Origin of the sequence: Micromonospora sp. BRA006-A, from assembly GCF_033433935.1 — a bacterium.
GTDB lineage: Bacteria > Actinomycetota > Actinomycetes > Mycobacteriales > Micromonosporaceae > Micromonospora > Micromonospora aurantiaca.
On the sequence record NZ_JANCLW010000001.1, the window covers coordinates 56662 to 139978 of the forward strand.

At 72.0% G+C, this 83317-nt stretch carries 84 protein-coding genes, 2 tRNA genes, 1 pseudogene and 1 riboswitch (1 of these 88 cut by a window edge); of the genes and pseudogenes, 46 read left to right on the forward strand and 41 right to left on the reverse strand.

The annotated features are described in order from the left end of the window. Positions 1-171, forward strand: partial view of a PASTA domain-containing protein gene (locus NMK34_RS00270; protein WP_318331745.1) — the final stretch only. It extends 648 nt beyond the left edge of the window; 171 of the gene's 819 nt are visible here — the last part of the coding sequence; its start codon lies off the left edge, out of view; the stop codon is at positions 169-171. 36 nt (positions 172-207) lie between these two features. Here the strand turns inward: NMK34_RS00270 and NMK34_RS00275 are convergent, their stop codons facing one another. Together NMK34_RS00275 and NMK34_RS00280 are read right to left on the reverse strand one after the other, a co-directional pair. Further along, positions 208-687, reverse strand: coding sequence for a hypothetical protein (locus tag NMK34_RS00275; protein ID WP_318336235.1), 480 nt, complete (start codon positions 685-687; stop codon positions 208-210). 98 nt (positions 688-785) lie between these two features. Beyond that, positions 786-1073 carry a hypothetical protein gene (locus tag NMK34_RS00280; RefSeq protein WP_018785581.1) on the reverse strand — a complete coding sequence of 96 codons (288 nt, stop codon included), beginning with the start codon at positions 1071-1073 and terminating at the stop codon, positions 786-788. A 615-nt stretch (positions 1074-1688) separates the two neighbouring features. Here NMK34_RS00280 and NMK34_RS00285 point away from each other — a divergent pair. The 3 genes from NMK34_RS00285 to NMK34_RS00295 all read left to right on the forward strand — a co-directional run bounded on the left by NMK34_RS00285 (position 1689) and on the right by NMK34_RS00295 (position 3309). Next, positions 1689-2570 (forward strand): helix-turn-helix transcriptional regulator, encoded by an 882-nt coding sequence (locus tag NMK34_RS00285; protein WP_318331746.1) that lies wholly within the window; start codon positions 1689-1691, stop codon positions 2568-2570. Beyond that, positions 2540-2761 carry a DUF397 domain-containing protein gene (locus tag NMK34_RS00290; RefSeq protein ID WP_013283299.1) on the forward strand — a complete coding sequence of 74 codons (222 nt, stop codon included), beginning with the start codon at positions 2540-2542 and terminating at the stop codon, positions 2759-2761. The genes NMK34_RS00285 and NMK34_RS00290 overlap by 31 nt, the downstream gene beginning before the upstream one ends. Before the next feature lie 149 nt (positions 2762-2910). Then, positions 2911-3309 (forward strand): hypothetical protein, encoded by a 399-nt coding sequence (locus NMK34_RS00295; protein WP_135242651.1) that lies wholly within the window; start codon positions 2911-2913, stop codon positions 3307-3309. Here the strand turns inward: NMK34_RS00295 and NMK34_RS00300 are convergent. The 4 genes from NMK34_RS00300 to NMK34_RS00315 all read right to left on the reverse strand — a co-directional run bounded on the left by NMK34_RS00300 (position 3277) and on the right by NMK34_RS00315 (position 6041). Further along, the gene (locus tag NMK34_RS00300; protein ID WP_318331747.1) at positions 3277-3879 is read right to left on the reverse strand and encodes a hypothetical protein; all 603 of its coding nucleotides are present in this window, start codon (positions 3877-3879) and stop codon (positions 3277-3279) included. The genes NMK34_RS00295 and NMK34_RS00300 overlap by 33 nt on opposite strands. A 92-nt stretch (positions 3880-3971) precedes the next feature. Continuing rightward, the gene (locus tag NMK34_RS00305; protein ID WP_318331748.1) at positions 3972-4778 is read right to left on the reverse strand and encodes a WecB/TagA/CpsF family glycosyltransferase; all 807 of its coding nucleotides are present in this window, start codon (positions 4776-4778) and stop codon (positions 3972-3974) included. After that, entirely contained in the window at positions 4775-5884 is a 1110-nt protein-coding gene (locus NMK34_RS00310) for an NAD-dependent epimerase/dehydratase family protein (RefSeq protein ID WP_262012854.1), read from the reverse strand. Before NMK34_RS00310 ends, NMK34_RS00305 begins: the two co-directional genes overlap by 4 nt. Before the next feature lie 71 nt (positions 5885-5955). After that, a tRNA-Leu gene (locus NMK34_RS00315) sits at positions 5956-6041 on the reverse strand. A 209-nt stretch (positions 6042-6250) separates the two neighbouring features. Here NMK34_RS00315 and NMK34_RS00320 point away from each other — a divergent pair. Genes NMK34_RS00320 through pknB form a run of 7 tightly spaced genes read left to right on the forward strand, consistent with a single transcriptional unit; the run spans position 6251 to position 15207 of the window. Next, complete coding sequence (locus NMK34_RS00320) at positions 6251-7039, forward strand: FhaA domain-containing protein (RefSeq protein WP_026267912.1); 789 nt, start codon at positions 6251-6253, stop codon at positions 7037-7039. A gap of 6 nt (positions 7040-7045) precedes the next feature. Then, complete coding sequence (locus tag NMK34_RS00325; RefSeq protein WP_128138039.1) at positions 7046-7531, forward strand: FHA domain-containing protein; 486 nt, start codon at positions 7046-7048, stop codon at positions 7529-7531. Next, positions 7528-8964: a protein phosphatase 2C domain-containing protein gene (locus tag NMK34_RS00330; protein WP_318331749.1), complete on the forward strand. Its 1437-nt coding sequence runs from the start codon at positions 7528-7530 to the stop codon at positions 8962-8964. Before NMK34_RS00325 ends, NMK34_RS00330 begins: the two co-directional genes overlap by 4 nt. A gap of 28 nt (positions 8965-8992) precedes the next feature. Beyond that, complete coding sequence (locus NMK34_RS00335) at positions 8993-10486, forward strand: FtsW/RodA/SpoVE family cell cycle protein (protein WP_412098838.1); 1494 nt, start codon at positions 8993-8995, stop codon at positions 10484-10486. Next, the gene (locus tag NMK34_RS00340; RefSeq protein ID WP_318331750.1) at positions 10483-11991 is read left to right on the forward strand and encodes a peptidoglycan D,D-transpeptidase FtsI family protein; all 1509 of its coding nucleotides are present in this window, start codon (positions 10483-10485) and stop codon (positions 11989-11991) included. Before NMK34_RS00335 ends, NMK34_RS00340 begins: the two co-directional genes overlap by 4 nt. 1 nt (position 11992) lies before the next feature. Next, positions 11993-13375, forward strand: coding sequence for a serine/threonine-protein kinase (locus NMK34_RS00345; RefSeq protein WP_318331751.1), 1383 nt, complete (start codon positions 11993-11995; stop codon positions 13373-13375). Then, positions 13372-15207, forward strand: a complete 1836-nt coding sequence (gene pknB / locus NMK34_RS00350) for a Stk1 family PASTA domain-containing Ser/Thr kinase (protein WP_318331752.1) — start codon at positions 13372-13374, stop codon at positions 15205-15207. The genes NMK34_RS00345 and pknB overlap by 4 nt, the downstream gene beginning before the upstream one ends. 202 nt (positions 15208-15409) lie before the next feature. Here pknB and NMK34_RS00355 read toward each other — a convergent pair whose 3' ends face one another. The 4 genes from NMK34_RS00355 to NMK34_RS00370 all read right to left on the reverse strand — a co-directional run bounded on the left by NMK34_RS00355 (position 15410) and on the right by NMK34_RS00370 (position 18812). Next, on the reverse strand, positions 15410-16060 hold the full coding sequence (locus tag NMK34_RS00355; protein WP_114919202.1) for an aminodeoxychorismate/anthranilate synthase component II: 651 nt from the start codon (positions 16058-16060) through the stop codon (positions 15410-15412). A 5-nt stretch (positions 16061-16065) separates the two neighbouring features. Further along, entirely contained in the window at positions 16066-16338 is a 273-nt protein-coding gene (locus NMK34_RS00360; RefSeq protein WP_318331753.1) for a hypothetical protein, read from the reverse strand. A gap of 3 nt (positions 16339-16341) precedes the next feature. Beyond that, entirely contained in the window at positions 16342-17244 is a 903-nt protein-coding gene (locus NMK34_RS00365) for a class E sortase (RefSeq protein WP_318331754.1), read from the reverse strand. A gap of 761 nt (positions 17245-18005) precedes the next feature. Beyond that, on the reverse strand, positions 18006-18812 hold the full coding sequence (locus tag NMK34_RS00370; RefSeq protein WP_318331755.1) for a DUF881 domain-containing protein: 807 nt from the start codon (positions 18810-18812) through the stop codon (positions 18006-18008). Positions 18813-19042: 230 nt separating this feature from the next. On the opposite strand from NMK34_RS00370, the gene NMK34_RS00375 reads away from it, so the two are divergent. Then, the gene (locus NMK34_RS00375; protein ID WP_135242661.1) at positions 19043-19306 is read left to right on the forward strand and encodes a cell division protein CrgA; all 264 of its coding nucleotides are present in this window, start codon (positions 19043-19045) and stop codon (positions 19304-19306) included. Between the two features lie 179 nt (positions 19307-19485). Continuing rightward, positions 19486-21684, forward strand: coding sequence for a (Fe-S)-binding protein (locus tag NMK34_RS00380; protein ID WP_318331756.1), 2199 nt, complete (start codon positions 19486-19488; stop codon positions 21682-21684). Between the two features lie 66 nt (positions 21685-21750). Here NMK34_RS00380 and NMK34_RS00385 read toward each other — a convergent pair whose 3' ends face one another. Then, positions 21751-22428 carry a GOLPH3/VPS74 family protein gene (locus NMK34_RS00385; protein WP_318331757.1) on the reverse strand — a complete coding sequence of 226 codons (678 nt, stop codon included), beginning with the start codon at positions 22426-22428 and terminating at the stop codon, positions 21751-21753. 82 nt (positions 22429-22510) lie between these two features. On the opposite strand from NMK34_RS00385, the gene NMK34_RS00390 reads away from it, so the two are divergent. From NMK34_RS00390 to NMK34_RS00400, 3 genes are all read left to right on the forward strand, one after another. Beyond that, positions 22511-23818, forward strand: coding sequence for a hemolysin family protein (locus NMK34_RS00390; protein ID WP_318331758.1), 1308 nt, complete (start codon positions 22511-22513; stop codon positions 23816-23818). Continuing rightward, positions 23811-24815, forward strand: a complete 1005-nt coding sequence (locus NMK34_RS00395; RefSeq protein ID WP_013283320.1) for a hemolysin family protein — start codon at positions 23811-23813, stop codon at positions 24813-24815. Before NMK34_RS00390 ends, NMK34_RS00395 begins: the two co-directional genes overlap by 8 nt. A gap of 170 nt (positions 24816-24985) precedes the next feature. Then, positions 24986-25996, forward strand: a complete 1011-nt coding sequence (locus NMK34_RS00400; protein WP_318331759.1) for a C40 family peptidase — start codon at positions 24986-24988, stop codon at positions 25994-25996. A 65-nt stretch (positions 25997-26061) separates the two neighbouring features. On the opposite strand, the gene NMK34_RS00405 is transcribed toward NMK34_RS00400, so the two are convergent. Further along, the gene (locus NMK34_RS00405) at positions 26062-28095 is read right to left on the reverse strand and encodes a peptidoglycan recognition family protein (RefSeq protein WP_318331760.1); all 2034 of its coding nucleotides are present in this window, start codon (positions 28093-28095) and stop codon (positions 26062-26064) included. Between the two features lie 238 nt (positions 28096-28333). Further along, positions 28334-28468: riboswitch (cyclic di-AMP (ydaO/yuaA leader) on the forward strand. Positions 28469-28481: 13 nt separating this feature from the next. Between NMK34_RS00405 and NMK34_RS00410 the strand changes: the two genes are divergently transcribed. Then, positions 28482-29513 (forward strand): NlpC/P60 family protein, encoded by a 1032-nt coding sequence (locus NMK34_RS00410; protein WP_318331761.1) that lies wholly within the window; start codon positions 28482-28484, stop codon positions 29511-29513. Between the two features lie 64 nt (positions 29514-29577). Here NMK34_RS00410 and dcd read toward each other — a convergent pair whose 3' ends face one another. Further along, on the reverse strand, positions 29578-30156 hold the full coding sequence (gene dcd / locus NMK34_RS00415; RefSeq protein ID WP_043327610.1) for a dCTP deaminase: 579 nt from the start codon (positions 30154-30156) through the stop codon (positions 29578-29580). A gap of 78 nt (positions 30157-30234) precedes the next feature. Here dcd and NMK34_RS00420 point away from each other — a divergent pair, with 78 nt between their 5' ends. Next, positions 30235-30780 carry a pyridoxamine 5'-phosphate oxidase family protein gene (locus NMK34_RS00420; protein WP_318331762.1) on the forward strand — a complete coding sequence of 182 codons (546 nt, stop codon included), beginning with the start codon at positions 30235-30237 and terminating at the stop codon, positions 30778-30780. Between the two features lie 68 nt (positions 30781-30848). On the opposite strand, the gene NMK34_RS00425 is transcribed toward NMK34_RS00420, so the two are convergent. Then, positions 30849-31841 carry a zinc metalloprotease gene (locus tag NMK34_RS00425; protein ID WP_318331763.1) on the reverse strand — a complete coding sequence of 331 codons (993 nt, stop codon included), beginning with the start codon at positions 31839-31841 and terminating at the stop codon, positions 30849-30851. A gap of 268 nt (positions 31842-32109) precedes the next feature. On the opposite strand from NMK34_RS00425, the gene NMK34_RS00430 reads away from it, so the two are divergent. Next, positions 32110-32183, forward strand: a tRNA-Gly gene (locus tag NMK34_RS00430). A gap of 51 nt (positions 32184-32234) precedes the next feature. Here NMK34_RS00430 and NMK34_RS00435 read toward each other — a convergent pair. The 6 genes and pseudogenes from NMK34_RS00435 to NMK34_RS00460 form a co-directional block, all read right to left on the reverse strand. Further along, entirely contained in the window at positions 32235-33383 is a 1149-nt protein-coding gene (locus NMK34_RS00435) for a tyrosine-type recombinase/integrase (RefSeq protein WP_318331764.1), read from the reverse strand. Beyond that, positions 33373-33585, reverse strand: coding sequence for an excisionase family DNA-binding protein (locus NMK34_RS00440; RefSeq protein WP_120574191.1), 213 nt, complete (start codon positions 33583-33585; stop codon positions 33373-33375). The genes NMK34_RS00435 and NMK34_RS00440 overlap by 11 nt, the downstream gene beginning before the upstream one ends. 102 nt (positions 33586-33687) lie before the next feature. Next, positions 33688-35181 (reverse strand): replication initiator, encoded by a 1494-nt coding sequence (locus NMK34_RS00445; RefSeq protein WP_318331765.1) that lies wholly within the window; start codon positions 35179-35181, stop codon positions 33688-33690. Continuing rightward, positions 35178-35414, reverse strand: coding sequence for a hypothetical protein (locus tag NMK34_RS00450; protein ID WP_318331766.1), 237 nt, complete (start codon positions 35412-35414; stop codon positions 35178-35180). The genes NMK34_RS00445 and NMK34_RS00450 overlap by 4 nt, the downstream gene beginning before the upstream one ends. After that, complete coding sequence (locus tag NMK34_RS00455) at positions 35411-35755, reverse strand: hypothetical protein (protein ID WP_318331767.1); 345 nt, start codon at positions 35753-35755, stop codon at positions 35411-35413. The genes NMK34_RS00450 and NMK34_RS00455 overlap by 4 nt, the downstream gene beginning before the upstream one ends. Before the next feature lie 988 nt (positions 35756-36743). After that, a pseudogene (locus NMK34_RS00460) lies at positions 36744-36827 on the reverse strand (IS5/IS1182 family transposase); the annotation flags it as partial. A 26-nt stretch (positions 36828-36853) separates the two neighbouring features. Here NMK34_RS00460 and NMK34_RS00465 point away from each other — a divergent pair. Further along, entirely contained in the window at positions 36854-37198 is a 345-nt protein-coding gene (locus tag NMK34_RS00465) for a hypothetical protein (protein ID WP_412098839.1), read from the forward strand. Positions 37199-38307: 1109 nt separating this feature from the next. Further along, positions 38308-38559, forward strand: coding sequence for an e9imm peptide (locus NMK34_RS00470; RefSeq protein ID WP_318331768.1), 252 nt, complete (start codon positions 38308-38310; stop codon positions 38557-38559). Positions 38560-38617: 58 nt separating this feature from the next. On the opposite strand, the gene NMK34_RS00475 is transcribed toward NMK34_RS00470, so the two are convergent. Beyond that, positions 38618-39355, reverse strand: a complete 738-nt coding sequence (locus NMK34_RS00475; protein ID WP_318331769.1) for a hypothetical protein — start codon at positions 39353-39355, stop codon at positions 38618-38620. A 114-nt stretch (positions 39356-39469) separates the two neighbouring features. On the opposite strand from NMK34_RS00475, the gene NMK34_RS00480 reads away from it, so the two are divergent. The 3 genes from NMK34_RS00480 to NMK34_RS00490 all read left to right on the forward strand — a co-directional run bounded on the left by NMK34_RS00480 (position 39470) and on the right by NMK34_RS00490 (position 40703). After that, positions 39470-40012: a hypothetical protein gene (locus NMK34_RS00480; protein ID WP_318331770.1), complete on the forward strand. Its 543-nt coding sequence runs from the start codon at positions 39470-39472 to the stop codon at positions 40010-40012. Between the two features lie 79 nt (positions 40013-40091). Continuing rightward, positions 40092-40454 carry a dihydrofolate reductase family protein gene (locus NMK34_RS00485; RefSeq protein WP_318331771.1) on the forward strand — a complete coding sequence of 121 codons (363 nt, stop codon included), beginning with the start codon at positions 40092-40094 and terminating at the stop codon, positions 40452-40454. Positions 40455-40475: 21 nt separating this feature from the next. Beyond that, on the forward strand, positions 40476-40703 hold the full coding sequence (locus NMK34_RS00490) for a dihydrofolate reductase family protein (protein ID WP_318331772.1): 228 nt from the start codon (positions 40476-40478) through the stop codon (positions 40701-40703). Here the strand turns inward: NMK34_RS00490 and NMK34_RS00495 are convergent. Together NMK34_RS00495 and NMK34_RS00500 are read right to left on the reverse strand one after the other, a co-directional pair. Further along, positions 40682-41188, reverse strand: coding sequence for a GNAT family N-acetyltransferase (locus tag NMK34_RS00495; RefSeq protein WP_318331773.1), 507 nt, complete (start codon positions 41186-41188; stop codon positions 40682-40684). The two genes, NMK34_RS00490 and NMK34_RS00495, sit on opposite strands and share 22 nt — an antisense overlap. 9 nt (positions 41189-41197) lie before the next feature. Continuing rightward, positions 41198-41593, reverse strand: a complete 396-nt coding sequence (locus tag NMK34_RS00500) for a VOC family protein (protein WP_318331774.1) — start codon at positions 41591-41593, stop codon at positions 41198-41200. Positions 41594-41681: 88 nt separating this feature from the next. Here NMK34_RS00500 and NMK34_RS00505 point away from each other — a divergent pair, with 88 nt between their 5' ends. The 4 genes from NMK34_RS00505 to NMK34_RS00520 all read left to right on the forward strand — a co-directional run bounded on the left by NMK34_RS00505 (position 41682) and on the right by NMK34_RS00520 (position 45236). Continuing rightward, positions 41682-42575 (forward strand): LysR family transcriptional regulator, encoded by an 894-nt coding sequence (locus NMK34_RS00505; RefSeq protein WP_318331775.1) that lies wholly within the window; start codon positions 41682-41684, stop codon positions 42573-42575. A gap of 32 nt (positions 42576-42607) precedes the next feature. After that, positions 42608-43174, forward strand: coding sequence for an NUDIX hydrolase (locus tag NMK34_RS00510; RefSeq protein WP_318331776.1), 567 nt, complete (start codon positions 42608-42610; stop codon positions 43172-43174). A gap of 76 nt (positions 43175-43250) precedes the next feature. Beyond that, entirely contained in the window at positions 43251-44303 is a 1053-nt protein-coding gene (locus tag NMK34_RS00515; protein ID WP_114921168.1) for a MerR family transcriptional regulator, read from the forward strand. A 21-nt stretch (positions 44304-44324) separates the two neighbouring features. After that, the gene (locus NMK34_RS00520) at positions 44325-45236 is read left to right on the forward strand and encodes an LLM class flavin-dependent oxidoreductase (protein ID WP_013473385.1); all 912 of its coding nucleotides are present in this window, start codon (positions 44325-44327) and stop codon (positions 45234-45236) included. On the opposite strand, the gene NMK34_RS00525 is transcribed toward NMK34_RS00520, so the two are convergent. Both NMK34_RS00525 and NMK34_RS00530 read right to left on the reverse strand, forming a co-directional pair. Continuing rightward, on the reverse strand, positions 45233-45646 hold the full coding sequence (locus NMK34_RS00525) for an ASCH domain-containing protein (protein ID WP_318331777.1): 414 nt from the start codon (positions 45644-45646) through the stop codon (positions 45233-45235). The genes NMK34_RS00520 and NMK34_RS00525 overlap by 4 nt on opposite strands. A gap of 53 nt (positions 45647-45699) precedes the next feature. Next, positions 45700-46248 (reverse strand): phosphoribosyltransferase, encoded by a 549-nt coding sequence (locus tag NMK34_RS00530; protein WP_318331778.1) that lies wholly within the window; start codon positions 46246-46248, stop codon positions 45700-45702. A 160-nt stretch (positions 46249-46408) separates the two neighbouring features. Here NMK34_RS00530 and NMK34_RS00535 point away from each other — a divergent pair, with 160 nt between their 5' ends. The 4 genes from NMK34_RS00535 (at position 46409) to NMK34_RS00550 (ending at position 50664) form a co-directional block, all read left to right on the forward strand. Beyond that, complete coding sequence (locus NMK34_RS00535; RefSeq protein WP_318331779.1) at positions 46409-47041, forward strand: septal ring lytic transglycosylase RlpA family protein; 633 nt, start codon at positions 46409-46411, stop codon at positions 47039-47041. A 68-nt stretch (positions 47042-47109) separates the two neighbouring features. Beyond that, a complete protein-coding gene (locus tag NMK34_RS00540; RefSeq protein ID WP_318331780.1) occupies positions 47110-48237 on the forward strand; it encodes a PP2C family protein-serine/threonine phosphatase in 1128 nt (375 codons plus the stop codon). A gap of 116 nt (positions 48238-48353) precedes the next feature. Next, positions 48354-50210, forward strand: a complete 1857-nt coding sequence (locus NMK34_RS00545) for an acyl-CoA dehydrogenase (protein WP_194800201.1) — start codon at positions 48354-48356, stop codon at positions 50208-50210. 184 nt (positions 50211-50394) lie between these two features. Then, on the forward strand, positions 50395-50664 hold the full coding sequence (locus NMK34_RS00550; RefSeq protein ID WP_013283345.1) for a DUF6458 family protein: 270 nt from the start codon (positions 50395-50397) through the stop codon (positions 50662-50664). 9 nt (positions 50665-50673) lie between these two features. Here NMK34_RS00550 and NMK34_RS00555 read toward each other — a convergent pair whose 3' ends face one another. Beyond that, positions 50674-51540, reverse strand: a complete 867-nt coding sequence (locus NMK34_RS00555; protein ID WP_318331781.1) for an aldo/keto reductase family oxidoreductase — start codon at positions 51538-51540, stop codon at positions 50674-50676. Between the two features lie 142 nt (positions 51541-51682). Between NMK34_RS00555 and NMK34_RS00560 the strand changes: the two genes are divergently transcribed. Continuing rightward, positions 51683-52090, forward strand: a complete 408-nt coding sequence (locus NMK34_RS00560) for a helix-turn-helix domain-containing protein (protein WP_318331782.1) — start codon at positions 51683-51685, stop codon at positions 52088-52090. A gap of 10 nt (positions 52091-52100) precedes the next feature. Here the strand turns inward: NMK34_RS00560 and NMK34_RS00565 are convergent, their stop codons facing one another. Then, complete coding sequence (locus NMK34_RS00565; RefSeq protein ID WP_318331783.1) at positions 52101-52637, reverse strand: SixA phosphatase family protein; 537 nt, start codon at positions 52635-52637, stop codon at positions 52101-52103. Positions 52638-52754: 117 nt separating this feature from the next. Here NMK34_RS00565 and NMK34_RS00570 point away from each other — a divergent pair, with 117 nt between their 5' ends. Then, entirely contained in the window at positions 52755-53045 is a 291-nt protein-coding gene (locus NMK34_RS00570) for a DUF6458 family protein (RefSeq protein WP_318331784.1), read from the forward strand. Between the two features lie 86 nt (positions 53046-53131). Here NMK34_RS00570 and trhA read toward each other — a convergent pair whose 3' ends face one another. Further along, positions 53132-53809: a PAQR family membrane homeostasis protein TrhA gene (trhA, locus tag NMK34_RS00575; RefSeq protein WP_091413751.1), complete on the reverse strand. Its 678-nt coding sequence runs from the start codon at positions 53807-53809 to the stop codon at positions 53132-53134. 75 nt (positions 53810-53884) lie between these two features. Between trhA and NMK34_RS00580 the strand changes: the two genes are divergently transcribed. The 3 genes from NMK34_RS00580 to NMK34_RS00590 are packed head-to-tail and all read left to right on the forward strand — an operon-like array spanning position 53885 to position 56098. Further along, complete coding sequence (locus NMK34_RS00580) at positions 53885-54499, forward strand: allophanate hydrolase subunit 1 (RefSeq protein WP_318331785.1); 615 nt, start codon at positions 53885-53887, stop codon at positions 54497-54499. Next, positions 54496-55365, forward strand: coding sequence for a biotin-dependent carboxyltransferase family protein (locus NMK34_RS00585; protein WP_318331786.1), 870 nt, complete (start codon positions 54496-54498; stop codon positions 55363-55365). Before NMK34_RS00580 ends, NMK34_RS00585 begins: the two co-directional genes overlap by 4 nt. Then, positions 55349-56098: a 5-oxoprolinase subunit PxpA gene (locus tag NMK34_RS00590; RefSeq protein WP_318331787.1), complete on the forward strand. Its 750-nt coding sequence runs from the start codon at positions 55349-55351 to the stop codon at positions 56096-56098. Before NMK34_RS00585 ends, NMK34_RS00590 begins: the two co-directional genes overlap by 17 nt. 60 nt (positions 56099-56158) lie before the next feature. On the opposite strand, the gene NMK34_RS00595 is transcribed toward NMK34_RS00590, so the two are convergent. The 6 genes from NMK34_RS00595 to pdhA all read right to left on the reverse strand — a co-directional run bounded on the left by NMK34_RS00595 (position 56159) and on the right by pdhA (position 65274). Next, on the reverse strand, positions 56159-57991 hold the full coding sequence (locus NMK34_RS00595) for an NHL domain-containing thioredoxin family protein (protein WP_318331788.1): 1833 nt from the start codon (positions 57989-57991) through the stop codon (positions 56159-56161). 119 nt (positions 57992-58110) lie between these two features. Next, positions 58111-60921 (reverse strand): hypothetical protein, encoded by a 2811-nt coding sequence (locus NMK34_RS00600; protein ID WP_318331789.1) that lies wholly within the window; start codon positions 60919-60921, stop codon positions 58111-58113. A gap of 348 nt (positions 60922-61269) precedes the next feature. Then, positions 61270-61407: a hypothetical protein gene (locus tag NMK34_RS00605; protein ID WP_013283356.1), complete on the reverse strand. Its 138-nt coding sequence runs from the start codon at positions 61405-61407 to the stop codon at positions 61270-61272. Positions 61408-61631: 224 nt separating this feature from the next. Then, on the reverse strand, positions 61632-63101 hold the full coding sequence (locus tag NMK34_RS00610) for a dihydrolipoamide acetyltransferase family protein (protein ID WP_318336237.1): 1470 nt from the start codon (positions 63099-63101) through the stop codon (positions 61632-61634). A gap of 5 nt (positions 63102-63106) precedes the next feature. Beyond that, complete coding sequence (locus tag NMK34_RS00615; protein WP_030269708.1) at positions 63107-64096, reverse strand: alpha-ketoacid dehydrogenase subunit beta; 990 nt, start codon at positions 64094-64096, stop codon at positions 63107-63109. Then, complete coding sequence (gene pdhA, locus NMK34_RS00620) at positions 64096-65274, reverse strand: pyruvate dehydrogenase (acetyl-transferring) E1 component subunit alpha (protein ID WP_013473399.1); 1179 nt, start codon at positions 65272-65274, stop codon at positions 64096-64098. The genes NMK34_RS00615 and pdhA overlap by 1 nt, the downstream gene beginning before the upstream one ends. Before the next feature lie 484 nt (positions 65275-65758). On the opposite strand from pdhA, the gene NMK34_RS00625 reads away from it, so the two are divergent. Continuing rightward, positions 65759-66481: a hypothetical protein gene (locus NMK34_RS00625; protein ID WP_318331790.1), complete on the forward strand. Its 723-nt coding sequence runs from the start codon at positions 65759-65761 to the stop codon at positions 66479-66481. 331 nt (positions 66482-66812) lie between these two features. Here the strand turns inward: NMK34_RS00625 and NMK34_RS00630 are convergent, their stop codons facing one another. The 3 genes from NMK34_RS00630 to NMK34_RS00640 all read right to left on the reverse strand — a co-directional run bounded on the left by NMK34_RS00630 (position 66813) and on the right by NMK34_RS00640 (position 71647). After that, a complete protein-coding gene (locus NMK34_RS00630) occupies positions 66813-68039 on the reverse strand; it encodes a hypothetical protein (protein WP_318331791.1) in 1227 nt (408 codons plus the stop codon). A gap of 52 nt (positions 68040-68091) precedes the next feature. Further along, positions 68092-69750, reverse strand: a complete 1659-nt coding sequence (locus NMK34_RS00635; protein ID WP_318336238.1) for a GTPase — start codon at positions 69748-69750, stop codon at positions 68092-68094. Between the two features lie 76 nt (positions 69751-69826). Next, positions 69827-71647, reverse strand: a complete 1821-nt coding sequence (locus tag NMK34_RS00640; RefSeq protein WP_318331792.1) for an ABC transporter — start codon at positions 71645-71647, stop codon at positions 69827-69829. 210 nt (positions 71648-71857) lie between these two features. On the opposite strand from NMK34_RS00640, the gene dnaK reads away from it, so the two are divergent. The 5 genes from dnaK to NMK34_RS00665 all read left to right on the forward strand — a co-directional run bounded on the left by dnaK (position 71858) and on the right by NMK34_RS00665 (position 76630). Then, complete coding sequence (dnaK, locus tag NMK34_RS00645) at positions 71858-73726, forward strand: molecular chaperone DnaK (RefSeq protein ID WP_216931468.1); 1869 nt, start codon at positions 71858-71860, stop codon at positions 73724-73726. A 48-nt stretch (positions 73727-73774) separates the two neighbouring features. After that, positions 73775-74512: a nucleotide exchange factor GrpE gene (gene grpE, locus NMK34_RS00650; protein ID WP_318331793.1), complete on the forward strand. Its 738-nt coding sequence runs from the start codon at positions 73775-73777 to the stop codon at positions 74510-74512. Between the two features lie 79 nt (positions 74513-74591). After that, positions 74592-75779: a molecular chaperone DnaJ gene (gene dnaJ / locus NMK34_RS00655; RefSeq protein WP_318331794.1), complete on the forward strand. Its 1188-nt coding sequence runs from the start codon at positions 74592-74594 to the stop codon at positions 75777-75779. Positions 75780-75803: 24 nt separating this feature from the next. Next, positions 75804-76244 carry a heat shock protein transcriptional repressor HspR gene (locus NMK34_RS00660; RefSeq protein WP_120572381.1) on the forward strand — a complete coding sequence of 147 codons (441 nt, stop codon included), beginning with the start codon at positions 75804-75806 and terminating at the stop codon, positions 76242-76244. 179 nt (positions 76245-76423) lie between these two features. Next, entirely contained in the window at positions 76424-76630 is a 207-nt protein-coding gene (locus tag NMK34_RS00665; RefSeq protein ID WP_013283368.1) for a hypothetical protein, read from the forward strand. Between the two features lie 212 nt (positions 76631-76842). Here NMK34_RS00665 and NMK34_RS00670 read toward each other — a convergent pair whose 3' ends face one another. The 4 genes from NMK34_RS00670 to NMK34_RS00685 form a co-directional block, all read right to left on the reverse strand. Further along, positions 76843-77271, reverse strand: a complete 429-nt coding sequence (locus NMK34_RS00670) for a hypothetical protein (RefSeq protein WP_013473407.1) — start codon at positions 77269-77271, stop codon at positions 76843-76845. Between the two features lie 166 nt (positions 77272-77437). Then, a complete protein-coding gene (locus NMK34_RS00675; RefSeq protein WP_128137996.1) occupies positions 77438-78655 on the reverse strand; it encodes a cation:proton antiporter in 1218 nt (405 codons plus the stop codon). Between the two features lie 5 nt (positions 78656-78660). Then, entirely contained in the window at positions 78661-79161 is a 501-nt protein-coding gene (locus NMK34_RS00680) for a cation:proton antiporter regulatory subunit (protein WP_091416018.1), read from the reverse strand. Between the two features lie 68 nt (positions 79162-79229). Beyond that, positions 79230-79460, reverse strand: a complete 231-nt coding sequence (locus NMK34_RS00685; protein WP_281579381.1) for a winged helix-turn-helix domain-containing protein — start codon at positions 79458-79460, stop codon at positions 79230-79232. Between the two features lie 252 nt (positions 79461-79712). On the opposite strand from NMK34_RS00685, the gene NMK34_RS00690 reads away from it, so the two are divergent. From NMK34_RS00690 to clpB, 3 genes are all read left to right on the forward strand, one after another. Further along, entirely contained in the window at positions 79713-80030 is a 318-nt protein-coding gene (locus NMK34_RS00690; RefSeq protein ID WP_412098840.1) for a DivIVA domain-containing protein, read from the forward strand. After that, the gene (locus NMK34_RS00695; protein ID WP_120572377.1) at positions 80027-80281 is read left to right on the forward strand and encodes a hypothetical protein; all 255 of its coding nucleotides are present in this window, start codon (positions 80027-80029) and stop codon (positions 80279-80281) included. Before NMK34_RS00690 ends, NMK34_RS00695 begins: the two co-directional genes overlap by 4 nt. A 159-nt stretch (positions 80282-80440) precedes the next feature. Beyond that, positions 80441-83032, forward strand: a complete 2592-nt coding sequence (gene clpB / locus NMK34_RS00700; protein ID WP_318331795.1) for an ATP-dependent chaperone ClpB — start codon at positions 80441-80443, stop codon at positions 83030-83032. The last annotated feature ends 285 nt before the right edge of the window (positions 83033-83317 follow it).

Genomic DNA, 83317 nt, shown 5'->3' on the forward strand with positions numbered 1-83317 from the left:
CAGCGGCGGGCGTCGGATCGCCCGGCCGGCACGGTGATCTCCACCGATCCCGAGGCCGGTTACCCGGTGGGCGAGGACGACCGGGTCACGATCGTGGTGGCCGTACCCGCGCCACCGACGAGCGGTCCGAGCACCCCGGGCTCCGCCCCGGCGACGACCACGACGCCCTGACGATCACCACGACGCCCTGGCCGGGCACCGCCACGATCACCACTGGCGTCTGCGGGTGCCGACCAGGCCCAGTCCGGCCAGTGAGATGGCGAGCCCGAGCAGCCCGGAGTAGAACAGTGACCGGCTGAGGTCGTTCGTGGTGCCGGTGGGCCGCTCGGCGAGCGTGCCCTCCCCGCCCCCGGCACCCGGGGCCCGGTCGTCGTCGTCCTCCGGCGCGTCGGCGGCCTCGCCGTCCTCGTCGTCGATCGCATCGGAGTCGGCGGCATCCGAGTGGGCCGTATCGGAATCGGCCGTATCGGATTCGGCCGCGTCGGAGTCCGTCCGGCCGTCCTCGCCGGCCACGGTGATCTCCGGAGCCGGTACGGGCTCGGCGAGCTGCTGGGTGGCGGAGAAGGCGGGATGACGGACCGCGAGCGCGAGGGCGGTCGCGGTGACGAGGAAGAGGAAGAGCCCGAGGGCATAGCCGATACGGGACCGGTGGTGCCGCCGCGCGGCGGGCAAGTTGACCATGACCATCCCAGGTTCAGGGTCCATGGCGCGCGGGGTGGAACGTGCCGGGGTGGGCGTACCGATTCTATGGCGACGGCACGCCCTCCCGACCGGGAATCGTCAGGTCAGCCGACCCGGACCGGGGTCCGGACCACCGGGCGGCGGGCCGTCCGTACGGTGTGCTGACGCGGAGCCGGCGCGGCTTGGAGCTGCCGCAACCCCTCCTGGAGTACGAAGATCGACCTCCGGTTGACCGCGTCCCCCGCCGCGTTCAACTCGTAGCCGTCGAGCCAGAGCCAACCGTCGTAGGTCGGCCAGTCGAGCACCCGGATCACCCGGAACATGATCGGTCGGAGGAACTGGACACTCGCCGCGCGCGTCACGTGCAGTACGTCACCGGAGCGGGGAAGCACATGGGCTCCTGGGAAGGTCGGCCGGCGGGACCGGCGAGGCTGAACGGGGGTCTGGTGCGGTCCGGTGACGGGGGGTCTGCCTCGTGGACCGGCGGTCGGTGGGTCGGTGCTGGTCGGGCCGTACCCGCGGTGGCGGACCGCCACCCGACCATCACCCGGCTGCTCCCGGTTACCGCTCCCGCCGCCGCAGCCAAGCTGGCGTGCAGCGACGGGGTCTTCATTCCGGGGCAGGTCGCACGGCGCGGGACGGCTCCCCTCCGGCCGTCCCACGGACCGTGGTGTCACCACGCCCGGAGATCAAGCGAAGACGGTGAGTAACCCGTGCCATACGGACAGACTGCATCAGGGACGTGCGACATGCAAGTTGCACGTCGAGTTTTGCTGATAGGTGAGTCGGACACGCAAACGGCGAAACTTGAAGCGTCAGGTATCGGAGCGGCACACTGGACGCCGGTTTCGCCCGTCGCGGCCGGTCGACGACCGGCACCACCCCTGCCGCGAACGACACCCGCCGCTCGCCGGTCGCGCCCGCGGTGGGAGCCGCACCGGGGCGCGACCGACCGGAGGTAGCCGGGTGACTGTGAAGCGTGGTCCCGCAATCCGATGGACGGCACCGTGAGTGAACGGCGCAGCCCCACCATCCGGCGGCGCCGGCTGGGTGCGGAACTCCGCCGGCAGCGGGAGGCGGCGGGCATCACCATCGAAGTCGTCGCCGAGCAGCTGGAGTGCTCGGCGTCGAAGATCTCCCGGATCGAGACCGGCCACACCACGGCGACGCCGCGCGACGTACGCGACATGCTCCGCATCTACGGCGTCGTCGGCGCGGAGAGCGACGAGCTGGTGCAGATCGCCCGGGAGGCCCGGCAGAAGGGCTGGTGGCATCCGTACAGCACGGTGCTCGTCGGCGCGTACGTCGGCCTGGAGGCGGCGGCCAGCTCCATCCGCGCGTACGAGCAGCAGGTGGTGCCGGGCCTGCTGGAGACCGAGGAGTACGCGAGCGCGATGATCCGGGCGGCCCGGCCGGACTTCACCGACGAACAGGTCGACCAACGGGTGCGTGTCCGTCTGGGCCGTCAGTCGTTGTTGACGCAGGACGATCCGGTCGATCTGTGGGTGGTGCTCGATGAGGCGGTGCTGAGCCGGCCGGTTGGCGGCGACGCGGTGATGCGTGGTCAGCTCAAACGGTTGGTGGAGGTGGCCGAACTGCCGAACGTGACAGTGCAGATCCTGCCCTTCGAGGTGGGAGCGCACGCCGGCATGGACGGGACCTTCACGATCCTCAGCTTCCCCGAGCCGAGTGATCCCGATGTCGTGTACGCGGAGAACGCCACGGGTGGACTCTTCCTGGAGAAGAGTGACGAACTGCAGAAGTACAGCTTCATCTTCGATCACATTCGAGCAGCGGCCATGCGCCCGGAGGAGTCCGTCGCACACATCGCGAAACTGGCAGAGGAGCCACTGTGGAAATGGCGACCAAGGAGTTCCCCGTGGACCTGACGCAGGCGACGTGGTTCAAGAGCTCGAAGAGCGGGCCGAACTGCGACAACTGCGTCGAGGTCGCGTACGTGACCGGGGCGGTCGGAGTGCGGGACTCGAAGGACAAGACCGGCCCGGCCCTGGTCTTCGCTCCGGGTGACTGGCACGCCTTCGTCGCCCGCGCCCGGAACGGCGTGTTCGGCCGGAGCTGACCGGCACCGAGATGTGGTCCCGCCCGGCAGCGCCGCCGGGCGGGACCATTCGCGTCCGGGTGCCCGCGCGGCGGCGGCCACCCGTCGCCAGTTCGGATCCGCCTCGTTGAACCGCACAGATCGGCAACCGAACAAGGCAGGCGAGACGGATGACGACGATCGGTTCAGAGAACCTCACCAGCGGCCCGGGCAAGCCCGAGCGGTTCGGTGGCAAGTACCGGGGTGCCCGCCGGGACACCGTCCTCACCGAGGTGGTCTCCGGTGACGGCGACGACACCCGCGAGGGCGGCGTCCCCGAGCAGGCCGCGGCGCCGCTGTCCCTGCCGTCGCTGGACCCCAACCCGCTGACCGAGCCGTCCTTCCCGCCGAGCGGCTGGCCGGTCGAGCAGCAGGAGTCCCTGGTGGACCACCCGCTGCTGCGCGGTCTGCTGATGGAGCTGCCCCCGAAGGGCAGCGTGCCTCCGCCCGGCTGGCTGGACCGCTGGTTCGAGGCGACCCGCGCGATCCTGGAACTGCTATACGTGCAGGGCGCGAGCCGGTCGCGCTGACACCGCCTCGGCGGCCGGCATCGCCCGCTCGGCGAGCCGGTTGTGCCGCAGCGCGTGGCGTACTCCGATCGCGCACACACCGAGCACCCCGACGGTGATCGCCGGGCCGGCGACGCCCGGCACGGCGAACAGGTCGACTCCGGCCGCCGGCAGCACCGCCACCAGCACCGCGATCGCCGTCGCCTGGAGCGGCAGCGCGATCAGCGGGTGCGCCGCCGCCGCGCGCAGACCGTGCGGGGCGGGGGTGCCCGGTGCCGCCGCGAACGCGCCCGCGCCGGACCGCAGCCGCCGGACCCGCCGTACCGTGCAGACCGCCACCACTGCCGCCGGCACGGCCGCGAGGCCGAGTGCGGCGGCGGCCCGGTCCACAGTGGTGTCGCCGGCGCTCTGCAGGCCCGCGGCGAGGACCGCCGCGGTGAGCGCGAGGCCGGTCAGCACCAGGGCGGACAACCATCCGGTACGCCGGCGCAGCGCGCGGGCGCGGTCGAGCCCGGGCAGGCCCTCCGCGACCAGTCCGGCGGCGAGCCAGACGGCGGCGACGGGAAGCAGTACGGCGAGACGGTCATCCATGCCCCCTAGCCTTGCCCGTTTCGACGTTCGGCGAATCCGGGACGGCACCCCGGTTCGCCCCGTACCCGGGCCCGTAGGGGTAGGGGTGCGGCTCAGACGTCGAACGTGGCGGGACGCCCGGTGGCCGGCGCCGGCGGGGTGGCCTTCCACAGGCCGGTCTTCTGGGCGGCGAGCCGGGCCAGGTAGGCCGGGTTGAGGATGACGTACCGGCGCCACAGGCGCTTGGGTTCCAGGCCGAGCCGCCAGAACCACTCCAGCCCGGCGCGCTGCATCCACGGTGGCGGGTTGCGCAGCAGGCCGGCGTGGTAGTCGAAGGCCGCGCCGACGGCCATCAGCGGCATGTCCAGCAGCGGGCGCATGGCGTACGCGAAGACCTCCTGGCGCGGGCAGCCGAGCCCGACCAGGACGAGGCGGGCGCCGCTGGCCCGGATCCGGTCGGCGATCTCGGCGTCCTCGCCCGGGGTGGCGGCACGGAACTTGGACGGCTCGACCCCGGCGATCTTCAGCGCGGGGAACTTGTGCTCCAGCGCCGGGACGAGCCGGGACAGGGTCTCCTCGGTGGAGCCGTAGAGGTAGACCGGCAGCCCTTCCTCGGCGAACCGGGCGAGCACCCGCAGGGTCAGCTCCGGCCCGTAGACGCGGTCGGTGAGCCCGGCGCCGTGCAGCAGGTTGAGCGCCCAGCGCACCGGCTGCCCGTCCGGGGTGACCACGTCGAACGAGTTGAGCCGGGCGTTGTGCGCCGGGTCGAGCACGCCGGTCATCACGCCGTGCACGGCGAGCGCGGTCAGCGCCAGCGGGCGGCGTTCGTGCGCGGCCGCCACGACGGCCTCGGTGGCCCGGGCGTAGTCGGTGGCGTCGACCCCGACGCCGAGCACGTTGCGCTTGGTCCCGGCGCTCATGCCTTCGGCACCCACTTGTCGACGTTGGCCTCGTAGATCTCGCGCAGGATCATCGGCACGTCGTACGTGATCTTCCAGGAGGGGTAGTGCTCCTCGAAGCGGGCCATGCTGCTGACGTACCACTGGTGGTCGCCCGTGCGGGCCTGCTCGACGTAGTTGATCCGGGCCTCACGGCCGGTGATCTCCTGGGCGACCCGGAACGCCTCGATGTGCGAGGTGTTGGAGTGCCGGCCGCCGCCGAGGTTGTAGACCTGGGCCGAGCGCGGCTCGCGGAAGAACGCCTCGAACGCGGTCAGCACGTCGTGCGAGTGGATCGCGTCCCGGACCATCTTCCCCTTGTAGCCGAAGAGGTTGTACGTCCGGCCCTCCATCACGCAGCGCATCAGGTACGCCAGGAAGCCGTGCAGTTCGGCGGCGGAGTGCGCCGGGCCGGTCAGCGTGCCGCCCCGGAAGCAGGCGGTCTTCATGTCGAAGTAGCGGCCGTACTCCTGGACCATCACGTCGGAGGCGACCTTCGAGGCGCCGAAGATCGAGTGCAGCGACTCGTCGATCGACATGTCCTCGGTGATGCCGTCGTACCAGCGGTGGTCCTCGGGCAGCTCGTAGCGGGTCTCCAGCTCGATCAGCGGGAGCGAGTTGGGCCGGTCGCCGTACACCTTGTTGGTGGAGCAGTGGATGAACGGCGCGTCGATCGCGTGCCGCCGGGTGTTCTCCAGCACGTTGAGCGTGCCGCCGGCGTTCACGTCGAAGTCGGTGAACGGCTCCTTGGCGGCCCAGTCGTGGCTCGGCTGGGCGGCGCTGTGGATCACCACGGCGATGTCCCTGCCGTACCGCTTGAAGACCTGCTCCAGCCCGTCCCGGTCGCGGATGTCGACGGCGTGGTGGGTGTACGCGGAGCCGAGGTCGGCGGCGAGCCGGTCGAGGCTCCAGGCGGTCGAGCCGTCCTCGCCGAAGAAGTACCGCCGCATGTCGTTGTCGATGCCGACCACGTCGAGACCGAGTCCGGCGAAGTGCCGGGCCGCCTCGGAGCCGATCAGACCGCCGGAACCGGTCACCAACGCGACAGTCACACGCCACTCCTGGTCCGTGGGAGGCAGGGAAACCATCGGAGCATAGCGTGACGTCCGGAACGCCCCGATACGAAGCAAGGGCCCCGCTGTGTGCGGAGCCCTTGTTCTGGTGGGGATGGGGGGAGTTGAACCCCCACGTCCTTTCGGACACACGGACCTGAACCGTGCGCGTCTGCCATTCCGCCACATCCCCGTGGCACGACCCGGAACACCATATCGCATCCCGCGCCCGCCATCTGCGGCGGGTGCCGGGACATACTACGCTGTCCACTGGTCACGCCACGAACGATCACCGCTCGTGGCGGGCGAAACTTTAGCACGCTCGCGGGCCTGGTCACGAACGGGCCGACGGCAGCCGGCCGAGCGGCGTGTGAGCTGCGGAGGCGGTGTCCGGATACCATCATTGCCTCGGGACCCGAGGAGGAGCCGGTGAGCGTGCTGCAACGCTTCGAGAAGCGTCTGGAAGGCCTGGTCGAGGGGGCCTTCGCCAAGGTCTTCAAAGGGGTGGTCCACCCCGTGGAGATCCTCAACGCCATGCAGCGGGAGGCCGAGGCGCACAAGGCGATCCTGGCCGGTGGGCGCACCCTTGTGCCCAACCGCTACGTGATCGATCTCTCGCCCTACGACCACAGTCGGCTGGCGCCGTACGCTGCCGCGCTGGCCCAGGAGCTGGCGCAGTCGCAGGCCGAGTTCATCGGCGAGCAGGCGTGGACGGTCTACGGCGACGTGATCGTCGAGGTCGAACGCGGTGAGGGCCTGGACACCGGCATGTTCCGGGTCACCGCCGAGGTGTACACCGGCGGGGACGTCGCCCCGGTCTCCGCGCCCGGCGGCTACGACGCCGGCCCGGCGTACCCGGCGTACGACCAGGGTGGCGGCTACGGCCCGCCGCCCGGTCACGGTGGTGGCCGCAACGTCCGCCTGGTCTCGGGCGACGGCCGCACCTACCCGCTCCAGATGGGCTCGACCGTGATCGGCCGCGGCGACCAGGCCAACCTGCGCCTGCCCGACGTCGGCATCTCCCGGCGCCACGCCCGGCTGGACTTCGACGGCGGCCAGGTGGTGCTGACCGACCTGGGCTCCACGAACGGCACGATGGTCAACGGCCAGCGGGTGTCGGCGGTCGCCCTCAACCCCGGCGACATGATCCAGCTCGGCACCACGACGCTGACCTTCCGCGTGGACGGCTGACCCGCGTTGCCGGAACTGGTCATCACCGTCGCCCGGTTCGGGTTCCTCATCCTGCTGTGGATCTTCGTGTTCACGGTGGTCGGCGTGATCCGCCGGGATCTCTTCGCCGGTGCCCGGTCGGGCAAGCTGGTGGCCGCGCCGCGGGGGATCGGCGCGTCGACCGGGCAGCCGGGGAAGCCGGCGAAGGCCAAGCGCGGTCGGGCCGCCCACCAGTTGGTGGTCACCGCCGGTCAACTCGCCGGCACCCGGATCACGCTCGGAGAGGCCCAGATCACCATCGGCCGGGCGGAGGACTCGACCCTGGTGATCACCGACGACTACGCCTCGGCGCGACACGCCCGGCTGGTGCCCCGCGACGGGCAGTGGTACGTCGAGGACCTCGGATCGACTAACGGCACGTATCTCGATCGCGCTAAGGTCACCGGACCAACCCCCGTCCCCCTCGGCGTGCCGATCCGGATCGGCCGCACTTCCCTCGAATTACGGCCATGACTCTGACCCTGCGCTACGCGGCCCACAGCGACCGCGGTCTGATCCGAGACGGCAACCAGGATTCCGTCTACGCCGGACCGCGGCTGCTCGCCGTGGCCGACGGCATGGGCGGCATGGCCGCCGGTGACGTCGCCAGCAACATCGTCATCGGTGCCATGGCGCCGCTCGACGAGGACGTCCCCGGTGACGCCCTGGTCGACGCGCTCCGCTCCGCCGTGGGCACCGCCAACCAGCAGCTCCGCGACACCGTGGACGCCAACCCGCAGCTGGAGGGGATGGGCACGACGCTCACCGCGACCCTCTTCTCCGGCAGCAAGCTCGGCATGGTCCACATCGGTGACTCCCGGGCCTATCTCCTGCGCAACGGCGAGTTCGCGCAGATCACCAAGGACGACACGTACGTCCAGATGCTCGTCGACGAGGGCCGGATCAGCGCGGAGGAGGCGAGCAGCCACCCCCAGCGCTCGCTGCTCACCCGCGCGCTCGACGGCCGCGACATCGACCCGGAGTACAGCGTCCGCCAGGTGCTTCCCGGCGACCGCTACCTGATCTGCTCCGACGGGCTCTCCGGCGTGGTGAGCGCGGAGACCATCGCGGACACCATGCGGGAGTACCCCGACCCGCAGCGGTGCGTGGAACGCCTGGTGCAGCTCGCGCTGCGCGGCGGCGGCCCGGACAACATCACGGTGATCATCGCCGACGCCACCGACCAGGACATCGTCGAGGCGTCCCCGATCGTCGGCGGCGCCGCCGCCCGCGACCGGGGCATGGCGACCTCGGCCGACGACTCCACCCCGGCGGCCCGCGCCTCGGCGCTGTCCGCCCCCCGGCCGCCCGCGCCGGAGGAGCCGGCGGACAACCGCGACGACGAGCCGGAGCGGCGCCGTCGCCGGCCGCTGCGTACCGTCGCCATGGTGCTGGCGCTCGCGGTGATCGTCGGCGGTGGCGGGTTCGGCGGGTGGACGTACACCCAGCGGCAGTTCTACGTCGGCGCCACCGACGACGGGCAGCTGGCCGTCTTCCGTGGGGTTCCCGGCCAGGTCGCCGGACTGGACCTGTCGAACGTGCACGAGCGCAGCGAGTCCCGGCTCGACGACCTCACCCTCGCCGCCCAGGAGCGGGTGAAGCAGGGCATCCAGGCTCGCAACGAGCCGGACGCGGAGCGCCGGCTGGCGGAGCTGACCAGCGACGACCCGGCGAACCCGAACCTCAAGCCGCTCTGCCCGCCCGACCCGTCGCCCGGTGCGACCAGCCCGAGCCCGGCAGCGGGCGGGCTGAACCCGCAGGTCAGCGGCAGTCCCGCACCGTCCGTTCCGCCGGTCGGCTCACCGAGCCCCGGCGCGTCGACGCCGCTGACGACCATCACGCCCGACGCCGTACCCTCCGACACCGTTCCGCCGGCCGACCCGGCGGGTTGCCGGTCGCCGGAGTGAGTGCCGGCTCGATCCCGAGGACGTATCCGTGACCGCAGCCGCCGTACCGGCCGCCTCGCCCGCTTCGACGGGCGAGCAGTCCGGCGTACGCCTGGCCCGGTCCCGGCGCAACGCCGAGCTGTCCCTGCTCCTGCTCGCCATGGTGCTCGTGGCGGCGTACGCGGCGATGGTCGAGGCGAAGGCGCTGGACACGATCACGCCCGACTTCTGGATCCCGGCCGCCGCGCTGGGGCTGGTCTTCCTCGGCCTGCACCTGGTGATCCGCTGGCTGGCGCCGTTCGCCGATCCGGCGCTGTTGCCCGCGGTGGCGCTGCTCAACGGGATCGGGGTCGGCTTCCTGCGGCGATACGACCTGGCCAAGGCCACGCCCGCCGAGCGGGAGGACCTGGCCGTCTTCGCCGGCACCGGCGGCCGGCAGCTCGCCTGGACGCTGGCCGCCGTGGTGCTGGCGGCCGGGCTGCTGGCGATCCTGCGGGACCACCGGTCGTTGTCCCGGTACGCGTACACACTGGGCCTGGCCGGCATCGTGCTGGTGATGATCCCGGCGTTGCTGCCGTCGCGGTTCTCCGAGATCAACGGCGCCAAGCTCTGGATCATCGTGCCCGGCCTGGGGCAGATCCAGCCGGGCGAGTTCGCCAAGCTGACCCTGCTGACGTTCTTCGCCTACTACCTGGTGCGCAAGCGCGAGGTGCTCTCGCTCGCGAGCCGGCGGGTGCTGGGCATCGACTTCCCGCGCGGGCGTGACCTCGGCCCGGTGCTCGTGGTGTGGCTGGTCAGCCTCCTGGTCCTGATCTTCGAGAAGGACCTGGGCACCTCGCTGCTCTACTTCGGCATGTTCGTGGTGACGCTCTACATCGCCACCGAGCGGGTGAGCTGGCTGCTCATCGGTCTGATCCTGTTCTTCGGCGGCGCTTACCTGGCATACGTGCTGGGCAGCACCGTGGGCGGCCCGTTCGCGAACTTCTACGACCGGGCGCAGATCTGGCTGGACCCGTTCGCCGAGCCGTACGACAGGGGTTACCAGCTAGTGCAGGGCCTGCTGACGCTCGGCACCGGCGGCCTGTTCGGGGCCGGGCCGGGCGGCGGCCAGCCGGCGCTGCTGCCCGAGGTGCAGACCGACTTCATCTTCGCCGGCATCGGTGAGGAGATCGGCCTGTTCGGTCTCTCCGCGCTGCTGGTGATCTACCTGCTGATCGTGGAGCGGGGCCTGCGGGCCGCGCTGGCGGTGCGGGACTCGTTCGGCAAGCTGCTCGCCGGTGGTCTGGCGTTCACGCTGGGCCTGCAGGTCTTCGTGATCGTCGGCGGCATCAGCAAGCTCATCCCGCTGACCGGTCAGACCACCCCGTTCCTGTCCGCCGGTGGCTCCTCGCTGATGGCGAACTGGCTGCTGATCGCGCTGCTGCTGCGCGTCTCCGACGGCGCCCGCCGCCCGGTGACCGGCGGCGGGGGCCCGGCCGCCCGGCCCGCCGGTGGTCCGCCCGAGCAGTTGCACGGCGCCCAGACGGAGGTGATCCGGCCGTGAACGCCCCCCTGCGCCGCGTCGGCGTGGTCGTGATGGTCCTGTTCGGGCTCCTGTTCGCGAACCTGAACTGGATCCAGGCCTACAAGGCCGACGAGTACCGCAACAGCGACTACAACGGCCGGGTCCAGGTCGCCGAGTACGACCGCAAGCGCGGCAACATCGAGGTCGGCGGCACCGCGTACGCGGTCAGCAAGGAGACCGGCGGTGAGCTGAAGTACCAGCGCACCTACCCGGGCGGGGCGATGTACGCGCACGTGCTCGGCTGGAAGCCGGTCAACGGCAGCGCGAGCGGCATCGAGCGGGTGGAGAACGACTTCCTGGCCGGCACCAGCGACGCGCTCATCGCCAGCCGGATCAAGGACATGTTCACCGGTGACGAGACCGGCGGCGGCAACGTGCTGCTGACGCTCTCCAAGGGTGCTCAGCAGACGGCGTTCAAGCAGCTCAACGACAACCAGGTCGGCGCGACGAAGGGCGCGGCCATCGCGATCGACCCACGTACCGGCGCGGTGCAGGCGCTGGTGTCCATGCCGAGCTTCGACCCGAACCCGCTGGCGAGCCACGACAGCACCGAGGCGGACCGGGCGTACAACGCGCTGGAGAAGGACAAGGACCGGCCGCTGGCGAACCGGGCGCTGTCCGAGACGCTGCCGCCGGGCTCCACCTTCAAGATCATCATGGCGGCGGCAGCACTGGAGAACGGCGTCGGGCAGCAGACCCGCATCCCGGCCGGCTCCAGCTACACCGCGCCCGGCGCGGGCCAGCCGATCCGCAACGCGGCGCCGTCGATCTGCCCCGAGTCGCAGGTCACGCTGCGGGAGGCGGTGACCGAGTCCTGCAACACCGGCTTCGCCCAGCTCGGCGTACGCCTCGGCGCGGACAAGGTCAAGGAGAAGGCCAAGCAGTTCGGCTTCGAGCAGGAGGACCTCACCGTCGGCCAGCTCGGTGAGGGCGGCCTGCCGGTGGCGGCCAGCCGCACCGGCGACATGCAGAACCCGGACGGCAGTACCGACCAGGCCGCGCTGGCGCAGTCGTCGATCGGCCAGAACAACGTCCGGATGACCCCGTTGCAGGGCGCGATGATCGCCGCCGCGGTGGCCAACAAGGACGGCAAGCAGATGCGTCCCTACCTGGTCAAGCAGCTGCTCGGGCCGGACCGCACCACCGTCTACGACGCCGCCCAGCCGCGCGAGCTGCGCCGCCCGGTCAGCGGCCAGGTCGCCGCCGACCTGCGCGACATGATGCAGAACGTGGTGAAGGAGGGCACCGGCCGCCGGGCCGCCATCGACGGCTACGTCGTGGGCGGCAAGACCGGTACCGCCCAGTCCGGCCCGAACACCCCGGACCACGGCTGGTTCATCGGCTTCGCGCTGGACAAGGACGGTACGCCGCTCTCCGCGGTCTGCGTCGAGCTGGAGCAGGCGGGCAGCGGCGGCAGCGCCGAGGCGGCCCGTATCGCCGGCCGGATCATGGCGGCGGCGATCGCCGACTCCGGGAGGCGCTGACGTGCTCGGTCCGGGAGTGAAGCTCGGCAACCGCTACCGCCTCGACGAGCGGATCGCCAGCGGTGGCATGGGCGACGTGTGGCGCGGCACCGACCAGGTGCTGGGCCGTACCGTCGCGGTCAAGAGCCTGCTCCCGGCGCTGCTGGACGAACCCGGCTTCGCCGAGCGGTTCCGCGGCGAGGCCCGGACGATGGCCACCATCAACCACCCCGGCGTGGTCGACGTCTACGACTTCGGCAGCGACCAGCACATCGCGTTCCTGGTGATGGAGTACGTCGAGGGCGACGCGCTCTCCGCCACGCTCAGCCGCGTCGGCCGGCTGACCCCGGCGCGCACGATGGCGCTGCTGGCGCAGGCCGCCGACGCGTTGCACGCGGCGCACGAGAAGGGCATCGTGCACCGCGACGTGAAGCCCGGCAACCTGCTGGTCCGGCCGAACGGCACGCTCGTGCTCACCGACTTCGGCATCGCCCGCTCGGACCTGGTCGGCCAGCTCACCGCCGCCGGTTCGGTGCTCGGCACCGCCTCGTACATCTCGCCGGAGCAGGCCACCGGCGCTGTCGCCACACCCGCCTCGGACGTCTACGCGCTGGGCGTGGTCGCGTACCAGTGCCTGGCCGGCCGCCGCCCGTTCGAGGGGGACAACCCCCTCGAGATCGCCATGAAGCACGTGCGGGACACCCCCCGGGCGCTTCCGCCGGACATCCCGCCGCAGGTCCGGGCGATCGTGGAGCGGGCCATGGCGAAGGATCCGGCCGCCCGCTGGCCGAGCGCCGCCGCGCTGGCGAGCATCGCCCGGCAGGCCAAGCTCGCGCTCTCCCAGGCGGCCCGCGTCGGGCACCCGATCTCCGGCGTACCCGCCTCGCCGGCCGCGCCGGTCGCGCGGGCGCAGGTGCCGACCGCCGCGCCGCGTCCGCAGCCGCCGGCCGCCGTCCCGCACCCGCAGCCCCGGCCGCCCGTGTCCCCGGCGCGCCCGCCGGTCATGCCGCGCCCGGCAGTGGTCGCCCACCCCGCTCCGCAGCCCCGTCCGCCGGTGGCGCCGCGCGGCGCGGCCCCCGTCCCGCAGCCGCGCCCCATGCCTCAGCACAACCCCCTGGGGTACGCGCGACCGCCCGCCGCCGCCCCGCCCCGGCGCTCCCGGTCCGGGCTGTGGACGACGGCGATCGTGGTGGCCGTACTGGTCATCCTCTGCTCGGGCGTGATTTCGTTCCTGTACCGGAAATACGGTGATACCGCAGCCGCTCCGGCGAGTGTGAGCGTGACTTCCGGCGCGGTGCGGGCGTACGGAGGCGACTATCCGGTCCGCACGTCGTACCGTCGTGAGGTACGCCTCCTGCCGGCCGGCGGCGGTACGACGACGAGCGAAGGACGAGAGACGCGATGACAGCGCAGGCCCGCCTGCTCGGTGGCAGGTATCAGGTCGGCGAGCTGCTGGGCTACGGCGGCATGGCCGAGGTGCACCGCGGCCGTGACCTCCGGCTCGGGCGGGATGTCGCGATCAAGATGCTCCGTGCCGATCTGGCCCGGGATGCCACCTTCCAGATGCGGTTCCGCCGTGAGGCGCAGAACGCCGCCTCCCTCAACCACCCGGCCATCGTCGCCGTCTACGACACCGGTGAGGAGACCGGCCCCACGGGTGAGACCCTGCCGTTCATCGTGATGGAGTTCGTGAACGGCCGGACCCTCAAGGAGGTCCTCGGCGTCGAGGGGCGGCTCCAGCCGCGCCGGGCGCTGGAGATCTGCGCCGACATGTGCGCGGCGCTGGAGTTCAGCCACCGGCACGGGATCATCCACCGCGACATCAAGCCCGGAAACGTGATGCTCACCCAGACCGGCCAGGTCAAGGTGATGGACTTCGGCATCGCCCGGGCGCTCGCCAGCGGTGCCACCACGATGACGCAGACCAGCGCGGTCATCGGCACCGCGCAATACCTCTCCCCGGAGCAGGCGCGCGGCGAGGCGGTCGACGCCCGCTCCGACGTCTACGCGGCCGGCTGCGTGCTGTTCGAGCTGCTCTGCGGCCACCCGCCGTTCGTCGGGGACAGCCCGGTCAGCGTCGCGTACCAGCACGTACGGGAGCAGCCGCCGACGCCGAGCACGATCAACCCGGACGTCAACCCCGCCGTCGACGCCATCGTGCTCAAGGCGCTGTCGAAGAACCCGCTCAACCGCTACCAGAGCGCCGGCGAGATGCGGGCGGACCTGCTCCGCGCCGCCGCCGGCCGGCCGGTGCTCGCCACGCCGGTGATGCCGGCCGAGGAGACCATGCCGATGGGCGCCGCCGCGGGCGGCGGGTACCACCAGGCGCAGCAGACCCAGATGATGGGCCCGCAGACCCGCCAGCAGCCGGTGGCGCGGGTGGGTGACCCGGGCAAGCGCAAGAGCTCGTCCTGGGTCATCGCCGCGTTCGCCGCGCTCGGTGTGCTCGCGGTGATCGCGCTCGGTACGGCGCTCTGGCTCAACCAGGCCGGCAACGAGAAGGTGTCGGTGCCGCAGGTGGTGGGCCGTACGCAGGCCGAGGCGCAGGCGGCGCTCACCCAGGCCGGGCTGCGGTTCACCACTGGCGACCCGGTGCAGAACACCACCTGCCAGAAGGGCTCGGTGGTCGACCAGAGCCCGTCGTTCGGCCAGCGGGTGGAGAAGGACACCGAGGTCACCGTCAACGTCTGCACCGGCCCCGGCCAGGTCAACGTCCCCACCAACCTGACGGGCGGCACGTACGACGCCGCGAGCGACCGCCTGACCGAACTCAAGCTGATCCCGGTGCGCGAGAACGTCAACGGCAGCGCGCCGGAGGGTCAGGTCGTCGACGTCTCGCCGAAGGAAGGCAGTGCGGTCGCCGAGGGCAGCAAGGTGACGCTCAAGGTCTCCCGGGGCAACGTCAGCGAGGTGCCGAACGTCCGCGGCTACACCGAGGACCAGGCGAAGCAGCGGCTCAAGGAGGCCGGCTACGAGGTCCGGGTCGAGGACGGCGACGAGGTCGACCCGGCCGAGGCGGGCAAGGTCAGCAGCCAGTCGCCGCGCGCCGGGACCAGCCTGGCCAAGGGCGAGCGGGTGACGATCAAGGTCGACGTGCCGCGTGAGGAGGAGCCGACCAGCCCGACGCCGAGCGGCTCGCCCAGCACGTCCCCGAGCACGCCGGGCAACGGCGGCGGCAACGGCGGCGGCAGCGGCTTCCCGTTCCCGCCGGTGACCCCGACCCGCACCGACCGCTGAGCACCACCTGACCGACCGACGCGGCGGCGTCCCCGACCCCGGGGCCGCCGCCGCGCTCACATCTCCGCCCACCACCCCTCTCGTTGATCATGAAGTTGGCGGTACCGGGCGTCCGATTTGTCCCCGCCAACTTCATGATCGACCGAGAGGGGGCGGGCGGGACCGGGCGGGACCGCGCGGGGTGGGGCGGGAAGCGCGGGGGTCAGGCCGGGGAGAAGGCGGCTCGGCGGCGGGCGTCGACCTCGGCGGCCAGCTCCGGGGCGCGCTCCAGCGCCGCCGGGAAGCCGCAGGCGGCCAGCCAGTTCGCCAGCATCAGGTGACCGCCCTCGGTCAGCACCGACTCCGGGTGGAACTGCACGCCCTCGATCGGCAGCGTGCGGTGCCGCATCGCCATCACCACGCCGGAAGCCGTCCGGCCGGTGACCTCCAGCTCGTCGGGGAGCGTCTCGGGCAGGACGGCCAGCGAGTGGTAGCGGGTGGCGGTGAACGGGTCGGGCAGGCCGGCGAGCACGCCCACGCCGTCGTGGCGTACCTCCGAGGTCTTGCCGTGCAGCAGCTCCGGCGCGCGGGCGACTGTCGCGCCGAACGCCTCACCGATCGCCTGGTGACCGAGGCAGACACCGAAGATCGGGAGCTTGCCGGCGTACTCGCGGATCACGTCCAGGCAGATGCCGGCCCGGTCCGGGCTGCCCGGACCGGGCGACAGCAGGACGCCGGCGGCGCCGGCGCGGCCCACCTCGGCGACGTCGATCTCGTCGTTGCGCCGCACCTCGCAGTCGGCCCCGAGCTGGCCGAGATACTGCACGAGGTTGAAGACGAACGAGTCATAGTTGTCGATCACCAGTACGCGCATCGCTGTCACCTGTTCGGGGTGGAGGGTGGGGCGTTGTTCGTCTCGGTGCTGTACGGCAGCTCCTCCTCGCCGGGCAGCCCGGTCGGTTCGGTGATCCCACCGTCACCCGGTACGCCGGATTCCTGCGTGACCTGCACGTCGTCGAAGGGCAGCAGCGGTTCGGCCCACGGGAAGACCACGAACCAGAGCAGCGCGACAGTGGCGGTGGCCAGCACCAGCGAGCCGAACAGCTTGCCGGGCAGCCCGAACGGCAGTTTGCGCCAGATCCACGAGTACACGGCTCACGCCTCCAACTCGGCCGGGCGGCCCGCCGACTTGGCCTGCGTGTGGTCCAGCCGGGCGTGGATGATCAACCGCTGGTAGTTGTCGAACTTCGGGTTGCAGGTGGTGAGCGTGAGCAGCTTCTCGGTGGGCTTCTGACCCGGCTTGCCGGGCACCGGCGCGACCACCTCGACCTGGGACGGCTTGACGATCCGCTGCTGGTAGACCCGGTAGATGAGCCACTCCGTCTTGGTCTCGACCACTATCGCGTCGCCGGTCTTCATCTCGTCCAGCCGCCAGAACGTGGAGCGGATCCGGTGGCCGGCGACGGAGAAGTTGCCCACCTCGCCGGGCATGGCACTGTCCGGGTAGCGGCCCGGCGCGTACCGGATGTCGTTCGGGCTGACCCCCTCGACCACCACCCAGTGCTTGTCGAACTTGGGGATGTAGAGGCCGGCGACCGGCCTGCCCTCCGCCGGTGGCTTCGGCTTCACCGTCGGCCCGGTGGTCGGGCCGACGGTCGGGTCCGCCGCCGCGTCCCACTCCTGGGCGAGCTGGCTGTTCAGGTCGTTCTGGTGGGCCTCGACGATGACCGCCTTGCCCCAGATCTCGTACCCGGCGAACAGGAGCACCACCAGCCCGAAGGTGATCAGCAGTTCGCCGGTGCCCCGCACGACGCTGCGCAGCCGGGAGCCGACGGTGGGGCGGGTCAGCTCGGAGTAGACGCTGCGGTATCCGTCGCCGGTCTGCTCGGGCCGCAGTTGCACCACCCGCTCGCCGCGCCGGGGGCGGGGCGGCTCGGCGGGCGGTTCGGCGCCACCGCCGCCGCCGTCACCGTTGTCGGGGGGCGGGGGCACCGCGCCCATCAGCCCGGTGGCGTCCAGGTGGGGGTCCGCGGGCGGGCGGGTGACTGCGGGCAGCACCGCCGTGGCTCCGCTGTCGGCCGGAGGGTTCCGGTCCGCGCCGGTCGGCCCACCGAGAGGGGGTACGCCGGGCGGCCGTCCCTCACCCCCCGCCGGTCGGCGACCGTCCTGCGGCGGGCGTCCGCCGGCCTCCCACGGGCGGGTGCTGTTCTGCGGTGGCTGTCCACCGCGGCCACCACGCTCGGGCGGGATCGCCCCACCTGTGGAATGGCTGACGGCGTACTGCTGCCCCGCCGGTCCGTACCCCTCCGGTCGCGACTGGCGCTCGCCCGGCCGGTGTGCGACGTCGCCGGGCGCGGCCGGGCGCATCCCGGGGGCGGGACCACCCCGGGGCGCCGCTCCGTGGGGCGCAGGGTTGTTCTGCGTCGGGGCGTGGTGTCCGGGGCCGTGGTGCGCCGGGCCGGCCGGGTGGGGCTTACCCCTGGGGGGAAGCTCGCTCGCCGGCGGGCGGAACCGGGGGCCGGCCTCGGGGCGGGGGGCGCTCGCCGGTTGATGCGCCTGCCCGCCCGGCCACGGCGGCGGCGGAGCGACCGGCGGGGCGGTCCGTGGCGGGGCGGAAGGCGGTTGACCGGTCCGTGGTGGGACGGGCGGCCGGGTGTCCCGGCCGTGTCGGGCCGGGGCGGTGTGGGCCGGGCCGGCGTCGGGCCAGGGCAGGTCGAGCGGCGGTGGCGACGCCGGGGCCGGACGCTCGACCCGGGGAAGGAACGCGGTGGGCTCCTCCCGGCGGTCGTGGCCGGCGCGTTCCCGGGGGTCGCCGCCGGTCACCGGGGCACCGTCGCCGACTGCAACGCGGTGGAGTCCTCGAACGCCGGCACGGTGACGGTGGAGACGCGCTCGGCGTACCCGAGTTGGTAGTGGTCGGCCACTTCCTTGAACACCCGCACTCCCTCAGAGGCGGCGAGCGCCCGCTGGAGTTCCGCGGGATCGCCGATTGCCACGATCTTGAAAGGAGGGGAGTACACCCGGCCGTGCAGCAGCAGGGTGTTACCGACGCAGCGTACCGCGCTGGTGCTCAGCACGCGGACGTTCATGATTGACATGGCCTCCGCGCCGCCGGCCCAGAGCGCGTTGACGACCGCCTGGACGTCGCCCTGGTGCACCACCAGGTCGTCGTTGCTGGCGCCCTTCGGCAGCGGCTGGTCGGGCCGGCGGTCGGCGTCGTTCAGCTCGACAGTCACGCCGCTGCCGGTGAGCGCGGTGAATCCGGCGCCCTGCCGGCTGGCGGCGGCCCGGTCCCGCTCGGTCTTGATCGGCCCGTCGGCGCCGGCGAGCGCCTCGGTCTGCTCCTCCACCTCGGCGCGGAGCCGGGCGGCCTTCGCCTCGCTGGCGGCGACCTCCTCGCGGCGGTCCTCGATCAGCTGGGCGAGCTGGGGCCGGCGGTCCTCACGCAGGGAGGTGCCGCCCGCGGTGGTGGCGGTGGTGGTGAACAGCAGGCCGGCCGCGGCGGCGATCAGGGGCACGCCGACGGACCAGCCGGGGCGGCGCTGGCGTGCGCGCCGGGGCAGCAGGGCGGCTGCCGCGCGGCGGAGGACCTTCTGCCAGGAGGCGGCGCCGGACGTGTACTCCACCGGGCGTTCCCTTTCCCGTCGTCTCGTTCCGGCTCGCGCCGGTGCGAGACGACCTGCTCGACCCGGAAAGTCCGCTCTTTCCGGTTACTGAGTGCACCGGCCTGGCCCCATTCGTGGCCTGGACGGTCCGTCGGGACTACGCTAGCTGTCGAACATTATTGGCCATGGACCGTCGCCCTCGCGCCCGGTTGTCAGGCCGGACGAGGTCGTACCCCCCTCTGGAGAGCGTCGTGCCCAAGTCTCAGGTCCGCAAGAAGAAGGTGTACACCCCGCCGACGGACGTCCGTCCGACGGCGACGGCGTCGACGCGCAAGCCTAGCCCCATCTGGCTGCCCGCTACCGCGGTCGCGCTGATCGTGGTGGGCATCGGCTGGCTGGTGCTCTACTACCTCTCCGAGCAGGCGTACCCGGTCGCCAGCTGGGGTTACTGGAACCTCGCCGTGGGCTTCGGCGCGATGGTCTCGTCGCTGATCCTGCTCTCCCGCTGGCGCTGATCCGGCGCTGCCCCACCCCGGCGTAGGTCACGCCACGCCGCCCCTGCACGGCGCTTCGACGCCGCTCCACCTATGGTGTGCGCAGGGCGGCGTGGCCTGGTGCGAGAAGACTCACGTTACTGCTGGGTAACCTTGCGCGTAGGCTGCACGGACAAGCAGCAGACCGGGAGGCCAACTCGATGGGCAGCGTCCAGATCGTCACCACGATCCTCGCGGCCGCCATCACCGCTGTTGCGGTGTGGCTTGCGGTGCGCGCGGTCATGAAGATGACCGCGGTCATCCGGCTCGGCCAGCCCGCGCCGGAGCGGTTCGGCGACAAGGGCGCGCGTACGAAGAAGATGCTGGTGGAGACCGTCGGTCACACCCGCATGCTCAAGTGGAGCGTGGTCGGCGCCGCCCACTGGTTCGTGATGGTCGGCTTCATCGTGCTGTCGCTGCTGGTGCTGGAGGCCTACTTCGAGGTGGTCTCCACCGGCGGCGGGCTGCCGATCATCGGGCACTGGACGATCTTCGGCCTGGTCACCGAGTGGATCGGCATCCTCGGCCTGGTCGGCATCGGAGTGCTGATGGCGATCCGGCTGCGCAACCGGCCGGGCCGCGCGGAGAACCGCTCCCGGTTCACCGGCTCGACCATGTGGCAGGGCTACTTCGTCGAGTGGGTCGTCCTGCTGGTCCTGATCTTCGGGTTCGTGATCCGCGGCTTCAAGGTCGCCACCGACCACTTCGAGTACCCGGTCTGGGCCGCCCCGCTCAGCCACGCGGTCGGCTCGGTCCTCCCGAACTGGGAGGCGGGCGTCAGCGTCGCCGCGCTCATCAAGATCGCCATCTCGATGACCTGGCTCATCGTGATCTCGCTGAACGTCACCATGGGCGTGGCCTGGCACCGCTTCCTGGCCTTCCCGAACATCTTCTTCAAGCGCGACCCGGAGAAGCCGGCCGGTTCCGGCCTGGGCCCGCTGCGCCCGATGACCAGCGAGGGCAAGCCGCTGGACTTCGAGGAGGCCGACCCGGAGAAGGACCAGTTCGGTGTCGCCCAGGTCGAGCAGTTCAGCTGGAAGGGCCTGCTCGACTTCAGCACCTGCACCGAGTGCGGTCGCTGCCAGTCGCAGTGCCCCGCCTGGAACACCGGCAAGCCGCTGTCGCCGAAGCTGCTGGTGCTCAGCCTGCGTGACCACGCGTACGCCAAGGCGCCGTACCTGCTGGCCGGTGGCGGCAAGGACCTGACCGGCGAGGAGAAGGCCACGCAGGAGCAGCTGGCCGGCGTGGACGTGCTCGCCATGGCCGAGGCGGACCGGCCGCTGATCGGCACCGCCGAGGAGGGCGGCGTCATCGACCCGGACGTGCTCTGGTCCTGCACCACCTGCGGCGCCTGCGTCGAGCAGTGCCCGGTCGACATCGAGCACGTGGACCACATCGTCGACATGCGCCGCTACCAGGTGCTGATCGAGTCGAGCTTCCCGTCCGAGGCCGGCGTCATGCTGCGCAACCTGGAGAACAAGGGCAACCCGTGGGGCGCCCCGCAGAACACCCGCGAGGACTGGACCAAGGGCCTCGGCTTCGAGGTGCCGCGCGTCGGCGAGGTCGACGACTTCGAGTACCTGTTCTGGGTCGGCTGCGCCGGCGCGTTCGAGGACCGGGCCAAGAAGACCACCCGCGCGGTCGCGACGCTGCTCAACGAGGCGGGCGTCAAGTTCGCCATCCTGGGCGAGGGCGAGACCTGCTCCGGCGACCCGGCGCGGCGGATCGGCAACGAGTTCGTCTTCCAGATGCTCGCCCAGCAGAACGTCGAGACGCTGAACGAGGCGTTCGAGGGCCGCGAGAAGAGCAAGCGGAAGATCGTCGCCACCTGCCCGCACTGCTTCAACACCCTGGGCAACGAGTACGGCCAGCTCGGCGGCGAGTTCGAGGTCGTGCACCACACCCAGTTGCTGGCCCACCTGGTCAGCGCCGGCAAGCTCACCCCGGTGCAGCCGGTCGACGGCGGCGTGACCTACCACGACCCGTGCTACCTGGGCCGCCACAACCGGATCTTCGCTGCCCCGCGCGAGGTGCTCGGCGACTCGATCCAGGGCGAGCTGACCGAGATGCCGCGTAACAGCGAGCGCTCCTTCTGCTGCGGTGCCGGCGGTGCCCGGATGTGGATGGAGGAGAAGATCGGCAAGCGGATCAACGTGGACCGGGTCGAGGAGGCCATGTCCACCGGGGCGAAGACCATCGCGGTCGGCTGCCCGTTCTGCTCGACGATGCTGAACGACGGCGTGAACGGCAAGGGCGCGGGCGAGCAGGTCGAGGTCGTCGACGTGGCGAGCGTGCTGCTGCGCTCGGTCAAGCCGGAGGCCCCGGCCGGTGAGCCGGAGGTCGCGCCGGCCGCGAGCTGAGGCGTACCCCGGCAGGAGCCGGACCACGACGGCGGCGGCACCCGAGCGGTGCCGCCGCCGTCGCGTTCAGCTGGTCGTGGTGGTCATGATGGCGGCGCTCGTCCCGGCCGTCATCGCGACCATCAGCGCGGCCTGCATCTCCTCGATCGCCTTCTTGGTGGCGGCCGACGCCCAGTCGCCCGCCGCGATCTCCTCGATCCGCGCCTTGACCCGCTGCTTGGGCAGCTCGCGGAAGATCCTGCGGTCCAGGCCGACCGCGCGGGTCAGCGTGAGCAGCGCGGCGGTCCGGGCGTCTACCGGGCCGTCGGTGGTGAGCGCGGTCGTCATCCGTTGCCGGGCCGCGGTCTCCACCGCCGGCTCCGCGCCGGTCGGCGAGGGATAGCGGGTACGCGGGAAGACCAGCAGCACCCGATCGGACTCCCGGCGCAGCACCCCGGCGTCGACGAGGCCGCCGAGCACCCGCTCCGGCAGGCCCTTGGCGAGCTTGCCGATCCAGTCCTTCGGCTTGCGGGGGCGGCCGGATCCCACAGTCGCCAGCGCCTCGTCCAGCAGGGGCACACCGGTCGGGGCGGGATCGGTCACCACGAGCCGCTCGTCCGCCACCTCCACCCGGCCGGCCAGGGCCAGTTCCAGCAGGACCGCCCCGGCGAGGCCGTAGCCGAGGTGCGGACTGCCGAGGCGGTTGACGCCGTCGTCGTCGTACGCGAGCAGGACCAGTTCGTCGGTGAGCAGCAGACCGTCCATGCACACCACGCTACGGGGGGTCCACCATCGGCGTCCGCGTGCCACAATCACGCGCATCGACGGCCTTCTGCTTCTGACGCTGTTGCCACTGGTCGGTTTCGTGCTGCTGACCGCCGGCAACGCCTTCTTCGTCGCGGCCGAGTTCGCCCTGGTCACCGTCGACCGGGCAGAGATCGACAGGCGGGCCGACGAGGGCGACGGCCGGGCCGCCACGGTACGCCGCGCGCTGCGCGAACTGTCCTTCCAGCTCTCCGGCGCGCAGCTCGGCATCACGCTCACCGCGTTGCTCACCGGCTACCTGGCCGAGCCCGCCCTGGCCCGGATCTTCGCGCCGCTGCTGAGCCCGCTCGGCGGCGCGGAACGCTTCTCCGGCCTGCTCGCGCTGGCGCTGGCCACGCTCATCTCGATGCTGTTCGGCGAGCTGGTGCCGAAGAACCTCGCGCTGGCCCGCCCGATGCCGGCGGCGCTCGCCACGGCAGCGCCGATGCGGGCCTTCTCCCGCACGTTCGGCTGGCTGATCCGGCTGCTGAACGAGTCAGCGAACCGGCTCGTGCGCCGCCTCGGCGTGGAGCCGCAGGAGGAACTGGCGAGCGCCCGCTCCCCGGAGGAACTGGGCCTGCTCGCCGCCATCTCGGCCCGGGCCGGCGCACTGCCGCCGGACACCGCGATGCTGCTGCGCCGCACCATCCGTTTCGGCGACAAGCGGGCCGCCGAGGCGATGACGCCCCGGGTCGACGTCACCGCGTTGCGGGCCAGCACGACCGTCGCCGAGCTGCTGGAGGCGTCCCGGCGGACCGGCCGCACCCGGTTCCCGGTCTACGAGGAGACGCTCGACCTGGTCACCGGCGTCGCCGGGGTGCCAGACGCGCTTGGCGTGCCGCTGGCCCGCCGCGCGGCCACCACTGTCGCCGCCGTGGCCCGGGAACCGGTGTACGTCCCGGAGAGCCTGAACCTGAACGGGGTGCTCGCCGCGCTCAAGGCCGCCGGGGCGGACCTGGCGATCGTGGTGGACGAGTACGGCGGCACCGACGGCGTGGTGACGGTGGAGGATCTGGTCGAGGAACTGGTGGGCGAGATCGCCGACGAGTTCGACCCGGACGCGGTGGACGGCTTCGGGCCGGTGGAGCTGACAGTGCCCGGCGGCGAGCGGACCGTCCTGGCCGACGGTGTGCTGCGCGCCGACGAACTGGTGGAGCAGACCGGGTTCCGGCTGCCCGACGGGCCGTACGAGACGCTCGGCGGGTTCCTCATGGCACGGCTCGGCCACATCCCGGTGCCGGGCGAGACCCTCGACGAGGCGGGGTACGAGTTCACAGTGGTGGAGGTCGACCGGCACCGCATCGAGCAGGTGCGGGTGGTACGCCCCGAGGAGCCCGACGACGGTGCCTGAACTACTCGTCGCGGTCGGGTTGCTGCTCGGTAACGCGTTCTTCGTGGGCAGCGAGTTCGCGCTGATCGCCTCCCGCCGTACGGTCATCGAACCGCTGGCGGCGACGTCGAAGCGGGCCCGGCTGGCGCTGGCGGCGATGAACCAGATCCCGCTGATGATCGCCGGTGCGCAGCTCGGCATCACCGTCTGCTCGCTGGGCCTCGGCGCGATCGCCGAGCCGGCGCTGGCGCACCTGCTGGAACCGGCGTTCGCCGCGCTGGGGCTGCCCGCCTCGGCCGTACATCCGGTGTCGTTCGTCATCGCGCTCGCGGTGGTGGTGTTCCTGCACACCGTGGTCGGCGAGATGGTGCCGAAGAACATCACGCTCGCCGGGCCGGAACCGTCGGCGCTCTGGCTCGGCCCGGCCATGCTGGCGTTCTGCCTGGCCACCAAGCCGCTGCTGCTGGCCATGAAGTGGGCGTCCCGGCAGGTGCTGCGGTGGTGGCGGGTGGAGGCGACAGACGCGGTGAAGACCGTGTTCACCGCCGAGGAACTGGCCGGGCTGGTCTCCCAGGCGCGTACCGAGGGGTTGCTGGACGCCGAGGAGCACGCCCGGATCACCGGCGCGCTGGCCCTGCACAGCCGTACCGCGGCGGACGCGCTGCAACCCTGGTCCACTGTCACCACTGTGGCCGAGGACGTCTCACCGGCGTCGCTGGAGGTGCTGGCGACCCGTACCGGCCGGTCCCGCTTCCCGGTGGTGCAGCGGGCCACCCGCCGGGTGCTCGGTTTCGTGCACGTCAAGGACGTGCTCGGGTACGCCGGCGCGAGCCGCCGGGCACCGGTGCCGGCCGAGATCTACCGGCCGCTGGCCGTGGTGCCGCCGGACCGTACGCTCGCCGATCTGCTGCTCGCGATGCGCCGCGAACGCCGCCACATGGTGCTGGTCAGCGACGGACGCCGGCCGATGGGTGTGGTGACACTCGACGACGTATTGACAGCCATCGTCGGGAGATGAATTGAATACCCTTGGTGTGCAACCGATTGCGGATACGTGATTGAACAAACGGTCGCCTTGATTCCATCGGACGCCTTCCCTAATGTGAGGCACCGACCGCTGTGGGTCGTCTGCCTCGACCTTCCCTCTCGCGAGGCGCCCGGCGGTCGGTTGCAAAGGAGTCCGTGCCGGTGGCAACCACGCCCCCTCAACGTCACGCCCCGAGCGCTCCACCCGGCCGGCGGGCCGGGTTCCGACGGGTGGTACGCGGTCTGGTCACCCTGGTCGCGGCCGCCGCGGTCGGCGCCGGAATGCTGACCGCCCCGGCGCACGCGGCGCCGTCGGTGGACGAGATCGACGCGCAGATCGACAAGCAGTGGCAGCAGCTCGAACCCACCATCGAGCAGTTCAACAAGGTCCGCTCGCAGCTTCGCGCCAACCAGAAGAAGTCCAAGGCGCTGAAGGACAAGATGGTGCCGCTGGAGCTGGCCTCCACGCTCGCCATGAACAAGGTCGGCGACATCGCGGCCCGGTACTACATCCAGGGCCCGTCGCAGGAGCTGGGCGCGCTGCTGGTGAACTCCAAGCCGGGCGCGCTGGCCGAGCAGCTGGTCATGCTGGACCGGATCGCCGAGGACCAGCGCCGCCAGATCGCCGGTGTGCTCAAGGTGCGCGACGAGTACAACAAGCAGAAGGAGAAGCTCGACGCGCTGATCGCGCTGGAGACCAAGCAGCAGAACGACCTCGCGGCGAAGAAGAAGCAGATCGACTCGGAGATCAAGCGGCTGACCGCCATGCTGCCGGTGACCTCGATCCGCCCGGCCGGCTGCCCCGCCGTCGACGGCGTGGTGAGCAGTGCCGCGCGGACCGCCATCAAGACGGCGTGCGCCCAGGTCGGCGACCCGTACGTGTGGGGCGCCACCGGCCCGAACTCGTTCGACTGCTCCGGCCTCACCCAGTACGCGTACAAGGCGGCGGGCATCTCGCTGACCCACTTCACCGGCGCGCAGTGGAACGAGGGCCGCAAGGTGTCCCGCTCCGAGGCGAGACCGGGTGACCTGGTGTTCTTCGGTTCCGACCTGCACCACGTCGGGCTCTATCTCGGCAACGGGGTGATGGTGCACGCGCCACGGACCGGCAAACCGGTCCAGGTGTCGAGCATCAGCACCCAGCCGCTCGCCGGCTTCGTCCGGGTCGCCTGACCCCGGTCACACGGAGAGGCCCCCGGTCCGCAGGGACCGGGGGCCTTCGCGTTCTCGCGGGAAGGTCAGCGTGGCGTGCCGACCGGGGACGGCATGACCAGCACGTCGTCCAGGTTCACGAACATGATCCGGTGACCGAACTGGACCTGCACGTAGCGGTTCTTGCCGCGGACCACGGTCCGGTCACCCGGGGCCGAACCGTCGAACGAGACCGCCCGGTAGTACTCGCCGGGCAGCACCCCGCCGACCGCGTACCGCTGGCCGGCGGCGAACGTGTACTGCAGCGGCGAGATGGTCTGGTACGGGATGGTGTCCGGGTAGGCGGCCTGCTCCGGGTAGGCCCGCCCGTACACCGGGATGGTGGCCTTGCCGGGCCGCGGGGTCACCACGAAGCCGGTGGCCCACTTGGCGGTCGGCGCGGACGCCGGGTTGAGGAACCACGCCTTCTGGCCGAGGTACCAGATCGCCGTCCAGTCACCCTGCCGGCCGGCGAGCGCGTACGTCTGACCGGCGGAGGCGCGGGCGCCGTGGTCGGAGATGTACATGGTGTCCGGCGTACCGTCCGGGCGCAGCCCGAGGTCGTTGACGAGCGGGGCGTCCGGGCTCGGCGCGGTCCGCAGGACCACCGCGGAGGAACCGCGCGACGGGCACGGCTCGGCCGGCGGCCGGGGCGTCGGGACGCCGGGCGGCTGCTGGTTGCAGCCGGTGAACGCCGGCCGGTTGGTGGCGAAGTCCGGGTCGATGGTGACCAGGCCGGTACGGGGCGTGCCGGTGCTGCGGAACGGCGCCTTCATCAGGTCGAAGTAGTGCGACCAGTCCCAGTACGGTCCCGGATCCCAGTGCATGCCGCCCACGTTGGCGGCGGTGATGCCGGGCACGTTGTCGTGGCCGATGATGTGCTGCCGGTCCATCGGGATGCCGAGCTTCAGCGCCAGGTGCCGCACCAGCTTGGCGGAGGTGCGGTACATCGCCTCGGTGTACCAGGTGCCCTGACCGGCGAAGCCCTCGTGCTCCAGGCCGATGGACTTGGCGTTGACGTACCAGTTGCCGGCGTGCCAGCCGACGTCCTTGGTCTTGATGTGCTGGGCGATGTAGCCGTCCACCGAGCGCAGCGTGTAGTGCCAGCCCAGGTAGTCGGCCCGCTTCACCAGGTCGACGCTTGGGCCGAAGTAGCCCTCGGTGTCGTGGATGACGATGTACTCGATCTTCTGCTGCTTCGGCCGGTCGGCCAGGTCGTGGTTGCCGTAGTCGCCCGGGTCGTCGCTGAGCTGCTCGTACGGCGCCGGAATCCACTCGCAGGCCAGCCGTACCGGACACTCCAGCCCGTCCGGCCGCTCGGCGTTGCGCAGGCCGAGGCGGGCCAGCCGGGAACGGTCCGGCGTCGCGGCGGTGGCGGCGAGCGTGACCCGCTGGCCGTCGTCGGTGGTGCGGCTGGCGCCCTGGCCGAGCTGGTCGTAGACCTCGTCGGCGAAGGCCGCCGCGGCGTCGGAGGTGTCCGCGCCGGAGTACCGGGCCACCGCGCCGTACCAGGCCGCCGGGTCGGTGCCGGCACCGACCGGCCCACCCAGAGCCTTCTGGTACGACGCCAGCAGCGCCGCGCCACCGCGGATGTTCGCGGCCGGGTCGGTGCGCAGCGTGCCCGCGTCGAGCCCGGTGAGCGCGGCGGCGGCGGCGAGCGTCTGGAGCGAGGCGGGCGGCAGCGGGGTCTCCCGCTCCGGTGCGGCGGCGGTGGCCGGGTCGAGCTTCAGCGGGCGGGAGTCGTCGCCGCGCGGGTCCTCGTCCTCGTCGACGTGGGCGCTGCCCGGCATGGCGAGGATGTGCGCGGCGTCGGTCAGGTGCATCGGGCCGTAGCCGCCGCTGGTGCTCGGCTGTCCGGTGTGGGTGTCCCAGCGGGACTCCAGATAGGAGACACCGAGCAGTACGTTCTGCGGCACGCCGTACTCGGCCGCGGCGGCGGCGTACTGTTGTTGCCTGTCGCTCGCGGGCGCGGACGTGTCCGGCGCGGCGGTCACCGGGCCGGTCGTCGCCAGCGCGGTGGCTGTCGCCACTGCGGCGGCGAGCAGTATCCGTCTGCCCGACGGCGGGGCGGAGAGGTGCATCGAACCTCCTGGACAGGGATGGGGGTCACTGCGTCTCCACCCTCACTCCGCACACCCGGGAGGGTCAATACCTTTCCAGCGAGTAATCAGTCTTGAAAGAAAACTTCACCTCCGCCCTGGGTGCGGCCCCGCATCGCGTACGGAGTGTCACGGCGCTGGAAGTTGCGGATCGATAACGGTGGTCCCTACTCTGGTGAATCGTCGGCCGCACGTCTCACCGTCCAACCCGGTCGGTGACGGTCCGACACCGCCGAGTCGCCTCCGGGCGAGCCGGGGAACCAGGTACCTGGGGTGAATCCGCAGCGATGCGGTAGGGCGGCTCCCTTCCCGCCCGAATCCGTCAGCTAACCCGGTAGGCGGTACGGAAGAAGGAGTACGGACGCCCGGTGGCACTCCATGCCCCGCGGCCGTCGTCGAACCGGTCGGTCGACCGGTCCACGGCTGTGCCGCGTACCCGCTGGTCCCGCTTCACCACAGCCCTCGCCGCCCTCGTCGGCACCGCAGTCGTCCTGACCGGCGGCGCCACGGCGGCACACGCCGAACCCTCGGTCGCCGAGATCGAGGCCCAGATCGACCGCGACTGGAACGAACTCGAACCGGTCATCGAACAGGTGAACGCCGTACGCGAGCAGCTCGCCGCGCGGCGCAAGCAGGCCGACGCGCTCGGCCGGCAGATCGCACCCCTCCAGGCCCGGGTGGACGCCGCGCTCGGCCAGGTCGGCGGGCTCGCCGCCGACGCCTACAAGGGCGACAACCTCTCCACAGTGAACGCGCTGCTGGGCAGCCGCTCGCCCGGCGACCTGGTCAACGGCCTGGAACTGCTCGACCGCTTCGCGCACCGCCAGCACGAGCAGGTGCGCTCCGTCGCCGCGCTGCGCGATGAACTGGCGGCGAAGAAGAAGCCGCTGGACGAGATGATCGCCGGGCTGGCGCGTACCGAGGCCCAGCTCGCGGCGAAGAAGAAGCAGATCGACGCCGAGATCGCCAAGCTGGAGAAGCTGCGGCTGAAGGTGTACGGCAAGGGCGGTGGCGGCCCGCTGCGCCCGGCGCCGTGCCCGGCCGGCTACCCCGGCGGCCCGGCCGGAGCGGCGGTCAAGTTCGCCTGCGCCCAGATCGGCAAGATCTACGTCTGGGGCGCGGCCGGACCGGACCACTTCGACTGCTCGGGCCTCACCATGGCGGCGTGGGCGAAGGGCGGCGTCTCGCTGCCGCACAGCGCACGCCAGCAGCACGGCGTGACGAAGCGGATCAGCCGGGCCGAGTTGCGCGCCGGTGACCTCGTCTTCTACTACGGCGACCTGCACCACGTGGCGATGTACGTGGGCGACGGCTGGGTGGTGCACGCCTCCCAGTCCGGCAAGCCCATCACCATGAAGCGGGTCGACGACGGCGACATCAACAGCTACGGCCGGGTGTAAGGAAGGGCCCCCTCTTAACGCCTCCGGTAGAGGAGGGGGCCCCTATTAACAGCCGCGGGCGCCGTCAGCGCGTCGGCCAGGTGCGCCAGCTCTGCCAGGACCGGCTCGGCGTCGGACCGCGCTGCCCCTGGTAACGCGAGCCGTAGACGGCCGAGCCGTACGGGTGCTCGGCCGGCGAGGAGAGCCGGAAGATGCAGAGCTGCCCGATCTTCATGCCCGGCCAGAGCGTGATCGGCAGGTTCGCCACGTTCGAGAGCTCCAGCGTGACGTGACCGGAGAAGCCCGGGTCGATGAAACCGGCTGTCGAGTGGGTCAGCAGCCCCAGCCGCCCCAGGCTCGACTTGCCCTCAAGCCGGCCGGCGAGCTGGTCACCCAGCGAGATCACCTCGAGCGTGGAGGCGAGCACGAACTCGCCCGGGTGCAGCACGAACGGCTGGCCCTCCGGCACCTCCACCATCGAGGTCAGGTCGTCCTGCTGGACCGACGGATCGATGTGCGTGTAGAGGTGGTTGTTGAAGACCCGGAACAGCCGGTCCAGGCGTACGTCGATGCTCGACGGCTGCACCAGCGTGGGCTCGAAGGGCTCCAGCGCGAGCGTGCCGGCCTTGATCTCGGAGATCAGGTCGCGGTCGGAGAGCAGCATCGGAACACCATAGCGACCGGTACGGGTGACCTGCGTGTCGCACTACATCTTCGTACACGTGTTCGATAGAGTGTCCACATGGCTTCCTGGTCCGAATTCGCCGCCGACGAGCCCCGCCTCGCCGGCGAGATCCGCCTCCTCATGCAGCAGTACGGGCCGGGCTTCGGCTACCTCGCCACGGTCCGCGCCGACGGTGGCCCCCGCGTCCACCCGGTCTCCCCGGTGATCACCGCCGACGGCCTCTGGTGCTTCGTCATCGACTCGCCGAAGCGACGCGACCTCGAACGCGACGGCCGCTACGCGCTGCACTCGTTCCCGCCGGAGGAGAGCGACGACGAGGCGTACATCGCGGGGCGCGCACGGCCGGTGACCGACCCGGCCACCGTGACGCGGCTGGCCCGGATCGCCCGCGCGTCGCCGCAGGGCGACTGGCGGCTGTTCGAGTTCACCGTCGAGGTGGCGATGCTGACCCGGCGCGACCCGGTGGCCCAGCCCGGCGCCGCCCCGCCGCAGGTGCGGGTGTGGCTCGACCCCCGCGGCGACGCGCCGGCCCGGCGCGACCCGCTCGCCGCCGACGGCCGGCGCGGCCGACACGGCTTCGACACCCGCCGCCCGGCCGCCTGACCCGGCCCACGACGAACGGTGCCGGCCCCGTCCGAGGACAGGGCCGGCACCGGTACGCGGTACGACGGTCAGGCTGCGCGGTAGGCGTTCCACGCGGTGAGCATGCGGCTCGCCTGGCCGGCGGTGAACTGGTACATGCAGGAGTCGTACGTGTAGTCCATGAAGTTGGTGATCGGGTCCTTGCCGGCGGTCGAGCAGGTGTCGCGGCCGGTCGGGCACTGGTACGCCGGGGACGCCTCGGCCGGGGTGTCGGAGACGCTGTCGCCCGAGCCGGAGCAGCCGCCCTGGAAGGTGTGGTAGAGGTTCAGCCAGTGGCCGACCTCGTGGGTGCCGGTGTCACCCTGGTTGTAGTTGGTCGCGGTGCCGCCCGGCAGCGACTCGTTGAGCACCACCACGCCGTCCATCTTGTCCAGCGTCCGCTTCGGGAAGGTCGCCCAGCCCAGCAGGCTGTCGCTCAGCTCGCCGAGGTAGATGTTCAGCGTGTTCTTGCCGCCGACGCGCAGCGACGTCTTCATCGAGCGCTCGGCGGAGGAGCCCTGCACGATCGGGTACCACGACGGGTTCGTCACCCGGTTGATCTTCGTGAGCTGGAACCCGAACGCGGTGGCGGCGCCGCCGGTGGAGCCCGCGTACGCCTGGTTCAGCACGGTGATCTGCTGGTTGATCATCGAGTCGGTGATGTTGCCGCCGGCCCGGGTGCTGTTCTCCTGGATGACGTGCACGACGACCGGGATCGTCACGGTGGCCAGCGGGGCGACGGCGCCGGTCCGGAAGCCGGCCCGCTCGCGCTGCGCGGCGGCGAGGTCGGCCTCCCGGTCCTTGACCTGCTTGGCGGTCAGGTGGTTGGGGTCGAGCTTGGCGTTGCCGCCCTTCGCGACGCGGGCGTTCGCGTGCTCGTCGGCGTGGGCGTCGGCCGGCTCGGCGCAGACGCCGCCCGGGGCGGCCGAGAAGGCCGAAGCAGCGGGGACGACACCGACGGCGGCCGTGCTGAGCAGCAGCGCGAGGGTCGACGTCGCGACACCGGCGGTACGCCGGGTCAGCAGGTTGGGACGGAGTCCCATGGGCCCACCTCTTTCTGACGGCGTGGCAGGGGGTGTGTCACGCCGGTTCGGAAACGTGGGGCAGACGTTACATCCCATCGACGCATTTGAGAACGCCCATATGTTTCCGACGTGCAACTTCGCGCCGGCCGGCTCCGGTGAGTGCTTGATCCACTCCAGTTCGGGGAAGTGGCGGGGTCAACCGCCCGCCGATGCCGCCACCTCGCCGAGGTGGCGCGCGCACCTGACTGCACGGGCGTGGTGACCTTCAGGTAGAGTGGTGCCGCCTGCGGGTGTAGTTCAATGGCAGAACATCAGCTTCCCAAGCTGACAGTGCGGGTTCGATTCCCGTCACCCGCTCCAGCGTGAGGCCCCAGCTCAGGACAGGTTTCCTGGCTGGGGCCTCAGTTGTTGCTACCGCTTCTTGCGCTGGCCGTGCCCGCTACGTGCCCGATCACGGCCATTCTTGATCTGCTCGCTGAGCCCGCTCGCGATGTGCTCGTCGCGCTCCTTGGTGGTGTGCTGGTAGATCAACGCCGCGCGAGTCGAGGCGTGACCCATCCTGGCCATAAGGTCGGCCAGGCTCGCCCCGGTCCGCGAGGCGAGGGTGTTGCCGGTGTGCCGCAGGTCGTGGAAGTGGAAGCCGGGTAGGCCGACCGCCGCCACGGACATCCGCCAGTTGCTGGTGCGCTGAAAGTTGGAGCGGCGTAGTACCGCGCCGGTCGCGCCGGTGAAGACGAGCGCGTCCTGGTCCTCGTCGACGAAGTCGTTCAGGTGGATGCGTACCTCGCGGCGGATCGCCGCCGGGATGGTGACGGTTCGCAGTCCGGCATCGGTCTTGGGCGGGCCGAAAGTCAGGGTGCCGTCCTGGCGCTCGACCAGAGTCGCGCGGACCGTCAGGGTCCGACAGCGCGGGTCGAAGTCGCGACGGCGCAGGGCCACCAGCTCTCCGTAGCGGAGGCTGGCGAAGGCGGCCAGCAGGATCAGGACGCGAAGGCGTCCGGGAACGATGTCGGCGAGCTGGAAGACCTGGGCGACGGTGGCGGTCGGCCGCTCCGTGGGCCGTTCGATGCCCGCGCCTTGGATGCGGCAGGGGTTGCGCCGGATCAGTTCGTCGTCAACGGCGGTGTTCAGTACGGCGCGAAGAAGGCGGTACGCCTTGGCCGTCATGGTGGTGCTCACTCCATCAGCGAGGAGGTCAGCACGCCAGGCCCGGACGACGCCGGGGGTCAGGTCGGTGAGTAGGCGGGCACCAAGGCGAGGGGCGATGTGCTTGGCGCGCAGCCAGCGGTAGAGGTCGACCGTTCGGGGCCGGAGGTTGGGCCGTTGGTCGATCCACTCGGTGAGGTAGTCGCCCAGGGCGACGCGGCCGAGGTCGGGGTTGCGCCAGGTGCCTCGGAGGATGTCGGCTTCGACGGCGGTGAGCCAGCGGTCGGCGTCGGTCTTGGTGGGGAAGGTGTGGGGTGCGGGTCGGTCGGTGCCGTTGGGGTCGCGGTAGCGGGCTTGGAAGCGGCCGGACGGCAGTTTGCGGACGCGGCCGAAGCGGCGCTTCTTAGGCGGCATAGCGGCTTTCTCCCTTCGTGTAGGTCAGGACGGGTCGGATGGGTTCGACCCGGGCTTGGTGGATGTAGTCGGTGAGGTCGGCGGGGTCGAACCGGACGTACTTGCCGACCTTGTGGAAGCGGATGCGTCGTTCGGCTACGAGGCGGCGGATGAAGCGGACGCCGGTGCCGAGGCGTTGCGCGGCCTGTTCGACGGTGAGCAGACCGGTGGTGTCGGCGGGTTCGGTCAAGGGCAGGGCTCCTTTCGTCGGGCGGGTGTTGACACGTACGTGTCAAGCAGGGGTGGGTTGGTTGACACGTACGTGTCAGCCGTGGATTTCGCGGAGGGCTTCGCGGGCGGCTTCTGCTCGTTCGCGGGCCATGGCGGCGGCGGTGTTGGCCAGGAGTGCGTCGCCGGTGGTGAGCCATCCGGAGCCGGTGTAGGCGAGGGTGTTGATGACCACCGTGGTCTCGGCGTCGTCGTCCTGGTCCTGGTCGTGGTCGACGGTGCGGCGCCACACGACGCGGGCGTCGCGCAGGATGCGGAAGGTGACGGAGTAGCGGCGGCTTTTGGTGAGGAAGTGGCCGCCGAAGCCGAGCATGTGCGCCCACCGGCGTAGGCGGGTCCAGCCGTGTGCGCTGCCGAGGGTCCAGGCGGCGTCGATGAGGCGTTCGGGGTGGGTGCCGTCGGGGTTGGCGTACAGGTCGATGGTGTCGCCGTTGAGTCGGCCGCAGGCGTGGCCGGTGGCTTCGGTGCTCTTGGTGGCGTACTTGGCGAGGTAGGCGGCGACCATGGCGTCGGTGATGTCGCCGTCCCCGGCGATGCGGACCGGGCGGATGTCGGCGTAGCGGCCTTTGCCTTCGTCACCCCAGCCGATCGGCCACCCTGCCGGTTGGTGCGGGTGGGGATCGGTGGTGAAGCGGGTGGAGGCGGCGGCGTGTTCGACGGCGGCGACGAGGTCGAGCAGGCCGAGCGGTGCGGGGGGCGGGACGATCGCACCGGGGCAGTCGGGTTCGATGCCGTCGAGGCGGATGATGACGTGGTAGTGCACCACTCCGCGGCGCTGCATCTCCGCGACCTTGCCGTACGAGAGGCGGATCGAGGCCGCGGGGAGCCCGAACGCCCGAGCCGTCTTCGTGAGGTGCCGTCGGATGGCGATGGTGGTGCGCCGCCACAGTTCCCCGGCGGCGTGGTTGAACACGACCTGGGCGTGGTGGTCGTAGCAGTCCAGGCACAGCGGCGTCCCGAGCGCCTTCTCATCGGCCGCGTGCAACCGGCCGCAGCGCAGGTCCACACCGTGCGGGCACAGGGCTTCGGTGCGACGGGGGCGGCAGGGGATGGCCTGGCCGGTCTTGCTGGTGCGGCGGGCGTGCACCACGCCGAAGCTCGGAGCGGTCAGCGTGACGAACACGGCCGGGTGGCCGGCCACGGCGGTGGGGACGCCTTTGCCGCCGATCAGCCCGGCGCGGATGAGCTGGAAGGCGTCGCGGCGGTAGACCTCGGCGCAGGAGGGGCAGACGGCGGCGCGGCGGTTGCCGCACGGCTTGTAGATCTGCCCGTCCGGCATGTCCTCAGTCGACGCCAACGCGATCAGTTCCCCGGTGGCGGGGTTGATGGTGGCGGACTCGCCGGTCAGCCGCACGGGGCGGGTGCAGGCGGCGGCCGGGCGCACGTGGTCGAGCCAGGCGAAGTAGTTCGGGTCCTGGGCGCGGAGCCTGCCCGTGTCGGCGGCGTCAACGGCCCGGCGGGTGAAGACGTGGGGGTGTGGTCCCGGGCGACGGAGGCCGCCCGGGAGCACAGGTGTAGCGGTTACCGTCACGCGGCACTCCGCGCGTCGGTGGTGGTGGGTAGCTCACCGAAGATGCGGGTGAGCAGAGCGGCGTAGTAGCCGGGCACCTGGGCGCGGTGGTTCTCCCACAGGAACAGCAGACGCACGAGCAGATACACCTGCGGCAGGGTGATCCCGTCGGAGTCGGCCAGGATCTTCATCCGGCCGATCAGTTGGGTCGGTTCCCAACCCCGCGACAGACGAGCCAAGCGCAGCGGACTCACGCCGCCACCTCCGACGAGGCAGTGGTCGTGAGGGCCTGCTGCCACGCGGTCAGAGCGGCATCCGAACGGGTCGCCCGCCGGTGCATCCGCTCGAACTTCGCCGCGAGCGCCATCGCGTCGCCACGGTGGTCGAGACCGGGAAGCAGCGCCTCCCACTCCCGCCACTGGCAGCCGTCCAGAGCGGCCTTGATGCGGGCACCGATGTCCCGCACCGTCGACCAGCCCAGGGCCTCGATCTGGTCCCGCACAAGGCGGGCCATCTCGTCGTACGACAGGTTCCAGTGCGTCGACCAGCGGGCACCAGCGGCGAAGAACACCGCCTGCAACTCCCACTCGGTCACAGAACCCAGATCAGCAGGTGCCGACGCCTCACGGACCGACGGCAGATGGAACACCTTGGCAGACGCCGCAGGCGTCTCACCGGTAGGAACGGCGCACGAGACAGGGACAGAGGACGGGACGGGGACGGGGTTGGTGACGGGTCGCGGTCCAGGAGCCTCAACAGGGGTCGAAGCAACGAGCGAGCCGGAAAGCCCAGAGCTGGGCACGGAGGCCGCGCGTGCCGAGGTGTGATGACCCGAGGCAGCAGGAACAGGGACGCGGGTACGCTGAACAGGCATCGTGTGGTCCTTTCGACAGGTGACCGATGCGCCGGCCTCAGCGGGTGCCAGCCCGCTGGGGCCTCTTCTTGACCAGACAATACCAACTGAGTTGGCATTGCTCCAGACCTACGATGAGGTCCGCGTGTCAGCCAACGATGACCTTGAGGCACAGAGAACGACAGATGTCACTGTGGGGACAGGAAGAAGTCCCCTCCCTTGCCCCCGCCTCTGCGGGCAATACTGGCCATATGAGCGAGCGCGGGATCGAGGACGACGGGCGGCCAGTCTGGGCGAGTCGGCTACGCGCGGAGAGAAGCGCGCGAGGGTGGTCTCAGGGGGAAGCAGTACGAGCGCTGCGGGCTAACTCGCGGGACGCGCTTCCTAGCGACAGCACGCTGGTCAGGAACTGGAAGCGGTGGGAGTCCGGGGGCTCGGAACCGGATGCGTTCTACAAGGCGCTCATTGCCGAGACGTTCGGCACGGTCACTGCGGCCTTCTTCCCGCCTCAGGTATCGCGCGACGCTGACAGCGCGCTGCTCTCCGGGGCGGGCATGGAGACGCTGGAGATCCTGGCGCGGGTCCGTGCATCCGACGTCTCGCCCGCCACCCTCGACGCCCTGAAGATCACCGCCGACCGACTGTGCTGCGAGTACCCCTACGCACCCTCGGACCAGCTCTACGCCGAGGGGCACGCATGGTTGCGTCGTGTCACTTCATTGAGCCATTTTCATCCTGCGTGGCGGTCGGCTTCGACGCGGTGCAGGACGAGGATGGCCTGCACGATCGCGGTCGCTCGGCGTGGGCAGCAGSKCRGYGAGCTGAAGATCGCGGACGTCGGTGGCGGCCACCGGGCGGTCGAGGACCTCGCGGACCGAGTTGTTCCAGACCGGCAAAGGCCAGGTCGGCCTGGACCACTACCAGGTCCGCGGCTGGACCAGCTGGCACCGCTTCATCACCCTGGCCATGCTCGCCCTGGCCGTGCTGACCATCCTCGTCGCCCAGCAACCCGACGCCAGCCCGGAGATCATCGCGCTGACCGTCGCCGAGATCCGCCGACTAATCAACGCCTTCGTCCTGGCCGCAGCACTACCACCAGAGCACACCCTGCACTGGTCGATCTGGCGGCGAACATCCCAAGCCCGAGCCCGCCGATCCCACTACCAACGCAGACAGGCCAAGTGACGTTGGAGTATTAAGGCGCGGCTTGAGGGGTATGCCATCAGTCATTGCGACTTTCTAGCAGGCCGCACCAGTGTCTCGTGCGGTGGCGCGCGCCATTGGTGAGAACTTTCTATACGTCTTCAAGGCGGCCCGCTTCGCAGGCCGCGCACGCCGCCGAACCTGGGCCGGGCCTGTCGGCCCGCCGCGTTGCCTCTGGCCTTCGGCCGCCGGCACGCGGTGACAGCCCGCCGGCGGCGCGACATACGAAGAAGCCCCGGGCCGCCATGGTCGATGGCAGTTCCGGGGCTGTGATGGCAGACGAGACACAGACAGTGCCTCCGGCGGGGCGCTCGGGCGCTCCGGGATGGTGACGCCACCCCGGCACCCTTCATCCGGGGCGAGCCGATCAGGTGGAGGCCTGCCCGGTCAAGGTCGTTCAGACGTAGGGTGCTCCACCTTGACCGGGCAGGCCTCCACCTGATCCACGGTGTGCGGACGAAGGCCGACGGGATGGCTATGAAGGCGACGACTCAAGCGGTCGGGGTGGTGGCGGCAAGGTTTTGGCCTCACCGCCACCACTAGGACGCGCGTCAGCGGCGACGAAGCACCCGCCGCGACCCGGAGAACGCCTCAGCGATCTTGGGCAGATCCTCTCGCCGAGCGCGGTGAGCGACGTAGATCCAGAACGCCGACCTGCCAGCCGCAGCCACAGCGAGAGCGATGGCCAACGGGGTTCCGATTTCGGGCAGCACCGATTTCCCCTCCTTAGGGGCTCGGCGCTTATCCCGAGAGAATTAGGTGGGCTGACCGTTGCCCGCGCCCCGGGAAGGCGCATGACTTGGTTGGAACTGCCGAAGTAAGGTCAGAGCCAGTCTACCTGGCCGGAACCGGAGGCCCCGTCCGTGCCCGGTCCGTGCCCGATGAGCCGGTCAGCAGGGGACAACAACGGCCTGCTGCCAGTGCCTCACGTGATCCGGGGCCAGGTGCAACGAGCACTCATCACCAGGATCAACCCGATTCCCAAGCTGACAGTGCGGGTTCGATTCCCGTCACCCGCTCCACGCGAGAGGCCCTGGTCAGGACGTGAGTCCTGGCCAGGGCCTTCGACGTTCCGTAGCCTCCGCTCCGAGGTGAGCGAACTGGCAGCAAAGCTGACCCGGGACGAGGCCGTCGCCCTCGTTGAGCGGATCATGAGTGTCGACTACGCGGACGACGATGAGTTGGGCGGCTGGCTGGACCAGCTTGAGCGAGATCTGGTCTGCCCAGACGGCTTTGTCTCCGGCCTGATCTACTGGAGCGACGCCGAGTTGACGGCTGCCGAGGTTGTCGACCGGGCCTTGGCCTACCAGCCGATCCAGATGCGGTCCGCGCCATGGACGTAGCCGTCGCCGGGGCTCTCACCGCTTCGTGCCATGAGCATCGGGCGCGTCATCACGAGGGCTATTCGTCCCACCGATCGGCGTAGGGCAGGCTGAGCAGGCCGATGTGATCGAGCAGGTCGCTCGACGCGTCGTGCTCCCGCAGTGGGGCGGGCGCATGTCGGATCACCCACAGCGACAGCGCGGCGCCCCACGTGTCCTCGTTGTGCCAACTCGACCAGGGGAGCCGGTCGCCCAGCAGGTCGTCCATCCACTCCTCCACGGCCGTGACCAGCCGTCGCCGGGCCACCGCATCGGCCACCGACTCCGTCCAGACAGCCAGCCAGGGGGTGAGCTTGCCGGTGGTCTCGGTGACGAGTTCCAGGGCCTCGTGGGCGGGCACCTTCGCATCGGGCTCGACCAGGACGTGCAGCCACCAGGCGTCCAGGAACCGCCGCAGGGCGTCGCGCTGCCCTTTGGGCCATTCCTGCCAGCGGGCGCGGGTGAACAAGTACCCGAGACTCTCCATCCCGGCCATCGGCATCACTCGGCCCGCCACGAGGCTCCTGGTCAGTTGGGGCAGGATCCGGCGCAGCAGCGGGCCGGGATAGCGCCAGTCCGTGGTCCAGTACGTGCGACGGAGCAGGTCCTCATCGAGGGGCACGTCCGGCGTCTTCAGCAGTGCCAGTTCCTCCGCGCTGCCCCAGTGGCACTCGCAGTTGGACTCCTGCCGGTGCGCCGTCATGCCCTGGAACGTGGCGGCCACACCCGCCAGCGCCTTCTCCAGGAGGTCGCTTACCTCAGTCCGATCGGGGATCATGGCGAGTCCGCCTTCGAGGACTCCGGAGGCTACGCCTGCCGAAGAGAATGATCTTACGGTGAAGGTGAGGTGGGACGTGCACCCGACCAACGATCATCTGCCGGAGGAAGCCGAATGACACCGAATGCTCCGCCGACTGTGGATCGACTCGCCGGCCTGTTCGACTGGGACGGGTCGGCGGAGACGGAGATCGACTGGCCGGCTCTCACCGAGGCGGCAGGCCATCCCTTTCCCGAGGACTACCGACGCTTCGTCGAGCGCTTTCCACACGGCAACATCGGCTTCCTGGAAGTGCTTCATCCTTCCGACTGGGGCGTACCGGAATTCCTCCGGTACGCGCGGAACTGGCATCACGTGATGAACGAGAGGGCGGAGACAGGAGGTTTCCCGTACCACTTCGGCACCTCACCGGGAGACCTCCGGGTCTGGGGAGCCGTGAACCTCGACTATCTGCTCTGCTGGCACCTGGACGACGGTCCGCCCGAGCAGTGGCCGACGGTGGTCTGCGATACCGCCCTGATCGACCCGCCCGAGCCCTACGCCGGCACTGCCACCGGATTGCTTGTCGAGATCGCGGAACTGAGGAACCCGGTGCCGTTGATCGGGTACGTCACGGAGATCGACGGATTGCCCTTCAGGCTCGTCCGGCACGAGTAGATCGGCTCGGTGGCGGCGATGAGTTGCGGGTCGTTGACGGGTCTGACGGGGGACGAGCGGAAACCGGAGGAGCGGACCCATGGGCAAGCTGATCGTGACCGAGTTCCTGACCCTCGACGGCGTGGCGCAGGCGCCCGGCGAGCCCGACGAGGACCGCGAGGGCGGCTTCAACCACGGCGGCTGGCAGATGCCGCTGCTCGACGACGCGTCCGGCGCGGTGATGTTCCAGCAGGCCAGCAGCATGGACGCGCTGCTGCTGGGCCACAAGACGTACGACATCTTCGCCGGCTTCTGGCCGAAGGCGCCAGCGGACATCCCCTTCACCGGCCTGCTGAACGGCGTGCCGAAGTACGTGGCCAGCCGCACTCTCACCGAGCCGCTGGCCTGGGCGAACTCGTCGCTGGTGTCCGGTGACCTCGCCGAGCGCGTCACCGAGATGTAGGCCCGCCACGACGAGGTCCACGTGATCGGCAGCCTGGACCTGGTGCAATCGCTGCTGCGCCCCGGCCTCGTCGACCGGCTCAACCTGTGGGTGTACCCGGTGGTGCTCGGCACCGGCAAGCGCCTGTTCGGCGAGGGGACGGTGCCGAGCGCGTTGCGGCTCACCGAGTCGGTCACCCACGCCCACGGCACGCTGCAACTGACGTACGAGCCGGCCGGAGCGCCCACCTACGGGGACGCGGCCGCGTAGGACGCGCCGAGGTCGAGCACGTGCCGCAGGCCGGGCTCCCCGTCCAGCTCCACCCGATGATCCGGCACGAAACCGGCACGCTTGAGCACCGCCAGCGAGGCCGGGTTCGCCAGCGCCGCCGAGGCGACCAGCCGGCGCAGTCCGTACTCGGTGCGGGCCAGTTCGCAGACGCGCCGTACGCCTTCACTCGCGAGCCCGCGCCCGGCGGCGCGCTCGGCCACCCGGTAGCCCAGCTCGGCGCTACCGCCTGCGACGTCGACCAGGTTGAACCGCCCGAGCACGGCGCCGTGGTCGCCGACCAGCACGTGGAAGTGGCAGGTGCCGCGTTCCTGCTCGTCCAGCAGGGCCGCGTGCCGCGCGGCGTACCCGGTGAAGAAGTCGTCGCCCCGGTCGGGGACGTACCGGGCGAAGTACGCCCGGTTCTCCCGCTCGAACCGCAGCACGGCGGGTGCGTGGTGAGCGGCGAGTCGTTCCAGCTCCGGCATCGGAACAGGTTAGGCGTCGGCCGGGTAGCAGCGCAGTTCGATTGTGTTGCCGTCCGGGTCGCTGACGTAGATCGAGGTGCCGGTGCCCCGTGCCCCGAACCGCGGGACCGGGCCGGTCAGCACGGTGAACACCCCGGAGTCGACCACCCGCTGCCAGTCGACCGGCTCCACCACCAGGCAGAAGTGATCCACGTTGGACTGATCCGGACCGCCGCGTAGAAGGTCGATGATGGTGCCGGCGTCGACGCGTACGGACGGGAACGGCACCTCGCCGGCTCGCCACCTGTCGACCCGCACCGGGGCCAGGCCGAGCGTGCCGCAGTAGAAGTCGAGGGAACGCTCGACGTCGCTCACTGAGAGGACGAGGTGGTCGAAACCGGTCACCGTCACGAGATGGTTGTGCATGCCGTCAACCCTGGTCCGGCGCGCCGTCCGGACCAACCCCGATCCGGACTACGATCGTTGACCCGCAGGCAACGACGGAGGTGCTCCGGTGCTGGAGCGGTACGAGGTCGAGACGTTCCTGACCCTGGCCGAGGAACTGCATTTCGGGCGGACCGCCGAGCGGCTGCGGGTGAGCACCGGCCGGGTCAGCCACGTGGTGCGCAAGCTGGAACGCCGCATCGGCGCGCCGCTGTTCGAGCGGACCAGCCGGGTCGTCCGGCTCACCCCGATCGGCGCCCGCCTGGCCGAGGAGATGCGCCCGTTGGTGGCCGGCATCGAGGCGGCTGTGCAGCGGGCCGTCGACGCCGGGCGCGGGCTCACCGGTGAGCTGCGGGTGGCGTACGTGGGTGAGTCGACAGCTCCGGTGCTGCTGCGCGCGGTGGCCCTGTTCACCGAGCGCCACCCGGACTGCGAGGTGCACGTGCACGAGGCGCCGCTGGCCAGCACCCGGTCGAGTCTGCTGGACGGCACGATCGACGTGCTGATCGCCTCGTACCCCTTCGACGGCATGGCGAACGGCCCGGTGCTGCTGCGCGAGCGCCGGGTGCTCGCGGTGGCCGCTGATCATCCGCTGGCGGCCGAGGAGTCGGTGTCGCTGGAGGTGCTGGGCGACCATCCGGTGGTGCAGTACCCGGCGGTGACGTCGGCCGCGTTCAAGCAGGACCGCACGCCGGACCGCACCCCGTCCGGCCGCCCGGTGCCGAAGGGCCCGGTGGGCGGCAGCTTCTCGGAGATGCTGGCGCTCGTCGCGATGGGGCGCGGGGTGCTGCCGGTGGGCGAGCAGGCCCGGCAGTTCTACGCCCGCCCGGACGTGGCCTACGTGCCGATCCACGACGCGCCGCCGATCTGTCGCGGTCCGGTGTGGCCGGCCGGGAACAGCACTTCCCGGGTACGTGAGTTCGTCCGCGCGGCTGCTGACGCCAACCCGCTGCCGCCGGACTGACCTCGTCGTACCCGGCTGGCAGCATCGGCGGGATGCGGGACGAGATCCGGGCACTGGTCGAGGAACTGCCACCGGGTGACGAGCTGGAGGCGCGGCACCGGGAGGCGGCGCTGGCCTGGCTGGCCGCCACGGATGACATTTTCCGCCGGGTCAAGCCGCGTACGCCGTCGCCGCACCTGGTCGCGTACTTCCTGCTCCGCGACCCGGCCGACGGCGCGGTGCTGCTGGTCGACCACCGCCTGGCGGGGATGTGGCTGCCCAGCGGCGGTCACGTCGAGCCCGGTGAGCACCCGGCCGACACGGTGCGCCGCGAACTGCGGGAGGAACTGGGCGTGGCGGCGGTCTTCGCGTCGCCGTTCGGCGAGCGCCCGGCGTTCCTCACCGTCACCGAGACGGTCGGCCCGCCCGAGCACCGGCACACCGACGTGAGCCTCTGGTACGTGCTGTCCGCCGACCGTGACCAGCGGTTCACGCCCGATCCGGTGGAGTTCGCGGGCATCCGCTGGTGGACGCCGGCCGAGGTGAGCGAGGCGCCGACCGGCACGATCGAGCCGCATCTGGGCCGGATGCTGGCCAAACTGGCGGCTACGACGCCTTGACCCGTCCCCTGCGGCAAGGCCCAGCGTGACCGGTGCCGGTCGCGGTGACCGGCACGAGGAGCGCGAGGGAGGCACGGTGCGACTGCTGACCATCGGCGCGTTCGCCCGCGCGACCGGCCTGAGCGCCAAGGCGCTGCGCATCTACGACGACTGCGGGCTGCTGCCCCCGGCTGCTGTGGACCCGCACTCGGGCTACCGCTACTACGCGCCGGAGCAGGCGGACCGCGCACGGCTGATCGCCGGGCTGCGCCGGGCCGGGATGCCGCTGGCCGAGATCCGTACCGTCTGCGGCCTGCCGCCCGCTGCCGCCGCCGAGGCGCTCGACGCCTGGTGGCGGCGGGTCAGCGCGGACACCGCGGCGCGCGGCCGGGCCGTCGCGCTCCTCGTCGACAGGCTCAGCGAGAGGGGCACCACCATGTCCGAGACCACCTTCCGGTACGCGACGCGCTGCGAGACCGGCACGGTCCGCGACTCCAACGAGGACACCGCATACGCGAGCGCGGCGCTGCTCGCGGTCGCCGACGGCGTACGCGGTCCCGCCGGGTCCACTGCCAGTGCGGCGGCGGTGGACGCGCTGCGGCCGTTGGAGCAGGCGGACGCGTCGGGGGCCGATCTGCTCGCCGCGCTGGCCGACGCGGTGAACCGGGCCGACCGGGCGGTACGCGCGCACGCCACCGACGCCGACCAGCCCGCCACCACGCTCACCGCGCTCGTGCGACGTGGCACCCGGCTCGCGCTGGTGCACGTCGGGGACAGCCGGGCGTACCTGCTGCGCGGCGGCGAGCTGTCCCGGCTCACCCAGGACCACACGTACGTGCAGACGCTCGTCGACCAGGGGCGGCTCACGCCGGCCGAGGCCCTGGCGCATCCGCAGCGCGCGCTGTTGGCCCGGGCACTCGGCGCGGGCGCGGAGGTGGAGGCGGACCTGGCGCTGCGTACCGCGCTGCCCGGCGACCGCTACCTGCTCTGCTCCGACGGCCTCTCCGCGGTGGTGGAACCGGGCGCGCTGCACGCCGCGCTGGCGGAGGCGGACGATCCGGAGAGCGCCGTCGAGCGCCTGGTCGAACAGGCGTACGCGGCCGGCGCGCCGGACAACATCGCCTGCGTGGTGGCCGACCTGGCGGCGTGATCCCCCGCGACCCGGGCCGGGATGTCCGGCCCGGGTCGTACCCTGGCGATCATGCGAATCGGCATCGTGATCCTGCCCGACCAGCGTTGGTCGGAAGCGCGTCGGCGGTGGGCCCAGGTGGACGAGTGGGGCTTCGACCACGCCTGGACCTACGACCACCTGGGCTGGCGTGACCTGGTCGACGGGCCGTGGTTCGACTCGTGGACGACGCTGACCGCGGCGGCCGGCGTGACGTCCCGGGTGAAGCTCGGGACGCTCGTGGCGTCGCCGAACTTCCGGCACCCGGCGGCGTTCGCCAGGCAGGTGACCGCGCTCGACGACGTGTCGGACGGCCGGGTGCTGCTCGGCCTGGGTGCGGGCGGCATCGGCTTCGACTCGGCGGTGCTCGGCGGCGAGACGCTGCCGCCCCGGCAGCGCGTGGACCGGTTCGCCGAGTTCACCGAGCTGCTCGACCTGATTCTGCGGGAGGACGGCACGACCTGGCGCGGGGAGTGGTTCACCGCCGTGGACGCGCGTAACAACCCGGGTTGCGTCCAGCAGCCCCGGGTGCCGTTCGTGATGGCCGCGAACGGTCCCCGCTCGATGCGGCTGGTCGCCCGGTTCGGGCAGGGCTGGGTCACCACCGGGCTCGGCGGCGACGACATCGAGGCGTGGTGGGGCACGGTGGCGGAGCTGTCGGACCGGATGACCCGAACGCTGGAGCAGGCCGGCCGTGACCCGGCGACGCTCGACCGCTACCTGTCGCTCGACTCCGCGCCGGTGTTCTCGCTCACCAGCGCCGACTTCCTCGCCGAGCAGGTGGCCCGGGCGGCCCGGCTGGGCTTCACCGACGTGGTGACGCACTGGCCCCGGGCCAGCAGCTGGTACGCGGGCGACGAGGCCGTGCTGGTGGAGGCGGCGGCGCTGCTGCCGGAGCTGCGCCGGGCCGGCTAGGTGCCGACGCTGCCCTCGGTGGAGACCAGCCGGAACCGGAGGCAGACGATCCGGGTGTCGTCGGTGACCGGGGTGCCCTGCCGGGCCCAGTAGGCGCCGTGGCCCTCGCGCCACTCCTCGATCGACCGGTCGCCCTCGCCCTCCGCGCGGGCGAAGTCCCACGGCACGTCGGCGAAGCGCACCACCTCGACGCCGGTGACCTCCACGACGCCGACGAGCGCGTCGTTGTCGTCGACCAGGGCCAGTCGCTCGCCGACGTACTCCAGTTCCTCGTTCTCGTCGTCGTACTCCTGCACGAGGCCGGCGGTGGCGGTCTTCACGCCGGAGAGCACGAGGGTGTTGAGCCGGGTGCGCAGCTCGCCGGGCGTGCCGAGGGCGAGTGCGCGCAATCCACCGATGCGGGGCCACATGCTGCCGACGCTACGGCACCGTACCGCCGTCGCTCATCCGGTTTCGCGGCGTCTCACGGCAGTTGGTCGCCGGTGAGCAGGGCGCGCAGCCTGAGCCGCGCGGCGACCTCGGGCGGGCAGGTCGCGACGAGCGTGGCGGCGCCGATCAGGTCGGCCCCGGCGTCCCGGACGACCCGGCTGAGCGCGCCGAGCTGCGCACCGGTGTCGACCCAGTCGTCGACCAGCAGCACCCGGTCGCCGGTGCCGAGCCGCCGGCCGTCCACGCCGACCCGCAGCCGCCGGCCCCGGTAGTCGGGGGGTGTCTGCGCCCAGCGCGTCGGCCCGACCCGCTGCCGCTCGCCGCCGTCCTTGTACGCGGGCAGGAAACCGGCGCCGGCGGCGACCGCGACGAGCGGACCGAGCAGCAGCCCGGTCACCTCGGGGGCGATCACGACGGTCGGGTGATCGTCGGGGAACAGCCCGGCCACCGCCGGCCCGACCTGGGCCAGCACCTCGGGGTCACGCCACCAGCCGGAGATGTCGCTGACCAGGTGGGTGCTGCCCGGGCCGGGGTCGATCCACCCGAACAGCTCGACCAGGCGACGACTCAGCACGCTTTCCATCCTGGCGGATCGGTGGGCCGTTCGGCCGATCGACGCTGGCGTGATCGGCTACACGTACCAGGGTAAATGCGGGCATAGCACCATGATCACGTTGACTTCGGAAGTGCTTCTCTCGTTACGGTCCGGGCCGGTTTGTTCAGTTGACGAAAGGACCGGGCCGGTGGCTGCTAGGCACCTTCGTACCCGCAAGTTCTCCTCGCCCGCCGCCATCGCCGCCACCGCGGCGGTCGGTGTGGCGCTCGCGGTCGGCGGTACCGTCGGCGCCGTGCGGCTCACCTCCGCCGAGCCGCCCGCCGAGCCGGCCGTGGTCGAGACGCTGCCCAGCACGCCCGCCCCCACGTCGGCCGCCCCCTCGCCGAGCGCGTCCGCCTCGCCGAGCGCGAGCCTCAGCCCGTCGCCGAAGGCCACCCCGAGCCCGAAGTCGAGCCGCACCCAGGCGGCCTCCCGGAGCAAGGCCCGGACCGCCTCCCCGTCGCCGACGGCGAAGAAGACGAGCAGCCCGAAGGTCGTGGACAGCGGCTCCTGCGGCGCCTCCTTCTACGCCGAGGGCCAGATGACGGCGAACGGCGAGACGTTCAACCCGGACGCGCTCACCGCCGCGCACAAGACGCTGCCGTTCAACACCAAGGTCCGGGTGACCAACCCGGCGAACGGCAAGTCCGTGGTGGTGCGGATCAACGACCGTGGCCCGTTCATCGACGGCCGGTGCCTGGATCTGTCCCGCGCCGCGTTCGCGACCATCGCCGCCACGAGCCTCGGCCACGTGAACGTCCGGTACGAGGTGCTCGGCTGACCGGCCACTCGGGCAGAACTTCCACGACCGACGGGCCAGGTTCATTCTCCCGTTCCCGTCCATCAGGCATGCTGTCCGATGTACGCACGCAACCCTTCCAGCCGGGCCGAGGCCCGCTGAGTCCCGGATCCCGCGCCGGTCTCGGCGCGGCCCTCGCGCTGCTCGCGATCGTGGTCGCGGTGGAGCTGGCCGACGGCCGTCCGGCGCACTACCTCGCGCTGATGGTCGTCGCGCCGTTCCTTGCGGCGGCCCTGGCGTCCTGGCGGGTGGTGCTCGCGGTGGGCGGCCTCGCCACCGCGATCGGGATCGGCTTCGCCGTCGCCGAACGGGGCAGCCCGCTGGTGACAGTCGTCAATGTGACAGCGATCGGGGTGGCCACCGCTATCGCGGCGGCGACGGCGGCGGTACGCCAGCGCCAGGCGGACCGGATCACGGAGCTGTCCCGGCTCGCCTCGGTCGCCCAGCAGGCGGTGCTGCGACCGCTCGGCCCGCAGGTCGGCACGCTGGCGGTGGCCGCCCGGTACATCTCCTCCACCGCGACGGCCGAGATCGGCGGCGACCTGTACGAGGTGATGGACACCCCGTACGGCGTCCGCATGATCATCGGTGACGTACGGGGCAAGGGGCTGGACGCGGTCCGCCTGGCCAGCATCGTGCTCGGCTCCTACCGGCACGTCGCGTACGAGCGCGCGGACCTGCGCGCGGTGGTGACCGACCTGGACCGTGCGGTGGCCCGCAACGTGGGCGACGAGGACTTCGTCACGGCGGCCCTGGTCGAGGAGCGCGGCGGCACGCTCACCATCGTCAACTGCGGGCACCCCTCGCCGCTGCTGCTGCGCCGGGGCGCGGTGATCCCGCTGGAGCCGCCCGCGCCCGCGCCGCCGCTCGGTTTCATGCCCGTGGTCCGGCCCCGGGTGGAGCGGCTGGAGCCGGGCGACCGGCTGCTGCTGTTCACCGACGGGCTGGGCGAGGCGCGCCGGGACGGTGAGTTCTTCCCCACCGCAGACCGGGCCTGGCGGCTGCTCGGCCACGGCACCGTCGCGGACGGGTTGGCCTCGCTGGAGACCGCACTGGTCGAGTGGGTGCACGGCCGGCTCGACGACGACATCGCGCTGGTCCTGATGGAGTACGTCGGCCCGCGCAGCACCACCGCCACCCCGGTTCCGAGCTGGGAGGTCGGCGCCGCCGACGGATGAACGGGAAGTGTGTAATCGCTGTCACTTCCGAGATCGGCTTGTCGTTGCCTACCGGCGAGTAATACAGTCTGGAGTTACTGATCGGTAACACCTGTCCGGAAGCGGGGCCAGCGAGCATGACCCACTACAAGAGCAACGTGCGGGACCTCGAGTTCAACCTGTTCGAGGTATTCGGGGCGGACCGGACGCTCGGCCAGGCCCCGTTCACGGACCTGGACGTCGACACCGCCCGCAGCTTCCTCGGCGAGGTCGACCGCCTCGCCCGCGAGGATCTGGCTGCCAGCTACTCGGACAGCGACCGCAACCCGCCGGTCTTCGACCCGGCGACGTTCACCGCGCCGCTGCCGGAGTCGTTCAAGAAGTCGTACAAGGCGTTCATGGACTCCGAGTTCTGGCGCCTCGACCTGCCGGAGTCCCTGGGCGGCACGAACGCCCCGCGCGCCCTCTGGTGGTCGCTCGCCGAGCTGGTGCTCGGCGCCAACGCCCCGATCTGGATGTACGCCTCCGGCCCGTCCTTCGCCCACGTGCTGCACGTCGAGGGCACCGAGGAGCAGAAGAAGTGGGCCCGGCTGTTCATCGACAAGCAGTGGGGCTCGACCATGGTCCTCACCGAGCCGGACGCCGGCTCCGACGTGGGCGCCGGCCGTACCCGCGCGATCCAGCAGCCGGACGGCTCCTGGCACATCGAGGGCGTGAAGCGCTTCATCACCTCCGGTGAGCACGACCTGAGCGACAACATCGTCCACTACGTGCTGGCCCGCCCGGTCGGCGTCGAGGGTGTCGGCGGCCCGGGCACCAAGGGCCTGTCGCTGTTCGTCGTGCCGAAGTTCCACTTCGACCCCGAGACCGGCGAGCTGGGCGAGCGTAACGGCGTCTACGCCACCAACGTCGAGCACAAGATGGGCCTGAAGGTCTCGAACACCTGCGAGGTGACCTTCGGCGAGCACGGCGTACCGGCCAAGGGCTGGCTGCTGGGCGAGAAGCACGACGGCATCCGCCAGATGTTCATGATCATCGAGTACGCCCGGATGCTGGTCGGCACCAAGGCGATCGCCACGCTCTCCACCGGTTACCTGAACGCCCTGGAGTACGCCAAGAACCGGGTGCAGGGCGCCGACCTCACCCAGATGGCCGACAAGACCGCCCCGCGGGTGACCATCACCAACCACCCGGACGTGCGCCGCTCGCTGCTGCTGCAGAAGTCGTACGCCGAGGGCCTGCGCGCGCTGGTCTGCTACACCGCGACCTGGCAGGACAAGGTCACGATCGCCGAGGCGGCCGGTGACGAGAAGGCCACCAAGCTGGCGAAGCGGGTGAACGACCTGCTCCTGCCGCTGGTCAAGGGCGTCGGTTCGGAGCGGGCGTACGAGCTGCTCGGTCACGAGGCGCTCCAGACCTACGGCGGTTCCGGCTTCCTTCAGGACTACCCGCTGGAGCAGTACGTCCGGGACGCCAAGATCGACACCCTGTACGAGGGCACCACTGCGATCCAGAGCCTCGACCTGATCTTCCGGAAGATCGTCCGGGACAACGGCAAGGCCCTGATGGCGGTCGCCGCCGAGATCCAGGAGCACATCGCCTCCGAGGCCGGCAACGGCCAGCTCAAGGAGGAGCGTCAGGCGCTCGGCAAGGCGCTCGCCGAGATCCAGAACATCCTCGGCGTGATGACCGGCTGGCTGGGCGAGGCCCAGGGCGGCGACACCCGCGCGCTCTACAAGGTCGGCCTGAGCAGCCGCCGGTTCCTGCTGGCGATCGGCGACCTGGTGGTCGGCTGGCTGCTGCAGAAGCAGGCGGACGTGGCGCTGAAGGCGCTGGCCGGCGAGGTCTCCGCTGCCGACAAGTCGTTCTACACCGGCAAGGTCGCCGCGGCCCGGTTCTTCGCCCGCGAGGTGCTGCCCCGCATCGGCGCCGACCGGCGGATCATCGAGGGCACCGACCTGGAGATCATGGACCTCCCGGAGGAGGCTTTCTGAGCCCTTCCGGGGGCTTTCACCCCTGAAACGTCACTCTCCCCCTCATGACGACGGCCGGCGGGCACCAGCCCGTCGGCCGTCGTCGTGCGCGCGGCCCGGGTGGATAGGCGGCCCGGTGGCGGGTAACCGTCGCGGACCACGACCGAGTACGCCCAAGGCCATCGCACGGGGGAGTGCAGCGCACATGGGCATTGGTAGCGCCATCTTTCTCATCGCGCTCGGCGCGATCATGACCTTCGCCATCCGGGCCAACGTCTGGTGGATCGACCTGCGCGCGGTCGGCTGGGTGTTCATCCTGGCCGGGCTGGGCGTCCTGCTGACCACGCTGTGGTTCTGGCAGGACCGCCGCAAGCGGGCTCGCACGCTCATCGTGGAGGAGAACCGGCTCTCGCATCCGACAGCGATGATGCCGCCGCCGCCCGACCCGCCGCCGCCGACGGCACCGCCGTCCTGACGCCGCGTCTCAGCGGCCGATCCGGTCCAGCTCGGCGAGGTCGTCGCCGGAGAGGGCCAGCCCGGCGCCGGCGACGTTCTCGCGCAGGTGCGCGACGGACTTGGTGCCGGGGATCAGCAGGATGTTCGGCGAGCGCCGCAGCAGCCAGGCCAGGGCGACGCCCATCGGCGTCGCCCCCAGACGTCCGGCGACCGCCGACAACGCCGAGGACTGCAACGGGGTGAACCCGCCGAGCGGGAAGAACGGCACGTAGGCGACACCCTGCCGGGCCAGCTCGTCGATCAGGTCGTCGTCGCCGCGGTGGGCCAGGTTGTACTGGTTCTGCACGCAGACGATCGGCGCGATCGCCTGCGCCTCGGCCACCTGCTCCGGCGTCACGTTGCTCAGGCCCAGGTGGCGGATCAGGCCCTCCTGCCGGAGCGCGGCGAGTGTCTCCAGCGCCTCGGCGAGCGACCCGGGCCGCGGGCCCGTGGCGTCGCCGAGCCGCAGGTTGACCACGCCGAGCGCGTCCACGCCGAGCGTCTCCAGATTCTCCCGCACCTGCCGGCGCAGGCTCTCCGGGTCCCGGGCCGTGGGCCAGCGGCCCTGCTCGTCCCGGTCCGCGCCGACCTTCGTGACGATGTGCAGCGACTCCGGGTACGGGTGCAGCGCCTCCCGGATCAGCCGGTTGGTGACGTACGGCCCGTACGCCGCGCTGGTGTCGATGTGGGTGATACCGAGCGCGACCGCCTCGCGCAGCACCGCCAGGGCGCCGTCGTGGTCGGCTGGCGGTCCCATGACCCACTTACCGGCGAGCTGCATCGCGCCGTAGCCGAACCGCGTGACGGTCAGGTCGCCCAGCGTCCAGGTGCCGCCGGGAAGGGTGGTGGGAGCCATGCGTGTACCTCTCGTCGTCCGTTCGTGGCGCCGCCGGGTCGCGGTACCGGTCTCCACTATCGGGGTGTAACTTTCCACTGGGAAGTAGGCACCTGAAAGTGCGTAGCTCACCGGGCGTGATGAGAGGGCGGCAGGAGCTGAGATGAGCAAGGCCGAGTACGACGCCTTCCTGGCCCAGTGCCCCAGCCGGCAACTGCTCGACCGGATCGCCGACAAGTGGGTCACGCTGGTGCTGGCAGCGCTGCGCAGCGACGGCTCGCACCGGTTCGGTGCCGACTGCGCCGGCGTCCCGCGCCCGATGCGCTACTCCGAGCTGTCCCGCACGCTCGCCGGCGTCAGCCAGAAGATGCTCACCCAGACGCTGCGCGCCCTGGAACGCGACGGTCTGGTCACCCGCACCGTGGAGCCCACGGTGCCGGTCACGGTCACGTACGAGCTGACACCGCTCGGGCTCTCGCTCCTGAAGACGATCCAGGGCCTGAAGCTCTGGGCGGAGACGCACATGGACGACGTGTTCGCCAACCGGGCCGCCTACGACAGCCGGGTCTGAGTCTTACCGGTCAGGCGCGGGCGGTGTGGCGGGCGGTGAGCGGCGCGCCACCCGGGGCCAGCTCGGCCCACCGGGTCGTCGGCCGGTGCACCACGAGATCGGTGGTACGCAGCCCGTCCGGGTCGGCCCGCTGCGGGTCGAGCAGCGCCGAGAGCAGCGAGACACCGGGGTTGTGCGCCACGAGCAGCACCGTGCCGGCCGTCGGCTCGACCGTCCGGACGAGGTCCAGCAACTGGTCCGGGTGCGCGTCGTACGCGGTCGCCTCGTACCGCACCGACGGGCGCGAACCCGCCGGGCCGCCCTCCGGCGGCGAGCCGGTCATGCCCATCGCCACGTCGTGCCAGGTCTGCCGGGTCCGCCGGGCGGGCGAGCAGAGCACCACGTCGGGGAGCAGCCCCTGCCGGGCCAGCCAGGCGCCGGCCGCCGCGGCGTCGGCGTGGCCCCGCGCGGTGAGCGACCGCTCCGCGTCCGGGCCGTTCGCGGACTGCTCGGCCTTGGCGTGCCGCAGCAGCACCAGCGTCCGCTGCCCGTTCCTGCCGTCCGTCATACCGCCCAGCTTGCCTGATTGACGATCAAAGCGCCTGGGTATGTCGATGTGTGCCGCTACCTCATCCATGGCCGCGGCGGGCAGGAAACGCCAGCAGGACGCCAAGGAGGCGACGTCATGGGCATCGGTGCCAGCATCTTCCTCATCGCGCTCGGCGCGATCTTCGCGTTCGCCGTCGACGCCGATCTCGGATGGCTGAACCTCAACGTGGTGGGCTGGGTGCTGATGCTCGCCGGCGTCGCCGGCCTGCTCACCACGCTCTACTTCTGGAACAGCCGGCGCCGTGTGGTGGCCGCTCCGGTACGCGAGCAGGTCGTCGCCGAGCCGGTGGTACCGGTGCGCGACGACCGCGTCGTGCGCGAGGAGTACCGCGAGGTGCGCCGTCCGGGCTCGGGCTACCCGGCCTGACCCCCGAGAACCCGAGGGCCCCGCAACGGTGCGGGGCCCTCGCGCATGCCCGGGGCCCGTCAGGCCCGGGGTACGGCAGGCCCGGCTCAGGCGAACAACGCGAAGTAGATCGCGATGTGGTGGCAGATCGCGGCGACGAGCGTGCAGGCGTGGAAGAACTCGTGGTGGCCGAAGACGGTGGGCCACGGGTTCGGCCGGCGCAGCGCGTAGAACACCGCGCCCACGCTGTAGATCGCGCCGCCCACGCTCAGCAGCACCAGCGCGGTGACGCCACCGGCGTGCAGGATCTGCGGCAGCATGGCCACCGCTACCCAGCCGAGCGCCAGGTAGAGCGGGGCGGAGACCCAGCGCGGCGCGTGCGGCCAGATCAGCTTCACCGCCACGCCCGCGATCGCGCCGCCCCAGACCAGGCTCAGCATGATCGTGGCCTGCCGGGTGTCCAGCAGCAGCGCGCAGAACGGTGTGTAGGTGCCGGCGATGAACACGAAGATCATCGAGTGGTCCATCCGGCGCATGATCTGGTAGCCGCGTTCGGACCAGACCCGCCGGTGGTAGAGCGCGCTGGTGCCGAACAGCCCGCACACGGTGAAGCTGTAGATCAGGCAGCTCACCAGCGGCGCCCAGCCGGGACGACCGGCGGCGATCGAACACAGCACGATGCCGCAGACGAGAGCGGCGAAGAACGCGTAAGCGTGCAGCCAGCCGCGCATGCGCGGCTTCCCGATGTCGGCCGGCCGGAGCCGGAACGGTGCGGAGGTCGTCACCTCAATAGGTTACGACGGCGTAGGTTACTTGCAAGTAGTGTGGACCGTCACCTCACCCGGCGGGAGGATGACCGGATGCTGATCCGGCCGGTCGGGGCGTACGCCCTGCTCCTCGACTGCGACGACGCGGAGCAGGCACAGGCGTGGCGGGCCGAACTGTGGCACCGGCGCGAGGCGGGCGAGCTGACCGCCACCGAGATCGTCCCCGGCGCGGTCACCGTGCTGCTCGACGGCGTACCGGACCCGCAGGCGGCAGCCGCCCGGATCGCCGGCTGGCACCCCCGGACCGCCGCCTCCGCCGCGGCCACCACCGAGGTCCGGGTGCCAGTCGTGTACGACGGCGAGGACCTGCCGCTTGTCGCGGACCACTGGCAGGTCGACGTGCCCGCCGTCGTGGACCGGCTGCGGCGTACCGAGTTCCGGGTGGCGTTCTGCGGCTTCGCACCTGGGTTCGCGTACCTGACCGGGCTGCCGCCCGAGCTGGCGGTGCCCCGGCTCGCCACGCCGCGTACCCGGGTGCCGGCCGGCTCGGTCGCGCTCGCCGGCCCGTACGCGGGCATCTACCCCGCCGCGTCACCCGGTGGCTGGCTGCTCGTCGGCCGCACCGACCTGCCGCTGTTCGACGTGCACGCCGACCCGCCGGCCCGGCTCGCCCCCGGCACCCGCGTCCGGCTGGCCGACGCGCCGTGATCGAGGTGCTGCGCGCCGGGGCGCTCACCACCGTCCAGGACCAGGGGCGGCCCGGGTGGGCGCACCTCGGCGTACCCCGCTCCGGCGCGCTCGACCCGGCCGCCCTGCGCCTGGCCAACCGGCTCGCCGGCAACGACGAGGACGCCGCCGGTCTGGAGATCACCATGACCGGCTGCGCGCTGCGCATCACCCGGGCCGTGGCCGTCGCCCTCACCGGCGCCCCGGCCGACGTGGTCGTCGAGTGGCCGGCCGGGGCCGCACCGCGCCGCCCGGGGGACGTGGGACGGCCGCTCGCGCTGCCCGCCGGTGCGGTGCTGCGCGTCGGACCGGCCCGCGCCGGGGTACGGACCTGGCTCGCGGTCAACGGCGGGATCGCCGTCGAGCCGGTGCTCGGCAGCCGCGCCACCGACACGCTCTCCGGCCTCGGACCGCCGCCGCTGCGCGACGGGGACCGGCTGCCGCTCGGCACCCCGGCCGGCCCACCCGCACCCGTCGACGTCCCCGTCACCGGGCCGGTCCCGGACGAGCTGCGGCTGAGCGTGCGCCCCGGCCCCCGGCAGGACTGGTTCACCCCCGAGGCGCTCGACCTGCTGTGCCGCGCCGCGTACACGGTGAGCCCGGACAGCAACCGGGTCGGCGCGCGGCTGGCCGGCGCGGCGCTGACCCGCGCGGTCGCCGGCGAACTCCCCAGCGAGGGCCTGGTGCTCGGCGCGGTGCAGGTGCCGCCGGACGGCCGGCCGCTGGTCTTCCTGGCCGACCACCCGACCACCGGCGGATACCCGGTCATCGGAGTGGTGGACGACGTGACAGCGCTCGCCCAGGCCCGGCCAGGCACTACGGTGACGTTCCATGGACCTCAACGCTGACCTGGGCGAGGGATTCGGAAGCTGGCAGCTCGGCGACGACCACGCGCTGCTCGACCTGATCAGCTCCGCGAACGTCGCCTGCGGCTTCCACGCCGGAGACGCGGCCACCATGCACCGGGTCTGCGCCGGCGCCGCCGAACGCGGCGTCGCGGTGGGCGCGCAGGTCGGCTACCGGGATCTCGCCGGCTTCGGCCGGCGGCACATCGCGTACGACTTCGCCGAACTACGCGACGAGACGATCTACCAGCTCGGGGCGCTCGACGCGTTCTGCCGCCTGTACCGCACCCGGGTTCGCTACCTCAAACCGCACGGTGCGCTCTACCACGCGGCAGCCCGCGACGAGGGCCAGGCCGCCGCGCTGGTGGCCGCGATCAGCGGGTACGACCACGAGCTGCCGGTGCTCTGCCAGCCCGGCACGGTGCTGGCCCAGCTCGCTGCGGGCGCCGGGCTGCGGGTGGTGGCCGAGGGCTTCGCCGACCGCAACTACCTCCCCAACGGCACGCTCGTGCCGCGCAGCTCACCGGACGCGCTGGTGACCGACCCGGAGCAGGTGGCCGTCCGTGCGGTACGGATGGCCGTCGAGCGCACGCTGGTCGCCGTCGACGGGACGGTGATCGCCTGCCCGGTCGAGTCGATCTGCCTGCACGGGGACACGCCGGGGGCGGTGCGGTGCGCGGAACTCGTGCGGGCGGCGCTCGTCGACGCGGGGGTCACGCTCACCCCGTTCGCGTGAAAGGAAGGGCCCCCTCTTAACGCCTCCGGTAGAGGAAGGGGCCCTTCTTAACACGTACCGTCAGGCGTCCATCCCGCGCAGGACCAGCGGCACACGGGTCGCGCCACCGGTGACCACCCGGACCGGCACGCCCCAGTCCTGCCGCGTCAGGTGGCAGGCCGCGTGCTCCACGTCGGCGTCGCAGGTCGCCGCCTGGGCGGTCACCTGGAGCACCCCCTGCGCCACGTCGCCGCTGACCACCAGCTTGCGGGACAGGTCGGTGGTCGTGCCCGCGCCTTCGACCAGCAGCTCCGGCGGGGACGCCGAGACCACAAGCCGGGTCGACGGCCCGTACGTCTCGTCGAGCTTCTGGCCCGGCGCCGGCGTGAAGATCACGTCGAGCGTCAGCTCCCCGGCCGCCACGTCGGTGGGCTTGCGCTCCAGCCGGTGCCGAGGGCCGTCCACGGTGTTCGCGCCGGCCGACGTCAGCGCGCCCGGCGCCAGCCGGGTCAGCCGGTGCGCGGCCGATTCGACCACCAGCACGTCGCCCTCACCGGTGAGCACCAGGTCGCTCGGCTCGGCCAGCCCGTCCGCCACGGTGCCCACCTGGCCGGTCTCCGGGTCGAAGCGGCGCACCGCCCCGTTGTACGTGTCGGCGATCAGCACCGAGCCGTCGGGCAGCGCGCACACGCCCAGCGGGTGCTGGAGCAACGCCTGGTCGGCCGGGCCGTCGACGTGCCCGAAGTCGAACAGGCCCTGACCGACGGCGGTGTGCATCTCGCCGCCGGAGATCCACCGGATCGCGCTGGTCTCGCTGTCGGCCACCCAGAGGCGGGCGCCGTCGGCCGAGACCGACAACCCGGACGGCTGGGCCATCCACACGTCCGGCAGCGGACCGTCGCGCAGCGCCTCGACAGTGGTCCCGGCGTACATGCCGGCGGTCCGCTTCACCGGGTCGAACCACCAGAGCTGGTGGATGCCGGCCATCGCCACGATCACCCGGTCGTCGTACCAGGCCACGTCCCAGGGGGAGGACAGGTCGACGGCGCGGGCGTCGTGCGCGTGGTCGTCGACTGTCGAGCGCCACTGCCGCCCGGTGCCGGCCACGGTGACCACCTCGCCGGAGGACAGCCGTACGCCGCGCAGCAGGTGGTTGACGGTGTCCGCGACGACCACGTCGTAACCGGCCACCTCGGCCACGTGGGGCGGCAGCAGGCAGAGCCCCTGCGGCTCGGCGAACGTGGCGGCGGATGCCGGGCCGTCCGTACGACCCCGGGAACCGGCGCCGATGCGACGGACCACCGTCTCGCCGTCGGCGGCCAGCTCGACCAGTGAGTGCCGAGCCGAGTCGCTGACCAGCAGGTTCCCGCCGTCGAGCGGCAGCGCCTTGCCGGGGAACCGCAGCACGGTGTCCGGCTCGGCCGGCGGCACGTACGGGCCCTCGCCCCGGTGCAGCGTGCCCTTCGCCTCGTGGCCGGCGATCAACTCGTCGATCAGCCGGGCCAGCCCTTCGGCGTGCCCCTCGCCGGCCATGGTGGCGACCACGTAGCCCTCGGGGTCGACCACGGCGAGCGTCGGCCACGCCTTGGCCGCGTACTGCTGCCACATGTCCATCTCGGCGTCGTCGAGCACCGGGTGGTGCACGCCGTACCGCTCCACGGCCGCAGCCAGCGCCGCCGGATCCTTCTCGTGCTCGAACTTCGGCGAGTGCACGCCGATCACGACCAGGACGTCGCCGTACTTCTCTTCGAGCGGGCGCAGCTCGTCGAGCACGTGCAGGCAGTTGATGCAGCAGAACGTCCAGAAATCAAGCAGAACGATCTTGCCGCGCAGGTCGGCCAGCGTGACGGCCCTGCCGCCGGTGTTCAGCCAGGCCCGACCCCGCAGTTCCGGTGCCCGTACGCGTGCGCTCATGCCCCCATCGTGCCGCACCGGCCGGGCGCGCTCCCGGCGATCCCCTGGTGAACAGACGCACACCGGAACGGCGCGGAGCGCCCACCCCGTCGAGGGGTGGACGCTCCGCGTACGTGCGGTTACTGGCCGGCGGGCTTCAGGCAGAGCACCCGGGTGGTCCCGCCGCCCTCGACCGAGACCGAGGGCTGCGACAGATCGGCGCACTTGTCCTTGTTGTCCACCTTCGACACCACGCTGAACGCGCCAGGCTCGCCGCAGTCGGCGGCCACGGCGCTCGTGCCGGACTGCTTCACACAGGAGCCGACCGCCGGGTCGAAGCCCGCGGACTTGTCGCCGCCGACCTTGCCGAGCAGCGTCAGCAGACCCAGCGGTACGGCGAGGATGAGCACCGCCGCGATCAGCACTGCGGCGAGCACCCGGCCGTTGCGGACCTTCGGCGGGGGTGCCTCGGTCTGCGACTCGGCGGCGTCCGGCTTGAACGCGTCGAAACGGCCCTGCTCCGGCTCGGCGCCGGGACCGTCCTGCGCCCAGGCCGGCGGTGCCTGCTGGGGCGGCGGGAAGGCGTTCGGACCCGCCGGGCCCTGGCCGGGCACCGCGACCGAGGCGCGTCCCCCGGCCGACGGGCCGAACCGGTCCGGCTCGCCGAACGGCTCGGGCCGGCCGGCCGGGCTGCCGAACGGCGCCTGCTGTCCACCGAACGGATCCTGCTGGCCGCCGGGGCCACCGAACGGGTCCTGCTGACCACCCTGCGCGCCGAACGGCTCGGGCTGGCCGCCCGGGCCACCGAACGGGTCCGGCCGGCCACCCGGGCCGCTGAACGCGTCCTGGCCGCCGGGAGCGCCGTACGGGCTCTGCGGGCCGCCGAACGGGTCACGGGAGGCGTCGGGCTGCTCGCCGCCCGGGTGCACGCCGTTTGCGGGGCGGGTGTTGCCGGGCGGGTCCACGAAGGACGGCACGCCCACCGGGAACGACGGCGGCGCGGCGGGTGAGGAGGGCGCTCCGGCGTACCCGTGCGGACCGTCGGCGTCCTCGGACCGCGACTGCGGGCCGGGGAAACCGTTGCCGTGCGGCCCGTCCTGGCCGGGGAACCGGGACTCGTCCTGCTCGGGGGCGTCCTCGGGCTCCGGGCGGGCGGGCCGGCCGTACACGCGGGGCTGCGGCGTGGGGCCGCCGGTCGGCAGCGGTTGGTCGGACGGCGGGGTGACCCGGCTGGCCACCGGCACCGACGCGCTCGCCGAGACCGGGCCGCCCTCCGGGGAGGTACGCGGCCCGGGCACGGCCGGTGACTGCGGCTCGTTCCAGCCGCCGTCGCCGCGCTCCGGCTCGTACCCCTGGGGTTCGGTGCCCGGGTGGTCGGCGGGCGACGACGCGGCCAGCGCGGCGCCCGGCACCCGCTGCTGCTGTGCCGGCAGCGGCACCGCGTTGCCGGGGGAGATGCCCGGCGCGGGCGCGGGCTGGTAGGCCGGGGCGGAGTCCTCGGCCCGGCCCCACGCCTCGGCCTGCGGCCACGGCTCGGGCGACGGTGCGGCCGGACGCTCGTCCTGGTTGCCGCCCCAGCCGGCGGGCGCGTCGGACGGCGGCACGGACACGCTCGCGCGGGCCTCGGCCGGCGCAGCGGCGCCCCAGGCGGGCTGCGCGGGCTCGTCCGACGGCCGCGCGGGCTCGTGCTGCTGCGGTACGGATGCCGCGCCGCTCCAGGCGCCGCCCTGTTCACCGCCGTCACGCTGCTGCGGTACGGCGGCGCCGTCACCCCAGCCGCCGGGCTGCCGGCCCTGGTTCGGCTCCCAGCCGCCCGGCTGTGCCGCCTCGGCGGGGTTCGCGGCGCGCCCGGCGGCCCAGCCGCCCGAACGGTCCGGATCCTCGGTGCGGGCGGGCTCGTCCCAGCCGCCGGACCGGTTCTCGGCCTGCGGGGCGGGCCAGCCGCCGGAACGCTGTCCCTCGTCGTGCTGCGGCCCGCCGGTCGCGCGCCAGCCGCCGCTGTCCTCGGCCGAGCGGTTGTCCTGATCGGACTGCTCCGGAGTGGACCAGGCGTTGTCCGGCCGGGCGGCGCCGGGCACCGAGACCGCTGCGGCGGCCCGGGCGGGCGGGTCGGCCGGTGGCCAGGTGGCGCCGGTCTGCTGACCCGGCGCCCAGGCCGGCTGGCTCTCCCGCGGGTTCCAGCCGCCCGAGCGGTTCGGGTCGTCGGACGCGGCGGGCTGCTCGTCGCGCGGGTTCCAGCCGCCGGAGCGGTTCGGGTCGTCCTGCTGCTGCTGCTGCTGCGCGGCGGCCCAGCCACCGGCGCGACCGGAGGCGTCCTCGTGCTGCCCGCCGGTGGGCGCGAAGCCGCCGGAGCGGTGCGGGTCGTCAGCGGGGGCGGGCGTGACCCAGGTCTCGTTCGGCACGGTGGCCGGGGCGGGCACGTAACCGGTGCCGCGGGCGGCCGGGTCACCGGACGGCGACCAGCCCTGCTGCTGCTCGCCGGCGTTCCACCCCTGACGGTTCTGCTCGGCGGCGGCCCAGGGGGTCTGCGACGGCTCGGCCGGGCTGCCCGGCGGCGTGGCGGCCCAGGCGGGCGGCGCCTGCTCGGCGCCGCGATCAGGGCCGGGCTGCTCCTGGTTGCCCCAGGCGGGGCCACCGGAGCCGGACCAGGCCGGGTTGCCCTGGTCGTTGCCGCCCCAGGCGGGCTGCGGAACCTGGGCGGTCGCCCGCCCGGTCACCGGCTGCCCGGCGGGCGGGGCCCACGCGGGTGGCTGGTCGTCGTTCGCGGCCCAGGCCGGGGCCGGTTGCGCGGGCCGACCGGCCGGCGGGGGCGGTGCCCAGCCGAGGTCGGGTGCGCCGTTGTACCCGTTGTCCTGCTGCGCCGGCTGATCGCCGTACGGCACCGGTCCGCCGGTGCCCGGCGACACCTCGCCCGGCTCCTGGCCGGGGCGGTGCGGAGCCTCGGACGTCATGGGTGCGCCTCCTCCATCACAGGTCGGCCGCCGATGCCGGTCGGGAGAACCGTCGGCACGACTACCGGCGTCGCCGGCGGGTACCGGCCGTGCGGGCTCCCCGCACCGTATCCGGTGGTCGCCCGAGGCCGCTCGGGGGAGCATCAGCGGTCACCGAAAGTCACCGGACGACGTCGATGGGTTTCACTGCCTCGTGTCCGTCCGGAGTCAGCCGGTTGGCGACCGTGCCAACCGTACCGGGCGGTGAAGCGAGGTGGAATCCCGGTGCCGACCGATGCCGGTACGCCGAAGACCCGCCCGGAGTCGGGCGGGTCTTCGGACTGGAGGAGGTGAGAAAGGTCTGTGGCGTCAGCTCATGTGACGCTGGGCGATGGCGAGAAGCTCCTCGCGGACCGCGGGCGAGTTGGCGGAACGCAGCGCGTGCTCGATGGCGCGGGCGCGGCGGTTGGCGTCGCGGCGGGTGCGGATTCGCTCGATCATGCTCATCTTGGGTCTCTCCTCCTGGCTATTCGGTTGTCAGCCCCTTGATGTCTCTATTTAAGCGCACCGAGGCCGCCATTGCCATCGATTATTAGGTGAGCTGAACCACGTACCTACGGATCGTAGGTCCATCCGCCCCTGAATCCTATGATTCCGTTCCCACAACGGCCACGGCCGGTGTGCCGGGCGTTCACCCGTGGCACACCGGCCGTGACCGGAGCGGTGGTTCGTCAGGTCCAGGCGAGCAGCGCCGCCTCCGGGTCGGCCAGGAACTCCCCGATGTCGCGGAGGAACTTCGAGCCCAGCTCACCGTCGATGATCCGGTGGTCGAAGGACAGGCCCAGCGTGGTCACCAGGCGCGGCTTCACCTTGCCCTTGTGCACCCACGGCTGCTCCCGTACCGCGCCGAAGGCGAGGATCGCCGACTCGCCCGGGGGCAGGATCGGCGTACCGGTGTCGACGCCGAAGACGCCGACGTTGGTGATGGTGAGCGTGCCGCCGGACATGTCCGCCGGGGACGTCTTGCCCGACTTCGCGGTCTGCACCAGTTCCGTCATCGCGTCCGCCAGCTCGCGCAGCGAGAGCCGCCCGGCGTCCTTGATGTTCGGCACGATCAGGCCGCGCTCGGTGGCCGCCGCGATGCCGAGGTTGACGTACTCCTTCACCACGATCTCGTCGCCGGCCCAGGTCGAGTTGACCATCGGGTGCCGCTTGACCGCCAGGAGCACCGCCTTGGCGACCAGCAGCAGCGGCGAGACGCGCACGTCCCGCCACTCGCGCCGGTCACGCAGCCGGTCCAGCGCCTTCATCGCCCGGGTCACGTCGACGGTCAGGAACTCCGTCACGTGCGGGGCGGTGAACGCCGAGCGGGCCATGTTCTCCGCGGTGAGCTTGCGTACCCCCTTGACCGGGATGCGCTGCTCGCGGTCCGCGCCGAAGCTCGCCGCCGACGCGGCCGGTGCCGCGACCGTCAGCGGCTCGGCCGCCGCCGGGGTCGCGCTCGCCGCCCGCTGTACGTCCTCACGGGTGATCGAGCCGAGCGGACCCGAGCCGGTGAGCGTGGCCAGGTCGATGCCGAGATCCTTCGCCAGCTTGCGGACCGGTGGCTTGGCCAGCACCGGGCCGGAGACCCGGCCGTTGCCGTTGACCGCCGGCGCCGGAGCGGGCGCCACCGGCGTGGGCGCGACAGGCGCGGGTGCCACCGGAGCGGCGGCCTGAGCCGGTGCCGCCGCCGGCGCGTCGCCCTTGCGGGGACGGCGCTTGGCCGGGGCGTTGCGCGGGCCGTAGCCGACCAGCACGGCGGTACGCCCACCCGGCGCCACGCCACCGATCAGGCCCGGCTCGACCATGCCCTCGGCGGGCGCGACCTGGACCGCGGCGAGCGACGCGGCAGACGGTGCGGGCAGGTCCGACGCGGAGGTCGCGGTCGTCGACTCCTCGATCGGCCCGGCGTTCGGGTCGGTGTCGATCGCGATGATCGGCACGCCGACCTCGACCGTCGACCCCTCCGGGTGGAAGATCGCCTGCACCCGTCCGGCCCACTTCGCCGGGATCTCGACCGCCGCCTTGGCGGTCTCGACCTCGACGATCGGCTGGTTCAGCTCGATGTCGTCGCCGACCTTGACCAGCCAGGCGAGGATCTCGCCCTCGGTCAGGCCCTCGCCCAGGTCGGGAAGGTTGAACTCCTTGATCCGGGACATGCCGCTCACCAGCCGAACGTGCGGTCGACGGCGTCGAGCACCCGGTCCAGGTCGGGCAGGTACTCCTCCTCCACCCGGGCGGCCGGGTAGGGGGTGTCGAAGCCGGTCACCCGCAGCACCGGGGACTCCAGGGAGTAGAAGCACTCCTCGGTGATCCGGGCCGCGATCTCCGACCCGAGACCCAGGTTGCCCGGGGCCTCGTGCACGACCACGCAGCGGCCGGTGCGCCGCACCGACTCGTACGCGGCGGTCAGGTCCAGCGGCGAGATCGTCCGCAGGTCGATGACCTCCAGCTCGCGGCCGTCCTCGGCGGCGGCGGTGGCCGCGTCGAGCGCGGTGCGGACCATCGGGCCGTACGCCAGCACCGTCGCGTCGGTGCCGGGCCGCGCGACCCGGGCCGAGTGCAGCGGGTACGCGTCGGCGATCGGCGCGTCCAGGTCCACCGGACCCTTCTCCCAGTAGCGCCGCTTCGGCTCCAGGAACACGATCGGGTCGTCCGACGCGATCGCCTGCTGGATCATCACGTACGCGTCCTGCGGGTTCGCGCAGCTCACCACCTTGAGACCGGCGGTGTGCGCGAAGTACGCCTCGGGCGACTCGGAGTGGTGCTCGACGGCGCCGATGCCGCCGCCGAACGGGATGCGGATGACCATCGGGATCCGCACCTTGCCCTGCGAGCGGTAGTGCATCTTCGCCACCTGCGACACGATCTGGTCGTACGCGGGGTAGACGAAGCCGTCGAACTGGATCTCGCAGACCGGCCGGAAACCGCGGATGGCGAGGCCGACGGCGGTGCCGATGATGCCGGACTCGGCCAGCGGGGTGTCGATCACGCGCTGGTCGCCGAAGTCCTTCTGGAGGCCGTCGGTGATCCGGAACACGCCGCCGAGCTTGCCGACGTCCTCGCCCATGATGACGACCTTGGGGTCGTTCTCCAGGGCCCGCCGCAGGCCGGTGTTCAGTGCCTTGCCGAGAGTGAGCGTCTCCGTGGCCATCAGTGCGCGCTCCCCTCGAAGGACTCCATGTACTGCGTGAACCGGGCCCGCTGCTCGTCCAGTTCGGGAGAGCCGTTGGGGTAGACGTGGTCGAACATGGTCACCGGCTGCGGGTCGGGCATGGCGAGCACGCGCTCGCGCAGGTGCACCGACTCGGTGCGGGCCTGCTCGTCGACAGCGGTGAAGAACGACTCGTCGGCGATCTTCTGCTTGGTCAGGAACGCCTTCATCCGGGCGATCGGATCCTTCGCCTGCCACGCCTCGACCTCGCTGGCGATGCGGTAGCGGGTCGGGTCGTCGGAGGTGGTGTGCGCGCCCATCCGGTAGGTGTACGCCTCGATCAGGCTCGGGCCCTGGCCGTTGCGCGCGTTGTCCAGCGCGTGCCGGGTCACCGCGTACGACGCGAGCACGTCGTTGCCGTCCACCCGGACGCCGGGGAAGCCGAACCCGCCGGCCCGCCGGTACAGCGGCACCCGGGTCTGCCGCTCCAGCGGCTCGGAGATGGCGTACTGGTTGTTCTGGCAGAAGAACACCAGCGGGGCGTTGAAGACGCTGGCCCAGACGAACGACTCGTTGACGTCGCCCTGGCTGGTGGCGCCGTCGCCGAAGTAGGCGATGACCGCCTCGCCGTCCTCGCCGCCGGTCTTGCCGTCCATGGCGACACCCATGGCGTACCCGGTGGCGTGCAGGGTCTGCGCCCCGATCACGATCGTGTACATGTTGAACTTGAACTCGTTCGGGTCCCAGCCGCCCTGGTCGACGCCGCGGAACAGGCCCAGCGGCATGATCGGGTCGATGCCGCGGCAGTAGAGCACGCCGTGCTCGCGGTAGGTAGGGAAGGCCATGTCCTGCGTACGCAGGGCCCGGCCGGAGCCGACCTGCGCGGCCTCCTGGCCCAGCAGGCTGGCCCACAGTCCCAGCTCGCCCTGGCGCTGCAGAGCGGTGGCCTCGGCGTCCAGCTTGCGGACCAGCACGAGGTCGCGGTACAGCCCGCGGTACTCCTCGTCGGTGAAGTCGACGCGGTACTCGGTCCCGTCCGGGCCGAGCGCGCTCTCGATCCGCTCACCCTCGGGGGTGAGCAGTTGTACGAGTTCCGGTTCACCGGTCGCGGCGGCGCGTCTGGTTCGGGGTGCGGCCCGCTTGCTGCGGGTGGCGGCCCCGGGGTCGCCCTTTGCCATCCGTCTCTCCCTGTCTGTCTGCGCCGGCGCCGGGGGTTACCCGAGCCGAGCACCTCGTGCGCCCGCCCGGCTGGTGCCGGGTCGGTCCCTGGCGACCGCGCCTGACCCCGGTAGGGGTTGCCGCGCGGCGTGAGCCGGAGTCGGTCGGGGACAGACCCAGGCCCGGGAGCGCCGGCGCCGTTCCGCACCAGCCGCGGGGTACGCGGAGGTGGCGGCTGCGTTGCCGTCGTGTCTGAATGATTGCAGAGGAGGTGAGCGGGCCCACAGTATGGCCTCCCTCGCCAGTGCGGTTCGATCGTGTTCACGACGGATAGGCGCTTTTGTCCGCAGTGGTGGATGCGGGCGACGTACAAAATGTGTGTCGACACGCGGTTGCGGCTGGTGAACTGAGCGTCACTGGGTCAAGCTTGCGGTGAGCTGTTGCGCGGCATTTGTCCGAATATCCGCGCGTGCTCTTGTCCGTCCGTGCGTGAGGAGTGTGCCGGTGTCCGAACCAGAGGGTCCGCCCGGTACGCCCTTCCTCGGCCGGCACCGGGCACTGCCCGCCTCCCCGTACCGCCGGGTCGTGGGCGCCCACCGCGCCACCGGGACCGGCGGTCCCAGCCGTGGCTACCTGCTCACCGTGGCGTTGCTCGCCGGCACCGCGTCGATGCCGATCCTCGCCGCGATCAGCACCGGCTCCGCCACCGTCGGCAACAGCGCCCTGCCCGACACCAGCACCCCGTTCCTGCCGACGCCCTCGGTCGGCCCGGTGGTCATCCCGATGCCCCAGGGCACCCAGGCCCCGGCGCCGTCCACGCCCGCCGTCGACGTGACATCGGTGCCCCCGGCGCGGCCGGCGCTCCCGGCGGCGCCGGCCCTGCCCGACGACAGTGACCTCGGCTCCCGGCACCGGTCCCGCCCGGTCGCCGCGCCCCCGCCGCCGGCCGCGCCGGTCCGGCCCACCCCGGTCCGCCCGCCGCGCCCGTCGCCGGTGCCCTCGCCGTCGCCGTCGCACTCGCCGTCGGAGCCGGCCACGCCGACGCCCGAGCCGAGCCCGAGCCCCGAGCCGTCCGCCACGACCGCCGAGCCGACGCCCACCTCCGAGCCCTCGTCGGAACCGACGTCCGAGCCCTCCGGCCCATCGGGTACGTCCGGTCCACCAGACCCGTCCGGTCCTGCCGACCCGTCCGGCCCGGCCAGCCCGTCGGTTTCCCACACCTCATGATCGACACCACTCCGGCGTAGTGGTGCAGTCCCGGCTGCCCCGATGCACCCACTTCGCCGAGCTGGTGTGGATCAACGAGGGGTCGGGGGCATGCCCCACTCGTGTCTGGGCGGGGTGGTCGGAACACAGGCAGGCGCATGATCGACACCATTACGGCGTGGTGGTGTGGTTCCGGCCGGCCTGATGCCGCCACTTCGCCGAGCTGGTGTGGATCAAGCGAGGAGCGAGTCGGTTCTCGCATGATCGGCACCACTCCGGGTTGGTGGTGTGGTCCCGGGCGGCCTGATGCCGCCACCTCGCCGAGGTGGCGGCGATCATGCGGCGCGAAAGCCTAGGCCGGGTCGTCGGTGAGGCGGTGGCGGTTCGCCTCGATCCAGGCGTTCAGCGCCTCCGGGTCGTCCGGGTCCACCCCGTCCGCCATGAGCTGGGCCACTGCCGCGGTGGCCGGGCTGCGCCGCTCACCGGTGCTGTAGAGCCGTGCGAACTCCGGGACCATCTCGGTGATCGCCTCGTCCGTGCGGGCGGCGGCGGACTGCGACAGCCCGCGCTGCCGGGCCGCGTACGCCGCCCAGGCGCGCAGCACCCGGGGCAGCATCGCCGCGTCGTCCATGTCCAGCACGGCCCGGCGGTGCACCCAGTCGAGCAGGAACAGCTCGGCCACCATCGGGCTCCACCGCATCGGGTCGGCATCCGGGAAGCTGGCCGCGTGGTCGAGCAGCAGGCCGAGGCAGAAGTGCAGCGAGGCCAGCTCGCCGTCGGCCACCTCGGGCAGCCCGAACCGGGTCGCCTCGGGTGAGTCGAGGAAGGCGCGCACCAGGCGGGTGCGCTCCTCGTCGGTGGGTGGCGGCACGACCGCCGGACCGGCCGGCGGCGTCGGCCCCGGGAGTACGGCCAGCCGGGCGCCCACGAGCGCCCGGTCGGTGGCGAGCGAGCCCTGTGCGGGCAGCTCGGTGAGGTCGTCGGTGACCGCCAGGTGGCGGCTCACCTCGGCGTGCATCCGGGCCGGGTCCTCGGTGCGGAACCAGGTGAACTCGTCCTCGGTGCAGATCTCCCGGGCCTGCTCGACGATCCGTCCGGCCGGGCCGCCGACGAAGACGTCCTTGGTGATGCCGATGTTGTGGTCGACGAGGGCCACCAGGGCGTGCTCCGGGCCGCCCTCCTCCTCGTCGTCGTACGCGAACGTGGCGAGGTAGGAGGTCTGGTCGCCGTACACGTCGCCGTACGCCCAAGCGCCGGTGACGCGCACCCGGCCGAGCTGGCCGGCCCACGACGGGGCGTACGCCCCGGGCCGGACCCGGGCGGCGCCCTCGGCGTCGGGCACCAGCGCGGCGAAGACGGCTCGCAGGGTGGTCGCGGCGGCGCTGCGGCGCCGGGACGTGGCGGCGAGGAAGCCGCTGACGAACTCGCGGACGGCCTGCTCCCGGTCGTGCTCCGCGACGGCGTAGACGCTGCCCAGCAACGCGGCGCCGAGCATCTCCGCGTCCAGGGCCGAGTCGAGCCTCGTCACGTCGCGCGCGGCGTGCAGCACCGCGTCGTAGGGGGTCTGTGGCGTGGCCATGCATCGACCCTACGCCGCACCGGCCGCCCCCACACCGGTCAGCACGCCGGGTTCAGTGCCGTCCCGCCTCGCGCAGCGCGTCCCGGGCCGTGCCGTAGCGCGCCAGCACCGCCCAGACCGGGTCCAGCACGTACTTCTCGGAAACGCTGCCCACCGACGTGAGCAGGCGTTGCTCGGCCCGCGCCCGGGCCCGCCGGGCCGCCCACCCGATGACCGGCCGGGTCACCGCCGCGATCAGCAGCCCGGCCAGCAGGCCGCCGAGCAGCAGGACCGTGGGCCAGGGCACCACGCCGAGCGCCGGGTGCTCCAGCGGCGGCAGGCCGAGCAGGCGCACCGCGTACCCGACGAGCAGCCAGACCAGGCCGGCCAGCGCGGCGAGGGTGACCACCCACTGGAGCGCGCCGACCACCCGCCACCACGCGGGCCGCCGGTCCATGCCCAGGTCGGTCGCGGCGACCGCGTGGTCGAGCGCGCCCGGCAGGTCGGCCTGCCGGGCCCGGGCCGCGGCGGTCACCGCGGCCGGCCACGGCGCCGGCAGGCCGCTCGCGGACCGCTCGGCCACCGCGCGGATCGCCAGCGTGACGGCGGAGCGCTGCGCGGCTGTCGGATCGGGTACGGAGGTGGCAGCGACCAGGCTCTCCGCCGCCGCGTCCGGGTCCCGCCCGGACAGGTGCAGCCGGCGCAGCGGATCCGGCCGCAGCTTGCGCCAGCTCCGCAGCAGCGGCCAGCCGGTGTTGCCGACCGCCCGGTGCCGGTACGCGCCCTCGACCGCCGCCGCCACTGTCGGCACCCCGGCCGCCCCGGCGAGTGCCCGGGTCAGCTCCTGCGCCGAGGCGTCACCGGGCCGGGTGCGGGGCGGTTCCGGCCCCACGAGCGGTTCGAGATCGGCCACCACGGCGTCCACGTCGCCGGAGAGCCGGCGCAGCGCGGCCTGCCGTTCGGCGACCGTACGCTCCAGCTCGGTCCGCAGCCCCTCCAGCCCGTTCGGGTCCACCGCGACGGTCGGCAGCAGCGGCACCCCGCCCAGCCCGTCGGCGTCGAGCAGCCGGCGCAGGTCGTCGAGGACCTTCGGCAGCTCGGTCGGGTGCAGCCGGTCGGCCTGGTTGAGCACCACGACGGTGACGTCCTTGTGCCTGTGGAACTCGCGCAGGTAGCTGGTGTGGATCACGCGGTCGGCGTACTTCTGCGGGTCGACCACCCAGACCACCAGGTCGACCAGGCCGAGCAGGCGGTCCACCTCCAGCCGGTGGCCGTGTTGCACCGAGTCGAAGTCGGGCAGGTCGAGCAGGACGAGGCCGTGCAGCCCGGACTCGTCGTCGGCGTCCAGCGGGCTCTCCCGGACGAACCGGTGCCGGGGCAGCACGCCGACCCAGTCGAGCAGGCGGACCGCGCCGTCGAGCGGACCCCACACACAGGCGTGCGCGACACCCGTCGTGGGCCGGCGTACGCCCACCGGCGAGAGGTCCAGCCGGGCCAGCGAGTTGAACAGGCTCGACTTGCCGCTGCCGGTCGCGCCGGCGAGCGCGACCACGGTGTGCCGGCCGGAGAGCGCGAGCCGGTCACCGGCGCGCTCGACCACCGTGTGCGCGGCGACGAGCTGGGCGTCGGGCACGTGGCCGTCCACCGCGGCCAGGAACCGCTGGATCGCCTGGAGGCGCTCGATCAGCACGTCCGGGTCGACCCGCTGCTCGCCGCGCAGCGCGTCACGCATCCGTCCGACGACGTTGCTCACGGTGTCATCCTCGTTCGCGACTGCGGGGCTCGCAAGATCGGCTCACTCCTCGCGCTCACGGGCGACCGTCCTGCTCGGTGTTCGTGGGGAACAGCCCGCTGCGGTGCCGGGCCCGCTCGACCTCGACGGCGGCCCAGCGCAGCGCAGCGCCGGCGTTGGCGGCGGGGCGCTCGGCCTCGGTGCGGCTCAGGTAGCGCTCGGCCTCCTCGGCCAGCAGCTTGCCGACCCGGTCGAGCAGGTCGACGCGGGCCTTGCGGGCCAGGTTGCGGACCGCCTGGTCGCCGAAGATCGCCTGGAGCACCGTCTGCCCGGCCACCGCCGTACCGGTGCCCGCAGCGACCTCCAGGCCGGTCGGGATGAACGCGGTGGAGGCGAACACGCCGATCATGACGGCGAGACCGGTGGCGTTCACCGCGTACGCGGCCGTCCGGGCAACGAACCGCCGGTCGCCGCCCTCGACCCGGACCAGCTCCAGCACGCCGCGCTGCCAGTCGCGGACCAGTTGCTCGGCCCGCTCCGGCAGATCGGCAGAAGGGTGGGCCAGGTCCGGCTCCAGCAGCGCCGCACCCGCCGGGTGCGCCTTCCAACCGGTGTACGCGTTCTCCGCCGCCTCGGCGGCCACCCCGCGCAGCAGCGTGACGAGCTGGGACTCGATCGCGGTACGCAGTTCCGCGGCCGGAGCGGGCCGCCCGGTGACCGCCGCGACCACCCGGTCGCGCAGCCGCCCGATGCGGGCCTCCAGCCCGCGGAAGAAGTCGCCGGTGCCGATGAACTCCTGCCAGCGCGCGAGCACCTCGCCGCGCAGCAGCCGGCCGTCCCTGAGCCCCTGGTCGACGCTGCGCTCCGCGCTCCGGTACGCGGCCTGGACCCGCTCGTCCAGCGCGTCGGCGGCGCTCACCTGCTCGTCGGCGGCCTCGGCCAGCGCCTCCACCACCGGGTGCAGCGCGGCCAGCGCGCCGTCGAGCGTCTGCCGGACCACCGCGGCGCGGGCCTCGGAGTCGGCGGCGAGCCGGGCGAACCAGTCGCTCAGCGGCGCGGTGATCCGGTCCGGCAGCAGCCCCTGCCCGTCCACCCAGGTCTCCGGCAGCACGAACAGCGGCGAGGCGCCCAGCTCCTGCTCGGCGAGCATCTCGGACAGGTGGGCGGCGACCTCGTCGGCGGCCTCCGGGGGGACCCGGTCCAGCACCATCGCCACTGCTGTGCCCCGGGCGCGGGCGCTGCGCAGCAGTTCCCAGGGGACGGCGTCGGCGTACCGGGCGGCGGTGGTGACGAACAGCCAGAGGTCGGCGGCGGCGAGCAGCTGCCCGGCGAGCGCCCGGTTGGCGTCGACCACCGAGTCGATGTCGGGCGCGTCGAGGAAGGCCAGGCCGGGCGGCAGCGCCGGCGCGGTGACCAGGTGCAGGGTGCCCGGCTGCTCGCTCGGCTCGGTGGTCCGGGTCAGGCCGGGCAGCAGTTCACCCTGCCGGAACCAGGCCGCGTCGGTCGGGCTGCACACCAGCACCGGGGAGCGGGTGGTGGGGCGGAGCACGCCCGCCGCGCTGACCCGAGCCTGGACCAGGCTGTTGACGAGTGTCGACTTGCCGGCGCCGGTGGAACCGCCGACGACCACCAGGAGCGGGGCGTCGAGCCGGGCGAGCCGGGGCAGCAGGTAGTCGTCGAGCTGGTCGGTGAGGCTGGTGGCGGCGTGCCGGGCCGGCTCGGCCGAGGGAAGGGCGAGCGGGAAGCGGGCCGCACCGATCGCCGCGCGCAGGCCGGTGAGCGCGGCGGGCAGGCCGTCGGCGGCGTGAGCAGGCTGGTCGTCGCCCGTGGTGGGCCCGGTGCGGGCTGCGACGGCGGGCGCGCCGGCACGGGTGGCGGAATCGCCATGCGTCGTCACCGCTAAAGCGTGCCCGACCGACGCAAGGTAAGACAACCGGACAGTAGTAACGGTCGGGTTGCGCCGGGTCGGCTCAACCCCGACTTGCGGATTGGCGATCGCGTGGCACTATTGAGTCAAGTTCACTCAACTTATGGTGCGGTCGCTTACCGGCGACCCGCCGGGCAGGCCGTCTGACCTGCTCACCCGTTACGAAGCGAGGAAGCGAACATGGCACGTGCGGTCGGCATCGACCTCGGCACGACGAACTCCTGCGTCAGCGTTCTCGAGGGCGGTGAGCCCACCGTCATCGCCAACGCCGAGGGCTCGCGTACGACTCCCTCGATCGTCGCGTTCGCCCGCAACGGCGAGGTGCTCGTCGGTGAGGTCGCCAAGCGCCAGGCGGTGACCAACCCCGACCGGACCATCCGGTCGGTCAAGCGTGAGATCGGCACCAACTGGACCGTCGACATCGACGGCAAGAAGTACACCCCGCAGGAGATCTCGGCGCGCACGCTGATGAAGCTCAAGCGGGACGCCGAGGCGTACCTGGGCGAGCAGATCACCGACGCGGTGATCACCGTCCCGGCCTACTTCAACGACGGGCAGCGCCAGGCCACCAAGGAGGCCGGTGAGATCGCCGGCTTCAACGTGCTGCGGATCGTGAACGAGCCGACCGCGGCGGCCCTGGCGTACGGCCTGGACAAGGGCTCCAAGGAGCAGACCGTCCTGGTCTTCGACCTCGGTGGCGGCACCTTCGACGTGTCGCTGCTGGAGCTGGCCGAGGGCGTGGTGGAGGTCAAGTCCACCAGCGGTGACAACCAGCTCGGTGGTGACGACTGGGACCAGCGCATCATCGACCACCTGGTGAAGACGTTCCGCGGCGAGCACGGCATCGACCTCTCGCAGGACAAGATGGCCATGCAGCGGCTCAAGGAGGCCGCCGAGAAGGCCAAGATCGAGCTGTCCGCCGCCACCACCAGCAACATCAACCTGCCGTACATCACCGCCGGTTCGGCCGGCCCGCTGCACCTGGACGTGACGCTCAGCCGCGCCGAGTTCCAGCGCATGACGCAGGACCTGCTGGACCGCTGCAAGGGCCCGTTCGAGCAGGCCGTCAAGGACGCCGGCATCAAGATCTCCGACGTCGACCACGTCATCCTGGTCGGCGGCTCGACCCGGATGCCGGCCGTGACCGACCTGGTCAAGCAGCTCACCGGCCGTGACCCGAACAAGGGCGTCAACCCGGACGAGGTCGTCGCCGTCGGCGCCGCCCTCCAGGCCGGTGTGCTCAAGGGCGAGGTCAAGGACGTCCTGCTGCTCGACGTGACCCCGCTGAGCCTGGGCATCGAGACCAAGGGCGGCATCTTCACCAAGCTCATCGAGCGCAACACCACCATCCCGACCAAGCGCTCCGAGGTGTTCACCACCGCCGACGACAACCAGCCGTCGGTGCTGATCCAGGTGTTCCAGGGCGAGCGGGACATCGCCGCCTACAACAAGAAGCTCGGCACCTTCGAGCTCACCGGTCTCCCGCCGGCCCCGCGCGGCGTGCCGCAGATCGAGGTCACGTTCGACATCGACGCCAACGGCATCGTGAACGTGCACGCCAAGGACCTGGGCACCGGCAAGGAGCAGAAGATGACGATCACCGGCGGCTCCTCGCTGCCGAAGGACGACATCGAGCGGATGCGCCGGGACGCCGAGGAGCACGCCGACGAGGACAAGCGTCGCCGTGAGGAGGCCGAGACCCGCAACGTGGCCGAAGCGCTCCAGTGGCAGACCGAGAAGTTCCTGGCCGAGAGCGGCGACAAGCTGCCCGGCGAGAACCGCGACCAGCTCAACGAGGCGCTCGGAGAGCTGCGCAGCGCCCTCGGCGGGCAGGACATCGAGAAGATCAAGTCCGCGCACGAGAAGCTGGCGCAGGTCTCCCAGCAGGCGGGCTCGCTGCTCTACGCCCAGCAGCAGGAGGGCGAGCAGACCGCACCGGGTGCGGCCGGGCCGGGTGCCGGTGCCGGTGCCGGTGCGGCCGGTGGCCCGAAGGCCGGTGGCGACGACGACGTGGTCGACGCGGAGATCGTGGACGAGGACAAGAAGTGACATCCGGTCCCGGACACGATTCGCACGGCAGAGGGATGAGGTAACCGCATGACGGACAAGCCACGAGCGGCCGACCCGGGTGCCACCGGGTCGGCGCCGGGCGCCGGCAAGGACACCGGCGACGAACCCCGGGTCGTCATCCGCGACAAGCGCAAGCTCGGCAAGGTGACCGAGCAGCCGGCGAACGACGCTTCGGCGGCCGACGCGGCCGCCGACGCGCCCGCCGAAGGGCTGGTCGAGGAGGCCGAGGTCGTGGTCGACGAGATCGGTGGCGAGGCCGAGGTCAGCGGTCCGGCCGTGGTCGACTCGCCCGCCGAGCCGAACGGCGGGACCGGCACGGACGCGCCGCTCGGCGCCGAGCTGGAGTCGCTCCGCACCGATCTGGAGGAGCGCACCCGCGACCTCCAGCGGGTGACTGCGGAGTACGCCAACTACCGCAAGCGGGTCGACCGGGACCGCAACCTGGTGCAGGAGCAGGCCACCGGGGCGGTGCTCACCGCGCTGCTGCCGATCCTCGACGACCTGGACCGGGCCCGCGAGCACGGCGACCTGGTGGGCCCGTTCGGCAGCGTGGCCGAGCAGCTCACCGGCGCGCTGGCCAAGTTCGGCCTGACCGCGTTCGGCGAGACCGGTGACCCGTTCGACCCGACCCGGCACGAGGCGGTGGCGCACCAGACCTCCGCCGACGTGACCGAGCCGACCTGCGTACAGGTCATGCGGCGCGGTTACCAGCTCGGCGAGCGGCTGCTGCGGCCCGCCATGGTCGCGGTCGCGGACCCGGAGTAGTGCCGACCCGTGACGTCCCGCCCGCCCGCACCGGGCGGGCGGGACGACCGGGATTCGACCCGTGGAAGGGGGTGGACCGGTGAGTTCCAAGGACTGGATCGAGAAGGACTACTACGCCGCGTTGGGCGTGGACAAGTCCGCCTCCTCGGACGAGATCAAGAAGGCGTACCGCAAGTTGGCCCGGGAGTCGCACCCGGACCACAACCCCGGCGACACCGGGGCCGAGGAGCGGTTCAAGACCGTCTCCGAGGCATACGCGGTGCTCGGTGACGAGAAGAAGCGCCGCGAGTACGACGAGATGCGCTCGCTGTTCGGCTCCGGTGCCTTCCGGCGCAACGCCCGCGGCGGGGGCCAGCCGGGTGGCATGCCGTTCGACGTCTCCGACCTGTTCGGCGGCGGCGCGGGCGGTGGCGACAACCGGTTCAGCGGCGGCGGCTTCACCGACCTGTTCAGCTCGATCTTCTCCGGTGGCGGTGGCGCCGGCGGTCCGGCACGTCCGCGTGGCCCGGCCCGCGGGCGGGACGTCGAGACCGAGGTCGCGCTCGACTTCACCGACGCGGTACGCGGCGTCACGCTGCCGCTGACGCTGCGCGCACCAGGCGTCTGCGACACCTGCCACGGCAACGGCGCGAAGCCCGGCACCCAGCCGGTGGCCTGCCCGGTCTGCCACGGCGCCGGGGTGACCACCCGCAACCAGGGGTCGTTCAGCTTCTCCGAGCCGTGCCGCAACTGCCAGGGCGTCGGCACGATCGTCGAGGAGAAGTGCCCGGAGTGTCACGGCACCGGCGGGGTCACCAAGACCCGCACGCTGCACGTCCGCTTCCCCGCCGGGGTGTCGGACGGGCAGCGGATCCGCCTGGCCGGCCGGGGTGAGCCCGGCGAGCGGGGCGGTCCGGCGGGCGACCTGTTCGTGCAGGTGAAGGTCCGCCCGGACGAGCTGTTCGGGCGCACCGGGGACGACCTGACCCTGACCGTCCCGATCACGTACGCCGAGGCGGTTCTCGGCACGGACCTGCGCGTGCCGACCCTGGACGGGACGGTGACCCTGCGGGTGCCACCGGGTACGCCCAGCGGGCGGGTGCTGCGTGCCCGCGGCAAGGGCGTCGTACGCAAGGACGGCCGCGCCGGTGACCTGCTGGTCACGCTCGACGTGGTGGTCCCGGCGAAGGTCTCGGACGAGGCGCGGGCGGCGCTGCAGACCTTCGCGGCGCAGACTCCGCCCGCCGCGCGGGAACATCTCGACGCGCGGGTACGTCGATTCAGTTGACGGCGGCACCGGAGGTGAGCGGGCATGTCGGAGGAGTACGTCGGCTCGGGTGACCCGGCCTACGAGGCCAAGGTCTTGATGATCTCGGTGGCCGCGCGGATGGCGGGGATGCACCCCCAGACGCTGCGCCAGTACGACCGGCTGGGCCTGGTGCAGGCCGGCCGGGCGTCCGGCGGCGGTCGCCGGTACAGCGTCCGGGACGTGGTGCTGCTCCGCGAGGTGCAGCGGCTCAGCCAGGACGACGGGATCAACCTGGCCGGGGTCAAGCGGATCATCGGGTTGGAGCGGCTGCTCGAAGAGGCGCAGCAGCGGGTGGCCCGGCTGGAGGCGGAACTGGACGCCGCGTACCGGCGGATCGCCGAGCTGGAGTCACTCGGCGGCTTCCCCCGCGGTGACCTGGTGCCCACCAACCGCACGTCCACCGCGCTCGTCGTCTGGCGTCCGCGCCGCGCTCCCGACCGCTGACCTCGTACCGGAAGGCCGGTGCGCCCCGCTCCCCCGGGGCCGCGCCGGCCTTCGTCGTTCCCCGGGCGGTTCGCCGCCCGGGTCGGGGGAAAGCCGGGGTGCGGCAGAGCAGGGTCGACTAGGCTTGTCCGCAGGGGGCAAAAAGCCTCAAAGCGGACTCCGGGCTGGCGGGGGGAGCCATGACGGAACCGGCGAAGAAGGTGGCCGAGCGCGCGGAGGAACGGCTGGAGAAGGTGGCCGAGAACGTCCGCGAGCGGTTCGACCGGGTCACCGAGGGACGCTTCAGCGACAAGGTCAAGGAAGGGCGATTCGCCGACCAGACGGACCACGGTGTGGACCGGGCGCGGGACGACGAGCGGCGCAAGAAGCAGGGCGGGTCGACCTAGACGATCCGCCGACGTGCGGGCCGGGATCCACGGGGGATCCCGGCCCGTTCGTGTCCCGAGGGGCGGGCGGGCACCACGCACCCGCCCTCGCGGTCGATCATGAAGTTGGCGGCGACAAACCGGACACCAAACACCGCCAAGTTCATGATCGACCAGGTCGGTCGGGTCGAGGTGGCTGGGCGACGCTGATCCCGGGGAAATGGGGGGATGCGTCAGAGGCGGCGGTTCTCGCGGACCAGGCCGCCCTCGCACCAGTCCCGGTAGACGAAGAGATCCGGCCGGGCGAGCAGCACCCGGCTGTTGTGCGCCCAGTTGCGCATCAGGTCGTCGCCGGACTTCTCGGCCTGCTCGACCAGCTTGCGGAACCGGCGCTTGGGGTGGGCGCGGAAGTTCGTCCGGATGCCGTCGGCGGCGTAGATGTAGAGGCAGTGCAGCGTGAACCGCCGCGCCGGGCAGCCCTGGTCCATCGCCAGATCGAACAGCGTCTGCACCAGATGGTCACCGGCGACCAGCAGGTCCCAGTCGGGCGGCATCGAGGTCAGCGGCACCGAATCCGGTTGATAGGCCCACGCCCGAAGCTCGGCGGGCGAGGGATCGACCGGGTTGGCGAAGCCGCGGAACGTCTCTTCCTGCACGCTCACCGGCCGACCTTCCGCTTGCGCTGGCGGGGGCGCAGGCCACCCGCGGACCCTGGCTGCTGGGCCGAAACGTTAACGCGGTTGGACGGAGCAGGGGTAGACCTTCCCGGGCTCAATTTGACAACGCCGGGCCGGATCTGTCCTACGACTGATCCGGCCCGGCGCCGGGTCAGTCGCCGGAGCCCAGAGGTAGCGGCGCGGGTGGCCGTGCGGCGGCGGCGCGGCTGCGCAGCCACTGCTTGAACCACGGGGTGTCGGGCAGCCGGGCGAGCAGCGGTCCGGTCACCACCGTGATCAACACGTACGCGGTGGCGAGCGCGGCGAGCTTCGGCTCCACCGGGTAGATGGCCGCGACGGCCAGTCCGGCGATGACGATGGAGAACTCGCCGCGCGGGGTCAGCGCCAGGCCGGCCCGCCAGCGTCCGGGCTCGGCGATCCCGGCCCGGCGGGCGGCCAGGTAGCCGGTGGCCACCTTCGTCGCCATGGTCACCACTGCGAGCAGCAGCGCGGGCAGCAGCACCGGTGGCATGTCCAGCGGGTTGGTCACCAGCCCGAAGAACACGAAGAAGACCGCGGCGAACAGGTCACGCAGCGGGGAGAGCAGCTCGGTGGCGTGGTGCGCCACCGGCCCGGACAGCGCGATGCCCACCAGGAACGCGCCGACCGCCGCGGACACCTGGAGCTTGGCCGCGACACCGGCGACCAGCAGGGTCAGGCCGAGCACCCCGAGCAGCAGCGCCTCCGGATCCTTGGCGGAGAGCGCGGCGGAGATCAGGTGGCCGTACCGGATGGCCACGGCCAGCACGACGACCACGGTGAACACCGCGATGGCGAGCGCGATACCGCCCTTGACAAGGCCGACCCCGGCGAGCAGCGCGGTGACCAGCGGCAGGTAGAGGGCCATCGCCAGGTCCTCGATCACCAGGACGGAGAGGATCACCGGGGTCTCCCGGTTACCGACCCGGCCCAGGTCGCCGAGCACCTTCGCGATCACGCCGGACGACGACACCCAGGTCACGCCCGCGAGCACCACCGCCGCCACCCAGCCCCAGCCGAGCAGGAGCGCGAAGGCGAAACCGGGCAGCGCGTTGAACACCGCGTCGATCACGCCGGCCGGCGCGGCGGAGCGGAGGTTGCCCACCAGCTCGTTGGCGCTGTACTCCAGGCCGAGCATCACCAGCAGCAGGATCACGCCGATCTCCGCGCCGACGGCGAAGAACTCCTCGCTGGCGTTGAGCGGCAGCAGACCACCGTGCCCGAACGCCAGGCCGGCGAGCAGGTACAGGGGAATGGGCGACACGCCGAAGCGACGGCTCAGCCGGCCGAGCAGGCCGAGCAGGAGCAGCAGCGCACCGACCTCGATGAGCAGGATTGTGGTTTCGTGCATACGCGTCAGCCGTCCGGATCGGTCTCGGCGAGGATCGCGGTCACGCCGTCGAGCCCCTGACGGGTACCGACCACGACGACCACATCGCCGGCCTCGAACCGGAAGGTGGGATCGGGCGAGACGTTCACGGCGCCCTGACGCAGCACGGCCACGATCGACGCGCTGGTCCGGGTGCGCGCCTTGGTGTCCGCGAGCCGCTTGCCGACGTACTTCGACCCCGCCGGGATGGCGATCTGCTCGGTCAGCAGCCCGGCGGCCTGCTCGCGCAGCCCGGAGAGCTGACCCAGCATCAGCGACGCGCCGAGGATGTCGGCGAGCGCCTCCGCCTCGTCGTCGGTCAGGGGTATGTCGTGTTGGCAGGAGTCGGGATCGTCCGGGTCGTAGAGGACCAGGTCGCGACGGCCATTGCGGTGGGAGACCACGCCGAGCCGGCGGCCGGACTCCGTCATCAGATCATGACGTACGCCGATCCCGGGCAGGGCGGTCTGTTCGACACGTACTCGCACGCGGGTGAGGCTACTCCGGGCGCGCACGTGCTGGTTCCGGGGTGGATCGGCCGCCCGGCGGTGCGGGGTCAGGGGGTGTCGTCGCGAGCGGTGACATAGGTGCCCTTGCCCTGATGTCCCTCGACCAGACCTTCGGCCTGAAGGATCAACAGCGCCGAGCGGACCGGCTCCGCGGACACCTGGTAATGCGCGATCAGTTCACGCAGGGAGGGGAGTTTGTCGCCAGGGCCGTACTCGCCCGAAGCGATCTTGTCTCTGATGTCCTGCGCGATTCTCTGACGGTCCGAAACTCGGGGCATGGCGGCAACTCCTGGTAGGCCCCAAGATCTTCCCACGAGTCAGACCGGTCAGCCAACACTTCGCGTGCTAAGCATGCTCACTCCTTGTCATACAATGCTTTGCATTGTATGTTCCTCGTGCGGATGCCTTCGGCGGAACGCCTGGTAGGCAAACCGGCCCCCGGTTGGCAGCCGTGGTCGGCGCGACTGGTCGTGCGCGGCCAGTCGTGTCGCCTCACCCGTCTCCTTTGGTTCGGAAGAAGGGACAGCGTCGTGCGCAACCTCCTGCGAATACGTCCGAAGCGGCGGAACGCGGGCCCGCCCAACTCCGCGCCGGTCGGCGCCTACCGTTCCGCGTCGTACCTTCCGCTCCGGCCCTGGCAGGTGCGGGGCCACCGCTTCACGACGTGCCGTCGAGGGCTGGACCCGGCCGAGGTCGCGGCGTTCCTCGATCGCGTCGCCGGGGACCTCGCCGCCGCGTACGCCGAAGTCGCCAGGAGTCGTGAGGAGACGGCCCGGATCAAAAGCGCGTTGCGCGAGTGGCAGTCCCGGCAGGCCCCGTCGATGCGTGACCTGGCCGGGCGGCCGTGACCGGGCGGTACGTGATCCATCTGCCGGTGCGCGCGGCTGATCTGGCTCGGGCGAAGATGCTCGGTCGCACGGCCGGGCGGTCGCTGGCGTTCCTCGCGGTGGTGGAGCTGGGCGGGATCACCGTCTCGGCCGAGGACGACCAGGCCGTACGTCATTGGGTGTTCTGCGACCGCAAGCTGGACGGCGGCCGGCGTTGCGTGCTGCGCGCCGACCACGAGACCCCTTGCCTGGCGCGCCTTCCACGTCGCTGAGATCTTGGTAGGAAAGGGCCCTCGGAGGGGCCGTTTCGTACCAAGATCTCTCCGGCCGGACCGGCAGGCGGTGACTCAGGTCACAGGGGTGGACTTGAGCGGAATAGACTCAACTCTGGTTGTGTCATGTCTAGTGGACACGCCGATCCGGGGGAGCCCATGAACACGGAACGTCTCACCACCAAGAGCCGCGAAGCCATCACCGGTGCCGTCGCGCTGGCGAACCAGCGCGGTCACGCCACCGTGGAGCCCTGGCACCTGCTGCTGTCACTGCTGGACACCGAGGGCTCGACCGCCGCGGGCCTGCTGCGCGCCGTCGGGGCGGACCCCGCCGAGCTGCGCCGCGTCGCCCAGCGTTCGGTCGACGCGCTGCCCGCCGCCCGAGGGTCGAGTATCGCCGAGCCGACGCTGGCCCGTGAGTTCGTCAACGCCATCGGCGCCGCCGAGCAGATCGCGCGGCCGCTCGGCGACGAGTACACCTCCACCGAGCACCTGCTGGCCGGGCTGGCCCGGGTCGGCGGCGCGGTCTCGGTCGCACTGAAGAACTCCGGCGCCACCGAGGAGAACCTGGTCGCCGCGTTCCCGACCGTCCGGGGCGGGGACCGCCGGGTCACCACCGCCGACCCGGAGCAGACCTACCAGGCCCTGTCCAAGTACGGCGTCGACCTGACCGCCAGCGCCCGCGACGGCAAGATCGACCCGGTGATCGGCCGGGACTCGGAGATCCGCCGGGTGATCCAGGTGCTGTCCCGGCGTACGAAGAACAACCCGGTCCTGATCGGCGAGCCGGGTGTCGGCAAGACCGCGATCGTGGAGGGCCTGGCCCAGCGGATCGTGGCCGGTGACGTGCCGGAGTCGCTGCGGGACAAGAAGCTCGTCTCGCTCGACCTCGGCGCGATGGTGGCCGGCGCGTCGTACCGGGGTCAGTTCGAGGAGCGGCTGAAGTCCGTGCTGGAGGAGATCAAGAACTCCGACGGCCAGGTCATCACGTTCCTCGACGAGCTGCACACGGTGGTCGGCGCCGGCAAGGGCGAGGGCTCGATGGACGCCGGCAACATGCTCAAGCCGATGCTGGCGCGCGGCGAGCTGCGGATGGTCGGCGCGACCACGCTCGACGAGTACCGCGAGCACATCGAGAAGGACCCGGCCCTGGAGCGCCGCTTCCAGCCGGTGCTGGTCGGCGAGCCGACCATCGAGGACACCATCGGCATCCTGCGCGGGCTCAAGGAGCGCTACGAGGTGCACCACGGCGTACGGATCACCGACGCCGCGCTGGTCGCCGCCGCCGCGCTCTCCGACCGGTACATCACCGACCGGTTCCTGCCGGACAAGGCGATCGACCTGGTCGACGAGTCCGCGTCCCGGCTGCGCATGGAGATCGACTCGCGTCCGGTCGAGGTGGACGAGATCGAGCGGGCGGTACGCCGGCTGGAGATCGAGGAGATGGCGCTCGCGAAGGAGCCGGACGCCGCGTCCGCCGAGCGTCTGGAGCGGCTGCGCAAGGAGCTGGCCGACAAGCGCGAGCAGCTCACCGCGCTGTCCGAGCGCTGGCAGACCGAGAAGAGCCACATCACCAAGCTCTCCACCGCCAAGGAGGAGCTGGAGCGCCTCGGCGGCGAGGCCGAGCGGGCCGAGCGCGACGGCGAGCTGGAACGCGCCGCCGAGCTGCGGTACGGCCGGATCCCCGCACTGCGGACCGAGCTGAAGCAGGCCGAGGAGGAGCTGGCCCGGCTCCAGGCCGACGGCGCGATGCTCAAGGAGGAGGTCGGCGCGGACGACATCGCCGCCGTGGTCGCCTCCTGGACCGGCATCCCCGCCGGGCGGCTGCTCGAAGGCGAGACCGCCAAGCTGCTCCGGATGGAGGAGTCGCTGCGGGCCCGCGTGGTCGGCCAGGCCGAGGCGGTGGGTGCGGTCTCCGACGCGGTACGCCGCGCCCGGGCCGGCGTCGCCGACCCGGACCGCCCGACCGGCAGCTTCCTGTTCCTCGGCCCGACCGGTGTCGGCAAGACCGAGCTGGCAAAGGCGCTCGCCGAGTTCCTCTTCGACGACGAGCGGGCCATGGTCCGCATCGACATGAGCGAGTACGGCGAGAAGCACTCCGTGGCCCGCCTGGTCGGTGCCCCGCCCGGGTACGTCGGCTACGAGGAGGGCGGCCAGCTCACCGAGGCGGTACGCCGCCGGCCGTACTCGGTGATCCTGCTGGACGAGGTGGAGAAGGCCCACCCGGACGTCTTCGACGTGCTGCTCCAGGTGCTCGACGACGGCCGGCTCACCGACGGTCAGGGCCGTACCGTGGACTTCCGCAACGCGATCCTGATCCTCACCTCGAACCTGGGTTCGTCGGTGATCAGCGACCTGACGCTCACCGAGAACGAGCGCCGGGAGGGTGTGCTCGCGGTGGTCCGGTCGCACTTCAAGCCGGAGTTCCTCAACCGGCTGGACGACATCGTGGTGTTCGCCGCGCTCCAGGGCGAGGACCTGCGGTCGATCGTGGACATCCAGCTCGACCGGATGCGAACCCGTCTTGCGGACCGCCGGTTGGGCCTGGAGATCACCGAGGCGGCCCGCACGTGGCTGGCCGAGCACGGGTACGACCCGATCTACGGTGCCCGCCCGCTGCGCCGGCTGGTGCAGTCGGCGATCGGCGACCAGCTCGCCAAGGCGCTGCTGGCCGGTGAGATCCGCGACGGCGACACGGTCCGCGTCGACCTGTCCGACTCCAAGGAGTCCCTGGCGGTCACCGCCGCCTGACCCGTACCACCCCGCGAAGGTCCGGCCGTCCCGGCCGGGCCTTCGCCGTTCCCGGCCGGGCCGGCCCGCGTGCCGGTGGTGCTGCGTGCCGGTGCTGTGCGCCGTGGGTGCTGCGTGTCGTGGGTGCTGCGTGCCGTGGGTGTTAACAAGGGGCCCTTCCTCTACCGGAGGCGTTAAGTGAGCGTTTGAGAAGTGGTGGGGTTGGGCGGCGTGTCGTGTTGGAGGTGAGGGAAGGCCCTCGGTAGGTCCGGTGGTGTCGAGCCAACCGTTTCCGTGCCGAGGGCC

Excerpts from the sequence above, each read along its gene's own strand:
- NMK34_RS00275 (WP_318336235.1), bottom strand. The coding sequence starts at position 687 with ATGGTCATGGTCAACTTGCCCGCCGCGCGGCGGCACCACCGGTCCCGT.
- NMK34_RS00290 (WP_013283299.1), top strand. The coding sequence starts at position 2,540 with ATGGCGACCAAGGAGTTCCCCGTGGACCTGACGCAGGCGACGTGGTTC.
- NMK34_RS00295 (WP_135242651.1), top strand. The coding sequence starts at position 2,911 with ATGACGACGATCGGTTCAGAGAACCTCACCAGCGGCCCGGGCAAGCCC.
- NMK34_RS00300 (WP_318331747.1), bottom strand. The coding sequence starts at position 3,879 with ATGGATGACCGTCTCGCCGTACTGCTTCCCGTCGCCGCCGTCTGGCTC.
- NMK34_RS00305 (WP_318331748.1), bottom strand. The coding sequence starts at position 4,778 with ATGAGCGCCGGGACCAAGCGCAACGTGCTCGGCGTCGGGGTCGACGCC.
- NMK34_RS00310 (WP_262012854.1), bottom strand. The coding sequence starts at position 5,884 with ATGGTTTCCCTGCCTCCCACGGACCAGGAGTGGCGTGTGACTGTCGCG.
- NMK34_RS00330 (WP_318331749.1), top strand. The coding sequence starts at position 7,528 with ATGACTCTGACCCTGCGCTACGCGGCCCACAGCGACCGCGGTCTGATC.
- pknB (WP_318331752.1), top strand. The coding sequence starts at position 13,372 with ATGACAGCGCAGGCCCGCCTGCTCGGTGGCAGGTATCAGGTCGGCGAG.
- NMK34_RS00355 (WP_114919202.1), bottom strand. The coding sequence starts at position 16,060 with ATGCGCGTACTGGTGATCGACAACTATGACTCGTTCGTCTTCAACCTC.
- NMK34_RS00380 (WP_318331756.1), top strand. The coding sequence starts at position 19,486 with ATGGGCAGCGTCCAGATCGTCACCACGATCCTCGCGGCCGCCATCACC.
- NMK34_RS00385 (WP_318331757.1), bottom strand. The coding sequence starts at position 22,428 with ATGGACGGTCTGCTGCTCACCGACGAACTGGTCCTGCTCGCGTACGAC.
- NMK34_RS00405 (WP_318331760.1), bottom strand. The coding sequence starts at position 28,095 with ATGCACCTCTCCGCCCCGCCGTCGGGCAGACGGATACTGCTCGCCGCC.
- dcd (WP_043327610.1), bottom strand. The coding sequence starts at position 30,156 with ATGCTGCTCTCCGACCGCGACCTGATCTCCGAGATCAAGGCCGGCACG.
- NMK34_RS00420 (WP_318331762.1), top strand. The coding sequence starts at position 30,235 with ATGGCTTCCTGGTCCGAATTCGCCGCCGACGAGCCCCGCCTCGCCGGC.
- NMK34_RS00425 (WP_318331763.1), bottom strand. The coding sequence starts at position 31,841 with ATGGGACTCCGTCCCAACCTGCTGACCCGGCGTACCGCCGGTGTCGCG.
- NMK34_RS00435 (WP_318331764.1), bottom strand. The coding sequence starts at position 33,383 with ATGCCGCCTAAGAAGCGCCGCTTCGGCCGCGTCCGCAAACTGCCGTCC.
- NMK34_RS00475 (WP_318331769.1), bottom strand. The coding sequence starts at position 39,355 with ATGATCCCCGATCGGACTGAGGTAAGCGACCTCCTGGAGAAGGCGCTG.
- NMK34_RS00480 (WP_318331770.1), top strand. The coding sequence starts at position 39,470 with ATGACACCGAATGCTCCGCCGACTGTGGATCGACTCGCCGGCCTGTTC.
- NMK34_RS00485 (WP_318331771.1), top strand. The coding sequence starts at position 40,092 with ATGGGCAAGCTGATCGTGACCGAGTTCCTGACCCTCGACGGCGTGGCG.
- NMK34_RS00495 (WP_318331773.1), bottom strand. The coding sequence starts at position 41,188 with ATGCCGGAGCTGGAACGACTCGCCGCTCACCACGCACCCGCCGTGCTG.
- NMK34_RS00500 (WP_318331774.1), bottom strand. The coding sequence starts at position 41,593 with ATGCACAACCATCTCGTGACGGTGACCGGTTTCGACCACCTCGTCCTC.
- NMK34_RS00510 (WP_318331776.1), top strand. The coding sequence starts at position 42,608 with ATGCGGGACGAGATCCGGGCACTGGTCGAGGAACTGCCACCGGGTGAC.
- NMK34_RS00520 (WP_013473385.1), top strand. The coding sequence starts at position 44,325 with ATGTCCGGCCCGGGTCGTACCCTGGCGATCATGCGAATCGGCATCGTG.
- NMK34_RS00525 (WP_318331777.1), bottom strand. The coding sequence starts at position 45,646 with ATGTGGCCCCGCATCGGTGGATTGCGCGCACTCGCCCTCGGCACGCCC.
- NMK34_RS00530 (WP_318331778.1), bottom strand. The coding sequence starts at position 46,248 with ATGGAAAGCGTGCTGAGTCGTCGCCTGGTCGAGCTGTTCGGGTGGATC.
- NMK34_RS00540 (WP_318331780.1), top strand. The coding sequence starts at position 47,110 with ATGCTGTCCGATGTACGCACGCAACCCTTCCAGCCGGGCCGAGGCCCG.
- NMK34_RS00545 (WP_194800201.1), top strand. The coding sequence starts at position 48,354 with ATGACCCACTACAAGAGCAACGTGCGGGACCTCGAGTTCAACCTGTTC.
- NMK34_RS00550 (WP_013283345.1), top strand. The coding sequence starts at position 50,395 with ATGGGCATTGGTAGCGCCATCTTTCTCATCGCGCTCGGCGCGATCATG.
- NMK34_RS00555 (WP_318331781.1), bottom strand. The coding sequence starts at position 51,540 with ATGGCTCCCACCACCCTTCCCGGCGGCACCTGGACGCTGGGCGACCTG.
- NMK34_RS00560 (WP_318331782.1), top strand. The coding sequence starts at position 51,683 with ATGAGCAAGGCCGAGTACGACGCCTTCCTGGCCCAGTGCCCCAGCCGG.
- NMK34_RS00565 (WP_318331783.1), bottom strand. The coding sequence starts at position 52,637 with ATGACGGACGGCAGGAACGGGCAGCGGACGCTGGTGCTGCTGCGGCAC.
- NMK34_RS00570 (WP_318331784.1), top strand. The coding sequence starts at position 52,755 with ATGGGCATCGGTGCCAGCATCTTCCTCATCGCGCTCGGCGCGATCTTC.
- NMK34_RS00580 (WP_318331785.1), top strand. The coding sequence starts at position 53,885 with ATGCTGATCCGGCCGGTCGGGGCGTACGCCCTGCTCCTCGACTGCGAC.
- NMK34_RS00590 (WP_318331787.1), top strand. The coding sequence starts at position 55,349 with ATGGACCTCAACGCTGACCTGGGCGAGGGATTCGGAAGCTGGCAGCTC.
- NMK34_RS00595 (WP_318331788.1), bottom strand. The coding sequence starts at position 57,991 with ATGAGCGCACGCGTACGGGCACCGGAACTGCGGGGTCGGGCCTGGCTG.
- NMK34_RS00600 (WP_318331789.1), bottom strand. The coding sequence starts at position 60,921 with ATGACGTCCGAGGCTCCGCACCGCCCCGGCCAGGAGCCGGGCGAGGTG.
- NMK34_RS00605 (WP_013283356.1), bottom strand. The coding sequence starts at position 61,407 with ATGAGCATGATCGAGCGAATCCGCACCCGCCGCGACGCCAACCGCCGC.
- NMK34_RS00610 (WP_318336237.1), bottom strand. The coding sequence starts at position 63,101 with ATGTCCCGGATCAAGGAGTTCAACCTTCCCGACCTGGGCGAGGGCCTG.
- NMK34_RS00615 (WP_030269708.1), bottom strand. The coding sequence starts at position 64,096 with ATGGCCACGGAGACGCTCACTCTCGGCAAGGCACTGAACACCGGCCTG.
- pdhA (WP_013473399.1), bottom strand. The coding sequence starts at position 65,274 with ATGGCAAAGGGCGACCCCGGGGCCGCCACCCGCAGCAAGCGGGCCGCA.
- NMK34_RS00630 (WP_318331791.1), bottom strand. The coding sequence starts at position 68,039 with ATGGCCACGCCACAGACCCCCTACGACGCGGTGCTGCACGCCGCGCGC.
- NMK34_RS00635 (WP_318336238.1), bottom strand. The coding sequence starts at position 69,750 with ATGCGTGACGCGCTGCGCGGCGAGCAGCGGGTCGACCCGGACGTGCTG.
- dnaK (WP_216931468.1), top strand. The coding sequence starts at position 71,858 with ATGGCACGTGCGGTCGGCATCGACCTCGGCACGACGAACTCCTGCGTC.
- grpE (WP_318331793.1), top strand. The coding sequence starts at position 73,775 with ATGACGGACAAGCCACGAGCGGCCGACCCGGGTGCCACCGGGTCGGCG.
- NMK34_RS00660 (WP_120572381.1), top strand. The coding sequence starts at position 75,804 with ATGTCGGAGGAGTACGTCGGCTCGGGTGACCCGGCCTACGAGGCCAAG.
- NMK34_RS00665 (WP_013283368.1), top strand. The coding sequence starts at position 76,424 with ATGACGGAACCGGCGAAGAAGGTGGCCGAGCGCGCGGAGGAACGGCTG.
- NMK34_RS00675 (WP_128137996.1), bottom strand. The coding sequence starts at position 78,655 with ATGCACGAAACCACAATCCTGCTCATCGAGGTCGGTGCGCTGCTGCTC.
- NMK34_RS00685 (WP_281579381.1), bottom strand. The coding sequence starts at position 79,460 with ATGCCCCGAGTTTCGGACCGTCAGAGAATCGCGCAGGACATCAGAGAC.
- clpB (WP_318331795.1), top strand. The coding sequence starts at position 80,441 with ATGAACACGGAACGTCTCACCACCAAGAGCCGCGAAGCCATCACCGGT.